A 115,343-nucleotide genomic window follows, 5' to 3' on the forward strand; every position below is an offset into this window, starting at 1 on the left:
AATCTAGTAAACCAAAAACAGCCACCAAAATAATGGCTCCAAGAATAGACTTAGGTAAATATTGAAAGTAAGGCGTTAAAAACAACAACACCAAACCTACCACCAAAGCACTAATAATAGATGCCAGTCCCGTTTTAGCACCTTCATTTACATTTACGGCGGTACGAGACATACTTGCGTTAGCAGAAAAAGATTGAAATAGTGCCCCAATAATATTACTTACCCCCAAGGCTTTTAATTCTTGGTCTGGCACGGTATGGTATTCTTGCGTACGTTCTTCTACACCTTTGGCAATTGCCATTTCTTCTGCAAAAGCAATAAATGCCAAGGCCATGGCTAACGGAAATGCAAGTGTTAATTGTTCCCACGTAAAATTGGGCAAAGTAAAAGCGGGTAAACCATTAGGCACATAGCCCACAATGTTTACATCTGCCTCATTTACCATAAAAAGATAAATCCCCACAATACCCAATACCACTACTATCATGGCAGAAGGTAATTTTCTATTCCATTTTTTTAACCCTACAATAACGAGTATGGCTGCAACACCAATGGTAAAATCGTACCAATTTAGCGTATGTAAATTGGCAAACAACTGCTGTATGGTTTCTACTGTACTAGACGAAGAAACTTTTACCCCAAAAAGGTGTTTTAACTGGCTTACCCCTATAACTATAGCTGCTGCAGAAGTAAAACCACTCACTACGGGTCTGGATAAAAAATTGGCCAAAAACCCCAATTTTAAGAAACCCATAGCCAATTGCAGCACCCCAACAAATAACGCCACAAACAAGGCCATAGCTATGTATTCACCTTCTGTTGCCAATTTCATGGCAGACAAGCCAGAAGCAACTATAAGGGAATCTAATGCTACAGGTCCTACAGCTAATTTTCTACTGGTACCTGTAAGTGCATATACCAGATTTGGAACTAGTGCGGTATACAACCCGTAGACCGGCGGCAAACCAACTATCATAGCGTAGGCCATACCCTGCGGAATTAGCATTACACCAACGGTTAAGCCCGCTACTAGGTCTCCAGATAAATAAGACTTTTTGTAGTTGGGCAACCAATCTAGAATAGGAAAGAATTTTTTAAGCATCTACTAATCTATAAGTTGATGATTTCTATATGGCTTCTACTAAGTTTAATTTTACCCATGTTCTCCAACTTTTTTAGTAAGCGAGATATCACGACACGAGAGCTATGCAAATCGTACGCAATTTCTTGATGGGTGTTGGTGATAATTGTACTGTTGTTTACCTCAGACTTTCGTACCAAAAAATCAATTAGCCGCTCATCCATATTCATAAAAGCGATACTATCTACTGTATGTAGCAACTCATTTAAGCGAGAATGGTAACTCTCGAACACAAAATTTCGCCATGTTTTGTACTTAGCGGTCCATTCTTCCATTTTGTGAATTGGAACCATAATAAGCTTGGCATCCGTCTCGGCAATAGCCCTAATGTTACTTTTTGCATCGCCTAGACAACATGCCATTGTCATGCTACAGGTATCTCCTTGCTCTAAATAATAAAGTAACAATTCATCTCCTTCATCATCCTCTCTAAGTATTTTAATTACACCTTCTAAGAGCAGCGGCATGTATTTTATGTACTGCCCAATATCCATCAATTGAAAACCGGCAGGCACTTCTTTAAAAGTCCCCACTTGGGCAATATCGTTTAACAAAGCTTGCTCAAACGTATTTCCAAAACTGGTATGTAATTCTTGTATCACAGTACGAATTTACACATTAACAATAGCAACTTTAGTAACTCTTGTTACATCTTGTTCAAGGTCTTTTGTAATGGCATATGATTTAGCCTTTTTCCCGTTAAACGATACACTGCATTGGCAATAGCGGCACCTATAGGCCCTAAAGGTGGTTCCCCCACTGGCCCAGGAACTTCACGACCTTGTAAAAGGGTTACGTCAATTTCCTTTGGTGCATGTTTCATTAGCGCCATTTGGTAAGGTCCGTAAATAGTGGGCTGTAATTGCCCATCTACTACGGTCATTTCTTCAAAAAGCGAAGCACTAATACCCATAATTATGGCGCCTTCGCACTGTGCTTTTACTTGGTCTGGATTCACTGCCAATCCTGGGTCTAAAACACAGGTTACTTTGTGTATTTTTATTTGCTGTTTTTCTATAGAAAGTGCTACCACTTGGGCACAAGGGGTACCTGCATCCGTAGAGGCGGCAAAACCCATGGCCTTACCATTGATCACCTTGTCCGTATAGCCCGCCTTTTCCGCGGCTGTTTCTATCACCTTTCGTAATCGTACACCTGCGTCATCGTCCTTTATGTGTTCCAAACGAAAATCGACCGGGTTTTTCCCCGCCTTTTCTGCCAAGATATCCATAAAACTTTCCCAAGCAAAGGTGTTGGCCAATAGGCCTAAACTACGCCACCAGCTGGTAGCAAATGGGAGTTCTACATGCCAAGAGGTAGTTCTAATGTTGGGAATAGCTAAATATTGACAAAATCCGCCACGAATGGCCCCCACGTCTGCGCCCAACATCTCGTTTAAAAATCCAGGTAATAAGGCGGAATCTATGGCTACATCTCCACTAGAAAAATCGTGCTGAATACTTTCTATTTTGCCATTAGCCGTAAGTTTTGCTTTAAGTTGATGATGTGTAGGCGGCCTAAACATATCATGCTGAAACTCTTCTTTACGACTAAAAAAATATTTTACCGGTTTACCAATCGCTTTAGACATTACTGCAGCTTGCACTGCATGTGGCGTATGTAACCGTCTACCAAAACCGCCTCCTAAAAAAGTGGGAATTATATTCACTTTATCAGTATCTAAATCCAATCGTTTTGCGACTTCCTTTTGGGTAATAGCTACTACCTGAGTAGATAAATGTAACGTAGCACCATCATCCGTTACGTGTGCCACTACGCCGTTAGGTTCTATCTGGGCATGTGCGGCAATTGGCGTGGTAAACTCCGCCTCTACAGCTACTTCTTCTAAGACATCTCCCTTTTTCTGAATTAGCGTTGGATTGCCATTGCCCACTTTCATCTTGGCCTCAATATCCTTTAACTGCAACTGTGTAGGGGCATCCCAAGTTACCTTAATTGCCTGTTTTGCATTTTCGGCTTCCAAATACGAGTTGGCTACCACGCCTACAAAATCATCTTCCTGAATAATCTTTAGCACGCCAGGCATTGACGCTGCTTTACTAACATCTGCACTAACAAAGGTTGCCCCTATGTATTCTGGCCTTACCACCGTACCATACACCATGTCTGGCATGCTTGCATCCATACCAAAAATAGGTACTCCAAATACCTTATCCTCTAAATCTACTCTAGGTAAGGGTTTGCCAATTAGTTTATAGTCCGATAGTTTTTTAAGTTCTGGCGTGTCTACTGCTGGCCATTGGTTTACCTGTTTTGCCAAAGCCGCAAAAGTAAGTTCCTTCTCCCCAGCACTCACCTTCGTTTCTTCCATTACAACATCAGCAACAGCTACCTCCCACAGCTCTGCAGCAGCGGTTTTAATCATTTCTCGCATGGTTGCGGCAAGTTCCCGCAAGGGTTGCCATAAACTTGCAATAGAAGTACTACCTCCTGTAGCAAAACTATCCATATTACCTGTGATGGAAGGTGCGTGGACCACCTCTATACTAGATAAGGGCAATTCTAACTCATCTGCTGCCAATTGTGCCATACCCGTAAAGGTTCCTTGACCCATTTCTACCTTTGGAGAATATAGGCGAATTCTATTTGCTTCAGTCAGTTCAAACCACAAAACGGGTTCCATACCGCTACCTAAATAAGGAGAATCGGCGGAATTTGCATAGGCCAAAACCTGCCTACGAATAGGGTTGCGAAACAAGTACGTACCAACCGCTACAATGCCAGCCGTACCTAATGCACCTCTTACCAAAAACTTTCTTCTAGATACTTTTGCCATCCTATTCCTTTTCTTGTTCAGTAATTGGTAATTCACTATTCAGTGCTGCAGCTCTATGTATGGCCTTACGCATGCGATAGTACGTACCGCAACGACATACGTTAATAATGTTGTTGTCAATATCTTCATCTGTTGGCTTAGGTACTTTTTTTAGAAGCGCAGCGGTGGCCATCATAAACCCAGGCTGGCAATAACCACATTGCGGCACTACTTCTTCTATCCACGCTTGCTGCACGGGATGTGGATTTTCTTTTGTTCCTAAACCTTCTATAGTAGTTATGGATTTTCCTTCTGCAAATTTTATAGGATACGAACAAGAACGTACCGCTTGGTCATCCACCAAGAGCGTACAAGCCCCACAGGCAGCCTTTCCGCACCCAAACTTGGTACCTTTTTGGTCTAACACATCCCGAATCACCCATAAGAGTGGTGTCATTTCATCTTCTATTTGCACTAATTGCGGAGTGCCATTTACTATAAGTTGTATTTTCATTTGTTTTATTTTGTGGGTATTACAGCTCCGTCTGCGAACCATTTTTCTACAACTGCGATATATTCTTCCTTAGATAAGGGTGGTTTTTCTCGTTCTACACCGTTGGCATCTACCCCAGGGTTCCATGCCCATAAAACCAGTGCATCTTTGGTAAGGTGTTCTACGAGCGCCTCATGATTTTTACCCCCGTTCGTTTCGGTGTTTAACAAGCGTTCCGCAATTTCTATTCTGGTTAATCCTTGCCACCCCATGGAAGCTGGTGCTAGCCCCCAGTGGGGTGCTCCTGGAACTCCTGAATAGGGATTGTTTTCTTTTTGGTGACAGGTATGGCATTGGGTAGCTTCAAAACCATGGTCATCCGCACCTCTGGCCATATCAAAATGATGCGGCTGCCGTTCCATGCCTTGTTTGGGCAGGTTGTCTGTCGGGTGGCAGTTCATACAACGGGGATGCGTTAATACATCCATCAGTTGATGAAAAGTAGTCTCGTTAGACACTTCTACTGGCTTATCTATTGTTTTATAATCGCTTACGTGGACGGATTTATTAAGACCGAAGAGCATTCCAGTGAGTAGAACTAGCAAGAATAGTATGGAGAGCGATTTTTTCATTCTTTCGTTTTTTCCAAGATACGAAATATAGCAAAGCCATACCTTTGCCGTTACAACCTAAACCTCTACTATTTTGATCAAAGAATTACAAGAACGAAGTGGAAACCAATGTGAACTTTGTGGTAGCCAAGATAATTTAGAACCTTACATTGTTGCTCCAAAAACAGGAAGCCTTGCCGAGGAGTGTGCCCTGCTCTGTGCTGTTTGCTCAAAACAATTAGACCAGCCAGAAACCGCAGACCCTAACCATTGGCGTTTGCTGAATGATAGCATCTGGAACCCCAATGCCGCAGTACAAGTACTTTCTTTTAGAATGCTCCATCACCTTAAGCACGAAGGCTGGCCCGTAGATTTATTAGATATGATGTATTTAGAGGACGATACCCGCAGTTGGGCAGAGGCTACATTACCCAATGAAAATGCCTTAGTACATAAAGATAGCAATGGCAATATTTTAGCTGTAGGCGACAATGTGGTTTTAATTCAAGATTTAAACGTAAAAGGAGCTGGTTTTACGGCTAAAAGAGGTACAGCAGTGCGTAATATTTCTTTGGACCACGAAAACGAAACCTACATAGAAGGCAAAGTAAATGGACAGCATATTGTAATACTTACAAAGTATGTAAAGAAGTTGTAGTAAAACCCCAATCCATACACAGACTGGGGCCTACACTTAATTAGCGATTTTCAATGCTTGTAAGATTTTATGAAAAATTTCTGTGTTTTCATAGACACCAGAGAACAGACCAGACCTTGGCCCATAGGCAAATAAAGGCACCATAGCAGCAGTGTGGTCATCGCTAGCAAAATCTACCATTATTTCTCCCGTAGCTACATCTCCGCCAATGATATCTAAACCACCTGTTTCATGATCTGCAGTGATGATGACTAAGGTCTCCTTATTACTATCTGCGAATTTTAATGCTTCTGCAATAGCCAAATCAAAATCCAAGGTTTCTGTAATTACACCGGTTATATCATTACCATGACCATAACTATCTATTTTGGCTGCTTCTACCATTATAAAGAAAGGTTTTGAATCTTTAGAAAGATAAGAAAGTGCGTCCTTTGTAGTAGTAGCTAAAAGTGGCCCTCTACCTTCTTTTACAGCTTTAACGCCACCTTCTGAAAAAAATACACTTACTTTTTTTTTGCGTTCTGGGTTAAATTGCTCGCCACCATGATTGGTGAATTTAAAATGTTTTTCCCCACCGCCTGCGGTCCAATCTAATTCACTTTTGATAAAATCTTGAGCAATTTCTTTCTGCATACCCCTATCCTTCTGATGTGCATAAAATGAGGCTGGTGTGGCTCCTACAAGTTCATCTGTAGTAATAATGCCTGTTTTAAACTGCTGATTTTGCAAAATCTCTGCAATGCTAGGTAAGTTTTCTGCTTCTGTAGATTTACCAATATAGCGATTATTGGTCTTGTGCCCTGTTGCCATGGCAGTGCCACCAGCAGCAGAATCTGTACACAAAGCGTCTGCACTAGAGGTTTTTACAAGACCGGTTTGCTTTAATTGGGTTAAGCTCAAATTTCCTCTGTTGGCTAGGGCAGCCGCAGATACTTGGGTGTTACCCATACCATCTCCTATCATTAAAATGATATTTTTTGCAGCTACTTTATGGTTATCTGGTTTAAAAGTTGGTTGGTACACCTTTTGTACTGGTCTAGGGTGATAGGTATGCTTTGCTAATTTTTTAAAAAAGGCTACACATTGGTAGGGATTATCTGTATTGATTACCTCTACTCCTATCTTTTGAAATTCTAACCATGCCGTTTTATTATCTGGAGTACCCCAAAACCTAAATGGTTTTCCTAATTTTTTAGCTTTAATAATCACCTCTTTTACAACATGCTCATCCTCATGTGTAAGTCTGCCTTTGCCATTCCAAACCGAATACTCTTTAAACCCTACGCTGACCATGCCTACTTTTTTAAGTTGTTGCGGACTTAAAGGTGTATCAAGTTCTTGCCAATCAAACTGTATATAAGCAGGATAGGCATTAAAATCTTCTGGTTTGGGACGCTTACCAGAGATTAAGAATTGTATGTTTTTATTATCCGTTAAAGTTTTAAACGATTTTAACTCCTTTAGCAATACTTTCAATGTTTTATAGGGCTGCTCCTTAACGTCTATCATTAATACAAAAGGTTCTTTAAAGTATCCCTTTTGGGCTGCTACTTTCATTGGCTCTAGATAGCCTTTTATTAGAGTTAAATTCCCTATTTCGTCTTTGGTATGTGCAACTTTTAATGTGTTATTATGCACAAATACATCTGCTTCTACCACATGAGCACCTGCACTCAGAGCAGTCCAGAAAGGAATTGGTTGTAAATAGTCGTTATGCGAATGTATTAGTAGATTTGCATTATGGTCTTGAGCAAAGGAATAGAATAAGGTAAGATTAAGTAAAAAGAAAATAATTTTATACATGTACTAAAATTTAAAAAAGGTGCTGAAACCAATCAGCACCTTTTTGCTAACTGAAAACTAACTACAAACTACCACCCTATGTTTTGCGGTATTCCAGAAGACTCAATCACAGTTTCTGGTATAGGCCACACATGCATATAACTGGCATCAAAATTTCTGGCTGGCCATACTTCTTCCAACGTGTAATCAGAATCTGGATTAGAACGGTCCGTATAAATTCTACCATAAATAGGTTGGGTGTATGCGTCTTGCGCATCTCCCCATCGTATTAAATCAAAATGTCTATTCGCAAATTCGCCCGCTAATTCCACCCGTCTTTCATGCTTTATATCTTCTATAGTAGCGTTAGAAATTGGAGCTAAGCCAGCTCTTTCTCTTACGGTATTTAAAGGTTCATCACCATTTTTCCCGTCCATGATTAATGCTTCGGCTTTCATCAATAACACTTCTGCATACCGCATTAAAGGCACATTGTAAACCGTAGAAGGGTTGTCTCCGTTGCTATTGATGTAGGTGCCTATTGGGTCTTCAAACTGAAATTCGTACATATATTTATTAAACTGAAAGCCCGACAAAGAATTCTCTGACTGGTATCTACGCTCCTCTCCAAAATATGTAAAAGTGTCTCCAAAGCTTAAAATTGTGATTGCTTTTCTGGCATCATCTGCCTCAAACTCATTAAACAAACTTTCTGATGGTGTATAATAACCCCAACCATTATATTTACCCCAACCTTTGTTCTCTAGCATAACTCCGGAAAGTATACTGCCTTGGTCTACGCCAGAATTAACAGACCAGATATACTCACTCGTCCAATTGTTTAAATGGCTATGCAATTCCCTGTAATCTTTAGCAGGGTTCCCAGTATTTATCAACGCTCTTCCAGACCCAGAATTTGTAACCATATCTGCATATTTAACTACTTCTGCATATCTAGAGGCATCATATTGCGCCCAATACAAGTTGGTTTTAGCCATGTAGGCATACGCAGCATCCTTATGAGGCCTTCCATAATCTTCTGATGCGTAATCCGTAAATAAAGGTAATAGTGCGGCCGCTTTTTCTAAATCTGCGACAATCTGGGCATAATTGGCCACTACACTTTCTGGTCTTTGGTAACTACCAGCAGGCTCGTTCATATTTTCTTCCGTAACGATAGGAACACCGCCGTTTGGACCGTTATCGCCATAGGTGTGCGCTACCCAGAAATAACTAAAAGCACGCATAAAATAGGCTTCTCCTAAATATTGGTCTTTCTTTTCTTGAGAAATTTCCATCGCTGGAATGTTTAAAATAACATCATTAGCTCTGCGGATTACCTGATAACTTTTTGGGTAACAGGTAGACGTATAGCCACCTTCGCCACCAGTGATATTAAAACTTTTAATATTATCTGCTGCTGCCTTTATACGACCGGTTACCATATCATCAGAAGCATTGATGTACCAGAAAAAACCTCTAGAGAACATTTCTTGGTCTGTCATATAAGCGTACATACTATTTACAGCCTCTTGTGCATCTTGGTCTGACTTATAAAAATTAGCATAGGACGTACTCCCAATAGGGTCTAGCTGTGTAAATTCTTCTGAACAAGCCGTAAATAATGCCCCGATCGTGGTAAGGGCTACAATTGATTTTTTTATTTGTATTGTTTTCATTTTCAACACTATTTTTTTTATTAAAGCTTAAGAGATAAACCACCAGTAACGGTTCTAGACAATGGATACTTGGCAATATCTAACCCTTTACCACCTACCTCTGGGTCTAAACCAGAATAATCTGTAAGCGTAAACAAATTCTCTGCAGATATATAAATACGAAGTGATGAGCCTTCTAGAATAGCATTCATTATTTGACTATCTACATTGTAGCCAATGGTTATATTTTTCATTCTTAAATAAGACGCATCTTCTAAATACCAACTAGACGCCAAACCAAAGTTTCTGTTGTCATCCTTAGTAGACAATCTTGGAATGTTTGTTGTTGTATTTTGAGGTGTCCATGCGTTTAATACACGGTTATCTAAGTTATAACCTGTTAAAGAAGCATTGTAGGTGGTGTACTTATACCCATTAAAAACATCTACGCCAGAAACGCCTTGAAACAACATGGAAACATCAAAGTTTTTATAGGCTAAGTTTAACCCTAGGTTATATGTAAAGTCTGGTTGATAACTCTCATAAAAAACTTTGTCTGCTTCATCTATTTTTCCATCGTCATTCGCATCTGCAAACTTAAAATCTCCTGGCTGTGCATTGGGCTGTATTAGGTTACCATCTTTGGTATACGCATCTATTTCTGCCTGACTTTGAAAAATACCTAACTGTGGCACCACATATACAGAGTACAGCGACCTACCTACCTCTGAACGGTAAGGCCTTAAAACATTTCTTACATTATCTGAATGTGCTATAAAGTCGATGCCGCTGCTGTTGTAACCATCTAGATTTACCAACTCGTTATCTAAAACACTAATGTTACCGTTTACTGCAAATCTAAAATCTCCTAAATCTTTGGTATAGGTTGCTGCAATTTCAAAACCTGTATTCTTTACTTCTCCACCATTAACATCTGCAGCTTTTGTTCCCTGATTTAAATCTTCTAGGCCAGGTAAAATCATTCCCTTAGTAGTTTTCTCAAAATAATCAAACGTTAAACTAAGGGTATTGTTAAACAAGGTGGCATCCATACCTAAGTTAATAGACTCTGACACTTCCCAATTTAAATTTGGATTGGATTGTTTGCCTACAAAAGCACCACGATCATCTCTAGAAGCATCCTCACCCAAGGTAACTACGGTAGTGTTTAGCGGTACATCAAAAGAGTAATAACCAACGGAGTTAATATTACCGATTTGTCCCCAAGAACCTCTGAACTTTAAATCGTTTATGGCGTTAACCTTAAAGAACGGCTCCTTAGAAACACGCCAACCTGCAGAAACGGAGGGAAAGTTATCTGATTGATTCTCTACCGCTAACCTAGACGTTTTATCCCTTCTTATACTACCAGATAAATAATACCTATCTTTAAAATTATACATGGCTCTACCAATAGCAGAAGTCAAACGGTCTTCAAAAACGCTAGATTCTGGATTTCTTATGATACTGGCGTTTGCAATAAATTGATTAAAAGGTTCTTCACTACTAAACCCATCGCCACGTAACCAAACATATTCTGCATCTGTATGCTGGGCAGAATATATAGCTGTTAAATCTATGGAATGCCCACCAAAAGTTTGTTTGTAAGACAATTGATTGTCCCAAACCCATCTGTTGGTTTGCCTATTAGACTGTTCTAAAAAATTGTTTGGATTAGAACGCCCCAATTCTGGCACTCTTGGTTGAAATCTTTTAAAATCTGATTGCGTGTAACTATACGCGTAGCTAGACCTCAAGGTTAACCCTTTTAGAACGTTATAAGTACCGTATACATTGGCATTTAAAAAATTTGTTGGCGCAGAAACCGTAGGTCTTAGCAACAAGGCTAAAGGGTTATAAACATCCCCATAAGCACCTGCAAATTGTGACAGGCTTTCTGGAACAACACCAGCAAAACTACCGTCTTCATAACGTGTAGGTGCCGCTGATGGCATATAAACCGCATTAATAATAGTTCCAGAATACGGATTGTCCGTATTGGTACCTAAAGCTTCTGTACGAGAGAAATATACATTTTCCCCAACCGTGATTTTATCACTTAAATTAAAATCAGATTTAACTCTAAAACTATACCTATCAGAAGAAGTTCCTTCTAACAAACCTTCTTTATCAAAATAATTAAAAGAAGTGAGATAATTAGCATTTTCACCAGCACCACTGATGCTAGCGTTTACACTTTGTATGCTTGCTGGCCTAAAGATGGCATCTACCCAATTAGTTCGGTTAACTTGTCCGTAAGGATTTTGGGCAGCATCATGTGCTGACTGTCTTGGAGAACCTGCGTTATCTGCCGCTAGGTTATACACCTCTGCTTGCTGTTGTGCTGTTAATGGCGTAGGCAAATTCATTGCTTCTTGTATACCACCGTAATAATCTATGTTTACCCTTGGTTTCCCAATCTTACCCTTTTTAGTCTGTATTACAATTACGCCAGACGCTGCTTGCGCACCATAGATAGCAGCGGCAGAAGCATCTTTTAGTACAGAAACCGAGGCGATGTCATTAGGGTTTATAGCAGGTCCATAATAGGGAACACCATCTACTACGGTTAAGGGGCTTTCGCTAGCAAAAGAGCCCAAACCACGGATAACAACATTACTACCGCTAGTAGGATTCCCACCTTGTTGCAAAACGGTAACACCAGGCACATTACCTTGTAGAAAATCGTTAAGGTTTGCTACTGGCCTAGAACTTATGTTTTCTATATTTTCTACTGTAGAAATTGCAGAGGTTAAATCTCCTTTTTTAGTAGTACCATATCCAATAAGGACAACTTCATCCAGCTCACTCGCCGCTTCTTGTAGTTCTATAGCTAAGGTAGAATTACCACTAAAATTTACTTCTTGTTCTGCGTACCCAATAAAAGAGAAAACTAAAATTCCGTCATTGGTGGGTACTTCTACAAGAAAATTACCATCAAAATCTGTAGCGGTGCCTATAGCACCACCACCTTTTAACATCACCGAAACGCCAGGTATTGGCATTTGGTCTGTTTTGGAGGTTACAGTACCTTTTACAGTAACCTGACTTACAGCGCTGAGGATACACCCAAGGGTGAACGCTACACTAAGTACTAACTTTTTCATTTTAAAAACTTGAGTTTTTGGTTTGGGTCAAAACTATTTTAGCTAGGTGGCACTAGGGGGTAATTTTGTTTCTATAAGGTGGACTTTGGTTGCAAAAAGAATGATAAATAGTTCAAAAAAGTGCACTTTAGTTACAGTAACATTGGGGTAACTTAGTAGTAATCTAGCGCTAACAGTCTAGAGTTTGTTCTTGCACCACAAACCTTTTTGGCGTTGTACCAAATTGTTTTTTAAACGAGCGACCAAAATATTTTGCATCTGCATAACCACATTCAAAACTTATTTCTGATACATTTAATTTGCCTTGCTTTAATAATAGCACTGCTTTTTGCATGCGTAAGGAGGTTATAACTTCTGAGGGCGAATTTTGCAATCGTTCTTTAAATAACCTGTAGCATTTAACCCTACTAATCCCCATTGTTTTTATAAGTGCTTCTACATTAAAACTTGGCTGTCCTAAATGTTGTTTTATGATATCTAAAGCCTGGCGCAGTAATCTGTCATCAGCAGATTCTATTTCTTGGTCACCTGCCAATAGTTTAAAGAGTGATTTTTGAAAGTTGTTCGATTCTGCTTTATTACGCTGTTGAATTAATTTGCTGAGTTTTTTTGTGATAAACTCTTGCTTTGCTGGTAATTGAATAACAGCATCTAGATTGTAAAACAGAGCTTTTTCATTAAGGGTGTGATCAATAGCCTCAGAGATGTAAACTAAAGGAATACGATTATTACTTATACGCTCCTTGTTATCTAATAATAACCCTGTTAATTCTTTATTGAAACTAACTTGATACAGCACCAACAAATCTACCTTGAGTACCTGTATGGCAGATAATACATCAGAAACCTTATGTTCTACAAGTATAGTATAGGCTTTGGGTTGCTGCAACATTGGCAATACAGCAGCTTCTTTATCTTTACCAGTAAGAATTAAAACCGTAGGTTTATCCGTGTTAACAATATCATCTTTCTGTTGTAAATGTTTATAACTAATGGCTTCAGAAAAGGAATGTTTTGGACTTACTTTTTTAACAGGAAGCTGTAATTTCAATAAAAAATTAGACGATAAATCTACGGTAACAGTTCCCTCCATTTCTTTCCACAACACCAAAAATGCTCGATAATAATTACCATATTTTTCAATATCTGGCCAAGTTGCATTCAGTAATTCGCTATCTGAAATCACTAAAAAGTCTAACTGGTTTTCTTGCTCTTCTATTTTTACTTTAAGTGTGGTATGCTGGGCTGTGTATTTTAATATGTCGTTTAACACGTACTGCAATGCCAACCGCAATCGCAATGCGTCTATGACAGCTAAATTATCCTTAAGCTTTAGTTCACTTTCATAATTCAGCGCAGCTAAAAGTGCTTTTTGTTTCACTTTAGAAAACACATCTTCTAATAAAACTCTAGACTCTACCACATTTTCTTGTAGTGGCCCTAAATGTTTTACATCTTGCAAATAATCCCATTCAATCACAAAATTTAACAGCTTACCAGCCTCTTGCTGTAACGTTTCTTTTAATTCTGGAAACTCTTGTAATTGCTGAGAAACATTTAAAACTTTTTGCAAAGGTTCTTGTAGAGAAGAAATAACAAAATGTTTAAACTTATCTACTTCAAAATCAGTATGCTTTAAACTGTTATGTAATTGCAATAATTCTTCTTTTTGATTAAAAATCTCTTGTCTTTGAACGTCCAACTCAGTATTAGCCTGCTCTAGAGACTTTTTTTGGGTTTGTATAACGGCAGTACGTTCCGCAATTTTAAGTTCTAACAGTTCTTTTTGCACTTTAGCCTTTTTATTTTTATTAAAAACAAGCAGAATAGCTATAGCTATAACACAAAGGCATATCCCTAAATAAAACCAAACCCTTTGATAAAAGGCTTTACCCACAGCAACGGTCGTCAATTTTACGGGTTCATCTATTTTAGTGTTTTTAAGCAATATAGAATAAGTGCCCGCGGGTAAATTTTTATACGTTTTACTACTAATACCATTTCCATGTTGCCATTCTTGGTCTACGCCCTCTATTTTGTAATAATAAGATTGCTTATCCGATAAAGGAAAAACAATAGGAGTAAAGGTCAATTCTAAACTAGCAGAATTGTGTTTTAAACTCAGTGTATCTGGCACATGTGATTGTTGATTGATGGTATACTTAACCTTTTGTTGATTCTGTTGATGGTCATAGGCAATAGGATCAAAATAATTTACCCCTTTAATGCCACCAAAATACATGATACCCTTTGGGTCTTTATAAAAAGCACCCTCAGAAAATTCACTTGTTTGCCAACCCTCTTCTGCAGCAATTGGTAAAACGTGGTAATTATCCTTTTGTATACGCGCTAACCCTTTGGTAGAACTTACCCACACATAATCTTCCGTATCTAAAATTCCATACACCATGTGACTTGGTAAGCCATTAGCTTCTGTAAGGCGGTGTACCACTCCTTTTTCACGACTGTATACTGTTACGCCACCCAAAGAACCGAACCAAAACAATTGCTGATGCGTATCATAATACACAGAGTAAGTACTATTCCCCAATAAACCATTAGCCTCATTTAAAACTTCTAATTTACCTGTATTGACATCTAAAAACAGAATACCGTTATGTTCTGTTGCTAACACCAATAGGCTGTTTACTATCTTTATTTGCCTTATGTGGTAATTTTTTAATTTATCCGCTCCTTTAAACGCTTCAAATTGCCCTGTTTCTAAGTTATATTTTGCAGCCCCACCCCAACAAGCAATCCATAATTCTTGGAAACCGTTTTCAAAAAAACCATAATGCCTGTTGCTTGGCAAAAGCGGTTGATTTTTAGCGGTTATCAAACTATAGCCCTGACCAGATATCTTTATGATACCTGCGTAAGTGCCTACCCAAACCGTTCCTTTGCTATCTGTAAACATACTGCGTATACGGTACCAATCTGGATCATCTAAAGCTTGTACTATGGTAAAAGGCAGATAACACTTATCTGTTAGCTGTTTAAAAAACAACCCTTTAGAATAGTAGCCTAGCCATTGTGTACCCTTTGTATCTGTAGTGATAGCTCTTACCGTCTCATTAGGTAAATGTTTGTATTTTGTAGGATGAGGGACCACAGAATATATACTTTCTGAACCTCTATAGGCCATACTTAACCCACCATCTTTCTGTGCTAACCATACGTTACCAAAATTGTCTAAATGAAGTTTTTCTACTTCGTTACTACGTAAACTATAATTAGAATATTGGTCATACGTATACTGGTCTAACTTGGTAGGTTTTGTTTCTGATAAAGTGTTCGCTACTACAAACAATCCATGCCGGCGGGTAGCAATCCATACGGTACCCTTTTTATCTTTTACACATTGATTAATTTGGGCATCTGGCTGTTGTTTTAAAACAAGTGTCTTGTAATAGCTAAAATCCTCTTTAAGTGCAATTGCTTTGGTAGGCTCAAATTCATTATTAATAAAAGCTAACTCTTTGTTGTCTAAATAAAGTAGCAAATCCCCTGTGTTACTAAGCCTAATGCTTTTTACAGGTTCATTAAAGGAATAACGTTTAAAATTTCCGCCGCCAAGATATCTACACAATTGTCCCCTATTATCTAATATCCATATGCGTCCTTGCTTATCCCTTTCAATAGTAAAAATATGATTCCCAGAAAGGCTCTTTTCATTAGCTCCATCATGTTTATAGACTGTAAATGTATAGCCATCAAAATAGTTTAAGCCATCATAGGTGCCCAACCAAAGTCCTCCATCTTCATCACTCGCTATGGCCGTTACAGAATTGTTAGAAAGCCCATCTTGAGTGGTGTAACTTTTGAATTTTATGTTCTGAGCAACTAAAAAATGAGACAAACAAAACAGAAAAAGCAGAATGCAATAAGGGTTACGCATGGCAGGAATACTAAAACCTACAATACTACCATAGTAATACCAACTTTTGCTAAATAAATAGTTATGTAAATGTAAATCTTACACTACTTAGCCAAAACCAACTTTACAGGTTTAAAATTTGCTAAAGAAGCCTCACAAGTGGGGCAGCTATATAGCGATGGTAATTCTTTAAATGGAGTGTTTTTAGCTATTTTATTCTTTTTATCCCCTACGGCGGCATCATAAATAGTAAAACAATCTTGACATTGGTACACTGTACTACCCTCTTCCTTTGCCTTAAGTTGCACTTTCTCTTCTGTTGGTGCGGTCACCTTGTGCAATTGTTCAAAATATTTTTTACTTAACTCCATTAATAGGCCACTCAACTCTACCTTATCCACATCTTGTGCGTACACTACATAAGTATCTGTATTGGGGTCAAAATTTTTAAAGTGTAGCACGTTGTAAGAGGGCCTAACCTCAAAATCCGCAACGAGTTTAGGTGGCGGATTCTTTTCTATTACAATAGAGGAAAAATGAGAGCGTTTGCCTACATCATTACTAATACCAAAGGTTAACCCATAGGTGCTAATGTCATTTTGATCAAAATTACGTACTAGGAATCGTTTTAAATCTAATGCTTCTGCATCATCTACAGGCAAATGCCAGTTCATTTCTAACTGCGAATGGCGAACATTAATACCGTTTAACCCTAAAAAACGTTCCAAAGCAGGCCTACTCTCGGTTTTAATCCCTTTTACTATTAAAGATTTCCAAGGGGTAATACAGATTTTACCAATACCATTGTCTAAACAGAAGCCGCAAAATTCTTTTAAAAATTTTAAATCGTACCGATTGTTTCGCCAATAAAGCCCTAACCAATACTGATCTAACCCCATTCTGTTCATCCCTTCATAATAAGGAAAGGTTAAATAAGGCGTTTGCAAGGGCTGCTGTATGTTTTTGTTGTTCGTTTCTAATTTTTGATTGATGATGGTGAACAGCTGGTCTACATTGTCAATTCCAGTAAACACTTCTTCTATGTTCCGCGCAATTTTTACGATATCCCAACTGTAAATTAATACTGGATAAAACGCTTTGTTTTTCCAATGCGGAAGCATAACATTTAAATACCAATAATCTTCTTCTTCCGAAGCGATGAAGTTGAGGTTGCCGCTAAACAAGGGAACCAACCGCTGTTTGGGGTCTGTAATGTTTATTTTTAATTTAGGTTGATAGTTAAATTGCTCCAATAAATACAAATACGTAGACCCTTTTAACCAGTGGGTCATGTCAAAAATATCCGCAGTAACATAAGAGCAAACAATGTTTTGATAACTTCTGTCTGCTACGATGTTTGTATTAAACTCTGACAACAATTCTAGTTGTTTTTTGCTCTTTTGAGGTAATGGAAAAAGCAAATCTTGGCGCGAACCAAAAAACACTTCTTGCAGACCTGCAGCTTCTAACATGGCGATGCTATCCTTTAATTCGCCTGGTGAAGTAACCCCACCTTTAAAACATATGCGATGCAAATCGTCATTCATACCACCTAGATTTAAACCGTTTGTAATTGTGCTTCTAAAATTGCTTTCACTTCTGGTTTACAGCTACCACAACCTAAACCAGCACCTGTTTGTGCAACTAAATCTGTAAATCCAGTGCACCCTCCATTTATAGCTTTTTCTATATTGCCCTGCCCCACTTGGCTACAAGAACATACTAATTTCCCTAACATAGGTTCACCAGAAGGCGCGCCACGGAGCAGTTCGTCTCGCTTATCAGAAAGCTCAATTTCCTCTTCAATTAGCCGTTTAAACTCGGCAAACTCATTTTTATCTCCAATTAGGATAGCACCTTTTAATATATCGTCTTTAACGATACATTTTTTATAAAAACGCTTGTGCACATCCATAAGAACAATTTCTTGGTAGGTATCATCATTCTTGGGGGCATTTACCATACCAATACTACAGAGGTCCAAATCATCAAACTTTAAAATGTTCATTAGGACGGAGCCATTGTAAATGCTACTTAAATCGCCTAGGATATAATTGGCAGCTACATCTGCTTGTTGTTCAGCAGCAGAGGTAATACCAAACAAACTGCCATTAAACTCGGCAATCTCTCCCATAGCAAAAATACTAGGGTCGCTTGTTTGCAGGTACGGATTCACAACCACTCCTCTACCTGTTTGTAAGCCCGCATCCTTGGCAATATCCATATTTGGTCTAGTCCCTATGGCATATACAATAGCATTACAATGTAATGTACGTCCCGTTTTTAGATTGATTTGTAAACTATGTGCAGCACCATCAGCATCAAAGATGGTACTGACTTCATTATCAAAATAGATTTTAATACCCCGCTCTTGTACATCTTCTGCCAATAACCTACTAGCTATGGGGTCTAATTGGCGCTCCATTAAACGCGGTGCACGCTGAATGATACTAATTTCTAAACCAATTTTTTTTAATGATGCCGCTAACTCCAATCCCAATAATCCACCACCAACAATAGCTACATGTTGTTGTGCATTGGGTAAACCAGTATCATTTAAATAGGTTTTTAATCGGTCTGCATCCCCTTTTTCCCGCATGGTAAAACGCCCAGGCAAATCCATGCGTACCCCTTGAGGAACAAATGCACGGCTGCCTGTTGCCACAATGAGCAAATCATACGGATGTTCCTGGCCAAAATCATCGTAAACCACCTTTTTCTGAGCATCTATTTTCTGAATCCCATTTTTAGCATATAAATTAACTTGAAGTTTTTCCAATTCGCCTTCTTTAAACTTTTTTAAAGCCTCCCAACTTAAATCTTCATTCACATATTCTGGTAGTAAAACCCGATTATAGAACGGGTTTTCTTCTTTAGAAAAAACAGATATCGTATCAATCTTGTTTTTATCTCTATAGGTTTGGATAAAACGATAGGCAGCTGCCCCTGCGCCAATTACTACCAAATTCTGTTTGGTCTTTTTGTATTTTTCTACTTGTACAGCACTATATTTAAAGTCCGGCTCCTTAGAAATTGGGTCTACCAAGGCATGCGTTAAGTTATTTGCTCTACTAAAATCCTGATTAAGAATTTTGCCCCAATGCATGGGTAAAAACACTACTTTTTCCCGAATATCAAAATTGATTTTAACCTTTGCCCGCACCTCCCCACGAGGGTTTTTGACCACCACAACATCGCCTTCTTTTAATCCACGAATATGGGCATCTACCGTATTCATTTCTAAAAAAGGTGTAGGGATATGGGTTAACAATCGCTTAACTTTCCCTGTTTTAGTTCGCGTATGCCACTGGTCCCTAACCCTACCCGTATTTAGTATCAACGGAAATTCTGGACTAGTAGCTTCTGATTTGTTGTAAAGACTTTGCGGTGCATTAAACTGTACTTTACCAGATAGGGTAAAGTAGTTTTGGTCAGTGAACAATCTTGGTGTACCTGGGTGTTCTGCGTGGGGTACTGGCCATTGAAAACTACCTTCTTTTTGCAAGCGTTCATGAGATAACCCAGCAATATCTATATTGGTGCCTTTCGTCATCAGGCAATATTCATCATACACCTCTGCGGCCGACTCATAATCAAACCCTTTAAATCCCATTTCTTGCGCAAAACGCCATAAAATTTCTGCATCTGGCAAGGCTTCTCCGGGAGCTTCCAATACTTTAGGTAAATAGTTAATGCGCCTTTCGCTATTAGTCATAGTGCCTTCTTTCTCTAACCAACCTGCTGCGGGCAGCAGTAAATCTGCATATTTAGTAGTTTCAGAATTATGGCTGATATCTTGCACAATGACAAAATGGGCTTTCTCTAGGGCTCGTTCTACAAGCTTAGCATTAGGTAAGCTCACAACAGGATTGGTACAAATAATCCATACGGCTTTCATTTTACCACTTTCCAAGGCTTTAAACATTTCTGTGGCCGTGTAGCCAGGTTCTGCTTGGATGGGCCCAGAGTTCCAAAATTCTTGTACGGCCAACCGGTCTTTGGGGTTACCTAAATCTTTATGAGCTGCCAGTAAACTTGCCATACCACCAACCTCTCTACCACCCATAGCGTTGGGCTGCCCGGTTAAAGAAAATGGTCCGCTGCCGGGTTTTCCTATTTGCCCAGTTAAAAGTGAAAGGTTTAGTAAGGATACGTTTTTATCTACCCCAATAACACTTTGGTTAAGGCCCATGGTCCACATACTTATAAAACCTTTGGCATCTGCTATATATCTGGCCGCTTTTCTAATATCCTCTACAGGAATACCACACAAATTGGCTGCCTGCTTTAAAGACAACTCAAAAGCTTTTTGTTTGCACGCCTCAAAATTTACCGTGTGCTTGGCTATAAATCCTTTATCTATTTTTTTCTTTTCTATAAGCCATCTTGCTATGGCATTGAATAGGATTACATCAGTTCCCGGTAATAGCTGTAAGTGCAAGTCTGCCAAAGCGCAGCTTTGTGTCTTACGTGGGTCTACAACAATAATCTTAACCTTAGGGTTTTTCTCTTTATGCGCTTCTATACGCCTAAACAAGATGGGGTGGCACCAAGCCGGATTGGCTCCTGCAATTAAAAAACAATCTGCCAATTCTATATCTGCATAGGCAATGGGTACGGCATCATTACCTACCGTTTTTTTATACCCTACTACGGCAGAACTCATACATAAACGTGAGTTGGTGTCTATGTTATTGGTCCCAAAAAAACCTTTGGTTAATTTATTGGCTAAGTAATATTCTTCTGTTAGACATTGCCCAGAAACGTACATACCTACGCTGTTTGGACCGTATTTTTGAATTATACTTTTAAATACTGCAGCGCCTCTTTTAAAGGCTATATCCCAAGACACCCGTTGTCTTGCATGGTTTTTACTCCACTTCATCTCTGGATATAGAATGCGGTCTGTGGTATCTTGTGCTACATAATTCAAGGTTTTCCCTTTGGAGCAAAGCATACCTTTGTTCACAGGATAATCTGCATCTCCTTCTAGGGTTATTGCTCCTTTTGGGTCTTTGTGTATCACCATACCACAACCCACACCACAATAGGAACATACAGTTTTATGTGAGGTAGAATTTTTCATAATCAAAGGAATTGCCAATGCTTATGGAAAATTATAAAAATACGTATTAATACGTAGTATTTATATCATAAATATGCGTCCAAAAAATAGCGTTTCAACAAAAAATAAGGGTAAACAGAAAGAATTGTTTAAAATGAGCTTAGATTGTGCGCTCTCGCTTTTTTGGTTAGGTCGAAAAGGTTTTTAACCTCCATCTTTTTCATGAGGTTAAACCGATGCGTTTCTATGGTTCTTTTGCTATTCTGAAGCTTTTCTGAAATTTCTTTATTGGTATAGCCTTCCAGTATCAATTCTAATACTTTCAATTCTTTTTTGGTTAAATCGAATGGTATTTCGTCTTCTGATGTTTCCGCAACTTCATTAGAATTAGCAAATAAATTATTGACCAAAACATTAGAAATATCGCCACTAAAATATTTACCGCCGTTTTGTACGGTATGTATCGCTTTGATAAACTCTGCCTTGTCCGTGTCTTTTAGCAAATAACCACTAGCCCCAGCCTTAACCGATTTAAGAATATACTCCTCAGAATCGTGCATAGACAAGATGATGCATTTGGTTTTAAGGTCTTTCTGCAGATTTAATTTTTCTACCGCCTCTATACCACCCATTTGCGGCATTCGAATATCGATTATCAACAAATCCGGGGCTTTTTGCGCTACCATATCCAAGGCTTCTAGACCATTACTGACTTCTGCAACTACATCTAAATCTTGTTCTTCTTCTAGTAGCGCACGAATTCCATCCCTTACCAAGGCGTGGTCGTCTGCCAAAACAATTTCTATAGTCTGCTGCATAGTTTGTGGGTCCATATCGCAAATGTAATTGAATTATCTATAAACTAGAAAAGGCCACATTGCCTAAACAACATGACCCAATCGAAGCAATGTGTTACTTTTATTTTTCTGCTGTGGTGAAAAATTTAGGTTTTATGATGAGCATGGCCCAAGCCCAATTTTGAGAACTTGCCGCATCTGCTTCTGCCACCCCTTTAAGCTCGTACATACCATCTGAAGGAAATAAGTGCGAATAGCCCACTTTTAAGGCAAAACCTTTAAAGCCTTGGGAATACACCAAATCTAATTCCGTTCCCAAAGATTTTTCGCCGCTTGGCAACTCTTCTGCGCCCGAGAAATTAAGCACTTTTGCCATTAGGCCACCTTTTTCTCCTAATTTAAAATTAGCACTTAAGTGTACATCTGTTAGCCCAACAGAATTAGCATGGTTACCTACGTAGAAGTAATCCATTAGACCATTAAACTTGTGATTGGTACCATACAAAGGAAAGAAAGCTCCTGTTTCCCCAGCGGTTTCGCCATCATTGCCGCTAATAAACTCCACTCCGGCACCTAGCCCTACTTTGCTCGATGCCTTATAGGACACATCTAATCCTAGTAGACTAGCTCCTTTAACTTCCAAACCGCCTTGGCGCTCTCCAGATTGGAAATACGCATTAGCGGCAGCACCAAAACTACCTTTGTTGTATTTAAGGTGTACCCCAGCGGTAAACAGATTGTTTAGACCGTCTGCAGCTCCTTCGTCATCAAAATTTTGGAACCCATTATTCATTAACAAAGCACTCCCAGAAAACGAATCCCATTTCTGACTCAAATGCAGCATTTGCATGGTTTTATAGCTAAAGAATCCGGTAGTGTTGTACGCCGTACCCACAGATTGAAATCCGGTTGGATTATCAAAATCTTGGTTAAATGCAAAGGCAAAATCCATTTTAAATTTATCCTTACCATATTTTATCATGGCGGCATCATGGTTACGACCTTGTTGTGCCCAATCTAACCCCCCTAAAATACGTTGGTCGTCATACGATAATACTTGTCGCCCTAATTTGGTAGACCACCCAGAACCTAGGTTCAATTCTGCCCAAGCTTCAAAAACGGCAAAAGAATCGTTTTGATCATCCGGTAAAATCTGTCTGTTCTCACCCCAAACTAAAACATCTTGTATACTTAAGAATACATTAAAGTTTTCGGTTTTAAGGCCTGCGTTTAGTCTTGCCCGCGTAGAAATGGCAAAACCAGGGTCTGCCGCATCCGGAATTATACTTCCAAATCCGTTTCTGTATTCCGTACGTGGTCTAAATTGACCATCTAAAGTAAACTGTGCTTGGGTGGTGGCAAGGCAAAAGATACCTAGGCCAATAGTACATATTAGCTTTTTCATACTGATTATATGTTTGGGTTATTTAGTTTTTTATTGAAATTTTTAGTGTTCTAAAAAATCGATTAAGTGTTTTCTATACTTGTAGTAATCGGCATGTTCCAAGACCGATTTTCGGGTTCGGGGACGTTTGAATTCTATGGGCAAGACATCACCAATTTTAGCTCTTGGTCCGCTGGTCATCATAACCACACGGTCTGCTAAAAAGATAGCTTCGTCCACATCATGGGTAATCATCACCGCAGTAATTTTTTCTTTATTCCAGATTTCAATCAAAATATCTTGTAGTTCGCCACGGGTAAGGGAATCTAACATTCCAAAAGGCTCGTCTAGCAACAATACCTTGGGTTTTATAGCAAAAGCCCTTGCAATACCAACACGCTGCTGCATCCCTTGAGAGAGTTCGTTCGCCTTTTTATGAAAAGCTCCTTCTAGCCCTACCTTGTCCAGGTAATACATAGCGATGTCTTTTCTTTGGGATTTACTGGCATGCGGAAAAACCTGATTTACCCCCAACAATACATTTTGCAAAGCGGTCATCCATGGCATTAAACTAGGTGCCTGAAAAATAACTCCACGGTCTGGCCCTGGGCCTTTGATAGGGCTACCCAAAACCGAAATACGCCCATCAGAAATTGGATTTAGCCCTGCAATCATAGAGAGCATGGTAGTTTTACCACAACCGGAATGCCCAATAATGGTCACAAACTCTTCTTTTAATATCTGCAGATTTAAATGCTCTAAGACTACATAATCGCCTTTTGGTGTTGGATACACTTTTTTAAGGTCGTTTAAATCTAACATTACGTTGTCTGACGGAAATGTTATACCATTTTGATGGCCAAGTGCTTCTTTAGTAACTTCTACAACCATGATTTCTTTTTTTAGAGATTAGGCAACAAAACTTTTAGGAGCCACATCTGGCAAAACATATTCTTTCTTAGAGGCAGATTTACGCGCTTCTCCAATACCCATGAGGTATTCAATAATAGCGTTACGGGTCTTTTTGTATTCTGGATTATCATTTAAAGCCGTTTTATCCCTAGGTCTGTCTATATTTATCTTGAACTCCGGCCCTAGTGTAGCATTAGGCCCTGGTTTTAAGGGTATAATACGGTCTGCCATATAAATACCTTCGTCCACATCATTGGTAATTAACAATGCTGTACGCTTGTCCTTGCTCCAGATTTTCAAAATTTCGTCTTGTAAATTCCCTCTGGTCAAGGCATCCAAAGCCCCTAAAGGTTCGTCCATAATTATCATTTCTGGATTCATTGCTAGCGCTCTGGCCACAGATACCCGTTGCCGCATACCCCCAGAAAGTTCTTTAGGTCTCTTGTTGATGGCCGGTAACAGATTTACCATTTTTACATATTCCGTTACACGCTCCTTTAATTCGGTTTTGCTTGCTTTTGGAAAAGCTTCTTTTACCGCCATGGATACATTCTGGCCTACAGTGAGCCAAGGCAAAAGGGAGTAATTCTGAAAAATAACGCCTCTTTCGTGACTGGTACCTTTTATTGGTTCGCCTTTAAACAGTACTTCGCCACTTGTAGGTTTTAGCAAACCATTAATTAAGTTAACTAAAGTAGTTTTACCACTACCGGTAAAGCCTACAATAGCTACAAATTCGCCCTCTTCTATACTAAGATTGATATCTGTAAGTACCGCTGTAGCTTCCGCTCCCGTGCCGTAAGTTTTATTGATGTTGTTTAGTTCTAAATACGCCATACCTCTTTTATTTAAGCTGTTGCGTTTTTATTGAAAGACACCATATTTTGTATGGTTAACATAATACGGTCTAGTAAAAAACCGATTATCCCAATAACGAACATGGCAACGATTATTTTTGAGTTGGAATCGTTAGCGCCGTTCTGGAATTCTTCCCATACAAACGAACCTAATCCTGGACTTTGTGCTAATAATTCAATGGCAATCAATACCATCCAAGCTACGGATAAGGTAATTCTCAACCCTGTGAAAATTAGAGGTAAAGAGGAGGGTAATATCACTTTAAACACCTTTTGGATTGCTCCTAATTTTAAAACCTTGGCTACGTTGATGTAATCTTTGTCTACCGTTGATACGCCCATTGCCGTATTGACCAATGTTGCCCACATGGCACAAAGCCCAACACTAATGAACGAGATGATAAATGCACTATCCGAGTCTGAATCTTTGGTCATGGTTTTTACAATCATAAACACCAAAAGCAACCAAACTACAGGAGATACGGGTTTAAAAATCTGAATTAACCAGTTAAAGCTATTGCGTAAAGTTGGACTCAGACCTATAATAATACCAACAGGAACTGCAATAACCAAGGCTAAAAGGAAGCCAGCGAAAACCGTTTTTAAACTGGTAAAAATCTGGTCAACAAAAGAAGGCCTACCCGTATACGTAATTGGCGCCTTACCTTCTGCTTCTCTTTTTTCATTTAAAGCAGCTGTTTTTGCCTTAAACTCGGCTTTATCCGCACTAATGGTTTTATGGTCCGCAATAAGTGTATTAAAGGACGTCCAAACCTGAGCAGGAGACGGCAAGGTGTTGGGTTGACAGCTTACATCACCAGAAGCTATACACGCCGCCATCTCGTCTGCCGCGGCCTGACCTTGGTCGGTTAATGCTTTCTCAATTTTATAATCGGCCTCTATATTAAACAGTGCTTTTGCCCCCACATGCCACAATCCAATGAATAACAAAATGGATGCAAGCGGAATTAATACCTTCCTTAAAAAGGTCTGTACATTCCATTTGGGCATTTTAGGTAGTAGCTTGGCCGCTACAGCTTTTGCTGTAGTACCAAACTTTACATTATCATCTTTTACAACAGTAACACTTTGCTTCATGGTGAGTTTGTTTTAGAGTGATGAATCGTCTTTGTTTCCTATTTCAAAACTATTGATGTACCCAATTGGGTCTTTAGCATCATATGTTTTACCATCTATAAAATCTGTAGTCGCAGGTTTATAGCCATCTGTAGTTGGAATATCACTAGCAGGTATTTTACCTTCTGCCACTAAGGCTTCCGCAGCCTTTTTCCAAATGTCTGGTCTGTAGATATCCTTGATGGTTTCATCATACCAAGCGGCTGGCTTTGTGTCTGGAATTTGCCCCCATCTTCTCATCTGGGTTAAAAACCAAATACCATCAGAATAGAAAGGATACGTAGCGTTATACTTATAGAATACATTAAAATCTGGCATGGAACGCTTGTCACCTTTTTCAAACTCGAACGTTCCCGTCATAGAATTGGCAAGAACCACCTCATCTGCACCAACATATTGTGGCATAGATAAAATCTTAACGGCTTCTGCTCTGTTTCCAGGTTCATCTAACCATTTACCAGCTCTAATTAATGCTTTGGTTACTGCTGTAGCCGTATTTGGGTTTTCTTCTACAAACTTTTTGGTCATTACAAATACCTTTTCTGGGTTGTTTTTCCAGATATCATAATTGGTAGTTACTGGCACACCAATTCCTTTAAAAACGGCTTGTTGGTTCCAAGGTTCACCCACGCAATACCCATAAATAGTACCTGCTTCTAAGGTAGCTGGCATTTGTGGTGGTGGTGTAACAGACAATAATACTTCTGCATCTATTTGCCCTTGTACGTTATCTGCAGTGTATAATCCTGGGTGTATGCCCGCAGCAGCTAACCAATAACGAATTTCATAATTGTGCGTAGATACTGGGAAAACCATTCCCATTTTAAATGCTTTGCCACTATTCTTATACTCAGAAATTACAGGCTTTAAAGCATCTGCTTTAATAGGATGTACTGGCTTACCATCATCTCCTTTTGGCACGTTTGGCTTCATTTTAGACCATACGTCATTAGAAACCGTAATACCATTTCCATTTAAATCCATAGAAAATGGTGTCACCAATTCGGCCTGTCTACCAAAACCAGCACCTGCTGCAATAGGTTGCCCTGCCAGCATGTGGGATCCATCTAATTGACCATCAATTACACGATCCAACACATTTTTCCAGTTAGACTGTGCTTCTACAGAAACAAATAAACCTTCATCCTCAAAAAAGCCTTTCTCTTTTGCAATGGCCAAAGGCGCCATATCTGTCAATTTAATAAAACCAAATGTCAATTGTGGTTTTTCAATCTCTAAAGCGGTAGAAGATGTTTCGGCTTGCGCTAAGTCTTCTCCCCTTTTCTCTTTTTTTCCTCCGCAGGCTACAAGTGCAACCATTACAAGAAAAGCGGATAATTTTGTCATAATCGTTTTCATAAAGCGGTATTGTTTAAATGGTTATTCTAATTCCTTATGTTGTAAATGTACGTATGAAATTATATTTAACTACGTATTTTTACGTATTTATACTTAAAAATATCGATTATTATGTGATTGAAAATCTAAGTAGGGGGATTTTTACAGAATGCAAAAAACAAAGGGATAAGATTTGCAAATTGATAATTTAAAAGTTTGATTTACAGCACAGAATCCAATACACGCTGTATATCATCCTCAAAAAAGAAGTTATGCTCTGCCACTACATCACCAATTATAAGTATACCTGGCTGGGTAACATCTATAGTGTTCGATACTTCTGCCATGGTGCCTAATGTACCCATAGTACAACTTTCATTTTCTAAAGTTCCGTTTTGCAAAATCGCGAAGGGAGTCCCAGGACTTTTATGTTGTAACAATACTTCTGACAACGCTTTCATTTTACGTATTCCCATAAGTATTATCAAGGTTGCCGAGGATTGTGCCGCTAGGCTTAAATCCTTAGAAAAACTACCATCTCTCGTAGTTGCTGTTACTACCCAAAAGCTGGAACTTACACCTCTTTTAGTAATAGGTATACCCTGGCTAGCTGCAACTGCTGTAACGCTACTTACCCCTGGCACTACGGTTACGGGAATACCAAAGGTATTGGCGTAAGCTATTTCTTCCGTGGCCCTACCAAACACATACGGGTCACCTCCTTTTAAACGCACCGCGTGTCCATAAGTAAAAGCGCTCTCTACTAATAGGGTATTAATTTCTTGCTGGTTTAGACTGTGCTGCCCACATCTTTTACCTACGTATATTTTCTTAATACCAGCAGGAATTTTTGCTAATAACTTTTCTGAAACCAAAGCATCATACAAAACCACATCTGCATCCTGTAAAGTTCGTAAACCCCTTACTGTTATTAAATCTTCTGCCCCTGGACCTGCTCCCACCAAACTAATTCTCGCTTCTCTATCTATTGCATTCATATGTATTTGGTTAGGTTAGAATTATTGATTTCGCAACAATGATACGTATTTATTTCGAAATAAAAAGCAATAAATTAAGTAATAATACTTAGTTTTGATTTATCAATTAAGTAGAGGCTTATGAAAAATATAATTGTTATTGGTAACGGAATGGTAGGTTACAAGTTCTGTGAGAAGTTTGTTGCCGCCCAAACTACAGGGTTTACCCTAACGGTTTTTGGAGAAGAACCAAGACCTGCCTACGACCGGGTTCATTTAAGTGCCTATTTTGAAGATGAAAATGCTATAAAACTAGAGATGGCGCCTGCCTCTTGGTACACAGACAATGGTATTAATCTTATCACCAATAACCGCATCGTAGATATTAATAAGGAAGCCAAAACGGTAACCGACCAACATAATCAACAACACACTTACGACTATTTGGTCCTAGCAACGGGTTCTGTGCCCTTTGTTCCTCCTATTAAAGGTGTAGAAAAGGAAGGCGTTTTTGTCTACCGGACTATTGAAGATTTAGAAGGGATGATTGCCTATGCCAAACACATCAACCAAATAAAACCCAATGGTAAGGCCGCCATTCTTGGTGGTGGTCTATTAGGCTTAGAAGCCGGCAAGGCAGTTATGGATATGGGCTTAGAACCCCATGTGGTAGAGTTTGCTCCTAAATTAATGCCCAGACAATTAGATGCTCGTAGCAGTAAGGTATTACAATTAAAGCTAGAATCCATGGGTATTCACATTCACCTGAGCAAGGCTACCAATCAGATTTTGGGGGATGAAATCATAACAGGAATGGAATTTGGCGAAGATGATATTTTAGAAACCGATATGCTTATTATTTCCGCGGGTATACGACCACGAGATGAATTAGGAAAAACCTGCGGCTTAAAAATGGGAATCCGTGGTGGCATAGAAGTGAATAGTCGCATGCAAACCTCTGACCCGTATATCTTCGCTATAGGAGAAGTAGCGTTATATAATCAAATGATTTATGGTCTGGTGGCTCCTGGTTATGATATGGCACATGTAGCCGTACAACAAATTTTAGGGCACACAGATATCACAATGGCCAGTGATATAGACATGTCTACCAAGTTAAAACTCATTGGTGTGGATGTGGCTAGTTTTGGCACCCCATTTATGCCCGCGGATAAAGGATTATCTATCATTTTTGAAAATAAAACCCAGTTTCTTTACAAGCGTATCAACGTAAGTCTAGATGGTAAAAAATTATTGGGTGGTATTATGGTAGGTGATGCTGCTGATTATAGCATGCTACACCAAATATATCTAAATGGGATGGCCATCCCAGAAGACCCAGCACAACTCATCTTACCTGCCAGCGAGGGCGGTGGATTGTTGGGTGATGTCATGGATTTGCCAGACGAAGCCCAAGTATGTTCTTGCGAGAGTGTTTCTAAAGGTCAAATTTGCAATACCATAGAAACAGGAGCTGCTACGGATTTGGCCGGTGTTGTTAGCTGTACCAAGGCTGGCACTGGCTGTGGAGGTTGCAAGCCTATGGTTAAAGACCTTACGGAAGCCACATTAAAATCGTTAGGCATAGAAGTCAAGGACCACATTTGTGAACATTTTGATTTTAACCGACAAGAACTGTATTCTTTAATACAGGTAAAAGGCTATGAAACGTTCAATGAGGTTCTAGATAACCATGGTAATGGCGGACATGGATGTGAAATCTGTAAACCCGTAGTCGCTTCGCTTATGGCTACTATTCACGCCGATACAGCCAATAAAGAGTATGCCATACAAGATTCTAACGACCGATTTTTAGCGAATATTCAACGGAACGGCACTTACTCCGTAGTACCGCGGGTACCGGGTGGTGAAATTACGCCAGATAAACTCATCGCCTTAGGAGAAATAGCCAAGAAGTACGATTTGTATACCAAAATTACTGGGGGTGTCCGTATCGATTTGTTTGGCGCTACCTTAAACCAGCTTCCGCTTATCTGGAAAGAATTAATTAGCCACGGGTTTGAGAGCGGACATGCCTATGGTAAATCGTTACGTACCGTTAAAACCTGCGTAGGTAGTACGTGGTGCCGTTATGGTATGGACGAGAGTGTAAGCTTTGGAATAGAACTGGAGAACCGCTATCGTGGTATTAGAGCGCCACATAAAATTAAAGGTGGCGTATCTGGTTGTATTCGGGAATGTGCCGAAGCCAGAGGTAAAGATTTTGGCCTTATTGCTGTAGAAGGCGGCTGGAATCTCTATGTGGGTGGCAACGGTGGTGCCAATCCACGCCATGCAGAACTGTTGGCGGAGCAAATAGACAACCAAACGGTTATTAAATACCTAGACCGCTACTTAATGTTCTATATGCGTACGGCAAAACCTTTACAGCGTACTGCGGCGTGGCAAGAGCGTTTAGACGGTGGTATGGCGTATCTAAAAGAAGTAATTATAGAGGATAAATTAGGAATTGCGGCCGACTTGGAAGCCGAAATGCAGACCTTGGTCAATAAGTTTGAGTGCGAATGGACTCAAGCGGTAAACAATCCGGAAATGATGAAACGCTTCAACCATTTTGTGAACAGTAAAGAAGAAGACGATAATTTGGTTTTTGTACCCATGCGCGAACAAAAAATGCCACAGCAATGGCAATAACCTATCAACCTAAAAAACAACCCATGGAAACATTTCTTTCTAAATATATCAAAACCGCTCCAGCAGAAGTCACCACATGGTTCAAAGCGGCTTCGGTAAACGATTTTCCAAAAGATGGCGGCGCCTGTGTTAAATATAAAGACAAGCAGATAGCCGTGTTCAATTTTGAGCGACTCAACCAATGGTTTGCATGCCAAAATTTATGCCCGCATAAATTAGAAATGGTTTTGAGCCGTGGTATGATAGGCGACCACCAAGGTATACCTAAGGTAGCCTGCCCGTTGCATAAGAAAACCTTTTCCTTAGAATCTGGCGAAAATTTGAATGGCGATTTACCCGCAATAGCCACCTATCCCGTAAAAATTGAAGCAGGTTTTGTGTATATTGGCTTTTCTGATTAACGTCTGAAAAACCAATACCTATGGGCAACTCCCAAAAATTAGAACAGGCATTTGCCATGTTTGATGCTGCTAATGCTAAAGATCCTAATACTGAAGTGGTGAATGGGAAAACCTATCCCAAAGAACTACTTTATGCTGAGCGAATGACCGCAACTTTAAATCGTTTTGAACCAAATGCAACCGAGGCCTTACAGCTAACTGCTCGCTGCCAGCACATTTGCCGATGGGAAATACCTAGGGAAAGCTATGAGATGAACCGAACTGGTTATTTGTTATGGCGACAGAATTTAAAGAAATTCCATGCTAAGAAAGCAGCAGATATACTAACCCAAGTTGGCTACGACCAAGAAACCATAGACCGGGTACAGTTTTTATTACAGAAAAAACAACTGAAAAGAGACGATGAAACCCAGTGTCTAGAAGATGTTATTTGTCTCGTTTTTTTAGAACATTACTATGAATCGTTCTTAAGCAAACACGATGATGCCAAAATGATAGGCATTCTACAGAAAACTTGGAAAAAAATGTCTGAGAAAGGACATAAAGCCGCTTTGGAGCTCTACTACTCAGAAAAAGGTTTGCAATTAATACAACAAGCATTAGCATAGTATATGGCAGAAAACGGGCAGAAGCATCAAACATTAGATACCCTTACTTTTTTAAGGGTTCGTAAATGGTATATTCTTGCCCTAGCTACTATAGCGTTAACTATTGTTGTAGCACAAATACTTATTCAAAATCATTTAGATTCCCAATTAAGTGACTCTAGAGTAATTAACGTTGCCGGCCGCCAAAGGGCCTACAGTCAAAAATTGGTCAAAGAAAGTCTATTGCTACAAAAAGGTGCGGAAGACACCAGCTTACCAGAACGTTTAAAAGAGACGCTTTATGTTTGGGAAACATCGCACAGCGGGCTGTTATATGGTAATGATAGCATAGGTTTACCTAAAGAGGAAAATCCGGAAATTATACAGCTCTTTACAGAATTACAACCGCACCACACCACCATGGTAGAGGCGGTGAAAAGCATCTTGCAAAAGCAAAAAACTAAGATTAGCATTGATCAAGAGGTGAACACCTTGCTACAAAACGAGCAGTATTTTTTGACCAAAATGGATGCTATTGTAAATGCGTATGATACAATTTCCAAAGAACGCCTGCAACAATTAAAACTTAAGGAATATCTGTTATTGGGTATTTCATTGCTGATTTTATTATTAGAGGTCCTTTTTATTTTTAAACCGATGTCTATCCAGATTAAAAGAACCATTGGCGATTTAATGCAGCGCAGACAACAATCGGAAATGGATGCCCAAAAAATTCAGAAAATAGCAGAGGATAGGCAAGCTTCATTACAGGAACTAAAAGAACTCAATTTTGCCATAGACAATGCCGCATTATTTGCCAGTACAGACCGCAACGGTAAAATTGCCTTTATCAGCAAAAAGTTCTTAGGCCTATTGGGCTTAGAAAAAACACCTGTAAATTCTTACCTGTACGAAGCATTAACACAAAACGAAGGGCAACAACAATATTTGCGCGAGTTACTGTCGTTAAAAAAACGCAACATCCGTACGGAAGAAATAAAAATACAAAACCATAAGGGCGTAGAAATTTGGTTAGACATGTCTATAATTCCCATGTTCCAAACCACGCTAAAGCAGAGTATTTTAATTCTATGTTCTAACAGTACGGAGCGTAAAAAGAACGAAGCCGAAATTGCAGCCTTGAACCAGCGTAATTATGAAGACCGTATGCAACAAAAACAAGTACAGGCTAGTTTAATTGTTGCCGGGCAAGAAGAAGAGCGCAAACGTATTGCAAAAGATATACATGATGGTATAGGGCAAATGTTGACCGCCTTACGCTTTAACATACAATCTATAAACTTAGACCATCCAGAAAAAGCCGCTGAAAAAGTAGCTTACCTTAAAGACTTAACGTCTGACCTGATAAAAGGAGTACGCACGGCAACCTTTAATCTAACCCCTCCTGAATTAGGAGACCACGGCATATTCCCCGCATTGCAAAAAATGACCACAGAATTGGCAAAACTTACTGGACAAAATGTGCTTTTTGAAAATAAAGCTGAAGTAAACATTCGTTTTAATTCGCTTGCAGAAACCAATATTTACCGTGTAACGCAAGAAGCCGTGAACAATGCCATTAAGTATGCACAGGCCAATTACATCTTAGTTATCATTAATGTAACGGAAAACCTATTAAGTGTTTCTATTGAAGATGATGGAAAAGGTTTTGACACTTCTATCTTAAATAAACCACCTAAAAATAATAGCGAAGGTGGCATGGGTGTATTTTTTATGAAAGAACGTATTGGATACATTAACGGTCGTCTCTTTTTTAACTCCAACCCTGGCAACGGCACCAGAGTAACCATTAATTACATGCTAGAAGACTAATTAAAGACAAATTATTTTGACATTGAATTTCGGGAAAAAGTTTTACTTACTAGAACGGTTTGTTTTGTTTGGTAAAAAGCTCGTATATATATTGCTTTTCTTTAAGTGTAAATTTTTTATCCTGAAACCAATCGTACGCCTCAATTTTTCTGTTTTCTATCTGGGCTTGCCTAATGGCATCTAAAGAAACCATGTGCCAATGCACCCCCCGTTGGCGATATACAGAATACCCTACTTCTTCCATAATGTAAGACGGTTTGGGGTCATTTACTAATCGTGTACCGTTTTTAAGAATAGCCAAAGTTTTAGTCAGTTTTACAACCACAGAAAAGGTGTAGCGCTTAAAATCATCAAACCCATCTTGGGTAACATTATAGACTTTATCTCCAATTTCTAACGGTCTCATAGGCTAAACGGCGACAAAAATAAAAGCCTTGCATGGCTATGCCTAAAAAAATGTGATTTTGTTATCAACAGATGGTTGATGGTTGATGGTTGATGGTTGATGGTTGATGGTTGATGGTTGATGGTTGATGGTTGATGGTTGATGGTAAGGTGTACTTTTTGTGAATTGAAAAAAATACAACACACTCAAAGTTATCAGGCAAAAAATGAAATCGGTTTTGGTTCACGTCATTTCGATAGTTGTAGTGTAGCTACTACTGAGAAATCTTTTTAAAGTATAAAGTACTAAGTACAAAGCTTCATACATTCCGTCTTGCTGAACTAGTTCCGCATCTGGTTTTTAAAGTTAGAAGTTATAAGAATATTCTTTTTGAAAATAACTTTTAGTGCTCCCTTAAGCCAGGGGAGCTGTCCAAAAGACTGAGGGGTCTGTGTTGAAGATAGAAGTGATTCAATATACCTAAGCCACGTCATTTCGATAGTTGTAGCGTAGCTACTACTGAGAAATCTCTCTAAAGTAAAAAGTATAAAGTATCAAGTACAAAGATTTATACCCCCCGTCATGCTGAACTTGTTCCGCATCCGGTTTTTAAAGTTAGGAGTTATAAGTTCAAAGTTTTAAGAATATTCTTTTTGAAAATAGCTTTTAGTGCTCCCCTACCCTAGGGTAGCTGTCCGAAGGACTGAGGGGTATGTTTTGAAGTTAAACGTGATAGAATATACTCAACGTCATTTCGATAGTTGTAGCGTAGCTACTACTGAGAAATCTCTCTAAAGTAAAAAGTATGAAGTATTAAGTAATACGTACAATGTATTTTATTCTGCGTCATGCTGAACTTTTCTAACGTCTTTTTGGGGAAAAATGTCTTGCAGACTAAAAAACCCAAGTGTTTAGCCATGCTCAATTGCTAATTTTTATATCGCCTAAAACCTACATCACTCTTGCAATTAATTGCGCGGCAAAATCAGCAAGGTCCGTAGCCACCATAGTTGTGGGTTCCGCTAACGGAAACTGTTGTTGCCCCGGACGTTGTATAAAAGCCGCTTGCCAACCCGCCCATTGTGCACCCGCAACGTCCCAACCGTGTGCCGCCACCAACATGGCATCATCTGGCTCAATTTTCAGCTGTTGTATGCCCCAGTTGTATGTTTGCGTAAACGGTTTATAAACGCCTACCTCTTCCATACTACGCATTTGGTCAAAGCATTCCGTTAAACCCGCATACGCCAACTGCGCTTTTAGTCCTTTACTATCAGAATTGGTAAAGGCTACCAAGGTAAATCCTTCCGATTTTAATCTATTTAAAGCCTCTTTTACTTCTGGATAAGCAGGTAGTTTTCTAAACCCTTTAACGACTACTCTCTCTGCTTCTTCTTTAGAAACGGATATACCCGCATTGGCAGCCACCATTTGCAAGGTTGCCGCGCCAATTTTGCCAAAATGAACATATTTGCCACTAGCAGAAGTTACCAACGAATAATGCAATAAGGTTGTAAACCAAAGCGAGACCAATTCGGTTTTTCCTCTTAAAAGTTCTGCAACATCATTTTTTAAAGGAGAGAGGTCTAATAAGGTTTCATTTACATCAAAAAACAAAACTTTAGGTAGTTTTTGCATCTCTATATCATTTTATTAAAACGGTGATACATACCATATGGCAATCATTAGAAAGGTAACAATTAAAAAAAAGAAATGGGAAAAGAAGTTACTTCTTTTCCCATCTTTTCCACATCATCTTAATACATTAAACAAATTTTTGAAAAGCCTTGTCTACTGGCGTTTCTGCAATACTGTTGGTGTAATTACTTATAATTTTTTGGGATAATCCTAAAATAATTTCTAACAACTGTCTTTGGCCATATCCTGCTGCAAAAAATGCCTCTTTCTGATTATCAGAAAGTACGCCACGGTTTTTAGTCAATGCTAAAGTAGTCTCGTGCAATACTTGTAATTTTTCTGAGGGCAGGGTGGTTTTATTTCGTAATGCATCAATAATGGCATCGTCTACACCCATAGATTTAGCAATAGCGGTATGTGCAGGCACACAGTAATGGCAATTATGCTCTACATTAATGGTTTGCCACACTACGGTTAACTCATCATTGTTAAAAGAAGAATTAACAAACAACTCGTGCAAATTTGCATATGCCTGCAATAATTCTGGTGCTTCTGCTAACACCCCATGCAAATTAGGAATGTAGCCATAGGCATTCTTAGAATTTTCTAAAACAGGTTTGCTTTCTGCTGGTGCAGATTCTAAAGTGTGAATTTTAAATGTTTCTGTAACTGTACTCATAATCTGTTTGTATTAAATATTTCTAAACGTTTGTTTAGTTTTAAGTTAAAAAAATAGTTATAGGTTTTTTAAAACGGTATCTATGTAGTTATCTATCTGCTCTGGCCCAAAAAAACGAGTTGCAGAGGATAACCCAAACATAGCTATGATTAAATAATCTGCTTTATGGTTAACGGTCTCTTGGTCGTGCCCTGTAAATGCTGCTACAATTTGCGCAAATAAGGAACGTACCTTCGCTGTAAACGTATGGAGTATTTCTTTTATTTGTTCGTCTGTCTCTTCCCTGATTTCGTTAGCCGTATTCGTCATCAAGCAACCTCTTCCAACTCCATTTTCTGACGAGAACTCTATAAAATCATAAAAATATTGCCTAATTGCCTCTTTGCTCGGATAGGCCGTTTCCAATTTAGTCAGCAAAACATTTAATTTGTTCTGATAGCACTTTAGACTCTCCACAAAAACGCCGTTCTTGCTTCCAAAACTGGCATAAATAGAAAACTTATTGATGCCCATTTCTTTTTCTAACTGGTGCATAGAGGTAGTTTCATAGCCGTTCTTCCAAAAAAGATGCATGGCTTTTTCTATAACCTCTGTTTCTATGTACTGCTTTTTACGTGCCATAATTAATTTCATGACAAAACTAAACAGTTGTTTAGATAACGCCAAATGCTTTAACAAAAGCTTAATCTTTGATGGTTGATGGTTGATGGTTGACGGTTGATGGTTGATGGTTGATGGTTGATGGTTGATGGTTGATGGTTGATGGTTGATGGTTGATGGTTGATGGTTGATGGTTGATGGTTGATGGTTGATGGTAAGGTGTACTTTTTGTGTATTGAAAAAAATAAAACACACTCAAAGTTATCAGGCAAAAAATGAAATCGGTTTTGGTTCACGTAATTTCGATAGTTGTAGTGTAGCTATTGCTGAGAAATCTTTTTAAAGTATAAAGTACTAAGTACAAAGCTTCATACATTCCGTCTTGCTGAACTAGTTCCGCATCTGGTTTTTAAAGTTAGAAGTTATAAGAATATTCTTTTTGAAAATAGCTTTTAGTGCTCCCCTACCCTAGGGGAGCTGTCCGAAGGACTGAGGGGTCTGTTTTGAAGTTAAAAGTGATAGAATATACTAAACGTCATTTCGATAGTAGTAGCGAAGCTACTTCTGAGAAATCTTTTTAAAGTAAAAAGTATGAAGTACAAAATATATAGCTGGACACAGTCTGTCATACTGAACTGTTAAAAATTACCTGTTAAGTAACAATAAGGTAATATGATTTCCTTCTCACGAATGTCATGTCTATGAGGTCAACCTTTTAAAGCAACCTCTGTAACAATACACGCAACCTTTTTAGCACCCTTAAAATTCATTCGTAAGTGGATTAGAATTGGTTCTAGCCTTGTAGAAGTAGATAAAAACAAAAAAATCCGATACTTTTCAGTATCGGATTTCTATTTTGCTCCCCCTCTTGGGCTCGAACCAAGGACCCTCTGATTAACAGTCAGATGCTCTAACCAACTGAGCTAAGGAGGAGTGTTTAATTTTAAACGGGTGCAAATATATATTTTTCTTTCCTTTTCTACAAAGAAAAAATCATCATTTTATTTAAAAATCATCTTATAAAGATCGTTTCCATTCGCAAACAACAGTAAACCAATCAATAAGAAAAATCCAACCATTTGTGCATATTCCATAAATTTATCACTAGGCTTCCTTCCACTTATCATTTCATAGAGTAAAAACATTACGTGCCCACCATCTAAAGCCGGTATTGGTAGAATATTCATAAATGCCAGAATTATACTTATAAGTGCGGTTGTTGCCCAAAACGCAGGCCAGTCCCATGAATCTGGAAACATGCTTCCTATTGCTTTAAATCCGCCCACACCTTTATAGGCGCCGGTTGACGGATTGAAAATCTTTTTAAGCTGCTTTACATAGTTGCCCAAAGTTTCTACACCTTGATTGATACCTGCTGGTATTGCCTCTAAAAAGGTATACTCCTCGGTTTTCACATCGTAATACCCTAATTCTGCATACTCATATGGTGAGTACCTACCTAAAGCTACACCCAATTTACCTTCTGTAGAAACCTGAGCTTCTACTGTTTTAGAACTACCTTCTTTGGTAAGCACATTTATGCTAATAGTCTTTCCCTTATTTGCCTCTAAAAGTGTACTTACTTGATCATAATAACGAGCATCTTGACCATTGATAGTTTGTACCCGGTCACCTTCTTTTAAATCTATCCCCTTATTAACGCTACCTTCAGAAACCTCAGCAATAATAAAAGGCTGCCTTAGGGTTAAAAAACGAGCTTTTTCCTCGTCCTCTATTAGAGTAGAAATAAAATCCACCGGTAATTCTTTTTCTATCTGTTGTCCATCTCTTTCTATAGTAATGGTATTCCCGTTAATTATTTCGATAAAAAGATTATTAAAGCTTTCTATAGACTCTCCGTCTACCTTTAAAATACGGTCACCAGTTTTTATTCCTGCTTTATCCCCAATAGTAGGTTCTACTACTGCAATTCCGTCTTTTAAACTATCCATTACAATGTATTGGCTCCCATACTTATAGGCCATCCCAATGTAAATAAGTACGGCCAAAATAAAATTTACCGTTACCCCACCTAGCATAATTATAAGACGTTGCCACGCTGGCTTGCTTCTAAATTCCCACGGTTTTGGCTCTTCTTTCATTGCCTCGGTATCCATACTCTCGTCTATCATACCAGCAATTTTTACATAGCCTCCGAGAGGTAGCCATCCTATACCGTACTCTGTTTCTCCTATTTTCTTTTTTAAGAGTGAAAATTTTACATCGAAAAATAAATAAAACTTTTCAACTCTAGTTTTAAAAAGCTTGGCTGGAATAAAGTGGCCTAACTCGTGTAAAACAATTAGTAGGGAAAGGCTTAAAAAGAATTGAATTACCTGTATTGCAATGGGACTCATATACTATCTTATGTCTTAAAGCCCACAAAAGTACATTTTTACGGCAGGTAATAAAACATTGCAAAGATTCCGATGAATGTTTTTAAGAAAGAATTAGCAGGAATTGTCTTTCTACCGCTTTGATTATACCAGACTTACCCCCTAATTTTGCAGCATGTTACAATTTTTTTCAAAATTTAAATTCTTCTTTGTTGTTTTAGGAATCCTCTCTGTTTTTATACTGTACTTTATGTACAACGCTTTAAAACCAGAAAATCGCTTACCTGTTTACCAACCCCATATGGTAAACCCAGAATTGGTAGATAGTACGCTGCTCGATGTAAAGAAGTACCATACCATTGCCGATTTTTCTTTGACAAATCAAAATGGGGAGACCATTACACAAGACAATTACAAAGACAAAATATATGTAGCCGACTTTTTCTTTACTACCTGCCCAACCATTTGCCCAATCATGACAAAAAACATGGTTGCTGTACAACAAGCTATTCTAGATGATGATGATGTTTTATTATTATCCCATACAGTAACGCCACAGATAGATTCGGTAGCACAATTGAAAAAATATGCGCGAGAAAAAGGCGTATTAGACCATAAATGGAATTTAGTTACTGGCGATAAAAAACAGATTTACCAGCTAGCAAGAAAATCTTATTTAGCAGTAAAAACGGATGGCGATGGTGGGCCTTTTGATATGATTCATACCGAAAATTTTATTTTGGTAGACAAGGAAAAACGTATTAGAGGCTTTTACGATGGAACCCAACCAGAAGAGATAGAAAAACTTTTAGAAGACCTAAAAGTGTTAAAAGACGGGTATAATCGAGAGTAATAACCAAGATGCTCTAGAAAATTTATCTTACTTTTGTCCTTACTTAAAATAAATCTAAATAAGCTTTGCTAATTACAGTAGCCACATTGAAAAAAGGACAAAAAGGCATTATTAAAGAATTTACCAGCAATTTACTGCCTATAAAACTCTTAGAGCTAGGCTGCTTACCTGGTAATGAAGTAGAATTGATACAAACAGCGCCTTTAAATGACCCCTTGTATATAAATGTTAATGGCTCTCACATTGCTATTAGAAAGTCTTTAGCATCACAAATAGAGCTGCAGCTTATAGAAGAGTAACATTAGCATGAGTAAGAGCATTAATGTAGCCCTGATTGGGAACCCAAACACCGGAAAAACCTCTGTTTTTAACCAGCTTACTGGGCTTAACCAAAAAGTTGGTAATTATCCAGGCATCACGGTAGAAAAAAAGGAAGGTATTTGCAAACTTCCAAGAGGCGTTAAAGCTCATATTTTGGATTTACCGGGAACCTACAGTTTAAACACGACCAGTTTAGATGAGAGTGTGGTTGTAGAGTTGTTATTAAATAAAAATGATAAGGATTATCCAGATGTTGCGGTTGTAGTTAGCGATGTAGAAAATTTAAAACGAAATCTTCTACTTTTTACACAAATAAAAGATTTACGCATACCCACTATCCTTGTCGTCAATATGGCGGACCGCATGGACCGCAAAGGTATCAGTTTAGATATAGATTTATTAGAAGAGCGTTTAGACACCAAAATTGCATTAGTTAGCACCCGTAAAGGAGTAGGTATAGAGCGATTAAAAGAACTCATTGCCAATTACAAATTGCTTTCTGCTACACCAAATATTGATACTTCTGTTATTGACCCAAGCTATTTTGAGCGACTAAAAAAGACGTTTCCGCAAGAAGATGTATATAAACTTTGGTTGGTCATTACGCAAGATGTCAACTTTATGCCCATAGAAAAACAGCGTATACAGGACCATGCGTCTTTTGGTACTAAATCTAAGACGGAGCTGAAAAGATTACAGCATAAAGAAACAGTATTAAGATATCAATTTATAAACGGTATTCTAAAGGCTACTTACAAAATAGATTTGCAAGCCGCCAAAGGAATTCGCGCTAGCCTAGATAAGATATTAACTCATCGTATTTTTGGCTATCTCATATTTTTTGTCATTCTACTAACCATTTTTCAAGCTATATTCGATTGGAGTAGCTATCCCATGGATTTTATTGATGGTTTGTTTGCAACTATGGGAGAATGGGTTAAAAATACCTTGCCTCCTGGTGTACTTACAGATTTGCTCGCAGAAGGTATTTTAGCTGGTATTGGTGGTGTGGTCATTTTTATTCCACAGATTGCTTTTTTATTCTTGTTTATAGCTTTACTAGAGGAATCTGGCTACATGAGCCGCGTGGTATTCTTAATGGATAAGTTAATGCGTCCGTTTGGTCTTAGCGGTAAAAGCGTGGTTCCTTTAATTTCTGGTACCGCATGTGCCATACCTGCCGTGATGGCAACACGTACTATAGAAAATTGGAAAGAGCGATTAATTACCATTCTAGTAGTTCCGTTTACCACCTGTTCTGCCAGGTTACCCGTCTATCTAATTTTAGTTTGGCTAGTTATTCCCCAAAAGAGTTTTTTAGGATTAAGTTACCAAGCATTAACCCTAATGCTTCTGTATTTACTAGGATTTGGAATGGCCATTGCTAGCGCAACCATTTTAAACAAAATACTTAAAATTAAAAGTCGCTCTCTTTTTATGGTAGAAATGCCTGCGTACCGAATGCCTTTGTTTAAAAACGTTTTTTACACGGTTGTTGAAAAAACAAAAAGCTTTGTTTTTGGAGCAGGTAAAATTATTTTGGCAATTTCCATAGTGCTATGGTTTTTAGGCTCTAATGGCTTTAGTGATGAATTTCATAATGCAGAAACAATCGTAACCCAAAGAATAGAGCAACAAGGCTTTAATGCTTATAGCAAGGCGTATATAGAAAAAAACCTTGAAGACTATAAACATGCATTAAAAGATAGTGTGCTAAAAAACAGCTACACCATGCCAATAGAAGGTATTCGGGATTCCTTACGATTAAAGGACGAAACACTATACCAAAAGGTGGTAGAACAAGAAATTGCTAGCTACAAATTAGAGAATTCTTACATAGGTTACATGGGTAAGGCAATAGAACCCATAGTTAAACCTTTAGGATACGATTGGAAAATTGGCATCGCTGTGATTACCTCTTTTGCTGCCAGAGAAGTATTTGTGGGCACGCTTGCTACAATTTATAGCGTAGGGAGCGATGAGGAAGAAACTATTAAGAACAGAATGGCGGCAGAATTAAAACCCAATGGTAAACCGTTATTTGATTTGCCCACAGGGGTTTCTTTAATGCTTTTCTATGCCTTTGCTATGCAATGCATGAGCACCTTGGCAATTGTTAAAAGAGAGACAAACTCTTGGAAATGGCCTCTATATCAATTAATTTTCATGAGTGTAACGGCTTATGTTGTCGCTTTTACCGCATATCAACTACTAAAGTAAAATCCAATGATTCAGCAAATCCTTGTATATATTGTTCTAACTAAGGCTCTAGTTTACTTATTTCATAAGTTGGTTAAACCTATTCCTGTATTAGTCTCTAAAAAGAAGAAAAAGCCTGGCTGTGGAAGCTCTAATTGTGGTTGTTCTTAAGGCGAAGGCACCATATTAACTGCGCTTATTTTTGCTTGCATGTCTAAATAGACTGGTGAGGTAATAAATAGTTGATGTACCTGGTTATCCCAATCTTTGGCCACATTAAAATAACTTACATTATTTTCCGCCATTATTTCGTCACAACTAGTACAGGTATGTTTATAATCTAAAAAGTGATGAGCAAATTCATGAAATGCTACAATTTTTAAGATTTCTGGATCCACGCTTGCAATCCAGTTAACTAAAATGTGCTCTATAACATGGTCATCATTACGTTTTACCATACCCATGACCACACTACCTTCTTCTAATGGCAAGGTATTACTAATATCTATAGATTTTAGCTGAAATAATTTAGTGTGATATGGTATACCATACGCTTCACAATGTTTAAAAAATTCTTTGAGTAATGGCTGTAAGCGACCGTCTATTTTTACGGAATCTTGCGCAAAAGCGATGGTGAAAGTAGAAATTAAAAACAGTGCCAATAAAAATCTTTTCATGATATTCTATTTTAATCGTTAGTGGCAGTGCTCCACTAAAGAAACGCAAATAGGTATCACATTATTAGCAAATAATTGATTTTTAACGTTTTATAAATACAGTTTTAAGAGAACTTATAGAGAAATCTCAATTTTTGTTATTCCATTATGAGAAAAAGAACAATCCTTATACGTTGGTGGACCAAAGGTTCGCATTCTGGCTTTAGAAAAGCCTACTTTCTCTTTAGGTATGCCCAGCCAGTTAGTGTCTAGCTTTCCATTGCCATTAGCATCGTAAAAAACGGCTAAAGCATATTCCCCAATAGGTAGGTCTTTAAAATGCAAGGTAGTTTCGCCTGCTTTTGCCAAAATGCTATCACTCTTAAAAACACCTTCAAACTTTAAAAAACTATCCTCTGTATTGTAAACCGCAACACTAACATTACCTTTTGTTTCAGGTATGCCTTTTACTTTCACAGATAATTGATTCTCTTGTGCGTAACCACAAAGAATTGTTGTTAGAGTAAATACCAATACGAAAATACGCCGCATAGCTACTTAAGATTTACATAGTTAACTACAAAATACTGTAAAAAGTATACGTTATTATGGTTCTTTTGGATGTTCTTTTAAAAACGATAGTATTTTATGATAATATGCATTGGTCTGCACACTATCCTCTACGTTAAAATATAAACTCAAAGAATCTTGATATTGTATACGTAACTTATCTTGATGTAAGTCGTCCACAAATACATAGGCGTCTGCCATTACCAATGAGTCTTTAAAAATTCCTTTTTCTTTCGCCAACCAAGAAAATCCACTCTTACGTTCCATTTTGGGAATTTTGTTTACCCTTTCTATGGCATAAACCTCCTTTAGAGGAATTCTTTTGCGGTATATACCAGAATAGACCGTAAATGTACCCTCTTCTATCTTGGGATAGTTTTGGTAGTGCAATGCAAACGCAAAAATACACGCAGCAACAACGCTAATAATAACTGCATTCCAAAACCAGTTTCCCTTATTCTTCATATTCTTATTCTTCCTTTTTGTATTTGTCAAACCAAGCAATAGTATGGGCAATTTTAGTGATTAGATTACTAGGTTTACTTGCAATACCATGACTAGCTCCAGGTATTTCTACCAATACAGTTTCTTTTTTACGCAGCTTTAAGGCGTGGTACAACTGTTTTGCTTCAGAAGGCGGCGTACGTAAATCGTTCATGCCCACCATTACCATAGTAGGGGTTTCAATGTTACCCACCAAGGAAAGCGGAGAAAACTTCCAATAGTTTTCAAAATTTTCCCATGGTTGTCCCGGATATCTAGAATTAGCATAACCAAAATAATTATCTGCTACTAGGGTTTTACTTATCCAATTCATAACTGGTTTTGCAACTACCGCAGCCTCAAACCGGTTGTTTTTACCTATCATCCAGGCGGACATAATACCACCAGCGGAACCACCGGTAACAAAGAGTTGGTCTTCTTGGGCTATCCCTTTTGCAATACAATAATCTACCCCATCCATAACGTCATTATAATCCTCTCCGGGATAATTATTGTACAGAAGATTCCCAAACTCCTCACCGTAACTTGTGCTGCCTCTGGGGTTTGGGTAAAACACTACGTAACCTGCACTAGCATATAATTGCATTTCTATGGAAAATCGGTCTCCATAATTCAAAATAGGACCCCCGTGATTCTCCACCATAAAAGGATACTTTTTATTCGCATCGTAATCTGGCGGATACACTACCCATCCTTGTATAGCTCTACCATCTACACTAGAGGTATACCAGACTTCTTTTACTTCACCTAAAGTTTTAAAATCTAAAAAAGCTGCATTTAGCTGTGTAATCTTGGTGGTTTTTCCTTTGGCTGTTATCAGCATTAACTCAGCTGGAGCCTTTGGGGTACTGTAAGTATAAACTATTTGTCCGCTATCAGACACTGTAAAAGTACCACTGCCATAAGGTCTACCCAAAGTTGTACCTCCTCTATTGTCTGCTATTTTAGTTACTTTCCCCTGCAAGTCAATATAACCTATTTTTCCATTCCCTTTATCGTCATAAGCAAAATACAAGCCCTTATTATCATTAGCCCAAGTAATGCCAGAAATAGAACGATCTAATGCTCCAGAAAGCTCCCTTTTATCACTACCATCGGCATTCATTATTTGTATTTTTCTAGTTTGATAGGCTTGCACTTTATCCTCGTAGCCCAAATAAGCAATCTTTGTGCCATCCGGAGAAATTACAGGATTTGTATCTGGCCCATTTCTATCGGTAAGTGTAGTTATCACGCCTGTTGCGACTTCAACCGCATATATTTCACTATTTCTAAAGCGATATTCCCATTCGGGCACCCTGTTTGCAGAAAAATAGATTTTAGAACCGTCCTTACTCCAAGATAAACTTCCCCTATGGTGCCAATCGCCACTTGTTATTTGCCTCACGGCGCCCCCGTTTGAAGGCATTACAAATAGGTGGTTAAACCCGGGTGCTATATAACCCCTGCCATCTGCCTCATGATACACCCTATCTGTGATTCTCGGAACATCTGCCCAATTAGCCCCCTTTGGTTTGGAGGGCATTTTTGCTAAAACCGGAGCCTTGGCTGGCACATGCATACTAAAAGCAAGCTGGGTACCATCTGGAGACCACGTTATGCTACTCGGGCTATAGGGCAATTGGCTTATTTTAGCCGTTTTTCCTGTGCTTAACCAATACACAAAAATTTCTGAACCTTCGTCTGTACTACTGGTGAATACTAATCTATCCCCTTTTGGAGACCAAACAGCATTACCTTCTGCAGCTTCTCTTTGCGTTAACTTTTGATGCTGAGTTCCATCTGTTTTTAGCATCCAAAGAGCACCAGTTACTTGGTCTTTCATTACATCAAAACCCATACGTTGGTATACCACCCACTCTCCGTTTGGAGCTATTTGTGGATTCGCCGCATATTGCAATTGAAAAATATCTAAATACTCAAATTTAGATTTTTGGGCTAAGCAAGAAACACTTAAACAAAGCCCCAATAGGCTTAATAATAATTTGTTCATTGTTGGTCTGTTAGTTGGTTTTAAAGGTAAATGAAACTGTTGATATAGTCAAAACACAGGACACACCTTGCTTTCTTCTCTCCAAAAAATCCAAAATTCAATACTTCAACAACCCATTCTAAAAACTTATTGTAAACCCGTATCTTGTTACGGTTTAATCATCATCACATTAAAAAATGAACTACATCAAACTAAAAGCAGCTTTTCTTTTGCTAGCCTTTCATTTACTGTTTTTAAATCAAGGCATTGCCCAAGAAACCAAATTAATGCATCAACCAGCTATTAGCGATACGCAAATAGCATTCATCTATGCCCAAGACTTATGGGTGGCAGATAAGGACGGCAGCAATCCTAGAAGATTAACTGTTGATGAAGGCATAGAATCCAATCCGGTTTTTTCACCGGACGGGAGTTTGATTGCCTTTAATGCGGAGTATGATGGCAACCATGACGTCTATATTGTACCTGCCACTGGGGGCGTACCCAAAAGACTAACGTACCACCCATACCGGGATCTAGTAAGAGATTTTACCCCAGATGGAAAACAAGTACTATTCGCTTCTAGAAGAAATACACATACCAACCGCTATTTTAAATTATATACGGTGCCTGTTGAAGGTGGTGCTACTACAGCACTAGATGTACCTAATGCTTTTTGGGCCACCTATTCTAAGGATGGGCAACAGTTGGCCTACAACCCCTATTTTGATGCCTTTCACCAATGGAAAAACTATAGAGGTGGTCGTATTTCTAAAATATGGATATATGATATTGACTCGCATAAGATTACAGAGATTCCAAAACCCAATGGCGGCAGTAACGATGTACAACCACAATGGTATGGCGACAAGGTGTTTTTTAGAAGCGACCGCGATGGCGAGTTTAACTTATTTGGTTATGACACCAAAAGCAAACAAATTACCAAGCTAACAGAGTATACAGACTTTCCTGCTATAGACCCTAAAATGCATAAAGGCCTAATTATTTACGAACATGCCGGAACGTTGCATATTTATGACACCAATACGGGTAAAGACACCAAATTAAGTATAACTATAACTACGGATTTATTGGAGCTAAGGGAACGTTATGTTTCAGGACAAAACTACGTTCGGTCTGGTAGTATCTCGCCTTCTGGGGCTAGGGTGGTACTAGATTTTAGAGGAGAGGTGGTTACCCTACCCGCAGAAAAAGGAGATATCAAGAATATGACACAAACTCCAGGCGTGCATGAAAAATTTCCGGCATGGTCACCAGATGGCAAAACTATTGCCTATTTATCTGATGCCTCTGGTGAGTATGCTTTGCATGTGCAAACCGTAGCCACAGGTACCATCAAAAAAATAAAACTAGAGGGAACAGGGTTTTATGGCAACATGCATTGGTCTCCAAACAGTAAAATGGTAAGCTATGTAGATAATGGCCGTAATCTTTATGTCACCAATATCAACACTGCTAAAACTACTAAAATTGACCAAGACGAATTGTTTATACCGGGCGACTTAAGAGAGCTTTTTAATGATTGGTCTTACGATTCTAACTGGATAGCCTACACCAAGATTATTGGAACCAATTTTGAAAAAGCCTTCTTATATTCCTTAGCAGAGAACAAATCTTACGAACTTACCGATGGACTTGCCAACGTTACGGAACCTAAATTTGACCCTAGTGGAAAGTACATGTACGTTTTAGCTTCTACCGATGCGGGCCCTGTAGTTAATTGGTTTGACCAATCTAACCAAGACAAAGTAAGCACCAACACTATATACCTTTTAACTCTTCAAAAAGATGTTGTTTCACCCTTAAAAAAGGAAAACGATGTTGAATTAGGTGAAAACAAAGCAGCGGAAGCAAAAAAACCAGAAACCCTGAAAATAGATTGGGATGGTCTACAAAATAGAATGCTTGCGCTGCCCATTGAAACAGGTTCTTACAGTAATCTTGCTTTGGCTAATGAGGGCGAATTATATTATGTTTCAGCTGATATATTCAACGGGGAACGCCAACTCTTCAAATTTACCTTTGACGAACGGAAGGCCGAAGCACAATTTCCTTTAGACTATTTTGAGGTAGCTAGCGGAGGTAAAAAAATGTTTTATAACAGCAGTAACTCTTGGTTTGTGTCCGATTTAGGTAAAAAAGCTGAAAATGGCCCCTTACCCTTAAACAACATCGCTGTAAAAATAAATCCGCAAGAAGAATGGAACAATATCTTTAACGAAGCCTGGCGAGTTAATAGAGATTATTTTTACGACCCTGGAATGCATGGAGCAGATTGGAATACCATGAAAGCGAAATACGAACCCTTTTTGGCACACCTTTCTTGCAAAGATGACTTATACCGCGTAATGCGATGGATGTTTAGTGAGTTGGCCGTGGGGCACCACAGGTTTGATTGGGAAGGGGATGCACTTAATGAAGTCAAAAACATATCGGGCGGATTGCTAGGTGCGGATTACAAAGTAAACAACAATCGCTATCAGATAACCAAAATTTACGGAGGCCTCAACTGGACTCCAGATTTAAAATCGCCACTTACAGAACCCGGAGTACATGTAAACCAAGGTGATTATATCCTAGCCGTAAACGGTAAAAATGTTTTGGGGACTGATAATCTATACCGCTTTTTTGAAAACACCGCCAATACCCTAGTAGATTTAAAAGTAAGTTCTTCCCCAGATGGGAGCAATGCTAGAAACTACCAAGTAACACCCTTGGCTACGGAGTGGGCCATACGCAACCGCGATTGGGTAGAAGGGAATATGAAAAAGGTACATGAAGCTACCGATGGAAAAGTAGCCTATGTCTATGTGCCCAATACCGCTGCTGCCGGATTTGAATATTTTAAAAGATATTTTTACCCACAAGCTAATAAGGAAGCCATAATCATAGATGAACGCTTCAACGGCGGTGGGCAATTAGCAGATTATTATATAGACATTCTTAAAAGACCTGTACAAGCACACTGGAATTTTAGGTATGGAAAAGATTTAAAATCGCCCAGCGCCTCTATTCAAGGTCCAAAAGTTATGTTGATAGACGAAATGGCCGGTTCTGGAGGCGATTATTTACCATGGATGTTTCGCAAATTTGAATTGGGCACCTTAGTAGGTAAACGCACATGGGGTGGTCTTGTAGGTGTATTGGGTTACCCAGAATTTATAGATGGCGGGGTGGTTACCGCACCCAATGTAGCGTTCTATTCTGATAAAGGCTTTAGAGTGGAAAATGAAGGGGTTGCTCCTGATGTTGACGTGGAACAGTTACCAGAATTAGTGGTTAAGGGCCATGACCCTCAATTAGAAAAAGCGATAGAAATTATCCTTGAAGAACTTAAAGAAAAACCCACTAAGAAGACAGTAACACCAGCCTATCCGGTTAGGGTAAAGCAGTAAATACTAAATGGACTAATCATCTAATGCAATTCCAAAATAAAAAAGTATTGATAACAGGAGGCTCTAGAGGCATTGGCAAAGCAACTGCTTTAGCCTTTGCCCAACAGGGCGCCCAAGTAGGCATCAACTTCAAATCAAACAAAGATGAGGCTCAAAAATCTATAGATAGTTTACTTGGTGAAGGACATTATTTGTTTCAAAAGGATATTTCTGAAAAAGAAAATTGTCAGCAATTAATTGAAGAATTTATTGGTATCTATGGGCAACTAGACGTGTTGGTGAACAATGCTGGCATTTCAATTTTTCATGAAGTAGATAAGGTGAGTTTAGACGAGTGGTCTAGTGCATGGGAATCAACGTTTAAAACCAATTTGTTTGCTGCTGCCAACCTAACATTTTGTGCAGCCAAAGCCATGATGAAAACCGGCGGTGGCCGTATAGTAAACGTTTCTTCTAGAGGAGCTTTTAGGGGGGAACCTACTAAACCGGCTTATGGTGCTAGTAAAGCAGCATTGAACGCTATGAGCCAGTCTTTGGCCAAGAAGTTGGCGCCGCACAAAATTTACCTTGGTGTGGTTGCACCAGGATTTACCGAAACCGAAATGGCCGCAGTAACGCTTACACCAGCAGAACGCGACAATCTTTTGCGTGAGTCTCCCTTTAAACGCATGGCACAACCAAAAGAGGTTGCTCATGCTATATTATTTTTAGCTTCAGAACAAGCCGCATACACCTCTGGTACCATTATAGATGTAAATGGAGCCAGCTATTTAAGAAGTTAATGGATTTGATGTAATGAAAGCAGCAACAGTAGCACAATTAAAAAAAGAATTACAATATAAGGACCAAGAAGAATTGGTGCAGCTTAGTTTACGACTTGCTAAATTTAAACTAGAGAATAAAGAATTACTCTCTTATTTATTGTTCTTAGCAGATGATGAAGAAGATTACGTAGCAGAGGTAAAAGGTGATATTAGTTACGAATTTTCTGAAATTAACACTAGTAGTTATTTCTACATAAAAAAAAGCGTTAGGAAGATATTAAGAGGACTTAAAAAGAATATTAGATACTCCGGAAATAAAGAAACGGAGGTACGCCTTCTACTTCATTTTTGTGATGAACTTATAGCTATTAAGCCCAGTATAAGACGTAATAAAATGCTCATGAATATTTACGACCGCCAATTAGCCATGGCGAAGAAAAAAATTGATGCGCTCCATGAAGACTTGCAATATGATTACTTGCAATTGCTAGAAGCGCATCAATCTAATTAAAAATTCTAATTAAAAATTATATTTAAAAGGCTTTAAATGATAGGTAAACCCTAGGTTAAATGCATTAGAGAAGAAATTTTCTATAGTATAAAACTCAGCCCCTGCACTTACGGTAAAATATTTGCCCAAATTGGCATTTAAGTTGGCTAAATACCGCTCAAAATTTGGCTCGCCTTGATTTTCATAAAAATAGGTTGCGCTAGAATCTAAGTAGAATTTATTTTCTTGTTTACCAATTATAAGATGTACTCCCGCACCAGCTATAAAACGCTTATCTGCCAACCAATAGGGAAATCCATCCCTTTGATCCACACTGGCAACACCATAAGAGGCTTCTGCCAATGGCCCTAGTTGCCAACTAGCATTTGCATCAAGTAGGTTATAGGAAGTTCTAGCAGCACCCGTAGCCATAAAGGCTGCATCTGTAAAGTAATTACCTTCTATATTTATTATTTGTGTTAATTTGGGCAATAACTGCAGCTCATTATAACTTTCTACTGTTGCCATGTATATTCCACGCACATATCCTGGCCCAGTAGGTACTGGATTAAAACTCAATTTATTACTATAAAAGTTTTTTTCCTTAGCAAAGCTAATGCTAGCAGCAGCGTGGAAAAACGTATTATTAAAATTATCCCCTTCTATTCTTGCACTTAGGGTTAAATCGTATTCTTTATTCCAATCATTCTTAAAAATATATTCTAAGCCTAATACATTCCGTTCCTCATTATCCAGAGTATCTCCAATAAAATTTATGGGGTAAACAAACCCTCTAACACCTGCCAAGGCATGAATATTATTCTTCTTGTCCCTTAGATTATACCCTCCCTTAAAGTTAAGAACGGTTGGGTCTAACCTATCATTCATAGAATTGCCTTTAAAAAACACATCGTGCCCTTCTAAAAGCCGCTCTTTAGACCTTAATTCTGTTTTAGTATTATCACTAAATAAATTAGGATATTTACCGACCAAATACATTTGCTCACTAACAGGGAGGTATTCTACGTCCTTATTTATTTTACCGCGTAATTCAATATAGTTTTTACCACTTGCTATTTCATTGGTGATTTTTGCCGCACTGTTTAAATCACCTGTATACATTAGTAACGTAGCCATGTGGTACCTTACCTCATTATCTTCTGGATATAAATCCATATAATCCTGATAAACACGCTTCATTTTGGTGTATCGTCTAACCTCGTAATTCCAAGTAAGCAAATCCTTAACAGGTACGGTTGTTGCACAGTCTGTCCATGCTAAAGCCCCTCTGTAATTTTCTCTATTACCAAAGAGTATTGCAATTTTATCTGCTATTGGCACTAGTTCTTTTGCACAATAAGATTTAGACATTAACTCTGCATAAGCTTTATCCTCATCCGTCCTTATCAAAATACCATAATATTCGGCTGGGTTAGTTTCCTTTAACTCTTCAAAACGGGTAGATTTTAAAAACCAAAAATCTCTTGTTTCTTTATCAATAGTATCGGAGCAATACGCCCAATCTAAAGCATTGGTATAATCTAGAGCATCTGCGTAATACCAAGCCAATTCTGTCGCCATTGCCTTATAAGTTTCTTCACAAGCATCAATAGGCTGCAGAGCTATACTTAGCTCCGCATCTTTATTATCTAATAGGAACTTTATATAGGCCTTCTGGTCTTCTGCGCTTCCAGAGACATTGCTTAACTGCTTATAAGCCTGCTTTATATTAGTATGATTGTTTGAATCATTAAACGATGCTATATACTCTCTTAAAAAATCTACATTGCCTTGTTCTGCCTTTAGCATACGGTTGTACCAAAGTTTTTGAGTCGTTAAATTAGGATAGCCGTGTTTTTCCCCGATGGACAAAACATTATGTAAAAGACTAACATCTTTAGTCTCTTTAAATATGCTATCTAAAAAAGCCCACATAGCTTCTTTGTTGTTAGATTCTAACATTAAATTAGCATAATTATTCCACTGGCCACTGGTTAATTCATTTCCCTTTTTAACATGATTTTCCAACTCGGTTGCAGCCTCTTTATAATTACCTGTGTTTACCAATTCCTCCAATCGTTTGATTAAAGGCAAAAACTGAAATTTAAATTTATTAAACAGTTCACGCTCATTGGCCACCCTTGCAACAACTTCTGCATTACTTTCTCCAGAATTTACTTTTAATTGGCCTACAGAAATAAATGGGTCATGCGTTTTAATTTGATACAAATAACCATTAATAATAGGTAGCTTAGTATACTCCAAAATGTTCCCTGTAAGCTCTTTCTCAAACTTTGCAGCATTAGCTTTATCAACGTAAGAAAACCACAAAAATTCTTGTTCTTGTTCCCCATAGCTATCAGAATAAACCATATGGATCCCATCTTCTAAACTATGGTCATATCTTGCATAACGCCATCTAGCTGTAAGCTCTGAACCTTGAGTAGCAGTTACAAACCGCGTGTATGGATATTTCTTTTTAAACGCTTTTATCTCATCTTCAAAAATATTGTATAAACCTTTTTTACCATTCATGCTACGCCAAGGCAATGTTTTAGAATTTCTTAAAAAATAGCGCCCTGCTGTTTTTGTATTGGTACCATCTGGTATTTGAAAAACATCATCTGGGTGTAAAAAGTGAGTCCAAATTCCAGTAAATAAAAAGAGTGAATTGATGTCTAATTTTAAATCGTCACTAATTTCGAAACCACTAGAAATCCTAGGAAAGGCAAAAAAGTGATTATTCCAATTTTCTGGACCAAACTCTCTGTTACCACCAATATCATATTGTCCTAAATACGTGCTCTGAATAAATTTGATACTGGGAATTGCCTCTGCTAATTTTGCCATCCCTACACTATCTATAATATTAGAGGGTGGCACATAAGAAGTAGGTAACTTACCAAAATTTATTGTCTGCCATTTTTTTTCTGCAGAATTGAGTGCTGTTACCATATGGTCTGGATTCAACCATTCGTCTTTAGTCAAAGAAACATGGTTATAACCATGGAGTCCCAACTCGTGACCATTGTGTTTTAATTGTCTTCCCAACCAAGTACTTATTTCTTCTTCGTACCCACTTCGATTAAATTTATTGTACTCCCACTCTCCAAAAATAAATGGTGGTTGCACATTATAATTATAATCAAATGCAGGGTAAGCCGTATATTTAAGCTCTAAACGCTGCGCCAATGCAAGCATATCTGGCCACCAAATGTCCGTAACAAATTGAGACATATTTTTATTGAGATTGCTTTTTACTGGCTCTTTGTAAATATTGTATACCGGCGCAGGAAAATCATCTAAATGCACATTGGCTACATTAGATACTGGGTATGGCACCCCTTCCAAACCTCCTAAAAGTGACGCAAATAATACACCTCTAGAAATTTTATAGAAACGGTTTACAGAATTATGAACAATAACCTTTCCTTGACCTAATGAATGACTAAAAAGAATAGGATATTCTTTATTATTACTAGCAGTTGCCCAAACATCAATTTCGTCTTTAAAGTTTTCTTGACTAAACCCCTCATGCACATCATCTACAGCTGGTAACCGCTTATTTTTGGCTGTGGGAAAAATTTCTTTTAAAAAATAATATCCCTTAGCATTATGGTCTCTATTAAACTTGTAAGATGGTGTCATTCCCATAAGGTGTGCAGCCCGCTCGTCTCCAGCAACATTAGCAATAAAAAGCGTGCCCCCTTTGGCAACAAATTGATAAATAGTATCTAAAGCCCTATCATTCAACTCAAAGGTATTGGTTAAACAAATGGTCTTTATAGAGGTTGGTATTTTAGTTGTTAAATTAAACTGCTCCTCATTCATAGACAATAGCGGTAATTTGGCATAGTCTGTAACTTGGGCCAATTGTCTGTAAGTGGTGCTCGTACTCCCAATATATGCTATTAAGGGAGAATTATTATTTTTCTTAACCTTTGCAAAACTATGAGCCATTTGCTGGCCAGGCTGGCAAGAATATAAAATAACTGCAGCTAAGAAAAGAATACTAAAAGCCTTTTTCATAGTTAAAAATCATTTCGTTGATGTTACTTAAATTATTCGCGTTTACGATTTCTACAACCTTTAAGTTTTCGGTTTCTCCATACACTCGTAAACGCCTACCTTTTTGTTTTAAGGTCTCTAGTACTTGATAAGACTGTTCTTGTTGCTTAGAGCCAATGGTAAAGTGCGCATCTTCTTTATTCTTTTGCTTTGTAAAAATTACAAAAACACTCTCTGGCACTATTTCTTCTGGCAACATCTGCTCTTTTAAACCTTGATTTATTTTTTTAAAATAAACGGCATCCCTGTCTAAATAATCCTTTACAAATTCTGCGTGACTCATAAATAGATGCTCATTTTCTGAAAGTTGATATCCATAAAAATTATTAACCACCATAAAACTATTCTGAAATTGGTTTCTGTACAGCGCATCATAAAGCATTACTAATTCCTTTTTTAAATCTCCGGTAGTTTTATCATTAGAGTAGGATGGCTGTATAAGAATGGTGGCTAATATTACTAAACCCATGGCAGTAACTGTTCCGTTTTTCTTCAACTTAAACCAAAGACTAACTCTAGAAAAATTAGTGTCTATAAAACAGACTACTGCATGTATTCCTATAGCAATTTGGATAGGAAAAAGAACGGCTAGCGTTTTGTAAAATAAATCTACATCTAACCATAAAAAGCCAAAAATATTTACATGAAAGAGAATTAGAAATAAAAGCGTAAACCCAAAGCTAGCATTGTATTTATTATTCCTAATTTTTAAAAATAAGAGTACTAAAAAGCTAATCCATAAAACAATTTGATAGATTATTAATAACACATTAAAATCTATAAGTAATGTAGGGAAATAAGAATAACTCTGTATGCTTAAAATGTTACTTGTAAAAAATGAAAAAACATCAATTTTATGCACGTAACAAGAAACAATTTTTACACCAACCAAAATAATGGTAGCTGCCAAATACGCTAGAAGGCTCTTTCTTATATATTTTTTTTCTTGCTTGTAATTGACCAATGCTACTATTAGAAACAATGGCATCAACATAAACAACACGTAAAAATTAATTAACGCTACTGCAGACACCAGTAAAAATTGTATTAAAAAATACTTTTTCCGAAACACTGAAATTTCAGAAGGCTTTAAGAGAAATATTAAAAATGTAATCGCAAAAAATAGCGCCAAATCTACAGGCGAATTTTCCATTACAATATTGGTGTTCACCGGCAAAACGTAAAAAATAGTTGCAAAAAGCATGGTGCCAAAAAATGGAATCTTCCATTTAGAACCTGTAAAAGCAGCTAAGGCATAAAATATTGCAGTACAGAGTAAGAAAATCTCTATTAACCCAAAAGTATATAAGGCCATTTCTTTACTAATACCCGTAAGTTTGGCATATACATTTATAAAAGCATGTTCACCTACAATTCTATAATCATCTACCAACCAATTATTAGCATCAAAATTCTTTACAATCTTAAGAGATTCTAACCAAGCGCTTGATAAGGTGTACGTATCTGTATCTACATATGCAAAACGCATAACAATGGCCAATAGCCCGATGCTAAGCACCAAAATGGTAGGCTTATGAAACGTTTTAGGCATTATCTCTTTAATGCCTTTCTCCCAAAAATGTTTAAAAGAAAACTGTCTTTTTTCTAGTAAAACAAAAAAGCCAATTAACATGCGCCTTCTTAGCTCTTTTTCTTTTCCTTGTTCACCAATTAGTGAGCCTATTCTAAAATATTTGTAAAATGAAATTCCAAAGAGCAATAGTATGATGCTAAATGTGCTGTACATATTTAACTGCACCAAAACAAACATTCCTAACAACAACGCTGCACCATAAATAGCTGTACGCCTAACAAAATAAGAGTAGGTATAATTTTGCAAGTGTTGCCTAACTGCAAATTGATGTATCACCAATAAGCCTAATAACAAAAAGATAAGTCTAAACGGTGCTATTAAAAAATTATCGAACATTTATTCTACTTAGTCTTTAAATTGATTTAAGGCAATATTGCTTACATAGTAAGACAATGGCAGCCCACTTAACCGCTCTTTGATTTGTTGTTTCAATGCTTCTTTTAAAGCATACTCTACCACCAAAATCTCTATTTTAAATTCTTTTTTGGCTTTTAATAGTTGCTGCTTTCTTTGGTAAAAATCTTGTTGTTCTCTTAGTTGATATTTCTTTTGCTTAAAGTTGTAATCCGTAGCAACAGATTCTACCAATACCGTAGTTGTAAGTTGATGTGTTTGTGGCAGTATATCTAGCCCCCCGTTTTGCACCCACATTTTGGGATTCTCCTCCTTATTTATAGCCTTCATTAAATACAATACCTCATCCTTTAAATGTGGTAAATCTCCCCAAGTACCCACATTATCCATAGTATCTAAAAACAACCCATCAAATCCTTTTTTCAATAGGGACGAGGCCCGCTTTTTCATAAGCTCTAGCGCTTTATCATTTTTTAGATTGATGTAACAACTGCCCCAGGTTTCATTCTCTCCCATGGTGTAAGGTGCAAATGCATCATAACTTGCATCATCCTTACTTATTTCTGTAAAGCTGATGTATGCTAATACTAAATTGCACTTTGCCTTTAAGGCTTTAACTTCTTGTGCATTGTACAAGCTCCCTTCTACAATTAATAGCTTTAAATTTTCTGGTAACGCCTCTGGTTTTACCTTAGCATAACTCACCACAAAATTTTGTTGCACTTTACTTTGCATACTCCAAAGACTCGCTAGGCTTAAAAAGCTAATCATGACTAATTTTTTTTTAGTAGGCAGCACTGTAGTGAAAGTCTAAACGGTTAAAAAAATTATGCAAATGTTTATAGGTAAGAATGGTAAATACAACCGCCCCTACCAACATACCATATACGCTTAAATCATGCGTAAACGCTCTACTTAAAAGAAAACCACAACAAAAATTAACAACTATCGCAATAGCTAGAGCACGCAAACTAGGCCTTACAACATTGAGTGTAAACATATAAAGTACATTGAGCATACCCCAGCTCAAGAAAATATAGCCTAATGCACCGGCAATAGAAACATGCATACTTGTAGTTGCCAACTCCTCTCCAAACTTGGCAATATAACCCCAAGGTTCAGTTACTAAAATGTAAATAATTGCACTAGAAATTAGTGCTGTAATCCATAAAATTAAAATATGGCTGCGGTACAACTTTTTAAAATGATGACCGAACACCTTACCATCTTTAGAAGCTAGACCTTTTTGATTTTGGTCTAATTTTCTGCTAAATTCTGCAATGGCATATTCTCCAACGCCTACAAGGGCAAAAAACATAAGAATGGCTAAATCCATGCCTATCTCATAATTTTTTTCATAAAGTAAAGGGAACTTAAAGTTATTTGTCCAATTGGCAGACCAAGCAATTATACGATCCATAAAAACAAACACATACAAAAGCATTCCGTAAAAAAAGTAAGGGTAGTTATTGTAAAACACTTTTATTTTAGAAGGACGCTCATGTTCTCTTTTGTCTTTACCTATTTTCTGTCTAAAAAAATACCAAACAAATATTAGGTTAAATGTGATGGCCGATGCCAACCCTAAAAAATGACTTATATAGACGTGTACCTTAAACCCCTCATGTAACACTAAAGCAACTACCGTAGCTAAAGTTATTGTAATGGTAACCGCCCACCTTTTTTTAAGCGGATAAAACGGTGCAATAGTTAAAAGCAATGTAGCCAGCATAAAGGTATAACCACACAAAACAAACATAAAGGTCAAGGGAAACCAGTGTAAGAGAAAATTGGTTAGAAAAAGGAGTAGCACTGCTACCAAAAACAATTTGATTCCTGCTTGCGTATAGGAATAAATGAGATGCCTGGTCTTAGCATATTTTTTGTGCTCCCTATAGAAAAAGGCTTGTCTACCCATCAGTTGCACAAAACCACCAGATATTACAAATCCAAAGATGACTCCAAGCACCACTGCGGTAGATTGTACAATATTGAATTTAAGGTATGTCCAGAGGGAATAATTAAAGTAAATAATGGCAAATACTTGTATAAAGATAGGTAGCAAATAAAACAAACCCAGCCCATAATACTTAGCAAACCAATTTAATTTTACTTTAGAGTAATCATTTACAGGCAAATAGGCTTGTGTTACTAGTTCTTCCTTTTCTGCGGTATTTTTAACTTCTTCAGCAGGCATGCCTAGTATTTGATTATAGATGGCAGAAGCCAGCTCTTGTAAAGATCCAAAACCGTAATCTTCTGTGGTATCTTGGTCGCGAATACCTAAAGATTCTAATGCTGCGTACACCACCAGTAACCCTTGGGGTTTGCCCACTTGTGCAATTACTTTTGCACTTAGTTCATTGTACCTATCTACTGTATCCATTAAGCTATCTGAGTCTGCTTTAGTGGTTCTTTTTTTAATTGAGGTACTGGCGTTACCAAAGCTTGATATTCTTTTGTAAACAGTGCAATAAATTGTTCTATAGTAAAAAGCTCTAAAACTCTTTTTCTAGCTGCCTCTCCCATTTTTTGTCGAAGTACATCATCTTTCAATATTGCTACAACTTTATCTGCAATAGCTATAAAGTCTCTAGGCTTGCAAACAAACCCACATTCTTCTGTTAGCGCTTCTGTAACACCACCAACATCCGTAGCTACTACTGGTATGCTACAACTCATAGATTCTATCACAGTATATGGGAACCCTTCAGAAATAGAGGTGAGAATAGAGATATCACCCTCTAAAAACAATTCTTGCGGTTTATTATGAAAACCAGCAAGTTTAAAATGGTCTTCTAATGCTAACTCTGAGATTAAATTTTCGCATTGTTCTGTATATTCCGGAACAGCATCTTTATTACCATACACCAAAAAAAGTACATTTGGAATAGATTTGCGCACTTCTGCACAAACCTTTATCATGGTAATAATATCTTTTAAATCGAAAATCCTAGCGGCAGCCACAACTGTAGGCCTGTCTTTTTTAATAATTTTTTTTGCAGGAATAAATTTAGCCGCCTCTACCCCATTATAAACCACATTTACTTTTTCTTTCTTTGCTCCATAACGCAGTGCCCATTCTATATTAAACTTACTCACTGTTAATATACGGTCGCACTCTCTATAGGTTAACCGAGTTAACATTTCAGAAAAAACAATTAATAGTCTTTTTAAAAAAGGAGAATAAGCGGTCTTACTTATTGCTAACATGCGTTCTCTGATAAAAACACCATGTTCGGTTAACATTGTTTTAGCGCCATATTTTTCTTTATTCTTAAGCGCTGGTATAATTCCAGTCCCCGCAATGGTTAAATGGGTAATATCTGACTTTGGCGGATCTATGGCTAATGGAATTAAAAACCGATAAATTAATCGGATACCCATACTCATATCTTGCAACGTTGCCTCCTTAAATTCTTTCTGTGGCCAAATTTTTGAAATACAATGATTAAAACTGTTCCAAACAGATTCACTTCTTAAAGTAGACTTGTAATCGTAATTATTAAAAAATTGCCACATTTTTATGAATGCCTTTTTAATCGCTTCTAAATCTGCATCCGTTTGTGGAGCGTCCTTAAACGTATTTTCTAGAAAGAGTTTAAAATGTGGTACAAATAAATTTTGAACATTCTCATAGGTGGTCATCTCCCTACGCATAAGAATGGTTTTATATTCTTCATTATAATCTACACAGTCATACGGTTCTTCTGGAGACCAAACAGGGATTTGCACTATTTCTTTAACCGAGGTTCCTAAATCATATATAGGTTTATATTCCACATCTGCGGTAAGCGCATACAGGCTAAAATCAAAATCCTTAATATTTTGGGTAAGGTAATGTGCCCACGTAGAGACTCCGCCGCCTTTGTATGGGTACGTACCTTCTGTAACAAGAAGTATGTTCTTATTATTGCTCAAAGGAAACTTTTAGTTAATAGTTAACGCTTATACAAAAATCACTTTGCTAATCAGAATCAACAAAATTTTAAGTTTATAAGCACATTACATCTATAAAAAGCAAATGGGGGGCTAATTTGTAGGAAAAACGCTAATCCTCAAAGAATTCAAATGCATCGATAATATCCAAATAAACACCGTCAAACTGCGATGACAGTATTAAATTTAAATAGGAGTTTTGATTGTAAATAATAGTATCTTGCCAATCTTGCTCCCAATATTTTACTTTAAAATTGCCTGGCCAATCAGGATTTTCTTCTGACAACCACACCGGGGGCTCAAAGTCCCAATTGTTGTCCCAGTAAAAGCGATAATCTTCTGCTTCGCCAATAGACATATAGGCAATCACCTTTCTTTTACCGCCATTAGCTTTGGTTTTTAAAGCGGTGATGTCCTCTACAGTGAATTGCTGCTCTGTAGCAAAAAAAACATCTATAATTAAAACGTCATAATTAGTAGCTTGTAATGCCGCTAACCAAGCAGTTTTAGATGGATATGCAGAATAGTTTAAGAAGAAGAGATGATTTTTAGCATCTGTTAATTTCACAATATCATTAGCATTCTCATTTGGTATATCGTAAGCTTCTGTAGGTATTACATTTAATTCTCTTTCAGTAGCTACAAAATGAGTGAATCCTTTCTCTTTTGCATTATTTATGCTTGTATTAATCTTATTGGTTGTACGGCAGTAATCGGTTACCAATATGGCATTACCTTCAGCTTGGGACTTCTCTAAGTAATTTAATAAATATCTAGTTCTACTTTTGCCCGTTGCCGAATTATCTCTGGGCTCCCCATACCATAATGATTCTTGCCCGTGACCGTCTATAGCATTTAAATAGTCTACAGCTAATACACCCTCTTCTGTACCATCTAAGGTCACTAGTTCTATACCATTTTGTGGAATTATGCTGAATTCTGGATTTTTTTCTTTTGCGTAACGGGATATCTCTATAACAAAGGCTCGCATTTCATCCTTATAATAGGTAACACTCAAAGGCGCTTCTTCAGTAGGTATCATTACTGCTTCTTCAAACTCTTGAGTGGTTTGAGAGCAGGTGATAAACAAAACTCCCATCAATACTGAAAAAATAAAACCTCTGTGTAGCATATCTTTCATAAGTTCAGCTTTCAAAGATAAATGCAAATTTTAGACCACAAATTATCTTAAGGTAAAATTCATTAAACTTTAGGGAGTTACAAAAAAAAACAATAGTAATACTAGGAATTATTAAGGTATATTTCTAAAACTCCCGTTTACCAAACTCACTCTCTATGAAACGCGATTTATTTTTACGTTTATTAAAAGAATAAGAGAGGTTTAAAAGCACCATATCTACCTCATAAACATAGTTGGTAGTGGTAAAAAAGGCACCAGGCCTAAAGATTGTAATCCTTTGCTCGTTAGTATTTAGCAATCCCAAATCTATATTTTGCCATTGCAATGTTGCAACTAAACGATTGTCTAAAAACGATTTTCTAAAAGACAGGTTGGGGGCAAAAAACTCTGAATCTTCTCCCTGAGCTGTATTCTTTGCTGATAAATAATTAAACGTGAATTGTAAAGATGCGGTATCTGTAAAGGCATACGTACTATTGGTATTTAGACTAAAAACGGTACTATTAGTTGCTATTTTTTCACCGTCAAAACTACCGTCTATCTGGTAGTCGTAAACATTAAACCCTATAAAATTGCTCCACTTTTCCGTAGGTTTTATTTGCGCTCCTAGCTCTAACCCAAGGGAGCGAGCGTCCCCAACATTAGAATAAATTCGGTTCAAGATAGTATCATTATAAATGGTGTTTACCCGGTTCACCACATTTTTTACCTTTCTATAATAGCTCGTTGCAAAAATAGAATTGCCTTTGCCTAAGTTTTTAGACACTCCTAATTCCACCAAATCTATAAATTCAGGTGTCAACGTTGGGTCCCCTTGCTCTAAGGTTTCTGAATGTTCTCTTTCTGGAAAAGGATTCATCTTAAACGTAGTGGTGCGTTCTATACGCTTGCTATAGGCAGCCTTTACCTTTATCCTGTTTTTAAAAGTGTATTGCAAAGATGCGGAAGGAAAAGGTTTTACAAAATCGTAGGTATATGTAGTATCTATCACCCCTAATTTATCACGTAAATCGAACCTCCTATCCATAGTTTCTATACGGACACCTACTGCATATTCCCATTGTGCTCTTTGTCCGGTAAATTGTAAGTAACCCGCATGTATGGTACGTTTTAAGTCCACTTCACTAGAAAATTCTGGAACCAGCTCAAAAGAAGCTGTTGGTTCTGTTCGTCGCTCATAAATAAAATCTCCTTTATGATCAAGCATTCGGTATTGATAACCCAGTTCTAATTGACCCAAACCCCATGGATTTAGAGCGTAATCCAATTGAAAACGATATCCATTTAAGGGGTTGTCATTAGTATTGTATTCATCTTGATAAAGAATTGTTGTGTCTGGATATCCTAAATTTCTATTGGTTGTAGGCCCTCCAAGTAATGTATATTCATATAAAAACGAAGCAGCTAATTTTGAAGTGTTTTTAAATTGATGGGTATAATCCATACTACCTAAAACAAAATCACTTTTTCTAATCCTAAGGTTCTTATTAAAATATTGAAAAGTATAGTTTCTTGTACCGCCCTCTGCTGTGGAAATTGCGTGATTATCAAAATATACAATATCTGCAGTCCGGTCTTTAGACCTTTTCCCAGCATAAAAACCTACAGAAAACGTATTTATAGTATCTGGAGTAAAATCCACGGTAAATCTTCCAGAATAGTTTTCTTCATCAAAACTACGCTCTCCATCAGATGGAAATTGCGTTCTAGTTTCATTAAGAATGGTATATACATCGCCTTCTCTTCTACCCGCCAAATCATGACGTTGATAGTTGGCACCAAGCGAAACATTCCACTTTTCTCTTTGTATATTATAGGTTGCATCTATACCATAACGATGTGCATCTTCTGCGTTCCCGTAATTTTCTATAGAAGGGAAACCTCCTTTAATATTAATCTGAGCAAAATCTCCCAGGTTGCTACCCTTTTTAGTAATAATATTTAAAATACCAGCCTTACCTTCTGGATCATATTTAGCAGAAGGTGCCGTAATTACTTCAATCTGCTCTACTGCATTTGCAGGTAGTTGGTTTAGTAAAGTAGCAGCATTGCCTTGAACGGGTTGTCCATTTAACAAAACGACAAAACCAGTAGTTCCACGCACACTTATCTCTCCAAGTCCATTTACAGATACTGATGGTAAGTTTTTTAAAATAGCTGCGGCACTACCTCCTAAAGCATTCCGAAATTTTTTAGTCTCAAAAACTTGTTTATCAATACGGTTATTGACCGTATTTCGTTCAGTTTGTACTACTACCTCTTGCAGCGCCATTTGCCCAGAATTTAAGAAAATAGTTCCTACATCTAAAGCCCTAGCACTCCTGACCTGTATTGGTGAAAATTTTTTGCTTTGGTAACCAATAAAAGAAGCATCTAGATAATAATCACCATCATTAGGATGTTCTATAAAAAAATAGCCATTTTCATCCGTAACTACTCCAGATACCAAGGTACTATCTACACTGTATAAGGCTACAGTGGCATATTCTAATGCACTTTGGTCTTGTGCGTCTTTTATGTAACCTTTAACCTGAGCTGATAAATATCCATAAGAAAGTATTACGTATAGAAATAGTAGAAGTTTGGTCTGTTTTAACATGGTCAATTAATTATAAAGTGTCAAAATTACGCTTAATAATAACAGACAAATGGTAGAATTCTATAAATTATGGTATTCTTGCCGTTTTACGGTATTGTAAAGGGGTTAAGCCTGTATGCCTTTTAAAGTATTTTACAAAGTTAGAAGCATCGTTAAATTCAAAAGAATAAGCCAACCGCGCAATCGAAGCGTCTGTATAGCATAGCCTTCTTTTTGCTTCTTTAATTATAGCCTCTGCAATAACAAGAGATGCGGTTTTATCAAATTCCTTTTTGCAGATGGCATTAAGATTCTCTGGAGAGGTATGTAACACTCCTGCGTAATAAGCCACACTATTTACTAAACGCTCTTGTAATAAGGCCACCAATTGTGCGCCTTTACTGTGTACCTTTTGGCCGTCTTTTTCTGCTTCTTCTTTTATGCTTGCAAATAATGCCTTTAATAAACCTTCAAAAACCATAGTATTCCTCGCTACACCTTTTGCATATTCTTTCTCCAATAAACTAAAAAGCGTACCAATATTTTCTTCTCTGGATAAGTTAATCATTGGCTTATCAAAAATACTACGCAACAAAATAGCCAATTCTTGATCTGTACTAAAGTCTAAAAAAGAAGCTTTAATAATTAGAACAAACCCTTTAGGTTCCGTAGTGATTTCCCAATGATGCACTTGGTCTTGGGTAATGACAAAAACTACGGGAGGTGTAATTGGGTATGCTTTAAAATCTACATGGTGCGCTCCTTGCGCATCCGAAAAGTATACCAGCTCTAGATATTTGTTATGCCTATGGGGTTTGGTATATCTTTTACGTACATCGAACGGTGCAATTTTTAAATGTGTATTACGCTCACTTTTATCCTTAACCTGTATTGTTGCTTGCATGGTTTAGTTTTTGGTCTGTGGTTATATCGTAAAAAAGCATTGATATATCCTTAAAACTAAACATTCTCAACGGCTAGGAAGCTAAATAAATGTGTAAAACAATAAAACAAATTGTTTTTACACCTATCCTAGCCCTACATCTAAGGTCATCATGATGATAAATCCGCCTATAAAGCCCATCGTTGCTATGTCTGTATACTTATCTTGCTGAGTTTCTGGTATTACTTCTTCTACTACCACAAAAATCATGGCTCCTGCAGCAAATGCTAATGCATAAGGTAAAATAGGCTCAAAAGTCAAAACCGCCCAAGCGCCTAAAACCCCAGCGATAGGTTCTACAATAGCAGAAGCCTGCCCGTACATAAAGCTTTTTCTGCGGCTTAAGCCATGTCTGCGCATTGGTACTGCCACGGCAAACCCTTCTGGAAAATTTTGCAAGCCAATACCAAGAGCTAAAGCAACCGCCCCACCAATAGTAGCACCCTCAAAACCAGAAGCTACCCCTCCAAATAGTACACCCACAGCCAAACCTTCTGGTATATTATGCAGGGTAATAGCTAAAACTAAAAGTACAGTTCGGTGCCAAGGGGTCTTAATACCTTCGGCTTCATCTACTTTAAAATTTATATGCAAATGGGGTAAGATTTTATCTAACCCAAAAATAAAACCAGCACCTAATAAAAAGCCTACCGCGGCGGGAATCACTTTAACAAAACCTTCCCCCGGACTCATTTCTATGCCTGGCGCCAGTAAACTCCAAAAACTTGCTGCCACCATGACCCCCCCAGTAAAACCTAACATACCATCCATTAAAGCTCTATTAGGACTTTTAAATAAAAAAACTAATCCTGCACCAGCAGCAGTTAGGCCCCAAGTAAATAAAGTTGCATACAAAGCGGCCAAAATGGGATCTATGGTTTCAAAATAAGCAATTACCTGTTCCATCTAAGTGTTTATTTTTATGTATAAATTACTAGCTATCATATTAGAAATATGCATTTCTTTTGTTTCGATTTTAACAAAAAGTGAATTATCAAAATCTTCTTTTTCTAAAATTTCTATATGATTTCCTAACGCTATTTTGTTCTTATCCAAAAACTTTAAAAAAGCAGAAGAAGTATCTTTTACTCCCACACAAATCCCCCTTTGACCCTTACTAACCTCACTTAGTAATTGTTTATCCCGCTCAAAAAACTCACCTTCTTTAGAAGGAATGGGATCACCATGAGGGTCAAACTTTGGAAAATCTAATAGTTCGTCAATTTTATCTATTAGTTTTTCGCTCTTAATATGTTCTAACTGTTCCGCAACCTCATGAACCTCATCCCAAGAAAAATCTAATTTCTTTACCAAAAAAACCTCCCAAAGTCGGTGCTTTCTTATGATGGATAAAGCCGTTTTTGTTCCTTTCTCTGTAAGAGAAATACCCCTATATTTTATATAATCTACCAGGCCTTTATCTGCTAATTTTTTAGCCATATCCGTTACAGAAGAGGGTTTCGTATCCATCTCTTCTGCAATGGCATTGGTCGTAATGAGTTGACTTCTATGTCCACCCAAATGATAAATTGCTTTAATGTAATTCTCTTCAGATTTTGTCACGCTCTTAAAAGCTTTTTTCAAAAATACATTTTTATTTATCAAAATCAATTTTTAGCTTTGTCTAAAATTAATTTACATGATAACTAAATTTCATGTTACGTTAATCTTTTTACCACTTAACAGTTTTAGACTGCAATTTAATTTTGAGACCTCTTTTTAATGAAAACCTTTTTTATAGTACATTTTTGTTTACTATTTACCTATTTAACCGCTCAAGATCAACTGGTAAGTGGTACTGTTACAAGTCAAAAAAAACCCGTTGCGTTTGCTAGTATTTTTGTAAAAGGAACAACGCTGGGCACAACTTCTGATGAAAACGGAACATATACTTTGAAGCTGCCACAAGGCATTACTACCATTACTGTACAAAGTCAGGGTTTTAGAAGTTTGGAAAAGAAGGTTGATATCAGCAGTACCAAAAACAATCAACTTGACTTTAATTTGACGGAAGATATTTTAGGCTTGGATGAGGTTGTCATAAGTGCTACTAGAAACCGAGTGGAACGTAAAAGTGCGCCTGTTGTGGTTTCTTCTTTAAAACCAAGACTGCTCACTGCAACGCAATCTATATCCGTTGCAGAGGGCTTAAATTTTGCGCCAGGCGTACGAGTAGAAACAAACTGCCAAAACTGTGGGTTTACACAAGTACGACTAAATGGTTTAGATGGTGCTTACACACAAATTCTTTTAAATAGTAGACCTATATTCTCCTCTCTATTGGGGGTTTATGGTTTAGAACAGATACCTACAAATAGTATTGAGCGCGTAGAAGTAATCCGTAGTGGTGGCTCTGCACTTTTTGGCTCTAATGCCATAGCAGGAACCGTGAATATAATTACCAAGGACCCTATATTAAACTTATGGGAAGTTGGCAGCAACCTAGCTATTATAGATGGCGAAGCTTTAGACCGTGTTGTAAATTTCAATAGTTCTATTGTTGCGGATGATTTAAAAAGTGGCATAACGCTTTTTGGCATGTACCGTAACAGAGACTCATATGATGCAAATGGAGATGGCTTCACAGAAATAGTAGAATTACGCAATAATACCTTAGGAGCTAAAGCTTTTTTTAAGCCTACAGACAAAAGCCGTTTATCTTTAAACTTAAATGCAATACGTGAACAACGTAGAGGTGGAGACCGTTTAGACTTAGCGCCTCAATTTACAGATATAACCGAGCAGTTAGACCACGATACTTTTATTGGCGGATTGGACTATGATATTCGTAGTAAGGATGGCACACTTAACAGTCAACTTTATACCTCTGCTTCTTACACTGCTAGAGATAGTTATTATGGTGGTTTAGGAGGAGAGCGGACTAGAGCCGATAGTATCGCAGCTAACAATGCATTTGGGGACACTAAAGATTTAGCTTGGGTAAATGGTTTGCAATTAACTAAAGCTTTTAAAAACAATGATGTTCTTACCGGCGGGGTAGAATATACTTACAGTAATACCGAAGATAATATTGCAGGCTACAATCGTTTAATAGACCAAAGTGTAAACAGTCTAGGTACCTACGCTCAGTACGAATGGAAGCCTACCCAGAGATTTACCACACTATTAGGGGGCCGTCTAGACCACGTATCTGTAGATGGCAATTATGCTATTGGCACTATTGCTAGAACAGTAGACCTTAACCAAACTGCATTTTCTCCTAGATTAACGTTATCCTATTTAATTACAGATGATTTAAAGTTTAGAGGAGGGTACGCTCGTGGATTCCGCGCTCCACAAGCTTTTAATGAAGATTTACACATTTCTAGTGTAGGCGGAGAACAACAGTTTGTAATACTATCAGAAAATTTAAAGACTGAATTCTCTAACGCTTTCACAGCATCCTTAAACTATGCTAAAACAAAAAAATTAGTACAGTTAGACGTTTTATTAGAAGGATTTTACACCAATATACAAGACCCATTTACTTTGGTTAGTACTGGTGCAGTTTTAGAAAACGGCTCTATCTTAGAAGAAGTAAGAAATGGGGAAGGTGCAACGGTTTACGGTTCTAATTTTGAAATAGGAGTTTCTCCTAATCCTAAATGGCAATTTCAGGCAGGGGGAACGTTACAGCGTACAAAATACGATGAAACACAATTGTTGTTTGAAACTGATGGCACCCCTGGTGAAACTAATATTACTGTAGACGAGTTTGTACGTGTTCCTAATTTTTACGGTTACATAAATGGAACTTGGCTACCTAACAAACATTTTAATATTGATGTTACCAGTACTTATACAGGTAATATGACCGTCCCTAGAGTAATTAGCAATACTGGCTTTTTACAACTTAGGGAATCTGGTGATTTTTTTGATATGAACCTAAAATTAGAAACGCATTTTGATTTTAGTGAATCTTTTATGATTACCATTTCTGGTGGTGTAACCAACATTTTTAACAGCTATCAAAATGATTTTGACAGTGGTGCAACTCGTGATTCTGATTACATCTATGGACCAGATGCGCCAAGAGCCCTATTCTTTGGCCTTAAAATTGGCAAACTACATTAATAATGGCATCAACACCGACAATTAAACCCTTTAAAACGTTACTAATTTTGGCATTAGTAGCACTAGTTAACTCCACTGTAAACGCACAAAAATCCACCATAAACTGGCTAAGTTTTGAGCAGTTAGAAGATTCTTTGGCAGTAAAACAAAAAAAAGTATTTATAAATTTCTACGCTGATTGGTGTGCGTACTGTAAAAAAATGGATGCCGCATCATTTAAAGACAAAGAGGTTATCGCTAAACTTAATAGTGACTTTTATGCCGTAAAGATGAATGCAGAAAGTAAGGAAGCAATAGCATTCAGAGGAGAACTATTTACCAATAAACAATTGGAAACGCATAGAAACCCCACACATGAACTTGCCTTAGTATTAGCGTCGAGACCTGAGACCCCTTTTTCCTTGCCTACCACGATTATTTTAGATAAAGATTTTAATATTACACAACGATATTTTGAATATCTATCTCCCCAAAAATTACTATCTATTCTAAATTAAATAAGCCTAACAATACTAGTTAGACCCTGAATTGCAGTAAAAAAGGCCACTATGCTTGCCTTCAATTTCACTAAAATAAAAGTGTAAAAGAGTTAATCCTTTTGGCGCAAACCCAGTACATTTGAGCTAATATATTATGCGTTATGGAAAGCAATCTGCCTTGGATTATTCTTATTGGTCATGTGCTATTATTACTGTTTATAGACTTTTTTGTCTTGCATAAAAAGAATGAAGTTGTTACCAATAAAAAAGCACTTTGGGAGACTGTTTTCTTTGTTACCAATGCCTTACTTTTTACCGGCGCTGTCTACTATTTTTATACAAATGGTATGGTCGCCAATCCTACAGAAATACCCGCTACAGAGGCTGTTTTCAAATATATTTCTGGCTATCTAATAGAACTATCTTTAAGTGTAGACAACTTATTTGTAATTGCCATTATATTTACTGGTTATAACATTCCTTTAAAATACCAACACAAACTCTTGTTCTTAGGAATTTTAGGCGCTATTATTTTCAGGGCGCTTCTTATTAGTTTTGGCTTGTTACTTATTCATAAGTTCCATAACATCACCATTATTTTTGGTTTGTTTTTGTTGTACACAGCTATAACCATGTTTAAGAAAAATGATAAGGAAGATGAACCAAGTCAAAAAAACAAAGGCATAGCCAAATTCTTTAATATATCGGACCAATTAGATGGTGATAAATTTCGTACTACCATAAATGGCAAAAAAGTATTTACAGCGCTATTTGGAGCTTTAATCACCATAGAATTTACAGATTTACTTTTTGCTTTAGATAGCATCCCAGCCATTTTAGCTATTACCACAGACCCATACCTAATTTTTAGCTCTAACATCTTTGCTATTATGGGCTTACGGTCGCTATACTTTTTCTTAGCGAACATGCTAGAGCGTTTCCATTATTTAAAATATAGCGTATTTGCAATCCTCATTTTTGTAGCTTTTAAGTTAATGCTGGCCAATTGGATTAAGATTCCAGAATGGATTTCCCTCACCGTAATTGCAATTGCCTTAGGTATTGGTATTTGGGTGTCCATGGTCCGCTCTAAAAAGTAAGTGTTGCTTTTGTACCTTTAGCACATGCATTATAACTACGTAATTGTTGGCGCAGGAGCTGCTGGTCTTCTTTTGCTAAAAGCTTTAGCCGAGGATTCATTTTTTAATGCTTCCTCCATTCTTGTTATCGATAAAAGTGCCAAAACAGAAAACGATAGAACCTGGTGCTTTTGGGAAAAAGACCAGAGTGATTTAGATGCTTACACGTATAAAAAATGGTCAAATATTCGCTTTAAGAATACTACGTTCAATACTAAAGAAAATATTAGCCCTTACTACTACAAAATGATTAGGGGTATTGATTTTTACAATAAATTAATTCCCAAGCTCAAGGCAAAAGAAAATATAGAGTTTCTGCAGGGTACTGTCACAGCAATTGTAGACAATCAAATTAGACTAGCCAACCAAACCCAAACCATTTCAGCGGACAAAATTTTTGATAGTAGATTTAACTATAAGGATTTGCTTTCGCGAAGTAAATTCCCTGTGTTACAACAACACTTTATAGGTTGGCATATTAAGACAGACCAAGCTGTGTTTGGGTCAGATACAGCTACCTTTATGGATTTTAGCGTGCCTCAAAAAGGAAATACAAGGTTTATGTATGTGCTTCCGTTTGCAGAAAACGAAGCTTTAGTGGAGTATACCCTATTCTCCGCTACTCCCTTATCTACAGACGAATACGAAACAGCTATAACAAATTACCTTTCTAAATTGGGTGTTACCTATTATAAGATTATTGCCAAAGAAAAAGGCAATATACCTATGACATGCCACCAGTTCCATAGAGAAAATACTGGGCGTTACCTAAAAATCGGAATTGCTGGCGGATGGGCCAAACCCAGTACCGGCTACACCTTTTACAACAGTAAAAAACAAGTTGCTAAGTTGGTAAACTTACTAAAATCCAAAAAACCTTTACATCACTTAAAACCCCAAAAAAAATTCTGGTTTTATGATGTGTTGTTGTTAGATATTTTAGACCAAAAAAACAACCTAGGCAGCCCCATCTTTAGTCAAATGTTTCAAAAAAGACCAGCAAAACTCATCTTAAAATTTTTAGACGAGGAAACTAACCTTTGGGAAGACCTGCAACTTATTTGGGCATGCCCCAAAAAACCTTTTATACAAGCCTTACTAAAAAGGGTAAAATCAGGATTTTAATCTAGATAATAAACCAAACAGAACAAGGTAATCTACACCTTTCTAGTCATCAAACTTTTACCAAAGGCAAGCAATGCATCTTTTCTATTTTCAGGCACATTTAGAGCTTTAAGCTGGTTAAAGGCCAATTGGGTATATTTTTCCACCTCTTCTAAAATGGCTGCAACGGCACCACTGTGCTCAAATATTTGTTTAACTGCCGTTATTTTACTAGTAGGGTCTGCTGGTTGTATACTAAAGAGATGCTGCAAAGTAGTTTGGTCTGCCTCTTTTGCTTTTTCCATAGCAGTGATATACAAGAAGGTCTTTTTATTTTCTATAATATCCCCACCAACTTGCTTACCAAATGTTTCTGGGTCACCAAAAGCATCTAAATAATCATCTTGCAGTTGAAAAGCGATTCCTAAATTTTTACCAAAGGCATAAATAGCTTCTTGGTCTTCCACAGTAGCTTCGGCCACAATGGCACCCATCTGTAATGCTGCTGCTACCAAAACGGATGTTTTATAGGCAATCATTTGCAAGTACTCCTGTAAAGTAACATCGTCTCTCACTTCAAAATCCACATCGTATTGTTGGCCTTCACAAACTTCTAAAGCTGTGGTGTTAAATAATACCAATAGTTTTTTTAAGGTATCCCCATCATACTGTGCCAAGTGTTGGTACGCATTAATAAGCATAGCATCACCAGAAAGAATTCCGGTATTGACATCCCATTTTTCGTGTACTGTGGTTTTTCCTCTACGCAGCGGAGCATCGTCCATAATATCATCATGTACCAGAGAAAAGTTATGAAAAACCTCTACGGCCATTGCTGCAGGTAATGCTTTTTTAAAATCTACCCCAAATAACTCGCACCCCATAAGTGCCAGAATTGGACGCATTCGCTTACCTCCCAATTGTAAGATGTAGTTAACGGGCTCGTATAACTGTTTGGGTTCTTTGGTAATTTCATGTTCTTCTAAATACGATAAGAATGCTGCCCTGTAGGCATCCAAGCTGTGCATAAAATGGGATTTTGCTCAAAAATACATCCAAAAAGATTAACAAAAACGGATTGCACTCGTCAGATATATCAAAAAAAGATGCAATAGAAATAAAATCTTTCGTCTTTATAAATAGAAAGCACTGTAAACCAGCTTGTGAAAACCACTACTAACAATAACCTAAGTCAATTTTTTAAAGAGGAGTACCATTCCCTTAAAGGGTATGTACGCTCTAAAATAGACGATACTGCAGATAGCAACGCAGAAGATATTCTGCAAGAGGTGGCGTTAAAAGTACTTTCTAGAGCAGAAGATGCGGTCCCTATAAATAATATTGCCGCTTACGTATACAATGCCATCCGTAAAAAGATAATAGATGTATTACGTACTCGTAAAGAAAAACAATACGATGAAGACCGTGTAGCAGAATTATGGGAAGAATTTAGCGCTCTTTTTTATAGCGATGAACCAGAAAGTCAGCGACCAGAATTGGAACAGGCCCTTAAAGATGCCTTAGTACAACTTAAGCCTGTTTACAGAGACATTATTATTGCGGTAGATTTTGAAGGATACTCTTATCGGGAGATTGCAACACAGACAGGGATTGCACAAGGAACGCTAATGTCTAGAAGACACAGAGCCCTTTCTCATTTACACAAACAGTTGAACAAAAAATAAAGTAAAACCTATGAATAGTTACAAAGAAAAACAGTTAGAAAAGTCTGCCGAGCACTACGCAAAAAAAGTGTTTAAAGTGATTGCCGCTATAGTTTTTGGCGCTATAGTTTTTGGCTTGGCCATTTATGTGCTCATGCGTTTATGGAACTGGCTTACTCCAGAACTATGGGGCTGGTCTACCCTTACCTATTGGCAAGCACTTGGTCTCTTTGTGTTGGCTAAAATCATTTTTGGTTTTGGCGGTGAAGGGGCTTGTAAACCTAAAAAAGGAAAGAAAAACAAGAAGAAATGGAAGATGAAGTGCGATATGCGTAATGATTTCTCTGATTGGAAATTGTACGACGAATTTTGGACTGTAGAGGGCGAGGCCGCCTTTAAGCGATATGTAGAAAATCACAAAAAACAACATCATGAAAACGAACAAAAACAATCCTAAACCCAAGATTTTTAGATTTTTAGGCTTTTACAACATTCCTAAATCAAAAGAAAAACATTACAATTCTTTACCGAAAAGCATTTCGATAGACCCAGAAAATACGAAATCCTAAATTCTAAGTTAAAAAAAGGTAAAAACGACGGAAACTTTTTTTGTTTTTAAAGTTTCCGTCATAATTTTGCCGCCTAAATATGAAAGAAAAAATTTTAAATAGAGCAACGGACCTTTTTTTAACCCTTGGTTTTAAGAGTGTTACCATGGACGATTTGGCCCAAGAAATGGGGATTTCTAAAAAAACCATCTACTCGCACTTTAAAAACAAGACCATGCTAGTAGAGGAGGTAACGTCTAAAATGTTCCAAGAAATTACGGAAGGGATTGATTACATCGTAAGTCTTAAAAAAAATCCTATCCAAGAATTGTATGAAATTAAACAACTGTTGCTATTGCGATTAAAAAATGAAAAATCATCGCCTATTTATCAACTGCAAAAATACTATCCTAAACTGTTTGAAAATATAAAGCGAAAACAGTTTGAAATAACTCAAGGGTGCATTAAAGAAAACATAGAGACAGGAATTAAAGAGGGTATCTATAGAAAAAACCTTAACCCCGATTTTATTTCTCGCATCTACTTTGTAGGTGTCTCTAACTTAAAAGACGAATCTTATTTTCCATCTACACACTTTACCATGGCCAACCTTATGGACGACTATCTAGAGTACCACTTAAGAGGAATTGTGACGCCAGAAGGCCGTAAAATTTTAAATGAAATCATCAACTCAAATCAACAATAAATGCAAAAATTCTTTTACATACCAATTCTACTCTTTTCTTGGGTAACACTAGCACAAGAAGAGGTGCCAACAAGCTTTACGCTACAAGAGGCCGTAGCATATGCATTAGAAAACAATTACACGGCTATTAATTCTAATCGGGATTTGGTAGATGCTCAAAAACAAAAATGGGAAACCATTGCTACCGGACTACCCCAGATAAATGGTAATGTGTCTTATCAAAATCAATTAAAACAACCAGTTTCTGTAATACCTGCGGAGTTTTTTGGCGGAGAGCCAGGCACTTTTGAAGAGGTTGTTTTTAGCACTAAGCAAAGTGCGTCTGCTACTGCTACGCTTACCCAGCTTATTTTTGATGGCAGCTATATTGTGGGAGTACAAGCGGCAAAAACCTTTGTAGACTACACTCAAAACACCAAAGAAAAGTCCGATTTGGAGGTGAAAAAGTCGGTAGTAGAAGCCTATGGCAATGTTTTATTGGCTCAAGAAAGCGTTGCAATATTGGAGAAAAATAAAAGCAATCTAGAGAAGAATGTTTATGAGACAGAAAAGATTTTAGAAAACGGATTAACGGAAGAAGAAAATCTGGATCAACTAAAAATTACACTAGCCTCTATTAACAGTCAGCTTAAAAACGCCATCCGTCTAAAGGAAATAACCCTACAGATGTTTAATCTAATCCTTGGACTACCGATTGAAACGCCAACTATTCTTGAAGAAAATTTGGATGAATTAACAGAAGAACAGATAGATTTTAAACTACTAGAAACACCGTTTAGTCTTAGCAACAATGTAGATTACAAGCTTATGACTAATTTAAATGAGCAACGCCAATTAGAGCTCAAATTGGCCAAAAGCAGGGCATTGCCTTCCCTAAGTGGTTTTGTAAATTATGGAACTTCTGCTTTTAGCAATGAATTTACCTTCTTTAACGGAGACCAAGAGTGGTTTGATAGTTCTGTTTTAGGAATAGAAATGAACATCCCAATTTTTAGTTCCTTTAAACGCTCTGCGAGCACTCAACGCGCAAGAATAGCGCTAGATAAAGCCAAAACACAAATGCAAGAGACAGAACAAATGCTTCAACTGCAATGGGAACGCGCTAAAAGTAATTACACTTTGGCCATTGATGAGTACCAAACTTCCAAAGACAATTTAGCGCTTGCAGAACGTATAGAGAGAAAAAATCAAATTAAATATGATGAAGGAATTGCAACTAGCTTTGAACTTAGAGAAGCACAAACACAGCTATACAGTTCACAACAAGAGTATCTGCAATCCATGGTAGATGTCATTAACCAGAAAACCGAATTGGAGACGGTTTTGAATAACAACTAAAAAAATCAATCAAAATGAAAAAAACAATAACAATACTAACACTTGCCATCTTAGCCGTTTCCTGTGGTTCTGATAGCAAAACAGCCTCTGTAGAAAGTTTGGTTTCTGGCAACGACGTTTCTGCAATGAACAAAAAAAGAGAAGAACTAGACAAGGAATTAAAAGCATTGGAAAGCCAAATAAAAGCCTTGGATTCTGCCATAGTTTCTAAAGACCCTGATCGTAAATTTCCTTTGGTTAGCACACTTACAATTGCACCGCAAGAATTTAACCATTATTTGGAGTTGCAAGGCGATATCATGACAGACCAAAATGTGTTAATCTACCCAGAAATGGCGGGCACATTGTACAAAATCTATGTAAAAGAGGGCCAAAAAGTAACCAAAGGGCAACTTTTAGCCTCTATAGATGACGGAGGCATGTCTAGTCAACTAGAGCAAATGCGTACCCAAGTTGCACTAGCAAAAACCACTTTTGAACGTCAAAAAAGACTTTGGGAGCAAAACATAGGTTCAGAAATACAATACCTACAAGCTAAAACTCAGTACGAAGCACAAACAAGCGCTGTTAAACAAATGGAGAGCCAATTAGGTAAATCTAGTATTAGAGCCCCATTTAGTGGTATTATAGATGCTATTATAAAAGACCAAGGTACTGTTGTAGCACCAGGACCGGGCGCCGAGGTTTTTAGAATAGTTAATCTTAACCAAATGTATGTAACGGTAGAAGTTCCAGAAAGTCATCTACCTAATATAACACCAGGTAAAAGTGTAGAAGTGTATATTCCTGTATTGGGGAGTAGCATAAACTCTAAAGTGCGCCAAACAGGTAATTTTATTAACCCAGGGAACCGCGCCTTCAGCGTAGAAATCCCTGTCCCAAATAAAGATGGGAACATAAAGCCAAACCTAACGGCACAAGTAAAAATTAACGACTATACTAACTCAGAGGCCCTCCTAATCCCTCAGTCTATTGTTTCTGAAAATGCGGATGGAGACCAATACGTGTATTTGGCGAGTAAAAGCGCAAACGGAGACACTTATTTAGCCCATAGAAAAGTGATTGAAACAGGTAAAACTCAAGGCGATTATATAGAAGTACTTTCTGGTCTAAGTAAAGGTGACCAAATCATTTCTGAAGGCGCAAGAAGTGTTAGAGATAATCAAGAAATCCGAGTTAAAAACACAACCGAAGTAGCTAAAAAATAAGGCATGGAAAAAGCACAAAAGAACGCCAACAAGCTGTTTGGCCCATCTTCATGGGCCATTGAAAATCCTTCGGTGGTATATGTAATGATAGCCCTTTTCTTCATTTTTGGTCTATCTGCCTATTTTGCTATGCCTAGAGAAGATTTTCCAGAGGTATCAGAAACCAAAATTTACATCAGCACCATATATCCGGGCAATACCGCAGAAGATATGGAACGCTTGGTTACAGACCCATTAGAAGATGTTTTAAAAAATATCAGCAACGTTACAGACATTACCTCTACATCACAAGAAGATTATTCTATGATTGTGGTGGAGTTTGATGAAGGCATTACAGTAGAAAATGCAAAACAAAAAGTGAAAGACGAAGTTGATAGTGAAAAAGCTGGGGAAGATTGGCCTGTGTTTAACAATGCAAAGGTGGAACCCAATGTTTTTGACCTGAATATCGCAGAATCTTTTCCTATAATGAATGTGAATATTACAGGAGATTACCCTGTGGAACGCTTAAAAGATTTTGCTGAATATTTACAAGACGAAATAGAAGATTTGCCGCAAATTAAAGGTGTAGACATTCGTGGGGCTCAAGAAAAAGAGGTAGAAGTTGCCGTAGATGTATACAAAATGATGGCTGCTCGGGTAAATTTTGATAATGTTATACAGGCCATTGCTAATGGCAATGTAACCATGAGTGCGGGTAATTTAATTACGTCTGGGCAGCGCAGAACTATTCGTATTCTGGGCGAAGTACAGAACCCAAAGGAGCTAGACAATTTTGTAGTAAAATCAGAAAACGGAGCTGTATATCTTAGAGATATTGCAAAGGTTAGTTTTCATGAAGAAGATAAAACCACCTACGCCAGAGATTATGGTGCTCCCGTGGTAATGCTAGATATTAAAAAACGCTCTGGAAAAAACACCATTGAAGCTGCAGATTTAATAAGAGCTATTGTTAAGGACACCAAAGAAAATGTATTCCCTAAAGATTTAGATGTTAATATAGCCAATGACTCCTCTAGCAAAACTTTAAACCAAGTAGATGATTTGGTCAACAATATCATCTTTGGTATTATCCTAGTGGTTACGGTTTTAATGTTTTTCTTAGGATTCCGTAATGCCTTGTTTGTAGGTTTTGCTATTCCCATGTCTATGTTCATGAGCTTCATGATTATAAACCTGATGGGCTACACGCTTAACACCATGATTCTCTTCGGCTTAGTTATGGGACTAGGAATGTTGGTAGATAATGGTGTTGTGGTGGTAGAAAATGTGTACCGCCTTATGGACCAAGAAGGACTTTCTAGAAAAGAGGCCGCCAAAAAAGGGATTGGTGAAATTGCCATACCCATTATCATATCAACCTTAACTACAGTGGCTGCTTTTGTTCCTTTAGCGTTTTGGCCGGGTATCATGGGGCAGTTTATGAAATATTTCCCAATTACCCTTTCTATTGTCTTAGGCTCATCACTCTTTGTAGCCATTTTTATGAACTCCATGCTCGTTTCTCAGTTTATGGATGTTGGTGAACGTGTCCTTACCAAGAAACAATTAATTAGAAGCACCTTGATTTTAGTTGGTTTTGGCTTATTCATCTTTTTTGTAGGGGGAGCGGTAAGAGGTTTAGGGTCTTTAATGATTGTGGTTGCTGGTCTACTTTGGATTTATAAATACTTTTTAAAGAAATGGGCGGTTCGTTTTCAAACTAAGACCTTGGTACGTTTCGAGAATTTTTATGAAAAGCAGTTAATACGTGCTTTAAGAGGCAAAAATGTGTATTGGTACTTTGGCTTTACCGCATTACTGTTGGTTTTAGCTTTTGTGTTCTTTGGAATGTCTCTTGGTAGTCAACGTACTAAAGTGGAATTTTTCCCTGACAATACACCAAACGAAATTTACGTCTATATAGAATACCCGCAAGGTACAGATATAGAGAAGACCAACACCATTACTAAGCAAATAGAAGAACGAGTGTATGGTGTGGTTGGCAGACCAAAGTATAACAAGGGTGATTTTAATTATTTGGTAGAATCTAGTGTATCTCAAGTAGGTAAGGGAGCAGAAAATCCGTTTACAGAAGGTGGATCTGCGGCAGAAATGCCACATAGGGGGAAAATAACCCTTTCCATGCGTGAGTTTAAGTATAGAAATGGCTTAGATACAGAAAAGCTTCGTCTTAAAATTCAAGATACCCTTACCGGGGTTTATCCGGGTGTAACTATTTCTGTAGAAAAAGATGCCGTGGGACCACCTGCTGGTTATCCTATCAACATAGAAATTGCAGGTATAAACTACGATACTCTAATCAACACCGCAGAACGTATGCGTAACTTTATTAACAGCAAAAATATTGCTGGGATAGAGGAATTAAAAGTGGATGTGAATAAAAGCAAACCTGGCATGCAGGTAGTTGTGAATCGAGAAAAAGCGGGTGAGTTAGGCGTAGCTGTAGGGCAAGTTGGCCAACAGTTAAGACGTTCCATTTTTGGTGAAAAGGCTGGAGTTTTTAAGAAAGATGGAGATGATTATGATATTTACGTACGCTTTAATGAGGATTTGCGCTACAATACTAGCGCCCTTTTTAATCAAAACATCATTTTTAGAGACCCTTCTAATGGTAGAATTATGGAAGTACCCGTTTCTGCGGTAGCTAACAAACGCAACAATTCTAGCTTTAGTGCAATTAAACACGTAGACACCAAACGTGTGGTAACCGTATATTCTGCTTTAAAACCTGGATTTACGGATGCTGGAGCTATTGTAGCTGAAATTCAGAAAGAAATGACCGAATTTAAAGGGTTACCAGACGGAGTTAAAATAGATTACACTGGGCAGTTAGAGGAGCAAAACAAACAAATGCAGTTTTTGATGGGAGCTTTCTTTGGTGGTTTAGGGTTGATTATGTTAATTCTAATTTTTCAATTTGGTGGCATTTCTAAACCTGCCATTATTATGATGGCCATATTTTTGAGTTTTATAGGTGTATTTGGTGGTTTAATTATTACAGGCTGGCCATTTGTTATTATGATGACCATGATGGGGATTATTTCCTTAGCAGGTATTGTTGTAAATAATGGGGTTGTACTTTTAGATTATACCCAGATTTTATTAGATAGAAAAAAGGTTGACTTACAGATTAGTGATGAAGAATTATTGACTATAGATCAAGCCACTGAAGCCATGGTTAAAGGTGGAAAAGCTAGATTAAGACCTGTAATATTAACGGCAATTACTACCGTTTTAGGTTTAATACCATTAGCTATCGGTTTAAATATCAACTTTGTCACCCTATTCTCTGAGTTCGACCCACAAATATATATGGGTGGAGACAACGTAATTTTCTGGGGACCACTAGCTTGGACCGTAATCTTTGGTTTGATTGTAGCTACTTTTTTAACATTAATAATAGTACCCGTATTATTTAATATTGTGTACCGTATTAAGATTAGGATTCGCGGCGATTATAAACAAAGAAGTTCTAGTAAAACAGAATTAGCATAAATAAAAAAACCCCGACCAAATGGTCGGGGTTTTTAACACTTACCCTAATTATTAGTGTATCGAAACCACTTCAGATTGGTTCCAATTTTTTACGTTGGTAATACGGTTGTCCACAAAATCAACTTCCTTCAACATTTCTCCTTTCCAGAACAACCATTTACCTTCTTTAACGCCTTCGTTATATTTTCCGGTAGCCAGTTTTTTGCCATCTACATCATACATAAACCATTGTCCATGTAGTTTACCGTCTTTAAGGTAACCAGATTGTGCAACTTCTCCATTATCATGAAAATAGGTTGCTTTTACCATTTTACCCTCTTTTTCAAACTTCGGTTTAGTTTCTTGTGCAAAAGTCACCGCCGAAATCATCATCACTGCCAATATAATTGTAATTTTCTTCATTGTATGGGGTTTAAAGTTCTTATATTCCTTTACACTAACGTTACAAAGATAGTAAATATTTTACATTAAATACATGTTTGATTTACTTTTACATAACCTTAAGTTAACATTAAGTCTATATTTGTCTGTTTTTTAGTGTTTTATATTTTTCTTTTTAACCCTATTAAACCTTATTAAATGGATTAATCGCTTAAAAGTGTAGATGAATGGTTAGCATCATATCTATAAAAATACTTGCATCTGCGTAGTCCTAGACCTTACCTTTGCCCAGCAAATTTCTTTATTATGTATAGGAGCCATACTTGCGGCGAATTGCGCGCATCTCATATTGGAACAGAAGTAAGTCTTAGCGGTTGGGCCGCAAAGTCTAGAGACAAAGGTTTTGTGGTTTGGATAGACCTAAGAGACCGCTATGGATTAACCCAATTGGTTTTTGATGAAGAACGCTCCACGCCAGAACTATTGGCTTTAGCTAGGACAATAAGCCGTGAAACCGTAATACAGGTAAAAGGCTCTGTAATAGAAAGAGCGTCTAAGAACGACAATATAGCTACAGGCACTATAGAAGTATTGGTGAGCGAACTCACCGTTTTAAATAACGCCAAGCTACCACCGTTTACCATTGAAGATGACACAGATGGCGGAGAAGACATCCGTATGAAGTATCGTTACCTAGATATTCGTAGAAATCCAATTAAAAACAACCTCATCTTTAGACACAAAGTGGCTATGGAGGTTCGTAAATATTTATCGGACCAAAATTTTATAGAGGTAGAAACACCTTATTTGATTAAATCTACACCAGAAGGCGCAAGAGATTTTTTAGTTCCTAGCCGTATGAATGAGGGGCAATTTTATGCTTTACCACAATCGCCACAAACCTTTAAGCAATTGCTTATGGTAGGTGGAATGGATAAGTATTTTCAGATTGTTAAGTGTTTTAGAGATGAAGATTTACGAGCAGACAGGCAACCTGAGTTTACACAGATAGATTGCGAGATGGCTTTTGTGGAACAAGAAGATATTTTAAACATTTTTGAAGGCCTTACAAGACATTTGCTTAAAGAAATTAATGGTGTTAATGTAGCAGAATTTCCGCGCATTACTTATGATGAGGCTATGGCCAAATACGGTAATGACAAACCAGACATCCGTTTTGGAATGGAATTTGGCGAGCTAAATGCCGTAGCACAGCATAAAGATTTTGGCGTATTTAATAGCGCAGAATTGGTAGTAGGTATTGCGGTACCAGGTGCTGCTAACTATACACGCAAAGAAATAGACAAACTGATAGATTGGGTTAAGCGCCCACAAGTAGGTGCAAAAGGCATGGTCTATGTTAAATGCAATGAAGATGGCACTTACAAATCTTCCGTAGATAAGTTTTATGACCAAGAAGATTTAGCTAAATGGGCAACAGCTACCGGAGCACAAAAAGGCGACTTAATTTGCGTGCTTTCTGGAGAAACAAATAAAACAAGAGCGCAACTAAGCGCATTGCGTATGGAAATGGCAGAGCGCCTAGGATTGCGTAAAGCAGATGAATTTGCTCCGCTGTGGGTTATAGATTTTCCACTTTTAGAGTTGGATGAAGAAACCAACACCTACCACGCCATGCACCATCCATTTACGTCTCCAAAACCTGGACAAATTGAATTGCTAGATGAACAGCCAGGTGCCGTAAAAGCTAATGCATATGATTTGGTACTGAACGGCAATGAAATTGGTGGTGGCTCTATACGTATTCACGATAAGGAAACTCAAGCCATTATGTTTAAACATTTAGGTTTTACTCCAGAAGAAGCTAAGGAGCAGTTTGGCTTTTTAATGGATGCTTTCCAATATGGCGCTCCTCCGCATGGTGGTATCGCTTTTGGTTTAGACAGATTGGTAGCCATCTTAGGAGGTAAAGAAACTATTAGAGATTTTATTGCTTTTCCTAAAAACAATAGTGGTAGAGATGTTATGATAGATGCCCCTGCTACTATTGATAATGAACAACTAAGCGAGCTGCACATAAAGCTAGATTTGTAGTTGTTATTACATTTTAGGCCGAGATTTTTAATACTTTTATTAAGAATCGGATAGTGTATGAGGGATAGCAAAGTCTATTTCAAAAAATTCTTGAAATGGCGCTACAAGAACATCAATAACAAGACATTTGTGCAGTTGGTGAGTATTGTGGTGGGTTTGTTAGCGGGTTTAACTGCAGTTACACTTAAGAACATTACCTACTTTATAGAGGCGCTTTTAGAAGAAGGCATCGTATTTTCTGAGAATCAACTGTATTTTATTTTGCCTATTGTGGGCCTAACTTTGGTGTACTTATATACCAAGTTTGTAAACAAGCATCCGCTAGGCAATGCCGTTTCTTCTATTCTATTTGCCCTTTCAAAAAAAAATGGATTACTATCCTTAAAAAAGATTTACAACCCATTGATAGCTGCTCCATTAACTGTGGGTTTCGGAGGGTCTGTAGGTTTATTGGGACCTGCAGTTGAGTCTAGCTCTGCATTAAGTTCTAATCTAAGCAAGTTTCTACATATAGATGCCAAAACAAGAACCTTGTTAATTGCCTGTGCATCTGCTGGTGCTATAGCTTCCATTTTTCAGTCCCCTATTGCAGCGATAATTTTTGCGGTAGAAGTCTTTAGTCTAGATTTAACTATGTTATCGGTACTGCCCCTTTTATTAGCATCTATTTCTGGGGTACTCACTTCTTACTTTTTTTTGGGGAATGAAGTATTATTCAACTACACCCTTACCGAAAATTTTGAACTAGAAGACACCTTTTTTTACATTCTTTTAGGCGCAGGTACTGCCGTTGCCTCTATCTACTTTACTAAAATGTTCTTTTGGATTCACAATCTTTTTAAAAAACTGCGTAGCCCCAAATACAAATTACTCGTAGGTGGCCTTGCCATAGGTATTATGCTTTATTTTATTCCACCATTATATGGAGAAGGTTTTGGTTTTATAAATAATCTATTGCATGGAGACGATTTAAAAGCGCTTGGCAAAACACCGTTTGATGCGTATACTTCTAATATTTGGGTGGTTATTTTACTGCTTTTCGGTATCACTATTTTTAAGGCCATAGCTATGACCACCACTATGGCGGCAGGTGGTGCTGGCGGGATATTTATCCCAACCATGGTTATGGGTAGCGCCTTGGGCAACGTATTTGCCAAATTGATAAATCAATTGGGGTTAGGATTTACGGTATCCGAAAGCAATTTTACGCTTATTGGCATGGCAGGTCTTATTGCAGGGGTGATTCATGCTCCTTTAACGGCCATTTTTTTAATTGCAGAGATTACGGGAGGCTATCAGTTATTTGTACCCTTAATGATTACTGCGTCTATCTCTTACTTGGTCACTAAAAATGTAATGAACCATAATATCTATACCAAAGAATTAGCAGAAAAAGGTGCTTTATTAACGCATAACAAAGACCAAACGGTACTTACTTTAATGCAATTAGATGAGGTGATAGAAAAGAATTTCAAAACGGTTTATCCAGAAATGACTTTAGGAGAAATGCTTCATAAGTCGGTAGCAAAGTCTACCCGAAATATTTTCCCAGTGGTAGACAAGGACAGTAAAATGGTTGGTATTGTTCTTCTAGACGACATAAGAGAAATTATGTTTAATAATGAATTGTACCATTGCACCTTTGTTAAAGATATGATGCATGCCCCACCTGAGTACATTTTTCAAGATAAAGATAACATGAAGGTGGTTATGCAGAAGTTTCAAGAAAGCGGCGCTTGGAACCTACCCGTAGTAAAAGACGGTACATATATTGGATTTGTAAGCAAATCCAAACTATTAACTGCTTACAGAAGAAAACTTATAAAGCATACTCCATAACAAACACCGTTTTTAAAGCCTAAATTCATTTATCTAAACACTTTTACGCTATATTTTCATACTTCAACCGTTACTATTTTAAAAGTATGCAACTTTATTTTATTCCTTTCTTCATTCTACTAAGTATTGGCATCACCCATATTCTCATAAAAAAACTTAAAACAAAAACAGGTTGCATAAGTTATGGCTTTATAGGTTTGGTACTCATCAGTATTAACCTATTATTCTTAACCTCTTGGAGTATATTTTCACAATCCGTGGCCAACACCTATATGGCCCTCACGAGTGGTACCACCTATAAAGCCGTAGTAATTGGCACCGAGTATAGCCATACCAATGGTGATAATGAAAGGCGCTATGCGCCCATAGTTGAATTTACAACCGAAAATGGGAAGCGAATAAAACGTAAACTAAACCATTCCGAATCTGAAATTTCTGTAGGCGACACGTATACCATTAATTACAATGAAGAAACTGATACGCTCGTAACTATGGGATTTACTTTAGTCTTAGCCTTAGTTGGGAGCTTTATTTTTGTTTTAATTTTCTCTGTTCTCTTTTATGCACAAATACATTTGGTGTTGGGTAAAGACGTTGGAGTGCTAAAGGAGCTACTTTCTAAAGTAGGATTCAATTTTCTTATTCCTTTTTTAATGATTGCTTTTGATGCATTACTGATTTACGCGCTTTTCTATGGAAACCGAATATCACTTTTCGGGATTATTATGCTCCTATTTTTTATTCTTATTTTAACCCTAGCTATAGTAGGATACATTAGTAATATCCTTAACAAAGGAAGACCTACTTTACGCCGTACTGGCCTTGGTCGTTGGTCTGGAGGCTGGGAAAATTAATATTAGATATCCGTTAATACAAAAGAATAGTGCTTACAATAGCAAGAAGTATCTTTGTACCATTAAAATTTTAAGCATGAAATTAAAACACCTTACCCTTTTGGTTCTTTTTGCTTCTTTCACAGCTATGGGTTATGGCTTATATATACAAGAGCATGGTGTACCCAACGGTGCAGAAAAATACATAGGCGCTGGAGTTATAGGACTTTTTTTAATAGCGATGCCACTATTCCTTTACAAAGAAAGTAGGGGAAAGAATATGAAAGATTACATGCTTACCAAAGAAAATATTGAGAAAATGAGAAAAAATGAAGCTGAAAAAGCTGATAATCAATAATTTTCGATAAATATAACCCTTACTTAAACTTTTTCCATTTTAAAAATATTACATTCGCACTTTATAATAATTTATTTTAATGACTGGTACAGTAAAATTTTTCAATGAGTCTAAAGGTTATGGATTCATTACAAACGACGCAACAGGTAGGGACATTTTTGTACACGCTACAGCGCTAAATGGTTTAGTCTTGAACGATGGAGACAAGGTAGAATATCAAGAAGAAGAAGGTAGAAAAGGTATGGTTGCCGCACAAGTGCAGGTAATCTAAGAATATATATTTTATTTTGAAGCTTACGAGCCCTAGCAATTGCTGGGGCTTTTTTAGTTTCTATTTCTACGCTGAATAAAAAAGCGTTTTAGCAATTCTGCCGCTTCTTGTTCCATTACACCTTGTATAACCTCTGTCTTAGGGTGTATTGTAGTACCCATAACGCTAAAACCGCGCTCTAAATCTCTAGCTCCGTAAACTATTTTAGAAATCTGACTCCAGTATAATGCACCTGCACACATTTGGCAAGGCTCCAAGGTAACGTACAAGGTGCAACCGTGTAAATACTTACCTCCAATATAATTAGCTGCTGCCGTAATGGCTTGCATTTCTGCATGTGCGGTAACATCATTAAGGCGCTCCGTTAAATTATGAGCTTTACCAATAATTCTATTATCAGCTACAACCACAGCACCTACAGGCACTTCTCCCATTTCAAAAGCATTTTCTGCCTCTAGCAAGGCACGCTTCATAAAATACGTATCATCAAAAGGGTTTTCCATCTCATCAAAGATAAAATGCAAAAAAGGTAAAACCCAATCTCAAAATTGAATTTTACCTTTTTGTATTAAACAAATTAATATCTGTTCTTTAATTTTTCACAAACACCACTTTATATTCAATAGTAATACCTTCTTCGTTAACGCTTTCCGTTAATATCATTTTATCTCCTTCAAAAGCAACCGCAACTCCTTCAAAATATAAATCGCCAGTCTCATACGTTTCATTTTCAGTAGGGTCTAATAAATCTGTATAAGCAAAATCTACAACAGACAAACCATCCACCATATTGTACGCCCACTTACCTAAATATCTATCGTGATAACCATAGATTTCTGTCTCATAAATAGCAGTACATTCATTCGTAGTTGCCTCATAATCTATGTTATAAGCCTCATACTCGTATTCTTCGTAATAATCCCCATCAGCTTCAAAAACTAACAACCAGTTATCCGTAACTATATCTGAGTATTCTGCTAAGACACTCCCCCCATTAACGCAAGGAAATTCTTCTTCATTAGAAGATTCATCTATACGTTCCCCATTTTCATATGAGGCCTCAAACTTCCATTCTCCTACTACACTATCATTACCACCCCACTCATCAATTACTACACATCTAGTTACAATTTGGCTAATATTCCCTGTAGCATCGTACAAACACAAGTCATAACAAAAAGTACCGGTTGGTATGGTATTCTCAAAAACCACTCTTATTTCTTGCTCTTCCGCTCCATCTTTATTAAAAATAGAGGCATTAGCTCCAAATTTCTTACGTCGCTGAATAGATTTTTTATTTCCAGTACCGCTTAAATCCACATCAAAATAAGAATCTTGTGCGTTGCCGTCTTTATCTTTAAAAACAATATAAGCCCCTGTTGGCTCCCCCGTAGAACTCACTCTGATGTTAAAACCAGCATCCAAATACCCTAGTTGGTCATCTGTATCCATACTAATATCTAACTGACCTGTTGGTGCTGGCGGCATACCTTCTTTTACCGTACTACTTTCTACAGTAACACCAGACGTTACTTGTGCTATAGCAATTGGTGTTTCTCTTATTTCTTTTGATTCTTGGTCTATCCCTTCTTGGGAATCATTAGTTTCATCTTTAGAGCAAGATGCTACTAAAATACATAGACTTAGACCTAAGGACAACAATGAATGTTTTCTCATAATACTAGTAATTTTGGTTTATGTTTAATTGATTATATACTTGTTAATCTGCACACTCCACATCACCAATTTCACTAGCCCTTATGCGCAGGCCTCTTTTTATGGTACAGCTTAGTTAACGGAAGGCGATAAGACTTATTGCAAGCTAATTTTTAATTTTAAGTTTAGTAACGGTAATTTTAAATAAAAACAACTGGCTTTCTAATTTAAAAAACTTAGCTATTTATTGACGCTAGAATTGACTAATTTTACGCATATTTTGACACCTTTGTTAGCACATATAAACTCGCCCGAAGACCTTAAAAATTTAACCCTAGACCAACTATTAGGGCTGGCCAAAGAATTACGTGACTTTATAATTAACATTATAGCCACCAAAGAAGGGCATTTAGGCGCTAGTCTTGGTGTTATTGAGTTGACCATAGCGCTACATTATGTTTTTGACACTCCAAAAGACAAACTTATATGGGATGTGGGTCACCAAGCCTATGGCCATAAAATCTTAACCGGCAGAAAAGATATTTTTAACACCAACAGACAACTAGGTGGTATTAGCGGATTCCCCAAAATTACAGAAAGCCCGTATGATGCTTTTGGAACAGGGCATAGCTCTACCTCTATTTCTGCTATATTAGGCATGGCGCTGGCAGCACAGTTGCAAAAAGATTTTACTACGCAGCACATCGCTGTTATTGGGGATGCATCTATTGCAAGTGGTATGGCATTCGAAGCTTTAAACCACTTAGGAGAAACTAACACCAATACTTTGGTCATCCTCAACGATAATGCTATAGGTATTGACCCCAGCGTTGGTGCACTTAAAAAATATCTTACCAACGTAAAAAAAGGTACTGCTAAAGATGAAAATATCTTTGAGTGCCTTAATCTCACATACTCAGGACCTTTAGATGGTCATAATCTACCCGAATTAATAAATGAATTAAACCGACTAAAGGAAATAGAAGGCCCAAAATTATTACATGTTATTACAACAAAAGGTAAGGGTCTAAAATCGGCAGAAGAAGACCAAGTCACCTATCACGCACCGGGTAAATTTAATGCACAAACAGGTGAGCGCTTATCCCACAACCAAGAAAATTTGCCACCCAAATACCAAGATGTTTTTGGCAAAACGATTATAGAACTTGCTGAACAAAATGATAAAATAGTAGGGATAACTCCCGCCATGCCTACTGGCAGCTCTTTAAAATACATGATGGCTGCTATGCCAGAACGCGCTTTTGACGTGGGCATCGCAGAGCAACATGCAGTTACATTAGCTGCGGGGATGGCCTTAGACGGACTTGTACCTTTCTGTAACGTGTATTCCACATTCTTACAACGCGCCTATGACCAAGTAATACATGATGTTGCCCTACAAAACATTCCCGTAATATTTTGTTTGGACCGCGCAGGTCTGGTTGGCGAAGACGGCCCTACCCATCATGGAGTTTATGATATCTCTTATTTGCGATGCATTCCTAATTTAATCGTTTTTGCCCCTATGGATGAGGTAGCCTTACGGAATATTATGTTCACCGCTCAAAAAGGTTTAACCCACCCTATTGCTATAAGATACCCTAGAGGCAGAGGAGAAACAATGGATTGGCAACAGCCTTTTAAAACAATACCCATTGGTAAAGGAAGAGAACTAAAAAAAGGAACACATACCGCCGTTCTATCTTTTGGGGCTATAGGGCATGCTGTTACTAAAGCGATAGCCCACTGCAATAATCCTGAACACGTTGGGCATTATGACATGCAATTTGCTAAGCCATTAGACACAAAACTGTTAGACACTATATTTGTGAATTACAAACAGATTGTTACCATAGAAGATGGCAGCCTAATTGGTGGATTTGGCAGTGCCGTTTTAGAATATGCTAATAAACAGGGTATCAGTATACAAATAAAACCATTTGGTGTACCAGATATTATTATTCCGCATGGCTCTATCAAAGAATTGCACGATATTTGTGGCATTAGTTGGGAACATTTAAAAAAATACCTTGACCAGACCAATTAAATTATTACTCGGATGCTTCCTTTTAGCAAGTATTACTTGCTTAGGCCAAGAAAGGGAAAAAAGCCCACAAGACAGTACCCAAGTTGCTATAGACTCTATGGCCATAGATACTATTGTCATAAGGTGGGAACAAAAGAAGATAGACAACATTAGAAAAGGCATTAATTTGCAAGCACCTAAAGTCCGTATTCAATCTAAAACTTTAGCGCAACGTGCGCGTTTTGCATCGCCTACCAGTTTCTGGGAAAATAGCAATCAGTTTACCCTAGATTTAACAGAAACCGCTTTTGTAAATTGGAATGCTGGTGGTGAAAACGCCGTTTCTGCCTTAGGCAATCTAAACTTTACCCGTAAATATAAATTTGCCCATACTACCTGGGATAGCGAATTGCGTTTGCGGTACGGTATAAACGCTCAAAAGGGACGTAAACTCAGAAAAACGGACGATTTCATAAAATTTGCATCTACCTTTGGTTTCCGTAAGGACTCTACTTCTAAATGGTTTTGGTCTGCAAAACTTAATTTTAATACCCAGTTTTCTAACGGTTATAAATATCCGAATAGAGAAAATCCCATCTCTCGTTTTATGGCTCCAGGATATTTGCTTTTAGGTGCAGGTACCACCTTTAATCCAGAGGGCAAAAAGTTCGATTTATATTTATCTCCCATCACACAGAAAGCCACATTTGTTCTAGATGAAAATCTTTCTAATCAAGGTGCCTTTGGGGTAGAACCTGGAGAACGACTGTTTATGCAGTTCGGATTTTTATTAACCAACAATTGGGAAGAAGAATTGTTGGAGAATATCTTTCTAAATCATCGTTTAAGCCTTTACACAGACTATATTAATAGCTTTGGCAATATTGATGTAGACTGGGAAATCAACTTACTCTTTAAGGTAAACAAATTTATCCAAGCTAATATTAGTGGGCATCTTTTGTATGACGACGATATTAAGTTTGATGAAGTGACCGCTGAAGATGGTACCGTAATAGACCCTGGAATTCCAAAAGTACAGTTTAAGCAAACACTGGGTCTTGGATTAAAATATAGTTTCTAAAGATGCTTGCCTAGCAAGGTGTTGTTTAATTGTACCGCAGCACTATCTGATAAGCTTGCGACAAAAGAACTAACACCCAGTAAAATCTCATAACTAGTAGCATTAGTATTTGCAAAGTGTTTGGGTAAGGTACCTACCAACAAGGTGTCATAATTACTAGCGTTACCAGCCTTGCTGTTCATCATGGCAGCACTATAACTATCCAATAAATTAGAGATAATTTTATATCCCGCCAGTTCTTTCTCTACCACTTCTTGAGATTGATAAATCTTGCTCACGCAAAGATTAATAATGTCTTTAATTTGTGCTTTATATTGAGATTTGTCTAGTAATGCACCATCAAATTCTCCTTTGAGGATAGCTTCTTCATTTGCTAAAAACAATTTGGCTGCATCTGCAATTAAAGTACTTATTGCTAAAGCTCGCAAATAACTAAGACGGTCACTAACTGAGTCCATTGCTCTAAATTTACTTGAGTTAATCCGGTCCTTTACCAAATTAATCATGTATTCTAAAGCAAAATCTTCTGGAATCAATCCTAAATTAATTCCATCTTCAAAATCAATGATGGTATAACAAATATCATCCGCAGCTTCTACCAAATATACGAGTGGATGTCTGTGATAAGAAGGTTGTTCGCCTTCCGTTTTTTGTGGTAACCCTAGCTCTTCAGCCAGCTCTGTAAAAAAAGCTTTTTCTGATTGAAAATAGCCGTATTTTTTATCTGATATATGCTGGGTTGGTTTTTTTGGCAGTGATGCTTTGGGGTATTTAACAAACGCCCCTAGGGTAGCATAGCTTAAGCGCAAACCACCCTCTATTCCTTGCCTAGAAGCATTAAGCAATCTAAATCCGTTGGCATTCCCCTCAAAATCTATCAAATCTTGAAATTCTGTTGCTGTTAGCAATTCTTTGTACTGCAAACCCTTACCATTAGAGAAGAAATTACCAATCGCTTTTTCACCGCTATGCCCAAAGGGTGGGTTACCAATATCATGTGCCAAAGCAGCGGCAGCAACAATAGCGCCAAAATCATTAAACTTATAACCCAGTTCTGTATGTAACTGTGGGTATTTTTCTAAAAGTTCCTTGCCTACCATTCTACCAAGACTTCTACCCACTACAGAAACTTCTAAACTATGAGTTAAGCGTGTGTGTACAAAGTTGCGTTTAGACGCCAAATTTATAGGCAGTGGCATTACTTGCGTTTTATCTTGCAGACTTCTAAACTCAGAAGAAAATATTATACGGTCATAATCTACCTCAAACCCCAAACGGGTTTCATCTTGCAATTTTCTATGTCTTGTTTCCGTATCGCCATAACGCTTAAGGGAGAGTAATTTTTCCCACTTCATTGCCTAAAATTTTGCAACGAAGATAACGCAATTGCACTTTTGAGGCTCAAGTTAATTTAATAACCCTTACCATAAAGCTCAAAACCAGCCTATATCGTAACGTTTTATTAACCTGTATGCCGATTTATAATAGCAATTTTGCCCTATTTGAATTATTAAGATGGGGGAGAATATCTACTTGTTTATGGTTGTTGCATTGGCTATCCTTGCCATAACCGATTTAGTGGTTGGGGTTAGTAATGATGCTGTAAACTTTTTGAACTCTGCGATTGGCTCTAAAGCTATTTCTTTTAAAACGGTGATGATAGTTGCTAGTCTTGGCGTAGCCTTTGGTGCCATGTCTTCTAGCGGCATGATGGAAGTAGCCAGGAAAGGAATATTTAATCCTACCGAATTTGTCTTTGCAGAAATCATGATCATCTTCATGGCAGTAATGATTACCGATATTTTACTGCTAGACTTCTTTAATACGCTTGGTATGCCAACCTCTACCACGGTATCCATTGTTTTTGAATTACTTGGAGCTGCGGTGGCCGTTTCTTTAATAAAAATAGCAGGTGCAGATGGTAGCTTTTCAGAATTGGTAAATTACATCAACACACAAAAGGCAACAGAAATTATTTTTGGCATTTTGCTATCTGTTGTGGTAGCTTTTAGTATTGGTGCCTTAGTACAGTATGTTACTAGAATACTTATTTCTTTTGATTTTAACAAGAAACCTAAATGGGTAGAAGCCATTTTTGGCGGTATAGCTATTACCGCAATTGTCTACTTTATTTTGGTCAAAGGCCTAAAAAGTGCTGCCATTTTTGACCCTTCTTTTATGGCAATGATTAACGCCAATACTTTCTTGTTTTTACTTGCCAACTTGGCAATTTGGACGCTTATTTCTTGGGCAGCTGCGTTAGTAATTAAATGGAATATTTACAGAATAGTTATTATTCTGGGCACATTTGCTTTAGCTATGGCCTTTGCTGGCAATGACTTGGTCAATTTTATTGGAGTACCTATTGCTGCCTTACAATCTTACCAAGATTGGAGTAGCTCTGGTGTAGATCCTGCTAAATTTACGATGGAAGGATTAACCGCCGCAGTACGCACAAAACCCTATTTACTCTTACTTTCTGGCGGCATTATGGTGGTTACCCTTTGGTTATCTTCTAAGGCACGTAGTGTTGTAAAAACCAGTGTTGACCTAGCAAGACAAGACGAGGGTGATGAACGCTTTCAACCCAATTATCTATCTAGGCAAATTGTAAAATTATCTATAACTGCGAGCAGCAACGTCATGGCCGCTTTACCTCCTAGTTTAGTTAAAAAAATTGATGAACGTTTTAAAATGCCTAAAACATACTTACCTAAGCAAAAAGCACAAGATATGCCTGCTTTTGATATGGTGAGAGCCTCCGTAAACTTGATGGTTGCGAGCATCCTTATTTCATTAGCAACCTCTATGAAATTGCCTTTGAGCACCACCTACGTTACTTTTATGGTGACTATGGGTACTTCTCTTGCAGACCGTGCTTGGGGAGCAGAAAGTGCGGTATACCGAGTAGCAGGTGTTCTTAATGTTATTGGAGGTTGGTTTTTTACTGCTTTTTCTGCGTTTACCGCAGCAGCCATTATAGCTTACATCTTACATATTGGTGGTTTTGTTGCTTTGATAATTCTATTGGTTGCAGCAGCAGTATTATTACTACGCAACTACATGGCTCACAATAAAAAATCTAAAGAAATTAAAGCCGAAGATAGCCTTAGAAAAGCAGAGAGCAGTTCCATACAAGGGGTTATCCAAGAAAGTGCTGACAACATTGGCAACATGATTTCTAGAAGTAATAAAATATATACAGGCGCTATAAATGGTTTGGCTAGGCACGACTTAGAATCACTTCGTAGAAATCATAAAGAGGTGGCAAAAATGTCTGCAGAAATAGAAAGCTTGCAGAACAACATTTTTTATTTTATCAAAAATTTAGACGAGTCTAGTGTTGGTGGTGCATCTAACTTTTATATCAATTTATTGGGTAGCTTACAAGATGTTTCGCAGTCCTTAGAACATATTGCCAAAGTTGGTTACAAACACGTTAATAATAACCACAAGAAATTAAAATACAATCAGATTAAAGAGCTGAAGGATTTAGACCAACAGTTAGAGTCTTTATTTAGCAACACAGCTCAAGTATTTACAGAACGTTCTTTTGATAAATTAAGCCCTTTATTGGCCCGTAAAGAAGAACTTTTTACACTGATAGACCAAAAAATAGAAAAACAGGTCGCAAGAACTAGAACGGAAGAATCCAGTCCAAAAAACACTACATTGTATTTTTCTTTGTTAACAGAGACCAAAGATATTATCAAAGCCACAATGAAGCTGATGGAACTTTATTATTTTGAACACGATAGCACTATTGAACCTGCTAAGATTCCACAAAATGCATAAAATTCTATACTTTACTGTTTTTATATGTGGTGTTTTAGGGGTACAATCACAATCGATTACGGGTTCAGAATTATTAGATAAAGCTATTGCATATCATGACCCAAACGGCCAATGGCCTACTTTTAAAGACAGCCTAAAAGTGGTTATGGAAACCCCAAATAATTCTTCTCGAGAAAGTATTATCTATCTAAATTTACCAAAAGAGGTGTTTAATCTTACGGTAAAAAAAGAGGAAAACACTACGCAATATCAAATAGAACAAGATAATTGCAACATTAGTTTTAATGGTAAACGCAACTTTACAGAAGAAGAAAAAGCAACCTACAGATTAGATTGTGACCGCGCTTTTATGATGAAGGATTACTACACCTACCTATATGGCTTGCCAATGAAATTAAAAGACCCTGGCACTAACCTAGACCCCACGGTGGTTACCAAAACGTTTAAAGGCAAAACGTATTTAGTTTTGAAGGTTACCTATGATGCCGTAGTAGGTAAAGACACTTGGTATTTTTATTTTGACCCTACCACCTATGCCATGGAAGTATATCAGTTTTACCACAAAGAGGCAGATAATGATGGCGAATACATTCTGTTATCTGGTATAGAGACTTTTAAGGGTATTAAAATGCCCAAAACACGCAAATGGTATTACAATAAAGATGATAAATTCTTAGGCACGGATATTCTTAGCCATCCAAATTAGACACCAAGTCTAGGGTTACCGCGTAAAGGTCTTGTTGGGTTAATTTTGATTTTAGCCACGCATAAAAACTCATTACAAAGATATCTTCTTGCCTACGCCCTTTAAAATAAAACGCGTTTTCTACTTTAGCCTCAAAATCTGGAGTAGTGGCCAAACTAGGGTTTTCAGCATACGCCAACACCAATCTTATAAATGTCAACACACGTTCTTCTTGTATCGCTGCCAATTTACTTTTAAACTTACGCCTAAATTGTTGCCCTTTAGCGTACACTGAATCGTGTTCTTGCAGTTCTATAAGCGTCAATAATTCTAAGATATTCTTTTTGAGCACCCATGCCCAACCCACGCGTTCTTCGTACCAATTATCAGATTTTTTAAGTAAACGCAATTCTCGATAAACCTCTTTGTATTTGCCTTGTTGAAAAAGACACATAACCAACACCAATTTTACATCTAAAGAAGTGGAAGAAAGACCTTTTAGCAGTATTTCTGCCTCCATAACTTTTCCAGTATAGAGAAGTAAAAGTCCTTTGAGGAGGTTTCTTTTTCTGAGTAAAGCTTTCTGCTCTGTAACACTTAAGCCTACCAAAACATCTTCTAATTCAGACAACAAACTAGCAGACTTTTTGAACTCTTTATTTCTAAAAAAAGAAAGTGCCAATAAGTGCAGCATGCGTACATAATAATAGCTGTATTTGGCGGGAACCTCTCCTTTATTTTTAAGTGCGATAAAAAGTTGTTCTATATAGGGTGATATAGCGTAAAAATTACGTTGCAGATTGGCTTCTGTTGCCGTTATGGTCATCAATTGATAAAGCGATTTATAACTTAAATCCTCTTCTAGAACTAGTTCCAAATCGGTAAAAATCTGCTGCAGTTCTTTAGATACCTCTGGTGAATTATTCTTTTTTAATCGCGCCCTAATCTGAGCGTAAGCGATATTGAATCGTGTTGCTGTTTGAAGTTTTTTATTGTTTGCTTCCAATTCTAGAACTAAGCTAGCTAAAGAATAATCTGGTATCAGATGCGCAAATTGTATTTTGGTCTGTATTACTTCTGCCAAGATAGGATAGGCATCAATGGTGTTAGCTAAGTTTTCGGATTTTAATAGTACTTTACTAGCCATCTTAATAGCTCCTTTTTCAAATAGTATTCGCGCAGCTAATAAATATTTCAAAGCATGAAAGTCTTCTGCGCTTTCATGCTCAAAACCATAACTCCCAATAAATTCTATCAATGCCTCTTGTACTCTAGCACAAAGCACATAAAAAGCGTTTTTATTGTTTTTACCATAAAGCTTAACGTCTAAATTGGTTACCTCGCCTTTGGCCAAAAACTTTACTAGTGTAATATTTTTTATATCTGTACGCCTATTCTTCTTTGCCAAATACTGCAAAAACTCATGCAATTCGTGTTCAGAAAGACTATCTACGAGTATTTTTAACTCCATTAATTCGTAAGTTTTTAAAACCGTATATTATTATTAATAGCTTAATATAGAAGAATCATCGTCAATTATATCGTAAGTATAGTAAAAATATCACCATTGCGTAGTGCGTGGTCCTAAAATAGATTTGCCCCATACTAATTTTATAAACTTTAGTTATGGAAAATACTTTAGAAAACAACAAAGAAGTAAAAACCAGAAAAGAAAACCAATTTACCTTAAAACCATCTCCTGCATTTATTTCTGCCTCTTGGGCTGCTTTGTGTATTGGCATGGCATCGTATTGTATCGGCTTATGGAATTCATCTCTTTGGCTAAACGAAAAAGGCTATTACTTTACCCTATTATTATTTGGCCTATTCTCTGTGGTCTCCGTTCAAAAAAGTGTTCGGGACAGGCTAGAGGGTTTACCCGTTACGGATGCTTACTACAGCATTAGCTGGTTTACCACCTTTGCAAGTATTATCCTTTTAGTGATAGGATTATGGAATGCAGATATGGAACTGAGTGAAAAAGGATTCTACGGTATGTCTTACACCCTAAGTATTTTTGCCGCCGTTGCGGTACAAAAGAATACAAGGGACATGAAATATTATGATGATTCAGAAAAATAGTGATAATTACTTATACAAGAGCCCCTTTAGTGCTTTGCAAGCTACACTAAAGGGGCTCTATTTCTCTATAAATAAAAACCTAATCTACGGCCAACAACTTGTCTATGCGAGCTATTAGGTCTTTGTAATGATAACGGCTTAAGATAGAACCATTATTCTTAACGGCATTTAGCTGTCTTTTAAGTGTTTCTAATTCTCCACGCACCAAAGCCCTAACATCAGATGTATTTACATTATACACAAGTTTACTTTCAAAACCAGGTCTGGAATAATTGTAGCCTTTGTCCTCTTCCGTCATTAGATACTGCATGCGGTCTACATAGCTACGTTGTAAATTTCTTCGGTATAGGCTAACATTTATTCCTTGTGCAGCTTCTTTAAAAAGACCAGATCTCAGCTCTTTTAACATATCGTAAGCGGTGTACCCTCCCCTTTCTTCGTTATCTATAAGCCTGCCTAGTCTATCAAAACTCAACAAAGAATTGAGCTGCCTAGCTTGTACGCTGCGTAACGTTTCAAAATAGCCCGCATGGTCTATATTGGGCAATGCATCTTCTATAAGCAACCAATCTGGCGTATTAAATACGTTTTTGTGTAGCCAACGCATAGCTTCTTGCTGTTGCGTTTTTGGCACAGCACTGTATACGACTCCTTCTTGGTTGGGTTTTTTCAAATTTTCAAAAACACCCCCTATGGTTGTGGTTACATGACCCGTAAAACGACTATAAACTCCCAACAACTCACCATACAGTTCTTCTAAATCGGTATAATCATTGGTTTGGTCAGATGTCCATTCTGGCAAATGCTCGGCTACATACTTTAAGTTTTTAAGTCCATAGGTGCTGGCCAATACAGGATTATCACCTATACATTCTGTTTGTGATTGTGGGTCGAACCTACTTGATTGTCTTCCAAATTTATAGACAGGGTCGTTTGCCTTAGCTAAAATCCATTGATCTAGGGTAGGCACTTCTTCTGCTGGCGAAGAAGCTTCTGGCAAGTACCTATACCCCCAATTGGTAGCATAATGGTCATAAGGGCCCATTTGGCGTATAAAACGAATATTCTCGTCTCCTGGTTGTGCCACGTAATTGTAGCGCGCATAGTCCATTATACTAGCTGCTATACCATTTTTTTGTGTAAACGCCCCATTACGAAGCGAATCTACAGGATACGCATAACTGGCAGCCATATTATGAGGAAAACCAAGGGCATGCCCAACCTCGTGAGCAATAACCATACGCATCATCTCTCCAATTTCGTCTGCTGGTGTATCTAAGGTACGAGCAGAAGGGTTAGCCGCTGCCGTTTCTAACAAATACCGGTTGCGGTAACTTCTTAAATGGTTATGATACCAAATAATATCACTTTCTATAATCTCACCACTACGTGGATCCGATACACTTGGCCCTACCGCATTCCTGGTAGTACTAGCTACATAACGCACCACAGAATAACGTATATCTTCTGGACTAAAATCTGGGTCCTCTTCTGGAGTTGGTGCATCTTTAGCTATAATTGCATTTTTAAAGCCAGCAGTTTCAAACGGTTTCTGCCAATCTTCTATCCCTTGTTTAATATACTTTTGCAATTCTTCGGGCGTTCCTGGGTCCAAATAATATACAATAGGTTTAATAGGCTCTACCAATTCTCCCCTAGCATAGGCCTCAGGGTCTTTAGGCTCCAAACGCCACCTACGGATATAGGTTTTGTAATCTGCCTTTAATTCTTTGGAACCAAAATCATACTGACTTACCGTAAAAAACCCCACTCTAGGGTCATAAATACGTGGTTGCATCGGTTTTTCTGGCAAAAGAATCATACTCTGATTCATTTGTAGGCTAATGGTCTCTGCCCTGCCCTCTGTTGGCGGTTCTGATGCCACATAAGTAAAGTCTTGTTTTACTTCTATGTTTTTAGGAAAACTCTTTACGCTATTGATAAAACTACGATCACTATCTAATTTTTTAACCTTGTATGTTTTTCGTAACCGTGCGGACAAACCACTTATTGCCGGCACATCTGAGGTAAAAAATTTTGTAACATCAATTACAGCCGCAGTAGAATCCTTGGAAAATGTCTTGATATCAAAAGCATACAGAATAGGTTCATAGTTATTTACCTTAACAGAATTACGTATAGCTTTACCCTCTTCTGCAACATTAACGTAGGATTTTATCTTAAGTAATATTTTATTCTGAAAGCGCTCCCAATGTACCACTTGCTCATTGGTTTTAGAGCCTGCATTTACATAACCGCCACCCAAACCATTGGGAATTTGGGCAATTCTACTTACCCAAAGCATATCTTGGTTTAAATTAGCAAAGGGAATTTCGTAAAAATAGGCGTCATTAACTTGATGCACCTTAAAAATACCATCATCTGTTTTTGCCTCTTTGGTAATCACCTCCGTGTAAGTTTTGATACCGTTTTTAGGTTTCTTAGCAGGAGTTGTAGTTTCTTGTTGGCTCTTCTTCTTTTTATTCTTTTTTTGAGCTTCTAGGGTTTGGTTGGTTAGGAAAAGACAAGCTAATCCAAGTAGTAGAACATTTTTCATCTTTCAAATATGAAACTTTTGAAAAAGGAAAAACACTCTAGAATAGTTAAATAAAACTAAATATTAACGGTAAAAATTCATCTCATCTAAATAGGTCCAAACTTTTGGAGGCAGTAAAGGCTTAATATTTTTACCCAGTTTATGGTTTTTACGGATGAAGGTTGAAGAAATTTCTACTATAGGAGCCGCTACCCGATGCACTTTTGGGTGATTTATAAATTGATGATTTACCTCTCCTTCAGAAATTCTAGGATATACGTATACATCATGGTGTTCTAGGATTACCTCATAATTCTTCCACTTGTGGAAGCTTTTAAGATTATCCTCTCCCATCATCAAAGAAAAATGGTATTTATCTCCATACTTTTCTCCTAAATGCACTAGGGTATCTACCGTGTAATTGGGTTGCGGTAGATTAAATTCGATGGTGCTTGCCTTTAACTTAGGGTAATTGTCTTCAATAGCTTCTTCTACCATTCGCAATCTATGGTGGTTATCTAAAAGAGACTTCTTAACCTTGAACGGACTTTGCGGGGTAATTACAAACCAAACCTCGTCCAAATCAGAAAATTCAGCCATGTGGTTTGCAATAATCAAATGGCCTATGTGTATGGGATTAAACGTTCCAAAATAAAGCCCAACTTTTTTCATTCTTTATCAGAATCTATGCTAGCGGTTACCCCTACGTACTCTGCCACCATGCGGTGTGCTTCCTGCAGGGCGGTATCTAAATCGTAGTTTTTAATTATCTTATCAAACTGTGGCGCCGTAGCCAATTCTACCGAAGCTTTTGCAATACGCATGTTTATCTTATCCTCACTTTCCGTACTGCGTTTTTTAAGCCTAATTTTGAGTTCGTCCACGCTAGGTGGTTTTACAAAAACTGCTAACGTCTGTTCCGGATATTTTTTCTTGATACGCAAACCACCAACCACGTCTATATCAAAAATAACGTTCTTGCCCTCTGCCCATAATCGCTCTACTTCACTATTCAACGTGCCGTAGAAGTTATCTCTGTAGACTTCTTCCCACTCCAAGAAATGGTTTTGTTTAATGTGTTTTTTAAACTCCTCCGCAGAAATAAAATAGTAGTTAATACCATCTTTTTCCTCACCGCGAGGTGCACGAGATGTTGCGGAAACAGAAAACGCCAAATTTAACTCTGGCTGTTGCAACAAATGCCTTACAATAGTTGTTTTACCACTACCGGAAGGGGCTGAAAATATGATAAGCTTGCCACCTTTTGTCATAGTACGTTCAATAATTGTTCTTTAATCTTCTCTAACTCATCTTTCATTTGAACAACCAACTGTTGCATGGGCGCATAATTGGCCTTAGAACCAATGGTATTGATTTCCCTACCAATTTCCTGAGCTATAAAACCCAATTTTTTACCATTACTATCTGCCGATGCCATTGTGGTTGTAAAGTAATCTAAGTGATTGGCTAAGCGCACTTTTTCTTCCGTGATATCGTACTTTTCCAAATAATAAATCAATTCTTGCTCAAATCTATTGGCATCTACATCTGCTTGCAAATCTGCAACAGCCCGTTCTAAACGTTCCCTAATACTCCCTAAGCGTTCTGGGTCTTTAGCTATAACTTGCGCTAATAAATCCTGAATTGCATTTATTCTATTCTGAAAATCTGTTTCTAGCACCTTACCCTCTTCTGACCTAAACGTATTGATATTGTTCAAAGCTGTTTCTAACGCTTCTTGAATCTTAAGAAACTCATCTTCATCTATATCTTCCTTATCTGTCTTGAGGGTGTCTGGCATGCGTAATGCTAACTCTAATAACTTAACGTCATCGCCACTAGCAATGGCATTAAGTTGCTCCATGTATTTTTTTACTACTCCTGCATTTATTTCTGCCGTGGTTTCTTCCCCTGTAATTTCTACAAATAAGCCAAAATCTACTTTACCTCTTACAAGAGCATCTGCAATTTGCTTTCTTAGTATTAACTCTTTTTCTCTATACCCTTGCGGTATACGCGCATTAATATCTAGATTTTTACTGTTGAGGGATTTAAGCTCTACGGTAATCTTTTTGTTGGAAAGTTGTAGTGAGTGCTTTCCGTAACCGGTCATGGATTGAATCATGTGAGTTGGTAAATTTTGGCAAAGGTAACTAATATAGAATTGTATACTTATTACCCTTGCCAGAATCCAAGCTATAGTTCCCTAACCCAAATGTTTCTATAGCTAACACGGCTATTATCTCCATGGTCTTGCAGCATAATTGGCGCTTTACCATGTGCTACATTTTTTGGCCACCCTATATATTCTGATGTCCCTTCTATCTCAAAATGGTCTTGGACTAACACTCCGTTGTGAAGCACTGTAATGGTAGCCGATTTAGTCTTGTCACCAGCTGCATTAAACTCTGGTGCGTGGTAAATAATGTCATAGGTATTCCATTCTCCGGATGGTTTAGAGGCCATTGCCAATGGCACAGATTGTTTATAGATTGAACCTACTTGCCCATTAACGTACGTTGGATTGTCATTATTATCTAACACTTGTACTTCATAGCGTTTCTGCAAAAAGACACCACTATTGGCCCTACTTTGATTTTCCCCTTGAATTTCTGATGGAGATTTCCATTCTATATGTAGTTGAACACTACCAAAATTCTGTTTGGTTTGTATATTACCTGTTTTATCATTTACCGTCATGGAACCATCTTCATTAACATGCCATTTCGCTGCTGAACTTTCATCGTTACTACTAACCCAATTCTCAAGATTTTCGCCATCAAAAAGTACAATGGCATCACTAGGCACTCCATTTTCAGATACAGTAACTTTTGGCGGCACAGGTTCATAAATCTCCGTCTCTTCTGGTTTGGTAGGCTCCTTACCCCTATCCATTTCCGAGGTTACTTTTTCTTGTTCCCCTGCCACAGTTTTGTCCGTTTTCGGAGTTTCATTGCAAGAAGCAGCCAATAGCACCCCTAAACTCAGCAGACTTATTTTAATTTTATTCATAATTACGTTATAATTCTTTTATTCTGATATTCCTGTAAGCTACTTGATCTCCATGGTCTTGTAGTCCTATTTTTCCTGTTTGGTAAGTACCGAAACCTTCCCAACCTTTGAATTTAGAATTCGCTATCATTTCATCCCATGCGTCGCCATGAACAGGAAACTCTACTACTTTTACCCCATTCTGGATTACGTAGCCTTGATTGGTATTGTGATTGACCAAAAGCTCTACTGTATTCCATTCGCCTATAGGATTTACCGTTTTTTCTGAAGGTGAAACCATATCGTATAGAGCGCCCGCTTGGTGACTGGTTCCATTCTTGGCGTCTGGATGATTTTCATCATCTAGCACCTGAATTTCTGGTCCCGTTTGGTACGGCTGTCCAAATTTTTCTATTTCTTTTACTCCATAGAAAATTCCACTATTTGCGCCTTCTACCACTTTCCATTCTAATTGTAATAAGAAGTTAGTGTATTCCTTATTGGTCACCAGATTATAGCTTTCGCCATTCCGTTCTTTAGGTGGGTAAAATACCATAGCACCATCTTCTATTTTCCAAGGCTCGGTAACCGCTCCGCCATTGTAATAATGCCACGCATCAAAAGAGCTACCATCAAACAACACCTCCCAATTTGGCACTGCCACTTCTTGGGATACTTCCTCAACTGCTTCTTTTACCGGGTCTTCTTTCTTTTCTTGCTTACACGCTACCACAGCTAAAAAAGCTGCTCCAATTAACCAATTTCTCATAACCCTAGAATACTATTTAAATAGGCATCATCTACGTCTCCGCCAGCAAAATCATCAAACGTTTTCTCCGTAGCTTCAATAATATGTTTTTGTATAAACGGCGCCCCTTCTCTTGCTCCTTGCTCAGGACTTTTCATACAACATTCCCATTCCATAACCGCCCAAACATCACAACCATATTGGGTAAGTTTGGAGAATATTGCGCTAAAATCTACCTGACCGTCACCTAAAGAACGGAACCTACCCGCGCGGTCTATCCAATCTGAATACCCGCCGTACACTCCTTGTTTTCCGGTTGGATTGAATTCTGCATCCTTAACATGGAAAGCTTTTATAAATTCATGGTAATAATCTATAAAGGTGATATAGTCTAAGTGTTGTAATACATAATGACTTGGATCGTACAACATATTTACACGCTTATGGTTACCCGTTGCTTTTAAAAAGCGCTCAAAGCTTACCCCATCATGCAAATCTTCTCCTGGGTGAATTTCATAACAAACATCTACCCCATTTTCATCAAAGTGATTAAGAATAGGCAGCCAACGTTTTGCTAATTCATCAAAACCCTTTTCTACCAAGCCTGCTGGGCGTTGCGGCCAAGGATAAACCGTGTGCCAAAGTAATGCGCCAGAAAATGTAGCATGAGAATTTAAGCCTAATCTTTTACTCGCTGTACCTGCTTTTTTTACCGTATCTATTGCCCACTCCGTTCTTGCTTTAGGATTATGACGCACTGCCTCTGGTGCAAAACCATCAAACATGCTATCATAAGCAGGATTTACGGCAACCAACTGGCCTTGCAAGTGGGTAGACAATTCCGTAATCTCCAAGCCATAAGAATTAATTTTTCCTTTTAAGTCATCACAGTAAGCTTGACTTTCTGCAGCTTTGTCCAAATCAATCAAAAAGTTTTCCCAAGTAGGAATCTGGATGCCCTTATACCCTAATCCAGAAGCCCATTCACATAGACCGTCTAAAGAATTAAACGGCGCCTTACTATCTACAAACTGTGCCAGAAATACTGCTGGCCCTTTTATTGTTTTCATGCTGTTTTATGTTTTTTTGTTTTCGGTTTATGTATTTATTTTTTGCCTATTATGCGGTGTTACACTCTATAAATATAGCAACTACAAGCAAAGCAACAGGCGTATTCTTTTAGTTTATTTGTTTGAATAACGAAAAGATAATTTTCGTTAAAACAATGCACTCCTTGGTCGAAAACCCCATGTTCTCTATCGAATTAAATTGCATTTTTAACTAATATTGCTACTATGAAAAACGAAGCTGTAAAATTGTTTTGGGAGGAATTCTCCAAAGCACATCCTTCTTATAAAAACCATACCTATAACTATGGATATTTTTGCGACAATGAAACCGATGCTAACACTTGCGCAGAACTGGTAAAAAATGATATTAAACGTGCCACAGCACATGCGCTTTTAAGTTTGCAACTTAACAATGAGCCGCTCCCCAAAATAGGTGACCTATTTGTGGTTACGGACTGGTCCGGAACACCAAAGTGTGTTGTAAAAACCACTTCTGTAAAACTACTACCCTACTTTACTATTAACGCGGAGCACGCACGACTAGAAGGTGAAGGTGATAAGTCTTTAGAACACTGGCAGCGAACGCATTGGGATTTCTACACAAGAGCGTTAAGACCCTTTGACCGCTATCCAAGTCAGAGCATGATTGTGGTGTTTGAACGATTTGAAAAAATATATTAAAACAAAAGGCCGCTAACGGCCTTTTGTTTTTTATACTAGTCTTCTAATGTCACCCAAGTATTACCACCTTTATGAGACGCTACAGTAGCCTCTATAAAATTCATGCCTCTTACCCCATCTTTCATAGTTGGGTAAGCTCCACTATTAGTTTCTTCGCCACGTATTGCCCTAGCAACACCTAAATAAATATTAGCCATAGAATCAAAAATACCTTCTGGGTGCCCAGGTGGCAACTTGGTACCATCCAAAGAAAATTCACTATTGTAAGCATGTCCAGGTTTGTAGATACGAGTAGCTTCTGTATCACTCATAAAATACAAGAAATTAGGTCTTTCTTGTTCCCATCTAAACGCCCCCTTTTCGCCATAAATAGCAATAGCCAATCCATTTTCTTCGCCAGTAGCTACTTGGCTACTACGGATTACACCTTTTACATGGTCTCCCATACGTATTAAAACAGTGCCATCTACATCCATTTGGTTATCCTCATACAAATAATTAAAATCGCACAAGATAGATTGTACTTGCAACCCAGTTGTGTACTCTACCATATTAAAGGCATGTACACCTATATCTCCCATACAAGAGCTAATACCTGCTTTTTTAGGGTCTAATCTCCAAACACTAGAACGCTTTTCTTTATCATGGATAATTGGATTGATCCATCCTTGGTAATACCGAGCATCTACTTTATGTATTTTTCCTAACTCCCCATTTTTAATCATCTCACGCATTTGGCGCACCATTGGGTAGCCCGTATACGTATGCGTTAGCGCAAAAATAACACCAGATTTTTCATGAGATTCTTGCAAAATTTTAGCCTCTTCTAAACTTGTAGTCATTGGCTTTTCACAGATTACATGGAAGCCGTTGTCCAATAACTTTTTAGCCATAGGAAAATGCAAGAAATTAGGCGTAAGAACGGAAACCACTTGTATTCTTTCGTCTTCTGGCAGTTTAAGCTCTTCTGCAACCATAGTGTCAAAATCGGAATAAATCCTATCTAAGGGTACATCTATCTCTTGAGCAAATTCTTTATTCTTTTCAAAATCGGGGTTAAAAACCGCTCCTGTGATTTGATAATTGTCATTAATATGGGCAGCGATACGGTGCAGTACACCAATAAGTGAATCGCCTCCTCCACCTACAATTCCTAATCTAATTTTTTTTGGCATTGTTTTTAAATTATCGTGATTTAACTAATTATACTACTTACGCAGCTTCTGTATGTATTCTTTTTGTTTCTACTTTTTTTCTTAGGGCGAAAAGGACACCGAACAGTAATACCAATGCTAACGGAAAAAATACCATAAAGCCAAGAACTGCTTGGCCAGCAGCAATATCTGCTGCTTCTTCTACCAAACCAGATGCTATAGCCGTCTCTTTTTCTGCATCTAATCTAGAACCAATGATAGGGTTCCAAATAGAGGTAGCAAACATCCCTGCTGCTCCCATTAAAGACATTCCCAATGCTCCTGTTTTTGATAAATACTCAGATGTAAAACCAATCATGGTTGGCCAGAAATAGCACACCCCAAGTGCAAATAATGCTGCTGCTGCGTAAATTATATCTCCCTCAGCAACGCTCATAAAATAAATAGCTACTGTGGTAATTATAGCAGACATTAACAACACGCCTATAGGATTTAATTTATGCACAATAGGCCCTGCAAAAAATCTACCTAAAGCCATGATACCTGTTACCAAAGCCAATACCAACATTGGGCTTGCTCCAGAACTACCTAAAATAGTCTCTATCCATTGTTGCGGAATAAATTCTGATGTTGCGGTTAACGTCATACAAAGCATCATAAACCAGAACAAAGGGTCTAATAACCCTTTAACATTGTCTGTAGTTTTAGACACCATATTCTCACTTTTAGGAAAGGATTGTGTAAATACCAAAAAGCCGTAAATAGCTGTTGGCACTAACATGGTAGCTATTTGCAATTGCCAACCTAAACCTGCGTCCGTCATAAATTTAGAAACTAACGCACCAATGACCAATCCGCCAGGAAACCAAACGTGGAACTTATTAAGCATAGCGGTTCTATTATTGGTATACATATCTGCAATCATAGGATTACAAGCTGCCTCTACGGAGCCATTTGCAAATCCGATAAAGAATGTAGAAATGATTAGTGACCAAAAACCGCCAGCGTATATGGTTAACAACAAACCTAAAACATGGCAGACAAAGGCTACAATCATTAAGTTTTTTGGCCCTACCGAGTTATAAATAAACCCACCAATTAGCATAGCAATCGGGAACCCTAAAAAAGCCATACTATTTATATACCCCAACTCTGTATTGTTAATTTCAAAATCAACTCCTAGTTGATTTAATATTCCTGCTCTAATAGCAAAGGTCATAGAAGTAACAATCAGCGAGACACAGGCTGCTAGAAATAATTTGTTCTTATTGATTTGTTCCATGTATTCGTTTTATTTATTCAGTTAATTTTGGTTTGTTATCGTTTGTAAATAATATAGTCTAGTTCTAAGGGCTCTACATTATGCTTTCGTAATTCTACCAATAGCTGCCCTCTGTGATGCGTAGAATGGTTTATGATGTGAAAGAGCACATCCTTATATTCAGTGGTATAGGTATTCCCTTTTTCGGTAGTATAATTGATGCGCTTACTCAAATCCTCAGTATTACGAAGTAACTCAAAAGTAGTTCGCTGATTGTTATAATGAATGTCTTCCCAATCCTCTATAGCGTGGATTTGCCATTGAGTATATTCAGACGCTTCTCCCAAAATAGCTGCATTCCATAAATGATGTACATTTAAAATATGAGAAAACAGGCGTTTGCAGCTTTCTGGGTAATCTACGACATCTTTGGCCTGAAGAATTAGCTCTTTATTACAGTAAAAATTATAGTCAAACAGTTGATTTAAATGGGATTCCATTGCTAGGTAGGGTTATACTATTGTCTTTGCTGCTTTAATCAATAAATTTTTGGTTGCTAAAATACCCGCTTCTTCACTCAGTTCATCCCCTTCGTACTCTACTCCTATAAAACCAGCATAACCAGCATCTTTAACAATGCGCAACATTTTATTGTAATCGGTATCTGTCTCATTACCATTAGCATCAAAATTCATAGATTTAGCACTTACAGCTTTGGCATACGGCATTAATTCTGCCACACCTTTATACCTATCGTACATTTCTACACAGGTAGAATGCCAATTATTAGGATCTTCTTTAGCAATACAGAAATTCCCAAAATCTGGGAGGGTACCACAGTTTTTCATATTTACTTTCTGCATTACTTGAGCCAATAAGGCTCCGTTAGAAGATAAACCGCCATGATTTTCTACAATCACGTTTATATTTTTATCCATGGCATATGTACTTAAACCCTTAAGTCCATCTATGGCCGCAGGCAACCATTCTTCCTCTACCGTACTACCCGCTAAATTTACTCGGATACTATGGCAACCCATTGCAGCAGCTGCATCTACCCATTTATAATGATTCTCTATTGCAGCCTTACGCTCTGCCTCATCATTTACTGCCAAATTTCCTTGGCCATCTATCATGATTAAAAGATTTTGCAAACCGTGTTTTTTTGCCTCTGCATTGCTACGGTCTACAAAATTTTTCATAGCAGCTTCAGAAAAATTTTCTTTCTCTAATTCTGGGTAGTATAATCCACTTACATATTCCAATCCAGTGAAGCCCCATTGTTTTGCTTTTTCAGCAAAAAGATAGGGATCTAAACCTTCTTCTCTAATCATTCTATTAATAGACCACTGTGCTAGTGAAATTTGAAAAAAAACGGTTTCTTCTTTTTCTACTTCCATCCCCCCTTCTGTCATTTTTTCTTCTTTCTTTTTTTCCTGTTTGCAAGCTTGTAATCCCAAGACAGAAATTCCAATGGTGGTCAAAGCGGAATTTTCTACAAATTTTCGTCGTTTCATGGTGATTTTTAAGTATTTCTGATTTTGAAGAGATTAGCGAAAACTACAACGTTATAGTACGATATTCTCAATTTTCATAAGGATTAAATGTAGAAAATTAATTTAATATTTAATACATTTAGAGAATAAACAATTTTAAACTAAATGAGCAAATTCTATTACAACGAGGAACAGGATTCTTATGATGCCATCGTAGTTGGAACAGGGATCAGCGGTGGATGGGCCGCAAAAGAGCTCTGCGAAAACGGCCTTAAGACCCTAGTCTTAGAAAGAGGTAGAATGGTAAAACATAGAGAGGATTACCCAACTGCCAATAAAGATCCGTGGGATTTTAAAAACGCTGGAAACCCAACTGCTGAAGACTTAAAGCAACAAGAAAAACAAGCACGTACAGGTTACACAGTAAAGCAAGAATCTAAACATTGGTTTGTTAATGATTTAGAGCACCCCTATAATGAAGTTAAGCGTTTTGACTGGATGCGTGGTTACCACGTGGGCGGGCGTTCTATAATGTGGGGTAGACAAAGTTATCGTCTTAGCGAGATAGATTTCGAAGCCAATAAAAAAGAAGGGATTGCTGTAGATTGGCCTGTCCGTTATAAAGATATTGCTCCTTGGTATGATAAAGTAGAATCTTACATTGGTGTATCTGGAGAATTATTAAACTTACCGCAGCTACCAGATGGTAAGTTTGAGCCCATGATGGACCTAAATTGTGTGGAGCAACACGTACGCGAAAAGGTTTTCGAACATTTTGATGGCAGAATCCTAACTTCTGGTAGGGTTGCACACATAAATAGTGATAAAAAATTTGAAGGCGATGGTAGAGTTCGTTGCCAATTTAGAAACCGTTGCGTTAGAGGCTGTCCTTTTGGAGCTTATTTTAGCAGTCTTTCTTCTACCCTACCCGCTGCGGAAGCTACTGGTAATATGACACTAAGACCAGATGCTATTGTACACGAAATTATGTACGACCCAGATACTAAAAAAGCAACTGGAGTTAAAGTAATAGACCGCACAACTAAAGAGACCTATGAATTTAAAGCCAAAGTAATTTTCTTATGTGCTTCTGCTGTAGCGTCTACCTCTATTTTAATGCAATCTAGGTCTGACCGTTTTCCAGATGGTTTAGGAAATGACTCTGGAGAACTAGGACACAATATTATGGACCACCACTTTTTAGTTGGTGCTCGTGGTAAAATGGATGGTTTTGACGATAAATATTACAAAGGAAGAAAGCCTAATGGAATTTACGTACCAAGATTTAGAAATTTAGGTGGCGCTTCTGATATGAAAGATTTTACTCGTGGCTATGGGTACCAAGGTGGTGCAAGCCGTGGGGATTATGAAGACTTAGTGGCCGAAGCTAGCTTTGGTAAAGCCTATAAAGATGCTGTTCTTTCTCCAGGTGGTTGGAATATGAACATGTTAGCCTTTGGGGAGATTTTGCCATATCACGATAACAAGATGACTTTGGATTACGGTAAATTAGATCAATGGGGCTTACCTACAGTAACTTTTGATGCAGAAATTCGCCAAAACGAATTAAATATGCGTAAAGATATGCAAGACCAAGCCGTACAAATGTTAGAAAAAGCTGGTGCTAGAGATATAGAACCGTATGACAATCCGTATGCTATTGGTTTAGGTATCCACGAGATGGGAACCGCAAGAATGGGGCGTGACCCAAAAACTTCTGTACTTAATGAGTACAACCAAGTACATACCTGTAAGAATGTTTACGTAACAGACGGATCGTTTATGACTTCTGCCTCTTGCGTAAATCCTTCTTTAACTTATATGGCATTCACAGCAAGAGCTGCCAACCATGCCGCAGAAGAACTTAAAAAAGGAAACTTATAATGGAAAGGAGATCAGCACTTAAAAACATGGGGCTTGCTTTTGGTTATGCCGTTGCTACCCCAACATTATTGAGCGTATTACAAAGTTGTAAAGAAAAAGCTCCCTATGCAGAATGGGTTCCTTCTTTTTTAGAGAAAGATAAAGGTTTTGCCCTTGCGCAAACTTTAGATATTATTTTACCTAAAACAGATACTCCTTCTGCTACAGAAATGAACGTACATACGTTTATAGATACTTTTATTAAAGAAGTATTAGAAAAAGAGCAGCAAGATTTTGTACTTAAGCGTATGGACATGTTCTTTAGCAAAATACAAAAAGACGCTGGTAAGGAAACCATTGCTGACCTTACACCAGAAGACATTGAACCTGCTTTGAAAACGTATCTTAGAAAACGTACAGAAGAAGAGGAAGAAATACATGCTAAAGCCATAAGTGGTTATATGGAAGCTATTATGCAAGGTGGCGAAGCTACTTTGGAAGAAGATGTAGCTAACTTCTCCTTTGCTAATGACATTAGAGATATGGCAACATTTGCCTATAAAAACTCCGAATACATAGGCGAAGAAGTTTTAGCATACCTGCCTATTCCTGGAGAATATATTGCCTGTGGAGATGTTAACGAACTGACCAACAATAAAGCATGGTCACTTTAAACTAAGCAAGATTATCGCTAAAAAAGCTCCCAATGGGAGCTTTTTTTATGACCTTAAATACAAACGCCCAAAGGAAAAGCTTTGGGCGTTTGTATTAAATAAACACTTTTATAATAGTATTCACTAATACTAAGAGCCGCACATAAGACAATCATCATCTGCTTGCCCTTCTTTAGCACGTGCAATGAGCTCTCTCATCTCTTCTGCAGACATAGGCTCTACTTCCACATCACTGGGATTACCAACCGCAGTTGCACTCACTTGCATTGTAGCTGCTACCTCTGGTTTAGGCACCTCTACTGCTGCTTCTACCGCTACAGGCTCTTCTTTCTTTTTAGAATTGTCTAAAGTAAATTTAATAGCATCTACAGCCGCTTTAGTACGCAAGTAGTACATGCCTGTTTTTAAACCACTCTTCCAAGCATAAAAGTGCATAGAAGTAAGCTTTGCGAAGTTGGCATTTTCCATGAACAAGTTTAAGGACTGACTTTGATCTATAAAGTATCCTCTTTGGCGACTCATATCAATAATATCCTTCATACTCAACTCCCACACCGTCTTGTACAACTCTCTAATTTCTGCAGGAATGCTTTCTATATGCTGTATAGAGCCATTAGCACGCATTAGCTCTTGTTTTAAACCTTCGTTCCACAAACCAAGGCTTACCAAATCTTCTAATAAATGCTTGTTCACAACTATAAATTCGCCAGACAAAACCCTTCTAGTATAGATGTTAGACGTATATGGCTCAAAACATTCATTATTACCTAAAATCTGAGAAGTTGAAGCAGTTGGCATTGGCGCTACCAACAAGGAGTTTCTAACACCATTTTTCTGCACCTCTTTACGAAGTTTAGCCCAATCCCATCTACCGGAAAGTTCTTCATCTTTAATACCCCAAAGGTTATGTTGAAATTCGCCCTGAGAAATTGGAGAACCTTCATAACTAGAATAAGGTCCTTCTTCTTTCGCCATTTCCATAGACGCGGTTACTGCTGCAAAGTAAAGTGTCTCAAAAATCTCTTGGTTCAGTTGTTTAGCTTCATCACTCGTAAATGGCATACGCAACATAATGAACGCATCTGCCAATCCTTGCACACCAAGACCTACTGGCCTGTGTCTCATGTTAGAGTTCTCTGCCTCTTTTACTGGATAATAGTTTCTATCAATTACTTTGTTAAGGTTTTTAGTGACACGTTTGGTAACTTTAAAAAGTTCTTTATGATCAAATTGACCATTCTTTACAAACATGGGTAACGCAATAGAGGCTAAGTTACATACAGCTACTTCATCTGGAGAGGTGTACTCCATGATTTCTGTACATAAGTTAGATGATCTAATGGTTCCCAAATTCTTCTGGTTACTCTTTCTATTTGCCGCGTCTTTATACAGCATGTAGGGTGTACCTGTTTCTATTTGCGACTCTAGGATTTTCTCCCAAAGTTCTCTTGCTTTTACCTTTTTTCTTCCTTTCCCCTCTGCCTCATATTTGTGATACAACGCTTCGAACTCATCGCCATGAATATTAAAAAGGTTTGGGCACTCATTAGGGCACATTAATGTCCATTCCGCATCTGCCTCTACGCGTTTCATAAACAAATCTGGAATCCACATGGCATAGAACAAATCGCGCGCACGCATTTCTTCTTTACCATGATTCTTTTTTAAATCCAGAAAATCAAAAATATCTGCGTGCCAAGGTTCTACGTAAATAGCAAAACTCCCTTTACGCTTGCCACCTCCTTGATCTACATAACGTGCAGTATCATTAAATACGCGTAGCATTGGCACAATACCGTTGGATGTTCCGTTGGTCCCTGCAATGTAAGAACCTGTTGCACGCACATTATGTATAGATAAACCTATACCACCTGCCGACTGAGAAATTTTAGCCGTTTGTTTAAGGGTGTCATAAATACCATCTATACTATCGTCCTTAGTAGCTAATAAGAAACAAGAAGACATCTGCGGCTTTGGGGTACCAGAATTAAATAAGGTTGGTG

Annotated in this window: 89 protein-coding genes and 1 tRNA gene (2 of these 90 running past the window's edge); 34 read left to right on the top strand and 56 right to left on the bottom strand. The window is 37.7% G+C overall.

Going from position 1 to position 115,343, the window contains the following annotated elements:
* The 5 genes in view from HCO57_RS07840 to HCO57_RS07860 are tightly spaced (at most 44 nt apart) and all read right to left on the bottom strand, a layout consistent with a single transcriptional unit that may run on beyond the window.
* Positions 1-1,102: the 5' portion of a SulP family inorganic anion transporter gene (locus tag HCO57_RS07840; protein ID WP_167988561.1), read on the bottom strand. Its footprint begins 617 nt before the window's first position; the window shows 1,102 of its 1,719 coding nt (coding positions 1-1,102); it begins with the start codon at positions 1,100-1,102; its stop codon lies beyond the left edge, outside the window.
* A gap of 8 nt (positions 1,103-1,110) precedes the next feature.
* Positions 1,111-1,743 (bottom strand): Crp/Fnr family transcriptional regulator, encoded by a 633-nt coding sequence (locus HCO57_RS07845; RefSeq protein ID WP_010518973.1) that lies wholly within the window; start codon positions 1,741-1,743, stop codon positions 1,111-1,113.
* A gap of 44 nt (positions 1,744-1,787) precedes the next feature.
* The gene (locus HCO57_RS07850) at positions 1,788-3,938 is read right to left on the bottom strand and encodes a xanthine dehydrogenase family protein molybdopterin-binding subunit (protein WP_167988562.1); all 2,151 of its coding nucleotides are present in this window, start codon (positions 3,936-3,938) and stop codon (positions 1,788-1,790) included.
* A 1-nt stretch (position 3,939) separates the two neighbouring features.
* Positions 3,940-4,431 carry a (2Fe-2S)-binding protein gene (locus HCO57_RS07855; protein WP_167988563.1) on the bottom strand — a complete coding sequence of 164 codons (492 nt, stop codon included), beginning with the start codon at positions 4,429-4,431 and terminating at the stop codon, positions 3,940-3,942.
* A 5-nt stretch (positions 4,432-4,436) separates the two neighbouring features.
* A complete protein-coding gene (locus tag HCO57_RS07860; RefSeq protein WP_136949250.1) occupies positions 4,437-5,042 on the bottom strand; it encodes a hypothetical protein in 606 nt (201 codons plus the stop codon).
* 73 nt (positions 5,043-5,115) lie between these two features.
* Between HCO57_RS07860 and HCO57_RS07865 the strand changes: the two genes are divergently transcribed.
* Positions 5,116-5,679, top strand: a complete 564-nt coding sequence (locus HCO57_RS07865) for a PhnA domain-containing protein (RefSeq protein ID WP_167988564.1) — start codon at positions 5,116-5,118, stop codon at positions 5,677-5,679.
* Positions 5,680-5,715: 36 nt separating this feature from the next.
* Here HCO57_RS07865 and HCO57_RS07870 read toward each other — a convergent pair whose 3' ends face one another.
* From HCO57_RS07870 to cobA, 13 genes are all read right to left on the bottom strand, one after another.
* Complete coding sequence (locus HCO57_RS07870) at positions 5,716-7,482, bottom strand: alkaline phosphatase (RefSeq protein WP_167988565.1); 1,767 nt, start codon at positions 7,480-7,482, stop codon at positions 5,716-5,718.
* Between the two features lie 68 nt (positions 7,483-7,550).
* Entirely contained in the window at positions 7,551-9,140 is a 1,590-nt protein-coding gene (locus tag HCO57_RS07875) for a RagB/SusD family nutrient uptake outer membrane protein (protein WP_167988566.1), read from the bottom strand.
* Between the two features lie 20 nt (positions 9,141-9,160).
* Positions 9,161-12,226, bottom strand: a complete 3,066-nt coding sequence (locus HCO57_RS07880; protein WP_167988567.1) for a SusC/RagA family TonB-linked outer membrane protein — start codon at positions 12,224-12,226, stop codon at positions 9,161-9,163.
* A gap of 169 nt (positions 12,227-12,395) precedes the next feature.
* On the bottom strand, positions 12,396-16,085 hold the full coding sequence (locus tag HCO57_RS07885) for a two-component regulator propeller domain-containing protein (RefSeq protein ID WP_167988568.1): 3,690 nt from the start codon (positions 16,083-16,085) through the stop codon (positions 12,396-12,398).
* 122 nt (positions 16,086-16,207) lie between these two features.
* Positions 16,208-17,650, bottom strand: a complete 1,443-nt coding sequence (locus HCO57_RS07890; RefSeq protein WP_167988569.1) for a rubredoxin — start codon at positions 17,648-17,650, stop codon at positions 16,208-16,210.
* Between the two features lie 11 nt (positions 17,651-17,661).
* Entirely contained in the window at positions 17,662-21,189 is a 3,528-nt protein-coding gene (locus tag HCO57_RS07895; RefSeq protein WP_167988570.1) for a nitrate reductase, read from the bottom strand.
* A gap of 128 nt (positions 21,190-21,317) precedes the next feature.
* The gene (locus HCO57_RS07900; RefSeq protein WP_245167559.1) at positions 21,318-22,001 is read right to left on the bottom strand and encodes a response regulator transcription factor; all 684 of its coding nucleotides are present in this window, start codon (positions 21,999-22,001) and stop codon (positions 21,318-21,320) included.
* Positions 22,002-22,086: 85 nt separating this feature from the next.
* Positions 22,087-23,370 (bottom strand): alginate export family protein, encoded by a 1,284-nt coding sequence (locus HCO57_RS07905; protein WP_167988571.1) that lies wholly within the window; start codon positions 23,368-23,370, stop codon positions 22,087-22,089.
* Between the two features lie 42 nt (positions 23,371-23,412).
* Positions 23,413-24,240 carry an ABC transporter ATP-binding protein gene (locus HCO57_RS07910; RefSeq protein WP_010517638.1) on the bottom strand — a complete coding sequence of 276 codons (828 nt, stop codon included), beginning with the start codon at positions 24,238-24,240 and terminating at the stop codon, positions 23,413-23,415.
* 18 nt (positions 24,241-24,258) lie between these two features.
* On the bottom strand, positions 24,259-25,098 hold the full coding sequence (locus HCO57_RS07915) for an ABC transporter ATP-binding protein (RefSeq protein WP_167988572.1): 840 nt from the start codon (positions 25,096-25,098) through the stop codon (positions 24,259-24,261).
* An 11-nt stretch (positions 25,099-25,109) separates the two neighbouring features.
* Positions 25,110-26,216: an ABC transporter permease gene (locus tag HCO57_RS07920; protein ID WP_167988573.1), complete on the bottom strand. Its 1,107-nt coding sequence runs from the start codon at positions 26,214-26,216 to the stop codon at positions 25,110-25,112.
* A gap of 12 nt (positions 26,217-26,228) precedes the next feature.
* Positions 26,229-27,614: a CmpA/NrtA family ABC transporter substrate-binding protein gene (locus tag HCO57_RS07925; protein ID WP_167988574.1), complete on the bottom strand. Its 1,386-nt coding sequence runs from the start codon at positions 27,612-27,614 to the stop codon at positions 26,229-26,231.
* A gap of 200 nt (positions 27,615-27,814) precedes the next feature.
* A complete protein-coding gene (gene cobA, locus HCO57_RS07930; RefSeq protein ID WP_167988575.1) occupies positions 27,815-28,591 on the bottom strand; it encodes a uroporphyrinogen-III C-methyltransferase in 777 nt (258 codons plus the stop codon).
* Positions 28,592-28,711: 120 nt separating this feature from the next.
* On the opposite strand from cobA, the gene nirB reads away from it, so the two are divergent.
* Genes nirB through HCO57_RS07950 form a run of 4 tightly spaced genes read left to right on the top strand, consistent with a single transcriptional unit; the run spans position 28,712 to position 34,046 of the window.
* Entirely contained in the window at positions 28,712-31,225 is a 2,514-nt protein-coding gene (nirB, locus tag HCO57_RS07935) for a nitrite reductase large subunit NirB (RefSeq protein WP_167988576.1), read from the top strand.
* 23 nt (positions 31,226-31,248) lie between these two features.
* Positions 31,249-31,626 (top strand): nitrite reductase small subunit NirD, encoded by a 378-nt coding sequence (gene nirD / locus HCO57_RS07940; RefSeq protein WP_010517648.1) that lies wholly within the window; start codon positions 31,249-31,251, stop codon positions 31,624-31,626.
* A 20-nt stretch (positions 31,627-31,646) separates the two neighbouring features.
* Positions 31,647-32,234, top strand: coding sequence for a DUF4202 domain-containing protein (locus HCO57_RS07945; RefSeq protein ID WP_167988577.1), 588 nt, complete (start codon positions 31,647-31,649; stop codon positions 32,232-32,234).
* A gap of 3 nt (positions 32,235-32,237) precedes the next feature.
* Entirely contained in the window at positions 32,238-34,046 is a 1,809-nt protein-coding gene (locus HCO57_RS07950) for a type IV pili methyl-accepting chemotaxis transducer N-terminal domain-containing protein (RefSeq protein WP_167988578.1), read from the top strand.
* A 49-nt stretch (positions 34,047-34,095) separates the two neighbouring features.
* Here HCO57_RS07950 and HCO57_RS07955 read toward each other — a convergent pair whose 3' ends face one another.
* The 6 genes from HCO57_RS07955 to rseP all read right to left on the bottom strand — a co-directional run bounded on the left by HCO57_RS07955 (position 34,096) and on the right by rseP (position 39,705).
* On the bottom strand, positions 34,096-34,452 hold the full coding sequence (locus tag HCO57_RS07955; protein WP_136949234.1) for a pyruvate kinase: 357 nt from the start codon (positions 34,450-34,452) through the stop codon (positions 34,096-34,098).
* A 930-nt stretch (positions 34,453-35,382) separates the two neighbouring features.
* The gene (locus HCO57_RS07960) at positions 35,383-36,069 is read right to left on the bottom strand and encodes a haloacid dehalogenase type II (RefSeq protein ID WP_167988579.1); all 687 of its coding nucleotides are present in this window, start codon (positions 36,067-36,069) and stop codon (positions 35,383-35,385) included.
* A gap of 127 nt (positions 36,070-36,196) precedes the next feature.
* Positions 36,197-36,748 carry a carboxymuconolactone decarboxylase family protein gene (locus tag HCO57_RS07965; RefSeq protein WP_167988580.1) on the bottom strand — a complete coding sequence of 184 codons (552 nt, stop codon included), beginning with the start codon at positions 36,746-36,748 and terminating at the stop codon, positions 36,197-36,199.
* Between the two features lie 57 nt (positions 36,749-36,805).
* Positions 36,806-37,369: a TetR/AcrR family transcriptional regulator gene (locus HCO57_RS07970; protein ID WP_167988581.1), complete on the bottom strand. Its 564-nt coding sequence runs from the start codon at positions 37,367-37,369 to the stop codon at positions 36,806-36,808.
* Between the two features lie 838 nt (positions 37,370-38,207).
* Positions 38,208-38,281 (bottom strand) — tRNA-Asn (locus tag HCO57_RS07975).
* Between the two features lie 68 nt (positions 38,282-38,349).
* The gene (gene rseP / locus HCO57_RS07980; RefSeq protein ID WP_167988582.1) at positions 38,350-39,705 is read right to left on the bottom strand and encodes an RIP metalloprotease RseP; all 1,356 of its coding nucleotides are present in this window, start codon (positions 39,703-39,705) and stop codon (positions 38,350-38,352) included.
* Positions 39,706-39,859: 154 nt separating this feature from the next.
* Here rseP and HCO57_RS07985 point away from each other — a divergent pair, with 154 nt between their 5' ends.
* From HCO57_RS07985 to feoB, 3 genes are all read left to right on the top strand, one after another.
* On the top strand, positions 39,860-40,537 hold the full coding sequence (locus HCO57_RS07985) for an SCO family protein (protein ID WP_167988583.1): 678 nt from the start codon (positions 39,860-39,862) through the stop codon (positions 40,535-40,537).
* Positions 40,538-40,602: 65 nt separating this feature from the next.
* A complete protein-coding gene (locus tag HCO57_RS07990; RefSeq protein WP_136949213.1) occupies positions 40,603-40,836 on the top strand; it encodes a ferrous iron transport protein A in 234 nt (77 codons plus the stop codon).
* A 7-nt stretch (positions 40,837-40,843) separates the two neighbouring features.
* The gene (gene feoB / locus HCO57_RS07995; protein WP_167988584.1) at positions 40,844-43,078 is read left to right on the top strand and encodes a ferrous iron transport protein B; all 2,235 of its coding nucleotides are present in this window, start codon (positions 40,844-40,846) and stop codon (positions 43,076-43,078) included.
* 146 nt (positions 43,079-43,224) lie between these two features.
* On the opposite strand, the gene HCO57_RS08000 is transcribed toward feoB, so the two are convergent.
* From HCO57_RS08000 to HCO57_RS08015, 4 genes are all read right to left on the bottom strand, one after another.
* Positions 43,225-43,734 (bottom strand): hypothetical protein, encoded by a 510-nt coding sequence (locus tag HCO57_RS08000; RefSeq protein WP_167988585.1) that lies wholly within the window; start codon positions 43,732-43,734, stop codon positions 43,225-43,227.
* A gap of 114 nt (positions 43,735-43,848) precedes the next feature.
* Positions 43,849-44,265 carry a DUF2141 domain-containing protein gene (locus tag HCO57_RS08005; RefSeq protein ID WP_167988586.1) on the bottom strand — a complete coding sequence of 139 codons (417 nt, stop codon included), beginning with the start codon at positions 44,263-44,265 and terminating at the stop codon, positions 43,849-43,851.
* A gap of 54 nt (positions 44,266-44,319) precedes the next feature.
* Positions 44,320-44,748 carry a hypothetical protein gene (locus HCO57_RS08010; RefSeq protein WP_167988587.1) on the bottom strand — a complete coding sequence of 143 codons (429 nt, stop codon included), beginning with the start codon at positions 44,746-44,748 and terminating at the stop codon, positions 44,320-44,322.
* A 4-nt stretch (positions 44,749-44,752) separates the two neighbouring features.
* A complete protein-coding gene (locus HCO57_RS08015) occupies positions 44,753-46,780 on the bottom strand; it encodes a S9 family peptidase (RefSeq protein ID WP_167988588.1) in 2,028 nt (675 codons plus the stop codon).
* A gap of 176 nt (positions 46,781-46,956) precedes the next feature.
* On the opposite strand from HCO57_RS08015, the gene HCO57_RS08020 reads away from it, so the two are divergent.
* The 3 genes from HCO57_RS08020 to HCO57_RS08030 are packed head-to-tail and all read left to right on the top strand — an operon-like array spanning position 46,957 to position 51,450.
* The gene (locus HCO57_RS08020) at positions 46,957-50,175 is read left to right on the top strand and encodes a S41 family peptidase (RefSeq protein WP_167988589.1); all 3,219 of its coding nucleotides are present in this window, start codon (positions 46,957-46,959) and stop codon (positions 50,173-50,175) included.
* Positions 50,176-50,198: 23 nt separating this feature from the next.
* Positions 50,199-50,957 (top strand): SDR family NAD(P)-dependent oxidoreductase, encoded by a 759-nt coding sequence (locus HCO57_RS08025; RefSeq protein ID WP_167988590.1) that lies wholly within the window; start codon positions 50,199-50,201, stop codon positions 50,955-50,957.
* A gap of 13 nt (positions 50,958-50,970) precedes the next feature.
* Positions 50,971-51,450: a hypothetical protein gene (locus HCO57_RS08030; protein ID WP_167988591.1), complete on the top strand. Its 480-nt coding sequence runs from the start codon at positions 50,971-50,973 to the stop codon at positions 51,448-51,450.
* 9 nt (positions 51,451-51,459) lie between these two features.
* On the opposite strand, the gene HCO57_RS08035 is transcribed toward HCO57_RS08030, so the two are convergent.
* From HCO57_RS08035 to HCO57_RS08080, 10 genes are all read right to left on the bottom strand, one after another.
* Positions 51,460-55,458, bottom strand: a complete 3,999-nt coding sequence (locus HCO57_RS08035; RefSeq protein ID WP_167988592.1) for a DUF2194 domain-containing protein — start codon at positions 55,456-55,458, stop codon at positions 51,460-51,462.
* Positions 55,442-57,427, bottom strand: coding sequence for a hypothetical protein (locus HCO57_RS08040; protein ID WP_167988593.1), 1,986 nt, complete (start codon positions 57,425-57,427; stop codon positions 55,442-55,444). Before HCO57_RS08040 ends, HCO57_RS08035 begins: the two co-directional genes overlap by 17 nt.
* Before the next feature lie 9 nt (positions 57,428-57,436).
* Complete coding sequence (locus HCO57_RS08045) at positions 57,437-58,216, bottom strand: endo alpha-1,4 polygalactosaminidase (RefSeq protein ID WP_167988594.1); 780 nt, start codon at positions 58,214-58,216, stop codon at positions 57,437-57,439.
* A gap of 13 nt (positions 58,217-58,229) precedes the next feature.
* Entirely contained in the window at positions 58,230-59,831 is a 1,602-nt protein-coding gene (locus HCO57_RS08050; protein ID WP_167988595.1) for a hypothetical protein, read from the bottom strand.
* Positions 59,831-61,366 carry a GT4 family glycosyltransferase PelF gene (pelF, locus tag HCO57_RS08055; RefSeq protein ID WP_167988596.1) on the bottom strand — a complete coding sequence of 512 codons (1,536 nt, stop codon included), beginning with the start codon at positions 61,364-61,366 and terminating at the stop codon, positions 59,831-59,833. Before pelF ends, HCO57_RS08050 begins: the two co-directional genes overlap by 1 nt.
* 130 nt (positions 61,367-61,496) lie before the next feature.
* Positions 61,497-62,540 (bottom strand): endo alpha-1,4 polygalactosaminidase, encoded by a 1,044-nt coding sequence (locus HCO57_RS08060; protein ID WP_245167560.1) that lies wholly within the window; start codon positions 62,538-62,540, stop codon positions 61,497-61,499.
* A gap of 109 nt (positions 62,541-62,649) precedes the next feature.
* Positions 62,650-65,124: a TonB-dependent receptor domain-containing protein gene (locus tag HCO57_RS08065; protein WP_167988597.1), complete on the bottom strand. Its 2,475-nt coding sequence runs from the start codon at positions 65,122-65,124 to the stop codon at positions 62,650-62,652.
* 67 nt (positions 65,125-65,191) lie between these two features.
* Complete coding sequence (locus tag HCO57_RS08070) at positions 65,192-66,007, bottom strand: helix-turn-helix domain-containing protein (protein ID WP_167988598.1); 816 nt, start codon at positions 66,005-66,007, stop codon at positions 65,192-65,194.
* A gap of 123 nt (positions 66,008-66,130) precedes the next feature.
* A complete protein-coding gene (locus HCO57_RS08075; RefSeq protein WP_136949197.1) occupies positions 66,131-66,952 on the bottom strand; it encodes a ZIP family metal transporter in 822 nt (273 codons plus the stop codon).
* The gene (locus HCO57_RS08080) at positions 66,953-67,609 is read right to left on the bottom strand and encodes a metal-dependent transcriptional regulator (protein WP_167988691.1); all 657 of its coding nucleotides are present in this window, start codon (positions 67,607-67,609) and stop codon (positions 66,953-66,955) included. It lies immediately after the preceding gene.
* Between the two features lie 159 nt (positions 67,610-67,768).
* Here HCO57_RS08080 and HCO57_RS08085 point away from each other — a divergent pair, with 159 nt between their 5' ends.
* The 4 genes from HCO57_RS08085 (at position 67,769) to HCO57_RS08100 (ending at position 72,863) form a co-directional block, all read left to right on the top strand.
* Positions 67,769-70,120, top strand: a complete 2,352-nt coding sequence (locus HCO57_RS08085; RefSeq protein ID WP_167988599.1) for a TonB-dependent receptor — start codon at positions 67,769-67,771, stop codon at positions 70,118-70,120.
* Between the two features lie 47 nt (positions 70,121-70,167).
* The gene (locus HCO57_RS08090) at positions 70,168-70,617 is read left to right on the top strand and encodes a thioredoxin family protein (protein WP_245167562.1); all 450 of its coding nucleotides are present in this window, start codon (positions 70,168-70,170) and stop codon (positions 70,615-70,617) included.
* A gap of 143 nt (positions 70,618-70,760) precedes the next feature.
* Complete coding sequence (locus tag HCO57_RS08095) at positions 70,761-71,699, top strand: TerC/Alx family metal homeostasis membrane protein (RefSeq protein WP_167988601.1); 939 nt, start codon at positions 70,761-70,763, stop codon at positions 71,697-71,699.
* Between the two features lie 24 nt (positions 71,700-71,723).
* Entirely contained in the window at positions 71,724-72,863 is a 1,140-nt protein-coding gene (locus HCO57_RS08100; protein WP_167988602.1) for a lycopene cyclase family protein, read from the top strand.
* Between the two features lie 32 nt (positions 72,864-72,895).
* On the opposite strand, the gene HCO57_RS08105 is transcribed toward HCO57_RS08100, so the two are convergent.
* Positions 72,896-73,870 (bottom strand): polyprenyl synthetase family protein, encoded by a 975-nt coding sequence (locus tag HCO57_RS08105; RefSeq protein WP_167988603.1) that lies wholly within the window; start codon positions 73,868-73,870, stop codon positions 72,896-72,898.
* A 135-nt stretch (positions 73,871-74,005) separates the two neighbouring features.
* On the opposite strand from HCO57_RS08105, the gene HCO57_RS08110 reads away from it, so the two are divergent.
* From HCO57_RS08110 to HCO57_RS08135, 6 genes are all read left to right on the top strand, one after another.
* Complete coding sequence (locus HCO57_RS08110; protein ID WP_167988604.1) at positions 74,006-74,527, top strand: RNA polymerase sigma factor; 522 nt, start codon at positions 74,006-74,008, stop codon at positions 74,525-74,527.
* Between the two features lie 10 nt (positions 74,528-74,537).
* On the top strand, positions 74,538-74,963 hold the full coding sequence (locus tag HCO57_RS08115) for a hypothetical protein (RefSeq protein ID WP_167988605.1): 426 nt from the start codon (positions 74,538-74,540) through the stop codon (positions 74,961-74,963).
* 191 nt (positions 74,964-75,154) lie between these two features.
* Positions 75,155-75,760: a TetR/AcrR family transcriptional regulator gene (locus tag HCO57_RS08120; protein WP_136949189.1), complete on the top strand. Its 606-nt coding sequence runs from the start codon at positions 75,155-75,157 to the stop codon at positions 75,758-75,760.
* The gene (locus HCO57_RS08125; RefSeq protein WP_167988606.1) at positions 75,761-77,098 is read left to right on the top strand and encodes a TolC family protein; all 1,338 of its coding nucleotides are present in this window, start codon (positions 75,761-75,763) and stop codon (positions 77,096-77,098) included.
* Between the two features lie 14 nt (positions 77,099-77,112).
* The gene (locus HCO57_RS08130) at positions 77,113-78,306 is read left to right on the top strand and encodes an efflux RND transporter periplasmic adaptor subunit (protein ID WP_167988607.1); all 1,194 of its coding nucleotides are present in this window, start codon (positions 77,113-77,115) and stop codon (positions 78,304-78,306) included.
* Between the two features lie 3 nt (positions 78,307-78,309).
* Complete coding sequence (locus HCO57_RS08135; protein ID WP_167988608.1) at positions 78,310-81,804, top strand: efflux RND transporter permease subunit; 3,495 nt, start codon at positions 78,310-78,312, stop codon at positions 81,802-81,804.
* Positions 81,805-81,855: 51 nt separating this feature from the next.
* Here HCO57_RS08135 and HCO57_RS08140 read toward each other — a convergent pair whose 3' ends face one another.
* Positions 81,856-82,206 carry a toxin-antitoxin system YwqK family antitoxin gene (locus HCO57_RS08140; protein ID WP_136949185.1) on the bottom strand — a complete coding sequence of 117 codons (351 nt, stop codon included), beginning with the start codon at positions 82,204-82,206 and terminating at the stop codon, positions 81,856-81,858.
* Between the two features lie 285 nt (positions 82,207-82,491).
* Between HCO57_RS08140 and aspS the strand changes: the two genes are divergently transcribed.
* From aspS to HCO57_RS08165, 5 genes are all read left to right on the top strand, one after another.
* Entirely contained in the window at positions 82,492-84,240 is a 1,749-nt protein-coding gene (gene aspS / locus HCO57_RS08145; protein WP_167988609.1) for an aspartate--tRNA ligase, read from the top strand.
* Between the two features lie 57 nt (positions 84,241-84,297).
* Entirely contained in the window at positions 84,298-86,079 is a 1,782-nt protein-coding gene (locus tag HCO57_RS08150; RefSeq protein WP_167988610.1) for a chloride channel protein, read from the top strand.
* Between the two features lie 86 nt (positions 86,080-86,165).
* A complete protein-coding gene (locus tag HCO57_RS08155) occupies positions 86,166-86,933 on the top strand; it encodes a DUF3592 domain-containing protein (protein ID WP_167988611.1) in 768 nt (255 codons plus the stop codon).
* Positions 86,934-87,009: 76 nt separating this feature from the next.
* Complete coding sequence (locus HCO57_RS08160; RefSeq protein WP_136949181.1) at positions 87,010-87,270, top strand: hypothetical protein; 261 nt, start codon at positions 87,010-87,012, stop codon at positions 87,268-87,270.
* A gap of 79 nt (positions 87,271-87,349) precedes the next feature.
* Positions 87,350-87,541: a cold-shock protein gene (locus tag HCO57_RS08165; RefSeq protein WP_136949180.1), complete on the top strand. Its 192-nt coding sequence runs from the start codon at positions 87,350-87,352 to the stop codon at positions 87,539-87,541.
* A gap of 53 nt (positions 87,542-87,594) precedes the next feature.
* Here the strand turns inward: HCO57_RS08165 and HCO57_RS08170 are convergent, their stop codons facing one another.
* Both HCO57_RS08170 and HCO57_RS08175 read right to left on the bottom strand, forming a co-directional pair.
* The gene (locus HCO57_RS08170) at positions 87,595-88,044 is read right to left on the bottom strand and encodes a nucleoside deaminase (protein WP_167988612.1); all 450 of its coding nucleotides are present in this window, start codon (positions 88,042-88,044) and stop codon (positions 87,595-87,597) included.
* 88 nt (positions 88,045-88,132) lie between these two features.
* On the bottom strand, positions 88,133-89,218 hold the full coding sequence (locus HCO57_RS08175; protein WP_167988613.1) for a hypothetical protein: 1,086 nt from the start codon (positions 89,216-89,218) through the stop codon (positions 88,133-88,135).
* Positions 89,219-89,444: 226 nt separating this feature from the next.
* On the opposite strand from HCO57_RS08175, the gene HCO57_RS08180 reads away from it, so the two are divergent.
* On the top strand, positions 89,445-91,244 hold the full coding sequence (locus HCO57_RS08180) for a 1-deoxy-D-xylulose-5-phosphate synthase (protein WP_245167563.1): 1,800 nt from the start codon (positions 89,445-89,447) through the stop codon (positions 91,242-91,244).
* Positions 91,228-92,304 (top strand): DUF3078 domain-containing protein, encoded by a 1,077-nt coding sequence (locus HCO57_RS08185; RefSeq protein WP_167988614.1) that lies wholly within the window; start codon positions 91,228-91,230, stop codon positions 92,302-92,304. Before HCO57_RS08180 ends, HCO57_RS08185 begins: the two co-directional genes overlap by 17 nt.
* Here HCO57_RS08185 and dgt read toward each other — a convergent pair.
* Positions 92,301-93,659 (bottom strand): dGTP triphosphohydrolase, encoded by a 1,359-nt coding sequence (gene dgt, locus HCO57_RS08190; RefSeq protein ID WP_167988615.1) that lies wholly within the window; start codon positions 93,657-93,659, stop codon positions 92,301-92,303. The two genes, HCO57_RS08185 and dgt, sit on opposite strands and share 4 nt — an antisense overlap.
* Positions 93,660-93,819: 160 nt before the next feature.
* Here dgt and HCO57_RS08195 point away from each other — a divergent pair, with 160 nt between their 5' ends.
* Entirely contained in the window at positions 93,820-96,099 is a 2,280-nt protein-coding gene (locus tag HCO57_RS08195; protein WP_136949175.1) for an inorganic phosphate transporter, read from the top strand.
* Entirely contained in the window at positions 96,092-96,805 is a 714-nt protein-coding gene (locus HCO57_RS08200; protein ID WP_167988616.1) for a DUF6503 family protein, read from the top strand. Before HCO57_RS08195 ends, HCO57_RS08200 begins: the two co-directional genes overlap by 8 nt.
* Here HCO57_RS08200 and HCO57_RS08205 read toward each other — a convergent pair.
* On the bottom strand, positions 96,789-98,255 hold the full coding sequence (locus HCO57_RS08205; RefSeq protein ID WP_167988617.1) for a hypothetical protein: 1,467 nt from the start codon (positions 98,253-98,255) through the stop codon (positions 96,789-96,791). The genes HCO57_RS08200 and HCO57_RS08205 overlap by 17 nt on opposite strands.
* A 155-nt stretch (positions 98,256-98,410) precedes the next feature.
* Here HCO57_RS08205 and yiaA point away from each other — a divergent pair, with 155 nt between their 5' ends.
* Positions 98,411-98,866, top strand: coding sequence for an inner membrane protein YiaA (gene yiaA, locus HCO57_RS08210; protein ID WP_167988618.1), 456 nt, complete (start codon positions 98,411-98,413; stop codon positions 98,864-98,866).
* A 79-nt stretch (positions 98,867-98,945) separates the two neighbouring features.
* On the opposite strand, the gene HCO57_RS08215 is transcribed toward yiaA, so the two are convergent.
* From HCO57_RS08215 to HCO57_RS08245, 7 genes are all read right to left on the bottom strand, one after another.
* A complete protein-coding gene (locus HCO57_RS08215; RefSeq protein ID WP_167988619.1) occupies positions 98,946-101,423 on the bottom strand; it encodes a zinc-dependent metalloprotease in 2,478 nt (825 codons plus the stop codon).
* A gap of 63 nt (positions 101,424-101,486) precedes the next feature.
* Positions 101,487-102,074 carry a nicotinate (nicotinamide) nucleotide adenylyltransferase gene (gene nadD, locus HCO57_RS08220; RefSeq protein WP_167988620.1) on the bottom strand — a complete coding sequence of 196 codons (588 nt, stop codon included), beginning with the start codon at positions 102,072-102,074 and terminating at the stop codon, positions 101,487-101,489.
* Positions 102,071-102,673 carry a guanylate kinase gene (gmk, locus tag HCO57_RS08225; protein ID WP_167988621.1) on the bottom strand — a complete coding sequence of 201 codons (603 nt, stop codon included), beginning with the start codon at positions 102,671-102,673 and terminating at the stop codon, positions 102,071-102,073. Before gmk ends, nadD begins: the two co-directional genes overlap by 4 nt.
* Positions 102,670-103,527, bottom strand: a complete 858-nt coding sequence (locus tag HCO57_RS08230; RefSeq protein ID WP_167988622.1) for a YicC/YloC family endoribonuclease — start codon at positions 103,525-103,527, stop codon at positions 102,670-102,672. The genes gmk and HCO57_RS08230 overlap by 4 nt, the downstream gene beginning before the upstream one ends.
* A gap of 71 nt (positions 103,528-103,598) precedes the next feature.
* Positions 103,599-104,414 carry a DUF1080 domain-containing protein gene (locus tag HCO57_RS08235; protein WP_167988623.1) on the bottom strand — a complete coding sequence of 272 codons (816 nt, stop codon included), beginning with the start codon at positions 104,412-104,414 and terminating at the stop codon, positions 103,599-103,601.
* Positions 104,415-104,421: 7 nt separating this feature from the next.
* Entirely contained in the window at positions 104,422-105,162 is a 741-nt protein-coding gene (locus HCO57_RS08240; protein ID WP_167988624.1) for a DUF1080 domain-containing protein, read from the bottom strand.
* The gene (locus HCO57_RS08245) at positions 105,159-106,211 is read right to left on the bottom strand and encodes a sugar phosphate isomerase/epimerase family protein (protein ID WP_167988625.1); all 1,053 of its coding nucleotides are present in this window, start codon (positions 106,209-106,211) and stop codon (positions 105,159-105,161) included. The genes HCO57_RS08240 and HCO57_RS08245 overlap by 4 nt, the downstream gene beginning before the upstream one ends.
* A 225-nt stretch (positions 106,212-106,436) precedes the next feature.
* Here HCO57_RS08245 and HCO57_RS08250 point away from each other — a divergent pair, with 225 nt between their 5' ends.
* Positions 106,437-106,892, top strand: a complete 456-nt coding sequence (locus HCO57_RS08250) for an ASCH domain-containing protein (protein WP_167988626.1) — start codon at positions 106,437-106,439, stop codon at positions 106,890-106,892.
* A gap of 35 nt (positions 106,893-106,927) precedes the next feature.
* Here HCO57_RS08250 and HCO57_RS08255 read toward each other — a convergent pair whose 3' ends face one another.
* From HCO57_RS08255 to HCO57_RS08270, 4 genes are read right to left on the bottom strand one after another with little or no spacing between them, the layout of a single operon-like run.
* A complete protein-coding gene (locus tag HCO57_RS08255; RefSeq protein WP_167988627.1) occupies positions 106,928-108,067 on the bottom strand; it encodes a Gfo/Idh/MocA family protein in 1,140 nt (379 codons plus the stop codon).
* Between the two features lie 37 nt (positions 108,068-108,104).
* Complete coding sequence (locus HCO57_RS08260) at positions 108,105-109,328, bottom strand: MFS transporter (protein WP_167988628.1); 1,224 nt, start codon at positions 109,326-109,328, stop codon at positions 108,105-108,107.
* Between the two features lie 35 nt (positions 109,329-109,363).
* Positions 109,364-109,807 carry a DinB family protein gene (locus HCO57_RS08265; RefSeq protein WP_167988629.1) on the bottom strand — a complete coding sequence of 148 codons (444 nt, stop codon included), beginning with the start codon at positions 109,805-109,807 and terminating at the stop codon, positions 109,364-109,366.
* A 12-nt stretch (positions 109,808-109,819) separates the two neighbouring features.
* A complete protein-coding gene (locus tag HCO57_RS08270) occupies positions 109,820-110,824 on the bottom strand; it encodes a sugar phosphate isomerase/epimerase family protein (RefSeq protein WP_136949160.1) in 1,005 nt (334 codons plus the stop codon).
* A gap of 144 nt (positions 110,825-110,968) precedes the next feature.
* Here HCO57_RS08270 and HCO57_RS08275 point away from each other — a divergent pair, with 144 nt between their 5' ends.
* On the top strand, positions 110,969-112,687 hold the full coding sequence (locus HCO57_RS08275; protein ID WP_167988630.1) for a GMC oxidoreductase: 1,719 nt from the start codon (positions 110,969-110,971) through the stop codon (positions 112,685-112,687).
* Positions 112,687-113,340, top strand: a complete 654-nt coding sequence (locus HCO57_RS08280) for a gluconate 2-dehydrogenase subunit 3 family protein (protein WP_167988631.1) — start codon at positions 112,687-112,689, stop codon at positions 113,338-113,340. Before HCO57_RS08275 ends, HCO57_RS08280 begins: the two co-directional genes overlap by 1 nt.
* A gap of 129 nt (positions 113,341-113,469) precedes the next feature.
* Here the strand turns inward: HCO57_RS08280 and HCO57_RS08285 are convergent, their stop codons facing one another.
* On the bottom strand, positions 113,470-115,343 hold the 3' portion of the coding sequence (locus HCO57_RS08285) for a ribonucleoside-diphosphate reductase subunit alpha (protein ID WP_167988632.1). The gene runs 601 nt beyond the window's last position; only the last 1,874 of its 2,475 coding nucleotides appear in the window; the start codon falls outside the window, past its right edge; its stop codon occupies positions 113,470-113,472.

Source organism: Croceivirga sp. JEA036 (genome assembly GCF_011882165.1).
Lineage (GTDB): Bacteria > Bacteroidota > Bacteroidia > Flavobacteriales > Flavobacteriaceae > Croceivirga.

Bases quoted from the DNA above. Each gene is read 5' to 3' on its own strand.
- HCO57_RS07850 (WP_167988562.1), bottom strand. From the start codon at position 3,938: ATGGCAAAAGTATCTAGAAGAAAGTTTTTGGTAAGAGGTGCATTAGGT.
- HCO57_RS07855 (WP_167988563.1), bottom strand. From the start codon at position 4,431: ATGAAAATACAACTTATAGTAAATGGCACTCCGCAATTAGTGCAAATA.
- HCO57_RS07860 (WP_136949250.1), bottom strand. From the start codon at position 5,042: ATGAAAAAATCGCTCTCCATACTATTCTTGCTAGTTCTACTCACTGGA.
- HCO57_RS07870 (WP_167988565.1), bottom strand. From the start codon at position 7,482: ATGTATAAAATTATTTTCTTTTTACTTAATCTTACCTTATTCTATTCC.
- HCO57_RS07875 (WP_167988566.1), bottom strand. From the start codon at position 9,140: ATGAAAACAATACAAATAAAAAAATCAATTGTAGCCCTTACCACGATC.
- HCO57_RS07880 (WP_167988567.1), bottom strand. From the start codon at position 12,226: ATGAAAAAGTTAGTACTTAGTGTAGCGTTCACCCTTGGGTGTATCCTC.
- HCO57_RS07890 (WP_167988569.1), bottom strand. From the start codon at position 17,650: ATGAATGACGATTTGCATCGCATATGTTTTAAAGGTGGGGTTACTTCA.
- HCO57_RS07895 (WP_167988570.1), bottom strand. From the start codon at position 21,189: ATGAAAAATTCTACCTCACATAAAACTGTATGTTCCTATTGTGGTGTG.
- HCO57_RS07900 (WP_245167559.1), bottom strand. From the start codon at position 22,001: ATGGACCCACAAACTATGCAGCAGACTATAGAAATTGTTTTGGCAGAC.
- HCO57_RS07905 (WP_167988571.1), bottom strand. From the start codon at position 23,370: ATGAAAAAGCTAATATGTACTATTGGCCTAGGTATCTTTTGCCTTGCC.
- HCO57_RS07910 (WP_010517638.1), bottom strand. From the start codon at position 24,240: ATGGTTGTAGAAGTTACTAAAGAAGCACTTGGCCATCAAAATGGTATA.
- HCO57_RS07915 (WP_167988572.1), bottom strand. From the start codon at position 25,098: ATGGCGTATTTAGAACTAAACAACATCAATAAAACTTACGGCACGGGA.
- HCO57_RS07920 (WP_167988573.1), bottom strand. From the start codon at position 26,216: ATGAAGCAAAGTGTTACTGTTGTAAAAGATGATAATGTAAAGTTTGGT.
- HCO57_RS07925 (WP_167988574.1), bottom strand. From the start codon at position 27,614: ATGAAAACGATTATGACAAAATTATCCGCTTTTCTTGTAATGGTTGCA.
- cobA (WP_167988575.1), bottom strand. From the start codon at position 28,591: ATGAATGCAATAGATAGAGAAGCGAGAATTAGTTTGGTGGGAGCAGGT.
- nirB (WP_167988576.1), top strand. From the start codon at position 28,712: ATGAAAAATATAATTGTTATTGGTAACGGAATGGTAGGTTACAAGTTC.
- nirD (WP_010517648.1), top strand. From the start codon at position 31,249: ATGGAAACATTTCTTTCTAAATATATCAAAACCGCTCCAGCAGAAGTC.
- HCO57_RS07945 (WP_167988577.1), top strand. From the start codon at position 31,647: ATGGGCAACTCCCAAAAATTAGAACAGGCATTTGCCATGTTTGATGCT.
- HCO57_RS07950 (WP_167988578.1), top strand. From the start codon at position 32,238: ATGGCAGAAAACGGGCAGAAGCATCAAACATTAGATACCCTTACTTTT.
- HCO57_RS07955 (WP_136949234.1), bottom strand. From the start codon at position 34,452: ATGAGACCGTTAGAAATTGGAGATAAAGTCTATAATGTTACCCAAGAT.
- HCO57_RS07960 (WP_167988579.1), bottom strand. From the start codon at position 36,069: ATGCAAAAACTACCTAAAGTTTTGTTTTTTGATGTAAATGAAACCTTA.
- HCO57_RS07965 (WP_167988580.1), bottom strand. From the start codon at position 36,748: ATGAGTACAGTTACAGAAACATTTAAAATTCACACTTTAGAATCTGCA.
- HCO57_RS07970 (WP_167988581.1), bottom strand. From the start codon at position 37,369: ATGGCACGTAAAAAGCAGTACATAGAAACAGAGGTTATAGAAAAAGCC.
- rseP (WP_167988582.1), bottom strand. From the start codon at position 39,705: ATGAGTCCCATTGCAATACAGGTAATTCAATTCTTTTTAAGCCTTTCC.
- HCO57_RS07985 (WP_167988583.1), top strand. From the start codon at position 39,860: ATGTTACAATTTTTTTCAAAATTTAAATTCTTCTTTGTTGTTTTAGGA.
- feoB (WP_167988584.1), top strand. From the start codon at position 40,844: ATGAGTAAGAGCATTAATGTAGCCCTGATTGGGAACCCAAACACCGGA.
- HCO57_RS08000 (WP_167988585.1), bottom strand. From the start codon at position 43,734: ATGAAAAGATTTTTATTGGCACTGTTTTTAATTTCTACTTTCACCATC.
- HCO57_RS08005 (WP_167988586.1), bottom strand. From the start codon at position 44,265: ATGCGGCGTATTTTCGTATTGGTATTTACTCTAACAACAATTCTTTGT.
- HCO57_RS08010 (WP_167988587.1), bottom strand. From the start codon at position 44,748: ATGAAGAATAAGGGAAACTGGTTTTGGAATGCAGTTATTATTAGCGTT.
- HCO57_RS08015 (WP_167988588.1), bottom strand. From the start codon at position 46,780: ATGAACAAATTATTATTAAGCCTATTGGGGCTTTGTTTAAGTGTTTCT.
- HCO57_RS08020 (WP_167988589.1), top strand. From the start codon at position 46,957: ATGAACTACATCAAACTAAAAGCAGCTTTTCTTTTGCTAGCCTTTCAT.
- HCO57_RS08025 (WP_167988590.1), top strand. From the start codon at position 50,199: ATGCAATTCCAAAATAAAAAAGTATTGATAACAGGAGGCTCTAGAGGC.
- HCO57_RS08030 (WP_167988591.1), top strand. From the start codon at position 50,971: ATGAAAGCAGCAACAGTAGCACAATTAAAAAAAGAATTACAATATAAG.
- HCO57_RS08035 (WP_167988592.1), bottom strand. From the start codon at position 55,458: ATGAAAAAGGCTTTTAGTATTCTTTTCTTAGCTGCAGTTATTTTATAT.
- HCO57_RS08040 (WP_167988593.1), bottom strand. From the start codon at position 57,427: ATGTTCGATAATTTTTTAATAGCACCGTTTAGACTTATCTTTTTGTTA.
- HCO57_RS08045 (WP_167988594.1), bottom strand. From the start codon at position 58,216: ATGATTAGCTTTTTAAGCCTAGCGAGTCTTTGGAGTATGCAAAGTAAA.
- HCO57_RS08050 (WP_167988595.1), bottom strand. From the start codon at position 59,831: ATGGATACAGTAGATAGGTACAATGAACTAAGTGCAAAAGTAATTGCA.
- HCO57_RS08065 (WP_167988597.1), bottom strand. From the start codon at position 65,124: ATGTTAAAACAGACCAAACTTCTACTATTTCTATACGTAATACTTTCT.
- HCO57_RS08070 (WP_167988598.1), bottom strand. From the start codon at position 66,007: ATGCAAGCAACAATACAGGTTAAGGATAAAAGTGAGCGTAATACACAT.
- HCO57_RS08075 (WP_136949197.1), bottom strand. From the start codon at position 66,952: ATGGAACAGGTAATTGCTTATTTTGAAACCATAGATCCCATTTTGGCC.
- HCO57_RS08085 (WP_167988599.1), top strand. From the start codon at position 67,769: ATGAAAACCTTTTTTATAGTACATTTTTGTTTACTATTTACCTATTTA.
- HCO57_RS08095 (WP_167988601.1), top strand. From the start codon at position 70,761: ATGGAAAGCAATCTGCCTTGGATTATTCTTATTGGTCATGTGCTATTA.
- HCO57_RS08100 (WP_167988602.1), top strand. From the start codon at position 71,724: ATGCATTATAACTACGTAATTGTTGGCGCAGGAGCTGCTGGTCTTCTT.
- HCO57_RS08105 (WP_167988603.1), bottom strand. From the start codon at position 73,870: ATGCACAGCTTGGATGCCTACAGGGCAGCATTCTTATCGTATTTAGAA.
- HCO57_RS08115 (WP_167988605.1), top strand. From the start codon at position 74,538: ATGAATAGTTACAAAGAAAAACAGTTAGAAAAGTCTGCCGAGCACTAC.
- HCO57_RS08120 (WP_136949189.1), top strand. From the start codon at position 75,155: ATGAAAGAAAAAATTTTAAATAGAGCAACGGACCTTTTTTTAACCCTT.
- HCO57_RS08125 (WP_167988606.1), top strand. From the start codon at position 75,761: ATGCAAAAATTCTTTTACATACCAATTCTACTCTTTTCTTGGGTAACA.
- HCO57_RS08130 (WP_167988607.1), top strand. From the start codon at position 77,113: ATGAAAAAAACAATAACAATACTAACACTTGCCATCTTAGCCGTTTCC.
- HCO57_RS08135 (WP_167988608.1), top strand. From the start codon at position 78,310: ATGGAAAAAGCACAAAAGAACGCCAACAAGCTGTTTGGCCCATCTTCA.
- HCO57_RS08140 (WP_136949185.1), bottom strand. From the start codon at position 82,206: ATGAAGAAAATTACAATTATATTGGCAGTGATGATGATTTCGGCGGTG.
- aspS (WP_167988609.1), top strand. From the start codon at position 82,492: ATGTATAGGAGCCATACTTGCGGCGAATTGCGCGCATCTCATATTGGA.
- HCO57_RS08150 (WP_167988610.1), top strand. From the start codon at position 84,298: ATGAGGGATAGCAAAGTCTATTTCAAAAAATTCTTGAAATGGCGCTAC.
- HCO57_RS08155 (WP_167988611.1), top strand. From the start codon at position 86,166: ATGCAACTTTATTTTATTCCTTTCTTCATTCTACTAAGTATTGGCATC.
- HCO57_RS08160 (WP_136949181.1), top strand. From the start codon at position 87,010: ATGAAATTAAAACACCTTACCCTTTTGGTTCTTTTTGCTTCTTTCACA.
- HCO57_RS08165 (WP_136949180.1), top strand. From the start codon at position 87,350: ATGACTGGTACAGTAAAATTTTTCAATGAGTCTAAAGGTTATGGATTC.
- HCO57_RS08170 (WP_167988612.1), bottom strand. From the start codon at position 88,044: ATGGAAAACCCTTTTGATGATACGTATTTTATGAAGCGTGCCTTGCTA.
- HCO57_RS08175 (WP_167988613.1), bottom strand. From the start codon at position 89,218: ATGAGAAAACATTCATTGTTGTCCTTAGGTCTAAGTCTATGTATTTTA.
- dgt (WP_167988615.1), bottom strand. From the start codon at position 93,659: ATGAAGTGGGAAAAATTACTCTCCCTTAAGCGTTATGGCGATACGGAA.
- HCO57_RS08195 (WP_136949175.1), top strand. From the start codon at position 93,820: ATGGGGGAGAATATCTACTTGTTTATGGTTGTTGCATTGGCTATCCTT.
- HCO57_RS08200 (WP_167988616.1), top strand. From the start codon at position 96,092: ATGCATAAAATTCTATACTTTACTGTTTTTATATGTGGTGTTTTAGGG.
- HCO57_RS08205 (WP_167988617.1), bottom strand. From the start codon at position 98,255: ATGGAGTTAAAAATACTCGTAGATAGTCTTTCTGAACACGAATTGCAT.
- yiaA (WP_167988618.1), top strand. From the start codon at position 98,411: ATGGAAAATACTTTAGAAAACAACAAAGAAGTAAAAACCAGAAAAGAA.
- HCO57_RS08215 (WP_167988619.1), bottom strand. From the start codon at position 101,423: ATGAAAAATGTTCTACTACTTGGATTAGCTTGTCTTTTCCTAACCAAC.
- nadD (WP_167988620.1), bottom strand. From the start codon at position 102,074: ATGAAAAAAGTTGGGCTTTATTTTGGAACGTTTAATCCCATACACATA.
- gmk (WP_167988621.1), bottom strand. From the start codon at position 102,673: ATGACAAAAGGTGGCAAGCTTATCATATTTTCAGCCCCTTCCGGTAGT.
- HCO57_RS08230 (WP_167988622.1), bottom strand. From the start codon at position 103,527: ATGATTCAATCCATGACCGGTTACGGAAAGCACTCACTACAACTTTCC.
- HCO57_RS08235 (WP_167988623.1), bottom strand. From the start codon at position 104,414: ATGAATAAAATTAAAATAAGTCTGCTGAGTTTAGGGGTGCTATTGGCT.
- HCO57_RS08240 (WP_167988624.1), bottom strand. From the start codon at position 105,162: ATGAGAAATTGGTTAATTGGAGCAGCTTTTTTAGCTGTGGTAGCGTGT.
- HCO57_RS08245 (WP_167988625.1), bottom strand. From the start codon at position 106,211: ATGAAAACAATAAAAGGGCCAGCAGTATTTCTGGCACAGTTTGTAGAT.
- HCO57_RS08250 (WP_167988626.1), top strand. From the start codon at position 106,437: ATGAAAAACGAAGCTGTAAAATTGTTTTGGGAGGAATTCTCCAAAGCA.
- HCO57_RS08255 (WP_167988627.1), bottom strand. From the start codon at position 108,067: ATGCCAAAAAAAATTAGATTAGGAATTGTAGGTGGAGGAGGCGATTCA.
- HCO57_RS08260 (WP_167988628.1), bottom strand. From the start codon at position 109,328: ATGGAACAAATCAATAAGAACAAATTATTTCTAGCAGCCTGTGTCTCG.
- HCO57_RS08265 (WP_167988629.1), bottom strand. From the start codon at position 109,807: ATGGAATCCCATTTAAATCAACTGTTTGACTATAATTTTTACTGTAAT.
- HCO57_RS08270 (WP_136949160.1), bottom strand. From the start codon at position 110,824: ATGAAACGACGAAAATTTGTAGAAAATTCCGCTTTGACCACCATTGGA.
- HCO57_RS08275 (WP_167988630.1), top strand. From the start codon at position 110,969: ATGAGCAAATTCTATTACAACGAGGAACAGGATTCTTATGATGCCATC.
- HCO57_RS08280 (WP_167988631.1), top strand. From the start codon at position 112,687: ATGGAAAGGAGATCAGCACTTAAAAACATGGGGCTTGCTTTTGGTTAT.